Source organism: Rhodococcus rhodochrous, assembly GCF_900187265.1.
GTDB classification, from domain to species: Bacteria; Actinomycetota; Actinomycetes; order Mycobacteriales; family Mycobacteriaceae; genus Rhodococcus; species Rhodococcus rhodochrous.
Map to the genome: position 1 here is coordinate 3,214,876 of NZ_LT906450.1, position 115,343 is coordinate 3,330,218.

Annotated in this window: 108 protein-coding genes, 3 tRNA genes, 1 other RNA gene and 1 riboswitch (2 of these 113 only partly in view); of the genes, 59 read left to right on the top strand and 53 right to left on the bottom strand. The window is 69.0% G+C overall.

Translation table 11 applies throughout. From position 1 onward, the window contains the following. The 4 genes from CKW34_RS14735 to CKW34_RS14750 form a co-directional block, all read left to right on the top strand. A protein-coding gene (locus tag CKW34_RS14735; protein ID WP_059380932.1) for a polyprenyl synthetase family protein crosses the window boundary here: on the top strand, positions 1 to 134 show its end. 913 nt of this gene lie to the left of the window's left edge; 134 of the gene's 1,047 nt are visible here — the last part of the coding sequence; its start codon lies off the left edge, out of view; its stop codon occupies positions 132 to 134. Positions 135 to 139: 5 nt separating this feature from the next. Then, positions 140 to 1,672 carry a phytoene desaturase family protein gene (gene crtI / locus CKW34_RS14740; RefSeq protein ID WP_059380931.1) on the top strand — a complete coding sequence of 511 codons (1,533 nt, stop codon included), beginning with the start codon at positions 140 to 142 and terminating at the stop codon, positions 1,670 to 1,672. 100 nt (positions 1,673 to 1,772) lie between these two features. Continuing rightward, entirely contained in the window at positions 1,773 to 3,359 is a 1,587-nt protein-coding gene (locus CKW34_RS14745; protein ID WP_174479565.1) for an alpha-(1->6)-mannopyranosyltransferase A, read from the top strand. Next, positions 3,352 to 4,290, top strand: a complete 939-nt coding sequence (locus CKW34_RS14750; RefSeq protein WP_080968142.1) for a phytoene/squalene synthase family protein — start codon at positions 3,352 to 3,354, stop codon at positions 4,288 to 4,290. The genes CKW34_RS14745 and CKW34_RS14750 overlap by 8 nt, the downstream gene beginning before the upstream one ends. Before the next feature lie 39 nt (positions 4,291 to 4,329). Here CKW34_RS14750 and CKW34_RS14755 read toward each other — a convergent pair whose 3' ends face one another. After that, positions 4,330 to 4,701: an Rv2175c family DNA-binding protein gene (locus tag CKW34_RS14755; protein ID WP_229579298.1), complete on the bottom strand. Its 372-nt coding sequence runs from the start codon at positions 4,699 to 4,701 to the stop codon at positions 4,330 to 4,332. A 182-nt stretch (positions 4,702 to 4,883) separates the two neighbouring features. Between CKW34_RS14755 and pknB the strand changes: the two genes are divergently transcribed. Beyond that, complete coding sequence (gene pknB / locus CKW34_RS14760; RefSeq protein WP_059380929.1) at positions 4,884 to 6,929, top strand: Stk1 family PASTA domain-containing Ser/Thr kinase; 2,046 nt, start codon at positions 4,884 to 4,886, stop codon at positions 6,927 to 6,929. Positions 6,930 to 6,971: 42 nt separating this feature from the next. On the opposite strand, the gene CKW34_RS14765 is transcribed toward pknB, so the two are convergent. The 12 genes from CKW34_RS14765 to CKW34_RS14820 form a co-directional block, all read right to left on the bottom strand. Beyond that, the gene (locus CKW34_RS14765) at positions 6,972 to 8,357 is read right to left on the bottom strand and encodes a class II 3-deoxy-7-phosphoheptulonate synthase (protein ID WP_059380928.1); all 1,386 of its coding nucleotides are present in this window, start codon (positions 8,355 to 8,357) and stop codon (positions 6,972 to 6,974) included. A 54-nt stretch (positions 8,358 to 8,411) separates the two neighbouring features. After that, complete coding sequence (locus CKW34_RS14770) at positions 8,412 to 8,903, bottom strand: polyadenylate-specific 3'-exoribonuclease AS (protein ID WP_059380941.1); 492 nt, start codon at positions 8,901 to 8,903, stop codon at positions 8,412 to 8,414. A gap of 4 nt (positions 8,904 to 8,907) precedes the next feature. Continuing rightward, a complete protein-coding gene (locus CKW34_RS14775) occupies positions 8,908 to 9,696 on the bottom strand; it encodes a lysophospholipid acyltransferase family protein (RefSeq protein WP_059380940.1) in 789 nt (262 codons plus the stop codon). A gap of 145 nt (positions 9,697 to 9,841) precedes the next feature. Next, on the bottom strand, positions 9,842 to 10,819 hold the full coding sequence (locus CKW34_RS14780) for an ROK family glucokinase (RefSeq protein ID WP_059380927.1): 978 nt from the start codon (positions 10,817 to 10,819) through the stop codon (positions 9,842 to 9,844). Then, positions 10,816 to 11,238: a hypothetical protein gene (locus CKW34_RS14785; RefSeq protein ID WP_059380926.1), complete on the bottom strand. Its 423-nt coding sequence runs from the start codon at positions 11,236 to 11,238 to the stop codon at positions 10,816 to 10,818. Before CKW34_RS14785 ends, CKW34_RS14780 begins: the two co-directional genes overlap by 4 nt. Then, positions 11,226 to 12,434, bottom strand: coding sequence for an ArsA family ATPase (locus CKW34_RS14790; protein ID WP_059380925.1), 1,209 nt, complete (start codon positions 12,432 to 12,434; stop codon positions 11,226 to 11,228). The genes CKW34_RS14785 and CKW34_RS14790 overlap by 13 nt, the downstream gene beginning before the upstream one ends. Positions 12,435 to 12,457: 23 nt before the next feature. Then, positions 12,458 to 12,895, bottom strand: coding sequence for an SRPBCC family protein (locus CKW34_RS14795; RefSeq protein ID WP_059380924.1), 438 nt, complete (start codon positions 12,893 to 12,895; stop codon positions 12,458 to 12,460). A 113-nt stretch (positions 12,896 to 13,008) separates the two neighbouring features. After that, positions 13,009 to 13,398 (bottom strand): polyketide cyclase / dehydrase and lipid transport, encoded by a 390-nt coding sequence (locus CKW34_RS14800; RefSeq protein WP_179161713.1) that lies wholly within the window; start codon positions 13,396 to 13,398, stop codon positions 13,009 to 13,011. 39 nt (positions 13,399 to 13,437) lie between these two features. Then, positions 13,438 to 14,607 carry a glycosyltransferase family 4 protein gene (locus CKW34_RS14805; RefSeq protein ID WP_059380922.1) on the bottom strand — a complete coding sequence of 390 codons (1,170 nt, stop codon included), beginning with the start codon at positions 14,605 to 14,607 and terminating at the stop codon, positions 13,438 to 13,440. Between the two features lie 71 nt (positions 14,608 to 14,678). After that, positions 14,679 to 16,019 carry a hypothetical protein gene (locus tag CKW34_RS14810; protein ID WP_064059833.1) on the bottom strand — a complete coding sequence of 447 codons (1,341 nt, stop codon included), beginning with the start codon at positions 16,017 to 16,019 and terminating at the stop codon, positions 14,679 to 14,681. Positions 16,020 to 16,095: 76 nt separating this feature from the next. Further along, positions 16,096 to 17,139, bottom strand: coding sequence for a C40 family peptidase (locus CKW34_RS14815; protein ID WP_006554173.1), 1,044 nt, complete (start codon positions 17,137 to 17,139; stop codon positions 16,096 to 16,098). A 274-nt stretch (positions 17,140 to 17,413) separates the two neighbouring features. Next, on the bottom strand, positions 17,414 to 17,995 hold the full coding sequence (locus tag CKW34_RS14820) for a C40 family peptidase (RefSeq protein WP_059380920.1): 582 nt from the start codon (positions 17,993 to 17,995) through the stop codon (positions 17,414 to 17,416). 15 nt (positions 17,996 to 18,010) lie between these two features. Beyond that, positions 18,011 to 18,175, bottom strand: a riboswitch (cyclic di-AMP (ydaO/yuaA leader). Between the two features lie 451 nt (positions 18,176 to 18,626). On the opposite strand from CKW34_RS14820, the gene CKW34_RS14825 reads away from it, so the two are divergent. Next, complete coding sequence (locus tag CKW34_RS14825) at positions 18,627 to 20,375, top strand: DEDD exonuclease domain-containing protein (protein WP_080968140.1); 1,749 nt, start codon at positions 18,627 to 18,629, stop codon at positions 20,373 to 20,375. Positions 20,376 to 20,407: 32 nt separating this feature from the next. Continuing rightward, positions 20,408 to 20,683 (top strand): Lrp/AsnC family transcriptional regulator, encoded by a 276-nt coding sequence (locus CKW34_RS14830; RefSeq protein WP_059380919.1) that lies wholly within the window; start codon positions 20,408 to 20,410, stop codon positions 20,681 to 20,683. 83 nt (positions 20,684 to 20,766) lie between these two features. Here CKW34_RS14830 and trpD read toward each other — a convergent pair whose 3' ends face one another. Both trpD and CKW34_RS14840 read right to left on the bottom strand, forming a co-directional pair. Continuing rightward, positions 20,767 to 21,846 carry an anthranilate phosphoribosyltransferase gene (gene trpD, locus CKW34_RS14835; protein WP_059380918.1) on the bottom strand — a complete coding sequence of 360 codons (1,080 nt, stop codon included), beginning with the start codon at positions 21,844 to 21,846 and terminating at the stop codon, positions 20,767 to 20,769. 63 nt (positions 21,847 to 21,909) lie between these two features. Further along, a complete protein-coding gene (locus tag CKW34_RS14840) occupies positions 21,910 to 22,365 on the bottom strand; it encodes a hypothetical protein (RefSeq protein WP_059380917.1) in 456 nt (151 codons plus the stop codon). Positions 22,366 to 22,539: 174 nt separating this feature from the next. On the opposite strand from CKW34_RS14840, the gene ctaE reads away from it, so the two are divergent. The 6 genes from ctaE (at position 22,540) to CKW34_RS14870 (ending at position 28,730) form a co-directional block, all read left to right on the top strand. Then, the gene (gene ctaE / locus CKW34_RS14845) at positions 22,540 to 23,154 is read left to right on the top strand and encodes an aa3-type cytochrome oxidase subunit III (protein ID WP_059380916.1); all 615 of its coding nucleotides are present in this window, start codon (positions 22,540 to 22,542) and stop codon (positions 23,152 to 23,154) included. A gap of 100 nt (positions 23,155 to 23,254) precedes the next feature. Then, positions 23,255 to 24,091, top strand: a complete 837-nt coding sequence (qcrC, locus tag CKW34_RS14850; protein ID WP_174479564.1) for a cytochrome bc1 complex diheme cytochrome c subunit — start codon at positions 23,255 to 23,257, stop codon at positions 24,089 to 24,091. Further along, positions 24,088 to 25,215: a cytochrome bc1 complex Rieske iron-sulfur subunit gene (qcrA, locus tag CKW34_RS14855; protein WP_059380914.1), complete on the top strand. Its 1,128-nt coding sequence runs from the start codon at positions 24,088 to 24,090 to the stop codon at positions 25,213 to 25,215. The genes qcrC and qcrA overlap by 4 nt, the downstream gene beginning before the upstream one ends. Continuing rightward, positions 25,212 to 26,873 carry a cytochrome bc1 complex cytochrome b subunit gene (gene qcrB / locus CKW34_RS14860; RefSeq protein WP_059380913.1) on the top strand — a complete coding sequence of 554 codons (1,662 nt, stop codon included), beginning with the start codon at positions 25,212 to 25,214 and terminating at the stop codon, positions 26,871 to 26,873. Before qcrA ends, qcrB begins: the two co-directional genes overlap by 4 nt. Before the next feature lie 161 nt (positions 26,874 to 27,034). Continuing rightward, positions 27,035 to 27,718, top strand: a complete 684-nt coding sequence (locus tag CKW34_RS14865; protein WP_059380912.1) for a HEAT repeat domain-containing protein — start codon at positions 27,035 to 27,037, stop codon at positions 27,716 to 27,718. 4 nt (positions 27,719 to 27,722) lie between these two features. Then, positions 27,723 to 28,730: a HEAT repeat domain-containing protein gene (locus tag CKW34_RS14870; protein ID WP_059380911.1), complete on the top strand. Its 1,008-nt coding sequence runs from the start codon at positions 27,723 to 27,725 to the stop codon at positions 28,728 to 28,730. Positions 28,731 to 28,801: 71 nt separating this feature from the next. On the opposite strand, the gene CKW34_RS14875 is transcribed toward CKW34_RS14870, so the two are convergent. Both CKW34_RS14875 and ctaC read right to left on the bottom strand, forming a co-directional pair. After that, on the bottom strand, positions 28,802 to 29,218 hold the full coding sequence (locus CKW34_RS14875; RefSeq protein WP_006554396.1) for a cytochrome c oxidase subunit 4: 417 nt from the start codon (positions 29,216 to 29,218) through the stop codon (positions 28,802 to 28,804). A 33-nt stretch (positions 29,219 to 29,251) separates the two neighbouring features. Then, a complete protein-coding gene (gene ctaC, locus CKW34_RS14880) occupies positions 29,252 to 30,337 on the bottom strand; it encodes an aa3-type cytochrome oxidase subunit II (RefSeq protein WP_080968139.1) in 1,086 nt (361 codons plus the stop codon). Positions 30,338 to 30,690: 353 nt separating this feature from the next. Between ctaC and asnB the strand changes: the two genes are divergently transcribed. Further along, a complete protein-coding gene (asnB, locus tag CKW34_RS14885; RefSeq protein ID WP_059380909.1) occupies positions 30,691 to 32,616 on the top strand; it encodes an asparagine synthase (glutamine-hydrolyzing) in 1,926 nt (641 codons plus the stop codon). Positions 32,617 to 32,689: 73 nt separating this feature from the next. On the opposite strand, the gene CKW34_RS14890 is transcribed toward asnB, so the two are convergent. Beyond that, positions 32,690 to 33,664 carry a carbohydrate kinase family protein gene (locus CKW34_RS14890; protein ID WP_059380908.1) on the bottom strand — a complete coding sequence of 325 codons (975 nt, stop codon included), beginning with the start codon at positions 33,662 to 33,664 and terminating at the stop codon, positions 32,690 to 32,692. Between the two features lie 134 nt (positions 33,665 to 33,798). Then, positions 33,799 to 34,149, bottom strand: coding sequence for a HesB/IscA family protein (locus CKW34_RS14895; RefSeq protein WP_059380907.1), 351 nt, complete (start codon positions 34,147 to 34,149; stop codon positions 33,799 to 33,801). 141 nt (positions 34,150 to 34,290) lie between these two features. On the opposite strand from CKW34_RS14895, the gene CKW34_RS14900 reads away from it, so the two are divergent. Beyond that, positions 34,291 to 34,965, top strand: coding sequence for a DUF3043 domain-containing protein (locus CKW34_RS14900; RefSeq protein ID WP_059380906.1), 675 nt, complete (start codon positions 34,291 to 34,293; stop codon positions 34,963 to 34,965). A gap of 14 nt (positions 34,966 to 34,979) precedes the next feature. Here the strand turns inward: CKW34_RS14900 and CKW34_RS14905 are convergent, their stop codons facing one another. Next, on the bottom strand, positions 34,980 to 35,213 hold the full coding sequence (locus tag CKW34_RS14905; RefSeq protein ID WP_059380905.1) for a hypothetical protein: 234 nt from the start codon (positions 35,211 to 35,213) through the stop codon (positions 34,980 to 34,982). 123 nt (positions 35,214 to 35,336) lie between these two features. On the opposite strand from CKW34_RS14905, the gene cobT reads away from it, so the two are divergent. Together cobT and CKW34_RS14915 are read left to right on the top strand one after the other, a co-directional pair. Next, a complete protein-coding gene (gene cobT / locus CKW34_RS14910; RefSeq protein ID WP_059380904.1) occupies positions 35,337 to 36,428 on the top strand; it encodes a nicotinate-nucleotide--dimethylbenzimidazole phosphoribosyltransferase in 1,092 nt (363 codons plus the stop codon). Beyond that, positions 36,428 to 37,192: an adenosylcobinamide-GDP ribazoletransferase gene (locus CKW34_RS14915; RefSeq protein ID WP_059380903.1), complete on the top strand. Its 765-nt coding sequence runs from the start codon at positions 36,428 to 36,430 to the stop codon at positions 37,190 to 37,192. The genes cobT and CKW34_RS14915 overlap by 1 nt, the downstream gene beginning before the upstream one ends. A gap of 73 nt (positions 37,193 to 37,265) precedes the next feature. On the opposite strand, the gene CKW34_RS14920 is transcribed toward CKW34_RS14915, so the two are convergent. Both CKW34_RS14920 and gcvT read right to left on the bottom strand, forming a co-directional pair. Beyond that, positions 37,266 to 38,372, bottom strand: coding sequence for a branched-chain amino acid aminotransferase (locus CKW34_RS14920; protein ID WP_059380902.1), 1,107 nt, complete (start codon positions 38,370 to 38,372; stop codon positions 37,266 to 37,268). 32 nt (positions 38,373 to 38,404) lie between these two features. Further along, a complete protein-coding gene (gcvT, locus tag CKW34_RS14925) occupies positions 38,405 to 39,505 on the bottom strand; it encodes a glycine cleavage system aminomethyltransferase GcvT (protein WP_059380901.1) in 1,101 nt (366 codons plus the stop codon). 155 nt (positions 39,506 to 39,660) lie between these two features. On the opposite strand from gcvT, the gene CKW34_RS14930 reads away from it, so the two are divergent. From CKW34_RS14930 to CKW34_RS14950, 5 genes are all read left to right on the top strand, one after another. Continuing rightward, positions 39,661 to 41,172, top strand: coding sequence for a leucyl aminopeptidase (locus tag CKW34_RS14930; protein WP_059380900.1), 1,512 nt, complete (start codon positions 39,661 to 39,663; stop codon positions 41,170 to 41,172). Between the two features lie 296 nt (positions 41,173 to 41,468). Then, the gene (sucB, locus tag CKW34_RS14935; protein WP_081264146.1) at positions 41,469 to 43,595 is read left to right on the top strand and encodes a 2-oxoglutarate dehydrogenase, E2 component, dihydrolipoamide succinyltransferase; all 2,127 of its coding nucleotides are present in this window, start codon (positions 41,469 to 41,471) and stop codon (positions 43,593 to 43,595) included. Positions 43,596 to 43,721: 126 nt separating this feature from the next. Beyond that, positions 43,722 to 44,501, top strand: coding sequence for a lipoyl(octanoyl) transferase LipB (lipB, locus tag CKW34_RS14940; RefSeq protein ID WP_059380889.1), 780 nt, complete (start codon positions 43,722 to 43,724; stop codon positions 44,499 to 44,501). Between the two features lie 54 nt (positions 44,502 to 44,555). Continuing rightward, positions 44,556 to 45,566 (top strand): lipoyl synthase, encoded by a 1,011-nt coding sequence (gene lipA / locus CKW34_RS14945; RefSeq protein WP_026061742.1) that lies wholly within the window; start codon positions 44,556 to 44,558, stop codon positions 45,564 to 45,566. Positions 45,567 to 45,649: 83 nt separating this feature from the next. After that, positions 45,650 to 46,390: a DUF4191 domain-containing protein gene (locus tag CKW34_RS14950; protein ID WP_059380888.1), complete on the top strand. Its 741-nt coding sequence runs from the start codon at positions 45,650 to 45,652 to the stop codon at positions 46,388 to 46,390. A gap of 119 nt (positions 46,391 to 46,509) precedes the next feature. Here the strand turns inward: CKW34_RS14950 and CKW34_RS14955 are convergent, their stop codons facing one another. Beyond that, a complete protein-coding gene (locus CKW34_RS14955; RefSeq protein WP_059380887.1) occupies positions 46,510 to 46,986 on the bottom strand; it encodes an RDD family protein in 477 nt (158 codons plus the stop codon). A gap of 210 nt (positions 46,987 to 47,196) precedes the next feature. Here CKW34_RS14955 and glnA point away from each other — a divergent pair, with 210 nt between their 5' ends. From glnA to CKW34_RS14975, 4 genes are all read left to right on the top strand, one after another. Next, on the top strand, positions 47,197 to 48,633 hold the full coding sequence (gene glnA, locus CKW34_RS14960; RefSeq protein ID WP_016694971.1) for a type I glutamate--ammonia ligase: 1,437 nt from the start codon (positions 47,197 to 47,199) through the stop codon (positions 48,631 to 48,633). Positions 48,634 to 48,907: 274 nt separating this feature from the next. Further along, a complete protein-coding gene (locus CKW34_RS14965) occupies positions 48,908 to 49,297 on the top strand; it encodes a Fur family transcriptional regulator (protein WP_059380886.1) in 390 nt (129 codons plus the stop codon). A 37-nt stretch (positions 49,298 to 49,334) separates the two neighbouring features. Next, complete coding sequence (katG, locus tag CKW34_RS14970) at positions 49,335 to 51,518, top strand: catalase/peroxidase HPI (protein ID WP_095092032.1); 2,184 nt, start codon at positions 49,335 to 49,337, stop codon at positions 51,516 to 51,518. A gap of 250 nt (positions 51,519 to 51,768) precedes the next feature. Beyond that, the gene (locus CKW34_RS14975; RefSeq protein WP_064059832.1) at positions 51,769 to 52,104 is read left to right on the top strand and encodes a hypothetical protein; all 336 of its coding nucleotides are present in this window, start codon (positions 51,769 to 51,771) and stop codon (positions 52,102 to 52,104) included. Positions 52,105 to 52,110: 6 nt separating this feature from the next. Here CKW34_RS14975 and CKW34_RS14980 read toward each other — a convergent pair whose 3' ends face one another. The 3 genes from CKW34_RS14980 to CKW34_RS14990 form a co-directional block, all read right to left on the bottom strand. After that, a complete protein-coding gene (locus CKW34_RS14980) occupies positions 52,111 to 55,122 on the bottom strand; it encodes a bifunctional [glutamine synthetase] adenylyltransferase/[glutamine synthetase]-adenylyl-L-tyrosine phosphorylase (protein WP_059380884.1) in 3,012 nt (1,003 codons plus the stop codon). 14 nt (positions 55,123 to 55,136) lie between these two features. Further along, complete coding sequence (locus CKW34_RS14985) at positions 55,137 to 56,474, bottom strand: glutamine synthetase family protein (RefSeq protein WP_059380883.1); 1,338 nt, start codon at positions 56,472 to 56,474, stop codon at positions 55,137 to 55,139. Between the two features lie 85 nt (positions 56,475 to 56,559). Next, the gene (locus CKW34_RS14990; protein ID WP_059380882.1) at positions 56,560 to 58,110 is read right to left on the bottom strand and encodes an alpha/beta hydrolase; all 1,551 of its coding nucleotides are present in this window, start codon (positions 58,108 to 58,110) and stop codon (positions 56,560 to 56,562) included. Positions 58,111 to 58,295: 185 nt separating this feature from the next. Between CKW34_RS14990 and panB the strand changes: the two genes are divergently transcribed. The 4 genes from panB to pip all read left to right on the top strand — a co-directional run bounded on the left by panB (position 58,296) and on the right by pip (position 63,446). After that, positions 58,296 to 59,156, top strand: a complete 861-nt coding sequence (panB, locus tag CKW34_RS14995) for a 3-methyl-2-oxobutanoate hydroxymethyltransferase (protein WP_024101318.1) — start codon at positions 58,296 to 58,298, stop codon at positions 59,154 to 59,156. 112 nt (positions 59,157 to 59,268) lie between these two features. Then, entirely contained in the window at positions 59,269 to 61,971 is a 2,703-nt protein-coding gene (locus tag CKW34_RS15000; RefSeq protein WP_006554419.1) for a cation-transporting P-type ATPase, read from the top strand. A gap of 71 nt (positions 61,972 to 62,042) precedes the next feature. Continuing rightward, a complete protein-coding gene (locus CKW34_RS15005; protein ID WP_033097808.1) occupies positions 62,043 to 62,483 on the top strand; it encodes a hypothetical protein in 441 nt (146 codons plus the stop codon). Between the two features lie 51 nt (positions 62,484 to 62,534). Beyond that, positions 62,535 to 63,446, top strand: a complete 912-nt coding sequence (gene pip / locus CKW34_RS15010) for a prolyl aminopeptidase (protein ID WP_059380898.1) — start codon at positions 62,535 to 62,537, stop codon at positions 63,444 to 63,446. 7 nt (positions 63,447 to 63,453) lie between these two features. On the opposite strand, the gene CKW34_RS15015 is transcribed toward pip, so the two are convergent. The 4 genes from CKW34_RS15015 to rnpB all read right to left on the bottom strand — a co-directional run bounded on the left by CKW34_RS15015 (position 63,454) and on the right by rnpB (position 66,334). Beyond that, positions 63,454 to 64,056 (bottom strand): CHAP domain-containing protein, encoded by a 603-nt coding sequence (locus CKW34_RS15015; RefSeq protein ID WP_059380881.1) that lies wholly within the window; start codon positions 64,054 to 64,056, stop codon positions 63,454 to 63,456. Then, positions 64,046 to 65,455, bottom strand: coding sequence for an RNB domain-containing ribonuclease (locus CKW34_RS15020; RefSeq protein WP_059380880.1), 1,410 nt, complete (start codon positions 65,453 to 65,455; stop codon positions 64,046 to 64,048). The genes CKW34_RS15015 and CKW34_RS15020 overlap by 11 nt, the downstream gene beginning before the upstream one ends. A 43-nt stretch (positions 65,456 to 65,498) precedes the next feature. Further along, entirely contained in the window at positions 65,499 to 65,681 is a 183-nt protein-coding gene (locus CKW34_RS15025) for a hypothetical protein (RefSeq protein ID WP_059380879.1), read from the bottom strand. Between the two features lie 245 nt (positions 65,682 to 65,926). Beyond that, positions 65,927 to 66,334, bottom strand: an RNA gene (gene rnpB / locus CKW34_RS15030) — RNase P RNA component class A. Between the two features lie 55 nt (positions 66,335 to 66,389). Between rnpB and CKW34_RS15035 the strand changes: the two genes are divergently transcribed. Then, positions 66,390 to 66,911, top strand: a complete 522-nt coding sequence (locus CKW34_RS15035; protein WP_059380878.1) for a DUF1697 domain-containing protein — start codon at positions 66,390 to 66,392, stop codon at positions 66,909 to 66,911. Between the two features lie 108 nt (positions 66,912 to 67,019). Then, positions 67,020 to 68,264, top strand: a complete 1,245-nt coding sequence (locus CKW34_RS15040) for a lipase family protein (protein WP_059380877.1) — start codon at positions 67,020 to 67,022, stop codon at positions 68,262 to 68,264. 134 nt (positions 68,265 to 68,398) lie between these two features. Here CKW34_RS15040 and CKW34_RS15045 read toward each other — a convergent pair whose 3' ends face one another. From CKW34_RS15045 to CKW34_RS15055, 3 genes are all read right to left on the bottom strand, one after another. Further along, a complete protein-coding gene (locus CKW34_RS15045; RefSeq protein WP_059380876.1) occupies positions 68,399 to 69,559 on the bottom strand; it encodes a bifunctional RNase H/acid phosphatase in 1,161 nt (386 codons plus the stop codon). Next, a complete protein-coding gene (locus CKW34_RS15050) occupies positions 69,556 to 70,293 on the bottom strand; it encodes a zinc ribbon domain-containing protein (protein WP_059380875.1) in 738 nt (245 codons plus the stop codon). The genes CKW34_RS15045 and CKW34_RS15050 overlap by 4 nt, the downstream gene beginning before the upstream one ends. Before the next feature lie 74 nt (positions 70,294 to 70,367). Continuing rightward, a complete protein-coding gene (locus CKW34_RS15055) occupies positions 70,368 to 71,516 on the bottom strand; it encodes a Nif3-like dinuclear metal center hexameric protein (RefSeq protein WP_059380874.1) in 1,149 nt (382 codons plus the stop codon). A gap of 75 nt (positions 71,517 to 71,591) precedes the next feature. Here CKW34_RS15055 and CKW34_RS15060 point away from each other — a divergent pair, with 75 nt between their 5' ends. Genes CKW34_RS15060 through CKW34_RS15080 form a run of 5 tightly spaced genes read left to right on the top strand, consistent with a single transcriptional unit; the run spans position 71,592 to position 74,777 of the window. Further along, positions 71,592 to 72,290, top strand: a complete 699-nt coding sequence (locus tag CKW34_RS15060) for an HAD hydrolase-like protein (protein ID WP_059380873.1) — start codon at positions 71,592 to 71,594, stop codon at positions 72,288 to 72,290. Then, a complete protein-coding gene (locus tag CKW34_RS15065; RefSeq protein ID WP_059380872.1) occupies positions 72,280 to 72,750 on the top strand; it encodes a low molecular weight protein-tyrosine-phosphatase in 471 nt (156 codons plus the stop codon). Before CKW34_RS15060 ends, CKW34_RS15065 begins: the two co-directional genes overlap by 11 nt. 28 nt (positions 72,751 to 72,778) lie before the next feature. Continuing rightward, positions 72,779 to 73,615: an SURF1 family cytochrome oxidase biogenesis protein gene (locus CKW34_RS15070; protein ID WP_059380871.1), complete on the top strand. Its 837-nt coding sequence runs from the start codon at positions 72,779 to 72,781 to the stop codon at positions 73,613 to 73,615. After that, on the top strand, positions 73,612 to 74,013 hold the full coding sequence (locus CKW34_RS15075) for a DUF5655 domain-containing protein (RefSeq protein ID WP_080968132.1): 402 nt from the start codon (positions 73,612 to 73,614) through the stop codon (positions 74,011 to 74,013). The genes CKW34_RS15070 and CKW34_RS15075 overlap by 4 nt, the downstream gene beginning before the upstream one ends. A 35-nt stretch (positions 74,014 to 74,048) precedes the next feature. Next, complete coding sequence (locus CKW34_RS15080) at positions 74,049 to 74,777, top strand: CBS domain-containing protein (RefSeq protein WP_059380870.1); 729 nt, start codon at positions 74,049 to 74,051, stop codon at positions 74,775 to 74,777. Between the two features lie 61 nt (positions 74,778 to 74,838). On the opposite strand, the gene CKW34_RS15085 is transcribed toward CKW34_RS15080, so the two are convergent. From CKW34_RS15085 to CKW34_RS15095, 3 genes are all read right to left on the bottom strand, one after another. Further along, positions 74,839 to 74,910 (bottom strand) — tRNA-Val (locus CKW34_RS15085). Between the two features lie 32 nt (positions 74,911 to 74,942). Continuing rightward, positions 74,943 to 75,407 (bottom strand): peroxiredoxin, encoded by a 465-nt coding sequence (locus CKW34_RS15090; protein ID WP_059380869.1) that lies wholly within the window; start codon positions 75,405 to 75,407, stop codon positions 74,943 to 74,945. 31 nt (positions 75,408 to 75,438) lie between these two features. Next, positions 75,439 to 75,861, bottom strand: coding sequence for a DUF3052 domain-containing protein (locus CKW34_RS15095; protein ID WP_006554437.1), 423 nt, complete (start codon positions 75,859 to 75,861; stop codon positions 75,439 to 75,441). 326 nt (positions 75,862 to 76,187) lie between these two features. Between CKW34_RS15095 and aceE the strand changes: the two genes are divergently transcribed. The 6 genes from aceE (at position 76,188) to CKW34_RS15125 (ending at position 84,640) form a co-directional block, all read left to right on the top strand. Next, positions 76,188 to 79,037 carry a pyruvate dehydrogenase (acetyl-transferring), homodimeric type gene (aceE, locus tag CKW34_RS15100; protein WP_059380868.1) on the top strand — a complete coding sequence of 950 codons (2,850 nt, stop codon included), beginning with the start codon at positions 76,188 to 76,190 and terminating at the stop codon, positions 79,035 to 79,037. A 66-nt stretch (positions 79,038 to 79,103) separates the two neighbouring features. Next, positions 79,104 to 80,417, top strand: coding sequence for a PucR family transcriptional regulator (locus CKW34_RS15105; protein ID WP_230823462.1), 1,314 nt, complete (start codon positions 79,104 to 79,106; stop codon positions 80,415 to 80,417). 128 nt (positions 80,418 to 80,545) lie between these two features. Continuing rightward, positions 80,546 to 81,463, top strand: coding sequence for an ACP S-malonyltransferase (locus CKW34_RS15110; RefSeq protein ID WP_080968137.1), 918 nt, complete (start codon positions 80,546 to 80,548; stop codon positions 81,461 to 81,463). A 120-nt stretch (positions 81,464 to 81,583) separates the two neighbouring features. Then, positions 81,584 to 81,862 (top strand): meromycolate extension acyl carrier protein AcpM, encoded by a 279-nt coding sequence (gene acpM, locus CKW34_RS15115; RefSeq protein ID WP_016691373.1) that lies wholly within the window; start codon positions 81,584 to 81,586, stop codon positions 81,860 to 81,862. Further along, positions 81,859 to 83,115 carry a KasA/KasB family beta-ketoacyl-ACP synthase gene (locus CKW34_RS15120; protein WP_167388361.1) on the top strand — a complete coding sequence of 419 codons (1,257 nt, stop codon included), beginning with the start codon at positions 81,859 to 81,861 and terminating at the stop codon, positions 83,113 to 83,115. The genes acpM and CKW34_RS15120 overlap by 4 nt, the downstream gene beginning before the upstream one ends. A 91-nt stretch (positions 83,116 to 83,206) precedes the next feature. Then, complete coding sequence (locus tag CKW34_RS15125; protein WP_016691371.1) at positions 83,207 to 84,640, top strand: acyl-CoA carboxylase subunit beta; 1,434 nt, start codon at positions 83,207 to 83,209, stop codon at positions 84,638 to 84,640. A 112-nt stretch (positions 84,641 to 84,752) separates the two neighbouring features. Here the strand turns inward: CKW34_RS15125 and CKW34_RS15130 are convergent, their stop codons facing one another. The 3 genes from CKW34_RS15130 to CKW34_RS15140 form a co-directional block, all read right to left on the bottom strand. Next, positions 84,753 to 85,259 (bottom strand): DUF3145 domain-containing protein, encoded by a 507-nt coding sequence (locus CKW34_RS15130; RefSeq protein WP_059380865.1) that lies wholly within the window; start codon positions 85,257 to 85,259, stop codon positions 84,753 to 84,755. A 123-nt stretch (positions 85,260 to 85,382) separates the two neighbouring features. After that, a complete protein-coding gene (locus CKW34_RS15135; RefSeq protein WP_059380864.1) occupies positions 85,383 to 86,195 on the bottom strand; it encodes a serine hydrolase domain-containing protein in 813 nt (270 codons plus the stop codon). 52 nt (positions 86,196 to 86,247) lie between these two features. After that, positions 86,248 to 87,375, bottom strand: a complete 1,128-nt coding sequence (locus CKW34_RS15140) for an NDMA-dependent alcohol dehydrogenase (RefSeq protein WP_059380863.1) — start codon at positions 87,373 to 87,375, stop codon at positions 86,248 to 86,250. 168 nt (positions 87,376 to 87,543) lie between these two features. Here CKW34_RS15140 and CKW34_RS15145 point away from each other — a divergent pair, with 168 nt between their 5' ends. The 4 genes from CKW34_RS15145 to CKW34_RS15160 all read left to right on the top strand — a co-directional run bounded on the left by CKW34_RS15145 (position 87,544) and on the right by CKW34_RS15160 (position 92,179). Further along, positions 87,544 to 89,196 carry an MBL fold metallo-hydrolase gene (locus tag CKW34_RS15145; protein ID WP_059380862.1) on the top strand — a complete coding sequence of 551 codons (1,653 nt, stop codon included), beginning with the start codon at positions 87,544 to 87,546 and terminating at the stop codon, positions 89,194 to 89,196. A gap of 143 nt (positions 89,197 to 89,339) precedes the next feature. Then, a complete protein-coding gene (locus CKW34_RS15150; RefSeq protein WP_059380861.1) occupies positions 89,340 to 89,759 on the top strand; it encodes a Zn-ribbon domain-containing OB-fold protein in 420 nt (139 codons plus the stop codon). Between the two features lie 31 nt (positions 89,760 to 89,790). Continuing rightward, a complete protein-coding gene (locus CKW34_RS15155) occupies positions 89,791 to 90,942 on the top strand; it encodes a thiolase family protein (protein WP_059380860.1) in 1,152 nt (383 codons plus the stop codon). Positions 90,943 to 91,141: 199 nt separating this feature from the next. Further along, positions 91,142 to 92,179 (top strand): alpha/beta hydrolase, encoded by a 1,038-nt coding sequence (locus CKW34_RS15160; RefSeq protein WP_080968131.1) that lies wholly within the window; start codon positions 91,142 to 91,144, stop codon positions 92,177 to 92,179. Positions 92,180 to 92,207: 28 nt separating this feature from the next. On the opposite strand, the gene CKW34_RS15165 is transcribed toward CKW34_RS15160, so the two are convergent. Continuing rightward, a complete protein-coding gene (locus CKW34_RS15165) occupies positions 92,208 to 93,173 on the bottom strand; it encodes a helix-turn-helix transcriptional regulator (RefSeq protein WP_059380859.1) in 966 nt (321 codons plus the stop codon). 61 nt (positions 93,174 to 93,234) lie between these two features. Here CKW34_RS15165 and CKW34_RS15170 point away from each other — a divergent pair, with 61 nt between their 5' ends. After that, positions 93,235 to 93,807, top strand: coding sequence for a DinB family protein (locus CKW34_RS15170; protein ID WP_059380858.1), 573 nt, complete (start codon positions 93,235 to 93,237; stop codon positions 93,805 to 93,807). Position 93,808: 1 nt separating this feature from the next. Then, positions 93,809 to 94,246 carry a VOC family protein gene (locus tag CKW34_RS15175; RefSeq protein ID WP_059380857.1) on the top strand — a complete coding sequence of 146 codons (438 nt, stop codon included), beginning with the start codon at positions 93,809 to 93,811 and terminating at the stop codon, positions 94,244 to 94,246. A gap of 10 nt (positions 94,247 to 94,256) precedes the next feature. On the opposite strand, the gene CKW34_RS15180 is transcribed toward CKW34_RS15175, so the two are convergent. Further along, complete coding sequence (locus tag CKW34_RS15180; RefSeq protein ID WP_059380856.1) at positions 94,257 to 94,646, bottom strand: VOC family protein; 390 nt, start codon at positions 94,644 to 94,646, stop codon at positions 94,257 to 94,259. A 73-nt stretch (positions 94,647 to 94,719) separates the two neighbouring features. Between CKW34_RS15180 and CKW34_RS15185 the strand changes: the two genes are divergently transcribed. Next, the gene (locus tag CKW34_RS15185) at positions 94,720 to 95,463 is read left to right on the top strand and encodes a TetR/AcrR family transcriptional regulator (RefSeq protein WP_059380855.1); all 744 of its coding nucleotides are present in this window, start codon (positions 94,720 to 94,722) and stop codon (positions 95,461 to 95,463) included. Between the two features lie 63 nt (positions 95,464 to 95,526). On the opposite strand, the gene nhaA is transcribed toward CKW34_RS15185, so the two are convergent. After that, positions 95,527 to 97,380 carry a Na+/H+ antiporter NhaA gene (gene nhaA, locus CKW34_RS15190; RefSeq protein ID WP_059380894.1) on the bottom strand — a complete coding sequence of 618 codons (1,854 nt, stop codon included), beginning with the start codon at positions 97,378 to 97,380 and terminating at the stop codon, positions 95,527 to 95,529. Positions 97,381 to 97,817: 437 nt separating this feature from the next. Here nhaA and CKW34_RS15195 point away from each other — a divergent pair, with 437 nt between their 5' ends. Further along, complete coding sequence (locus tag CKW34_RS15195) at positions 97,818 to 98,264, top strand: hypothetical protein (protein ID WP_059380854.1); 447 nt, start codon at positions 97,818 to 97,820, stop codon at positions 98,262 to 98,264. Here CKW34_RS15195 and CKW34_RS15200 read toward each other — a convergent pair. The 3 genes from CKW34_RS15200 to CKW34_RS15210 form a co-directional block, all read right to left on the bottom strand. Next, positions 98,261 to 98,641 (bottom strand): hypothetical protein, encoded by a 381-nt coding sequence (locus tag CKW34_RS15200; protein ID WP_080968136.1) that lies wholly within the window; start codon positions 98,639 to 98,641, stop codon positions 98,261 to 98,263. The two genes, CKW34_RS15195 and CKW34_RS15200, sit on opposite strands and share 4 nt — an antisense overlap. 122 nt (positions 98,642 to 98,763) lie before the next feature. Continuing rightward, positions 98,764 to 98,837, bottom strand: a tRNA-Ile gene (locus CKW34_RS15205). Positions 98,838 to 99,029: 192 nt separating this feature from the next. Next, positions 99,030 to 99,102: transfer RNA gene (locus tag CKW34_RS15210), tRNA-Asn, on the bottom strand. Between the two features lie 148 nt (positions 99,103 to 99,250). Here CKW34_RS15210 and CKW34_RS15215 point away from each other — a divergent pair. Continuing rightward, the gene (locus CKW34_RS15215) at positions 99,251 to 99,496 is read left to right on the top strand and encodes a hypothetical protein (RefSeq protein WP_059380852.1); all 246 of its coding nucleotides are present in this window, start codon (positions 99,251 to 99,253) and stop codon (positions 99,494 to 99,496) included. 4 nt (positions 99,497 to 99,500) lie between these two features. On the opposite strand, the gene dnaG is transcribed toward CKW34_RS15215, so the two are convergent. The 3 genes from dnaG to CKW34_RS15230 all read right to left on the bottom strand — a co-directional run bounded on the left by dnaG (position 99,501) and on the right by CKW34_RS15230 (position 103,478). Further along, positions 99,501 to 101,396 (bottom strand): DNA primase, encoded by a 1,896-nt coding sequence (gene dnaG / locus CKW34_RS15220; protein ID WP_059380851.1) that lies wholly within the window; start codon positions 101,394 to 101,396, stop codon positions 99,501 to 99,503. 79 nt (positions 101,397 to 101,475) lie between these two features. Next, positions 101,476 to 102,747: a deoxyguanosinetriphosphate triphosphohydrolase gene (locus CKW34_RS15225; RefSeq protein WP_059380850.1), complete on the bottom strand. Its 1,272-nt coding sequence runs from the start codon at positions 102,745 to 102,747 to the stop codon at positions 101,476 to 101,478. Between the two features lie 38 nt (positions 102,748 to 102,785). Then, positions 102,786 to 103,478, bottom strand: coding sequence for a YdcF family protein (locus CKW34_RS15230; RefSeq protein ID WP_059380849.1), 693 nt, complete (start codon positions 103,476 to 103,478; stop codon positions 102,786 to 102,788). Positions 103,479 to 103,564: 86 nt separating this feature from the next. On the opposite strand from CKW34_RS15230, the gene CKW34_RS15235 reads away from it, so the two are divergent. Further along, on the top strand, positions 103,565 to 105,574 hold the full coding sequence (locus CKW34_RS15235; RefSeq protein ID WP_059380848.1) for a TPM domain-containing protein: 2,010 nt from the start codon (positions 103,565 to 103,567) through the stop codon (positions 105,572 to 105,574). Between the two features lie 3 nt (positions 105,575 to 105,577). Then, positions 105,578 to 106,648, top strand: a complete 1,071-nt coding sequence (locus CKW34_RS15240; RefSeq protein ID WP_059380847.1) for a DUF6670 family protein — start codon at positions 105,578 to 105,580, stop codon at positions 106,646 to 106,648. Between the two features lie 111 nt (positions 106,649 to 106,759). Here CKW34_RS15240 and CKW34_RS15245 read toward each other — a convergent pair whose 3' ends face one another. Beyond that, positions 106,760 to 108,151: a glycine--tRNA ligase gene (locus CKW34_RS15245; RefSeq protein ID WP_059380846.1), complete on the bottom strand. Its 1,392-nt coding sequence runs from the start codon at positions 108,149 to 108,151 to the stop codon at positions 106,760 to 106,762. A 232-nt stretch (positions 108,152 to 108,383) separates the two neighbouring features. Between CKW34_RS15245 and CKW34_RS15250 the strand changes: the two genes are divergently transcribed. Both CKW34_RS15250 and CKW34_RS15255 read left to right on the top strand, forming a co-directional pair. After that, entirely contained in the window at positions 108,384 to 108,710 is a 327-nt protein-coding gene (locus CKW34_RS15250; protein WP_226950129.1) for an ArsR/SmtB family transcription factor, read from the top strand. Further along, entirely contained in the window at positions 108,707 to 109,123 is a 417-nt protein-coding gene (locus CKW34_RS15255; protein WP_016691347.1) for a Fur family transcriptional regulator, read from the top strand. The genes CKW34_RS15250 and CKW34_RS15255 overlap by 4 nt, the downstream gene beginning before the upstream one ends. 68 nt (positions 109,124 to 109,191) lie before the next feature. Here the strand turns inward: CKW34_RS15255 and CKW34_RS15260 are convergent, their stop codons facing one another. Genes CKW34_RS15260 through recO form a run of 4 tightly spaced genes read right to left on the bottom strand, consistent with a single transcriptional unit; the run spans position 109,192 to position 111,767 of the window. After that, entirely contained in the window at positions 109,192 to 109,749 is a 558-nt protein-coding gene (locus CKW34_RS15260; protein ID WP_059380844.1) for a T3SS (YopN, CesT) and YbjN peptide-binding chaperone 1, read from the bottom strand. Next, positions 109,746 to 110,177 carry a type III secretion system chaperone family protein gene (locus CKW34_RS15265; protein ID WP_059380843.1) on the bottom strand — a complete coding sequence of 144 codons (432 nt, stop codon included), beginning with the start codon at positions 110,175 to 110,177 and terminating at the stop codon, positions 109,746 to 109,748. The genes CKW34_RS15260 and CKW34_RS15265 overlap by 4 nt, the downstream gene beginning before the upstream one ends. Further along, positions 110,174 to 110,980, bottom strand: coding sequence for an isoprenyl transferase (locus tag CKW34_RS15270; RefSeq protein ID WP_059380842.1), 807 nt, complete (start codon positions 110,978 to 110,980; stop codon positions 110,174 to 110,176). The genes CKW34_RS15265 and CKW34_RS15270 overlap by 4 nt, the downstream gene beginning before the upstream one ends. Next, positions 110,937 to 111,767, bottom strand: a complete 831-nt coding sequence (recO, locus tag CKW34_RS15275; RefSeq protein ID WP_080968129.1) for a DNA repair protein RecO — start codon at positions 111,765 to 111,767, stop codon at positions 110,937 to 110,939. Before recO ends, CKW34_RS15270 begins: the two co-directional genes overlap by 44 nt. Before the next feature lie 103 nt (positions 111,768 to 111,870). Here recO and CKW34_RS15280 point away from each other — a divergent pair, with 103 nt between their 5' ends. The 3 genes from CKW34_RS15280 to CKW34_RS15290 form a co-directional block, all read left to right on the top strand. Next, complete coding sequence (locus CKW34_RS15280; protein WP_059380840.1) at positions 111,871 to 113,280, top strand: amidase; 1,410 nt, start codon at positions 111,871 to 111,873, stop codon at positions 113,278 to 113,280. Beyond that, positions 113,271 to 113,846, top strand: coding sequence for a TetR/AcrR family transcriptional regulator (locus CKW34_RS15285; protein WP_059380839.1), 576 nt, complete (start codon positions 113,271 to 113,273; stop codon positions 113,844 to 113,846). The genes CKW34_RS15280 and CKW34_RS15285 overlap by 10 nt, the downstream gene beginning before the upstream one ends. Before the next feature lie 270 nt (positions 113,847 to 114,116). Next, a protein-coding gene (locus CKW34_RS15290; RefSeq protein ID WP_095092096.1) for a permease crosses the window boundary here: on the top strand, positions 114,117 to 115,343 show its 5' portion. Its footprint extends 324 nt past the window's final position; only the first 1,227 of its 1,551 coding nucleotides appear in the window; it begins with the start codon at positions 114,117 to 114,119; the stop codon falls past the right edge of the window.

The following is a 115,343-nucleotide window of genomic DNA, read 5'->3' on the forward strand; positions in this document are numbered from 1 at the left end:
TCGCCCGGATCGAGGACCGCATCACGGAACTGACCGACAGCGCGTTCGAGGCGCTCGAGTCGTCCGGCGCCACCGAGGAGGGCAAGGTCCTCCTGCGCGAGTCGGCGGTCGCCGCGACCCGACGGGTGGCGTGAGGACGGTGCGGACGGTTCCCGGCGCCGACCGGGTCGTCGTGGTCGGTGCCGGCCTCGCCGGTCTGTCCGCGGCGCTGCACCTGCGTGGCGCCGGTAGGGACGTGACGGTCCTCGAACGCGCCGACGACGTCGGGGGCCGGGTCGGCAGTTATCACGGCCCCGGTTACGAGATCGACAACGGTGCCACCGTGCTCACGATGCCCGAGCTGATCGACGACGCCCTCGCCGCGGTGGGCGCCGATCGGGACTCGGTCCGGCCGGCGCTACGCACCCGACAATTGTCCCCCGCCTATCACGCGCGGTTCGCCGACGGCACCTCGCTCGACGTGCACTCCGACCCCGAGGCCATGGTCGCCGAGATCTCGCGGGTGTGCGGTCCCGAGGAGGCACGCCGCTATCTGCGGCTGCGGGCGTGGCTCGCCGACATCTTCGACGCCGAGTTCGACCGCTTCATGGACGCGAACTTCGACTCGCCGCTCGACCTGGTCTCGTCTCCGGCGGCACTGCGCGACCTTGCGCGTCTGCTCCGGCTGGGCGGGTTCGGCAGGCTCGGCGCACAGGTGAACCGCAGGATCACCGACCCACGCCTGCGCCGCGTCTTCACCTTCCAGGCGCTGTACGCGGGGGTCGCTCCGGCACGGGCCCTCGCCGTCTACGGGGCCATCGCCCACATGGACACCTCGCTGGGCGTGTACGCGGTGGACGGCGGTATGCGATCGGTCGCCCGCGCGATGGCCGCGGCGTTCGTCGATGCCGGCGGACGGCTCGAACTCGGCCGGGAGGTGACCTCGCTCGATCTCTCCGGTGGCCGGGTCGACGGTGTCCGCACCCGCGACGGAGAACGCTTCCCGTGCGACGCGGCCGTCCTGACCCCCGACACCCCGGTGGTCGACGGGTTGCTGCCGCACCGTCGGCGCCGCCGCACACTGGCCGCGCCGTCGGCCGTGGTGCTGCACGGGTCGATCCCCACCGGGGTGACCCACGGCTGGGCGGCGCAACACCACCACGTGATCGACTTCGGCGGTGAATGGGACCGCACCTTCGCGGAGATCACCCGCAGCCGCGGACGTGGCCGGCCGATGTCGGATCCCTCGCTGCTCATCACACGACCGGCTCTGTCCGATCCCGGTCTGCGCTTCACCCGTGAGGGGGCCGAGCACGAACCGTTGTCGGTGCTGGCGCCGTGCCCGAACCTCGACAGCGCTCCGCTCGCCTGGGCCGAGCTCGCGGTGCCCTACCGCAACGAGCTGCTCGACGTCCTCGACCGCCGCGGATACGGCGGTATCATGGACGGTTTCCGCGTCGACCACATCGACACACCCGCAACCTGGCACGCTCGTGGCATGCAGGCGGGCAGCCCGTTCTCGAGCGCTCACGTCTTCCGGCAGACGGGACCGTTCCGGCGCCGTAACCTCGATCCGGCCGTTCCCGGCGTGGTGCTCGCCGGGTCGGCGACGGTGCCGGGCGTCGGCGTCCCCACCGTGCTGTTGTCCGGAAGGCTCGCCGCCGAACGGCTCGGTGTTCCGCGAAGCCGGTGACACCGGGCGCAACACGCTCCGCGTCTCCACTAAACTGTCCTCGTTCGCCAGCTACCTGCGCGCCGCGCATCCACACGTCCACGGGGGAGGAACCGTAACGATGTCGTCCCCTGCCTCGCCCGACGCCGAGCCGCAGACCTCGCCCGCGCCGGAGGGGACGGTCGCGCCGACGGGTGAGCGCCCGAAGTACGCATTCCTGAGGAGTCCCGCCGGCCACGCCACGTTGCTCGGCGCGTGGGGCGCGGTGCTCATGACCTTCGGCAGTTTCGGATCGGGCAGTGTCCGCCGCGTCGATCCGCTGCTCGAGGACATCTATCTGTCGTGGCTGCGCTTCGGCCACGGTCAGCTGCTCTCGCGGATCATCCTGTGGGTCGGTGTGCTCGTCATGATCGCAGCGTGGGTGCGCGTCGGTCGGGCGACCCTCGCCGGCCACGTCACGGTGCGCGATCTGTGGACGGTGCTTCCCGCGTGGACCGCTCCCCTGCTCGTCGCGACCCCGATGTTCAGCCGCGACGCCTACTCCTACCTCGCGCAGGGTGCACTGCTGCGCGACGGCTTCGATCCGTACGAGGTGGGCCCGGTCGTCAACCCGGGCGTCCTGCTCGACAACGTCAGCAACGTATGGACGACGACCACCACGCCGTACGGGCCCGTCCACCTGCTGCTCGGTGCGGGCATCACGTCCATCACCGACGACAACGTGGTGACGGGCACCTGGCTGTGGCGCCTGACCATGCTTCCCGGCCTCGCGCTCATGGCGTGGGCCGTGCCGAAACTCGCCCGTCGCATGGGTGGGAACCCCGCGATCGCCCTGTGGCTCGCGGTCCTGAACCCGCTCGTGCTGATCCATCTCGTCGGCGGTGTGCACAACGAGCTGCTGATGGTCGGTCTCATGATCGCCGGCATCGTGCTCGTGCTCGAGGGCCGACATATCGGCGGCATCGCCCTGGTCTCGCTCGGCGCCGCGATCAAGGCCACAGCAGGATTGGCACTGCCCTTCCTGGTGTGGGTGTGGATGATCCACGAACGCGACCGTGCGCGCGCCGAAGGGCGCGAACCGGCAGCGCCCGTCCGCCTGTTCGCCAAGGCCGCCGGTCTGGGACTGGTCGTCTTCGCCGCGGTCTTCGGCGGCACCTCGCTGCTCGCCGGTGTGGGCATCGGCTGGCTCACCGCCCTGTCCGGCTCGTCGAAGATCATCAACTGGTTGTCGCTGCCGACGATGATGGCGCACGCCGTCACGTGGGTCACCCCGTGGCGACTCGGATCGGTCCTCGACATCACGCGCATGCTCTGCGCGATCGCGCTGGTGGTGATCCTGGTGTGGGCGTGGTGGCGCTTCCGCCGCACCGAGCGCGACGCGGTCTTCGGGATCGTCGTGGCACTGACCGCGGTGACCCTGCTGTCGCCCGCCGCGCTGCCCTGGTACTACTCCTGGCCGCTCGCCGTCGCCGCCGCCTTCGCGATGTCGCCCAGGGTGCTCATGGTGCTCGTCGGGTTGTCGACCTGGTTGATGTTGATCTTCAACCCCGACGGGTCGATCGGGATGTACAACATCGCGCACGTCGCACTCGCGGTGTTCGCCTCGATCGTCGCGGCCCGTTCGCTCGTCACCCGTGATCCGCTGCGCCTGCGGTTGCGGCCACGAGCGGCATCGCCCGCCGGCGCTGCCCGGGACGACCGTGCCTGACCGCCCCGCGGGGATCGCGGCCGACGATCTCACCCGGGCCTACGCCTACTGCGCCGAACTCACCGCCGAACACGGACGCACCTACAACCTCGCGACCCGGTTGCTGCCGGCCCCGCGCCGACACGCCGTGCACGCGCTCTACGGGTTCGCCAGACATGTCGACGACATCGTCGACGTCACCGCCGTGGACGACCCGGAGGCCGCGATCCGCGGGGTCGACGACGCGCACGCCCGCCTGCACGCCGCGCTCGCGGGTGATCCCGGCCCGCTCGACGAGACCGGTCTGGTGGTCCGTGCGCTCGCCGACACGATCCGGCAGTACCGCATCCCGACCGGGTACTTCGACGCCTTCATCCGTTCCATGCGCATGGACGTGCCGCGCACGCCCGAGTTCCGGCCCCACTACCGGACCATCGAGGAACTGCGCGAGTACATGCACGGCTCCGCGGCAGTGATCGGTCTCGAACTGCTGCCCATCCTCGACGTCGCCGATCCTGCCGCCCCACCGGCCGCGGCCGCGCTCGGTGAGGCATTCCAGCTCACCAACTTCATCCGCGACGTCGGCGAAGACCTCGAGCGCGGACGCGTCTACATCCCGCTCGACCTGTGGTCGGCGTTCGGGGTCGACATCGACCTGCTGCAGGAATGCCGGCGCACCGGCGCCGTGGATCCGAGGGTCCGGCGGGCGCTCGCCCACGCGGTCGCACTGACCCGCGCCGAATATCGCAAGGCCGAACCCGGACTGGCGGTACTCCCCGACCGGATCCGGCCCGGTATCCGCGCGGCCTTCACGCTCTACGGGCGGATCCTCGACGAGGTCGAACGCAGTGGGTTCCGAGTGCTCGACCGGCGCGCGACGGTACCGCGCCGCACCCGCGCCGCGGTGATGCTCACCGAGTACGTCACCGGTTCACTGCTCCGGCAGCGCTGAGTTGCCCGCCGCGGATCAGGCCGAGTTGCCCGCCGCGGATCAGAAGGCGAGTGCCTGTGCCCGCCGCATGACCTCGCGCGCGGACTGCGTGTGCATCGCGGCGACGGGGCTTCCACCGGGAAGAGAATCGTCCTCGGCGAAGAGCCACTGCAGGATCTCGTCGTCCTCGTAACCGCCGTCGTGCAGCACCGCGATCAGGCCGGGAAGACCCTTGAGAACGTTCCCCTCGTCGTCGAGGAAGGCCTCGGGCAGGACCGGCACGCGGTCGCGCTTGAACGCCAGCAACTGCCGGTCGCGCACCATCTGGTGCACGCGGGAGGTGGCGACGCCGAGGCTCTTGGCCACATCGACGAGCTGCACCACGGGCACGGAGCGGTCGAGAACGTCGTCGCAGTAAGGGATTGCACTCACCCCACCACGTTATCGTTGCGGCCTCGCGGGCAGCTACGCGGCTACCGTCCACGGGAGCTGGCTACGATCGACGGGGACGAAATCGCTCCGCACACGCAGAGCCGGACCTTCGTCACGTCGATACCTCGAAGGCCCGGGTACCGGCGTCCCACCATCACGCACGAGACACGGGGGTACACCGGGTGACCGCTGGCAGCGACCGACTGGTCGGCGTCGTGCTCGACCGGCGTTATCGCATCGAATCGCAGATCGCACGCGGCGGCATGTCGACCGTCTATCGCGGCACCGACATGCGTCTCGACCGTCCCGTCGCCGTGAAGATCATGGATCCGCAGTTCGCGGCCGATCCCCAGTTCCTGGCACGGTTCGAGTTCGAGGCCAGGTCCGTCGCACGATTGACGCATCCCGGGCTCGTCGCGGTCTACGACCAGGGCCAGGACGGCGACCATGTCTTCCTCGTGATGGAGCTCGTCGAGGGCGGCACCCTGCGTGAGCTGCTGCGCGAGCGCGGGCCGATGCCGCCGCACGCCGCCGCTGCCGTGGCCGCTCCGGTCCTCGGAGCCCTGGCCGTCGCCCACCGGGCGGGTCTCGTGCATCGCGACATCAAGCCCGAGAACATCCTCATCTCCGGCAACGGCGAGGTGAAGATCGCCGACTTCGGGCTCGTCCGCGCCGTCGCCGCCGCGACCACCACCTCGCGCAGCGTGATCCTCGGCACCGCGGCGTACCTGTCCCCGGAGCAGGTCACCGTCGGCAGCGCCGACGCGCGCAGCGACGTCTACTCGGCCGGTGTGCTCGTATACGAGATGCTCACCGGCCGCACCCCCTTCATCGGCGACACGTCACTGTCGGTCGCGTACCAGCGCGTGGAGAAGGACGTGCCGGATCCGAGTTCGGTCATAGACGGGGTTCCGCCGGAACTGGACGCCTTCGTCCGTCGGGCCACCGAACGCGAACCGTCGGAACGCTACGCCGACGCGCAGGTGATGGCCGACGCGCTCGGCGAGATCTGCGACACGCTCGATCTCCCCCGCTACCGGGTTCCGGCTCCCAGACGATCCGCCGTGCGGACGCCGCCCGTGGTGGACCCCGACGCCGCGGCACCGACCCGCACCGTCGACGGTGCCGCTGCCGGACATGCCGATCCCGCTCCGGCGACGACGGTGCTCCCCGGCTCGGCCGCCGCGAACTCGCACGCCCCGACGACCGTGCAGACCGCCGTTCCGGCCACGCCCGGCCCGGATGCTCCGGCCACGCCCCCGCACCCGACCCGGGTCGCGACCCGCACCCATCCGCGTCCCGACACCGAACCCGTGGCGCCCCGGCCCGACTACGCTGCCGACCGTCGCCGTCAGCGCCGGTCCGCCGCCGGTTGGATCGCCGCGATCATCGTGCTCGCGTTGTTCATGGGAATCGCCGGGTGGTGGCTCGGCGCCGGCCGCCTCACCGACGTCCCGACCGTGCAGGGTCTCGACCGGGCAGCGGCCGTGTCCGCGATCGAGACGGCCGGATTGTCCAGCGAGATCCGGGGCGAGTACTCCGACGACGTCCCCGTCGACACCGTCCTCGGCACCGACCCCAGCGCGGGTTCACGCGTGCCCGACGGCGACACGATCGCGTTGCTCGTGTCGCTCGGCAGACCCACCGTCCCGTCCATCCCCGGCGCCGGCGAGAGATCCGTCGTCGAGGACGAACTGCGCAGCCGCACCTTCGAACCGATCGAGGGCGGCACCGCGTTCAGCACCACGGTGCCCGAGGGCGGTGTGGCTGCACTCGACCCCGCCCCCGGCACCGTCCTGCCGGTGGGCGCCGAGGTCGCACTCGTGATCAGTAAGGGCTCCCCGCCGGTCACCCTGCCCGATCTCACCGGACGCCCGGTCGACGAGGCGCGACGCATCCTCGACGAAGCAGGTCTGACCGTCGGTGAGATCCGAGAGGTCTTCGACGCCGACGTCGACGAGGGACGAGTCGTCGGCACCGACCCGGAGGAGGGCGCCGACGTCAGCGCCGGCGGAACCGTCACCCTGCTCGTATCCAATGCAGTGAAGGTGCCGTCGATGTTGGGACGCTCGGTGGGCTCGGCCCGCGACGAGCTCACCCGCCTCGGTTTCGAGGTCGAGGTCCGGCAGCTCGGCGACTCCGACCGCTCGATCGTGATCGGCCAAGATCCGGGGGCAGGCCGGAGAACAGAACAGGGCAGCACGGTCACGCTGACCGCACTGCCCTGATCCGACCACCCGTCCTCTACCCGGGGAGCATCCCCACTGTGATCAACCGCGGAGCATCTCCGCCACGAGGAACGCGAGTTCGATCGACTGCTGCGTGTTCAGCCGCGGATCGCACGCCGTCTCGTAACGACCGTGCAGATCGAGATCGGAGATGTCCTGGGCACCGCCGAGGCACTCGGTGACGTCCTCACCGGTGAGCTCGACGTGGATGCCGCCGGGATGCGTGCCGAGCGCGCGGTGCACCTCGAAGAAGCCCTGCACCTCGTCGACAATGCGGTCGAAGTGACGGGTCTTGTAGCCGGTGGATGCCTCGTGGGTGTTTCCGTGCATCGGGTCGCACTGCCAGATCACCTTGTGGCCGGTGGCCTCGACACGCTCGATGATGCCGGGCAGCAGGTCGCGAACCTTCGAGTGGCCCATCCGGGAGATCAGGGTCAGCCGGCCCGGCGTGTTGTGCGGGTCCAGGCGCTCGACGTACTCGACGGCCATCTCCGGGGTGGTCGACGGACCGATCTTCAGGCCGATCGGGTTCGACAGCAGCTCCGCGAACGCGATGTGCGCGCCGTCGAGCTGGCGGGTGCGATCGCCGATCCACAGGAAGTGGGCCGACAGGTCGTACAGGCGCGGCTTGTCGCCCGAGTTGTCGAGACGGAGCATCGCGCGCTCGTAGTCGAGGACGAGGGCCTCGTGGCTGGCGTAGATCGTCGCTGCGCGCAGGTTCGGGTCGACGACCCCGCAGGCGTCCATGAACCGCAGACCGCGGTCGATCTCGGAGGCGAGCGCCTCGTAGCGGGCACCGGCGGGCGACGCCGAGACGAAGGCCCGGTTCCAGTCGTGCACGCGGTGCAGGTCGGCCTCACCGGCGGCGGTGACGGCACGCACGAGGTTCATCGCGGCACTCGCGTTCGCGTAGGCACGCACGAGGCGCGACGGATCGTGCCTGCGCACCTCCGCGTCGGCGACCAGCGAGTTGACCATGTCGCCGCGGTAGGACGGCAGGCCGAGCGCGTCGGTGTCGGACGAACGCGGCTTGGCGTACTGGCCGGCGATCCGCGCGACCTTCACGACCGGCGTCGACGCACCGTAGGTCAGCACCACCGCCATCTGCAGCAACGTGCGGATGTTGCCCTTGATGTGCGGCTCGGTGTTGTCCGCGAACGTCTCGGCGCAGTCGCCGCCCTGGAGGAGGAAGGCCTCACCGCGAGCGACGGCGGCGAGCTGGGTCTGCAGCTCCTCGACCTCGCGGGGCACGGTGATGGGGGGCACGCTCTCGAGCACGGTGCGCATCGCCGCGGCCTGTTCCTCGGGCCAGCTGGGCTGCTGCAGCGCCGGCTTTGCGAGCGCCGCGTCGAGGTTGGCACGCAGCTCCTCGGGCAACGGGGGAAGTTCGGGCAAGCGGTCGATCGGCACGTCGACAGTCCAGTTCACCCGTCCAGGATATGGCGTGACGGCCGAAAGCGGCGCAGCACCCCGTTACCCGCGTCACCGTGACCGGCGAGCAGCCTCGATCGCCTCGAACTTCGCGAGGTTGTGGCGGGCGTCGGCGAGGGCATCGTGGTTGTCGTCCGGCACCGGGGGCAGGGGCGGGCAGCCCGAGTCCTCCCAGTACTGCCGGAGCTCACGGGTGTAGCGGGGCAGGACGTCCGGGAGTTCGGGCATGGTGCCCCACAGCTGGGCGAGGACGACGTGGTCGTAGGCCCCGATCCACGCCCACAGTTCGGGCCGGATGCCCGGTCGGGGCACGAGGAACTTCAGGAGGTCGTCGCGAATCCTCGATCGCGACTTCCAGGCCGGGTGCGCCGGGGGCGGAAGCTTCGGCAGGACGTTGCGGCGCACCCAGGCACCGGCCCGGGTCGGGTCGAACTCGGTCGACACCGCGTAGAACTCGCGGCCGTCCTCGCAGGCCACACCGATCGAGACGAGTTCGATCGTGCGTCCGTCCTCGATGAACTCGCAGTCGTAGAAGTAGCGCACCTGCTCACCCGGCACGCGTGTCGGGAACACGGTCCGCGACGGGACCGTCCTGCGGCGGGGTCGCGGCGCTCCCGTTCGTCGACGCACCCGCGTCCCCGGCCGTGCCCGACGCGGGCGCCGAGCTCTTGTTCTTGAGGGTGGCGGCGTAGATGTCGACGTACTCCTGACCCGACAACTGCATGAGGGAGTACATGACCTCGTCGGTGACGGTGCGCTCGACGAACCGGTTGCCACCCATGCCCTCGAACCGGGAGAAGTCGATGGGCTCACCGATCCGGACGGTGATCTTCGCCGGTCGCCACATCTTCGACCCGATCGGGTTCATCCGGTCGGTGCCGATCATGGCGACGGGGATCACGGGCACACCGGTCTCCAGCGCCAGTCGCGCCAGGCCGGTCTTGCCCTTGTAGAGACGTCCGTCGGGTGAGCGGGTGCCCTCGGGGTAGATGCCGAGCAGCTTGCCCTGACCGAGAACCCGCACCCCGGCGTTGAGCGCGTCCTGCGCGGCGTCGGCGCCGGTGCGATCGATGGGGACCTGCCCGACCGAGGAGAAGAACCAGCGCTGGAAGGCACCCTTGAGGCCGGTGCCGGTGAAGTACTCGCTCTTGGCGAGGAAGGTGATGCGCCGGCGCACGAGGAGGGGAAGGTAGAACGAGTCGAGGACGGCCCTGTGGTTACTGGCCAGAATCGCCGGTCCGTGCGCCGGAATGTTCTCGCCGCCTTCGAACTTCGGACGTCCTATGAGCCACAGCAGCGGTCCCAGGAGGACGTACTTGAACAGCCAGTACCACATGGCATCCTTCCCGAATCCGATCATCCCCCACACGGATCGGTGCAGCACCGCCCGCCGGTCGACTCTACGACGATGCGGCTGCCACACGCACATCGCGTCAGTGCCCGACCCCACCCTTTCGACGTCGACGTGACGATAATCTCACCTACAGCGGCGGTCGAGAGGTTTCGACGGCGGATCGGGCGAGATCGGCGGCGCCGATGAGACCGGCGGCGTCGCCGAGCTGCGCGACCCGGACGCGCGCGAGCGGGCGGTGGCCGGCGCCGGTGGTCACGGCCGCATAGTGCTCGCGCGCAGCGTCGAGGAACAGCGGCGCGGAACCGGAGACCCCTCCCCCGATGACGACGAGCTCGGGGTCGTAGACGTCGGCGACGAGCGCCAGGCCGAGCCCGAGCCGACGGGCGAAATCGTCGAAGGCGGCGAGCGCGACGGGATCGCCGTCGTGGGCGGCCCCGGCGATCCGCCGGCCGGTGAGCGATCCGGGATCCGAGGCGATCTCGCCCGCGAGAACGGACCGTCCGGGATCGGCCGCGAGCATCTCGACGGTCGTGTCCACGAGACCTGTTCCGCTGCAATATCTTTCCCAGCATCCCTGCTTACCGCACGGGCAGGGCCGCCCGTCGGGCACGACCTGCAGGTGACCGAGTTCGGGCGCCACACCGTAGGCACCGCGATAGATCCGGCCGTCGAGCAGCAGGGCGGCGCCGATGCCCGTTCCGAGCGCGACCATCACCGCGATGGTGCTGCCCGCGGCGGCGCCGAAGCGGTACTCGGCCCAGGCGGCTGCGTTGGCGTCGTGTTCGAGGACGACCGGCAGTCCGAAGCGTTCGGTGAGTATCTCGGCGAGCGGTGTGTCGCGCCAGGGCAGATGCGGCGCGAACCGCACGGTGGTGCGGTCCTCGGTGAGGAAACCCGCGACCCCCAGCCCGACCGCCGCGATGTCGTTGCGTTCGCGCAGATGCTCGACGAGACGGTGGAGCGCGTTCTCGAGGGCGACCGCGGAGGACGGCGTCTGCGTGCGCACACTGTCGACGACGTCGCCGTCACGGTCGACGGCCGCCGCCCGGATGCTCGTGCCCCCGATGTCGATCCCGACGGTGAGCCCGGGGCCCTGCGTGTTCACGTGCGGACGTTGACGGAGATCCGCTCGAAGGCCGGGCGATCCCGCGTCGGCGGATCGGGTGTCGGCTCGGGCGGGGCGCCACCGGTCGAGGGCAGGAACTGCGCGAGGAACTCCCTCAGCAGCGCGATCAACGCCGCCAGTTTCGACGCCAGCCTGCTGACCAGTTCGTGGTTCTCGCCGCGAACCAGGGCTGCGGCGGCGCAGAGCGGGCACCACGCGCATCCGCTCGGAGTGGTCGCGGCATCGGCGTCACCCGGCGCCGTCGAACCGGTCGCGGCCTCGGGGTCCGTATGAGCCGGCGCATCGCCGGTCGCGACGACGAACTGCTGCACCGTGCCTTCGACGCGGTCGAGCACGGCGTCGGCGAGCAGCAACAACTCCGAGATCAGGGCTTCGTGATCGTCCCTCACAGCGGCCACACCGCCGGATCCGGTACGAACCGCACCACCAGATCGGTTCCGTCGAACTCGGCATCGGAGACGGTGCACCGGCGCAGACCCGACGCGAGTCGCACCCGGCGGCGCATGCCGTCGGCGCCGACGACGAGGTCGTCGCCCATCCGTCCGAGTGTCAGCGATGCGGGGTCGGCGAGCGGCAGGTACATGCGCATCGCGTACACCGACTCCACCCCCGTTCCCGATTCGTGCTGCACCCGGACCGGCTCGTCGGTCTCCGACGAGGGAACGGGTGTGTCGCGGCGGAGCGCCGTGGCGAGCTCCTCCAGAGCTGCCAACCCTACCGGCTCCGCGGCACGGCGCTCGCACACGATCACGGGAACGTCGGTGACGGCCGCGCCGATCTCGGCGACGATCGCCTCGTGCGCGGCCCGTTGATCGGCCAGCAGCCGCGCGGCCGCACCCGAACCACCCATCGCAGGGACGACGCCGTTGACGACGACCGCGTCGACGCGAATGCCGGACAGTGCGAGCCACGACCGCACCCGTGCGAGCTCGGCACGACCGGCGCGGTCAGGCGTCGCCACGACCACCGCGGCGCTGCGTCCGCGATCGTCGAGCAGGTCGCGTACCGCGGTGATCCCCGACAGCAGCCGATCGAACAGCGCGACGAAGACACCCGTGCGGGGGTCCGGACCGGTGGCCGCCGCCACCCGGCTGTGCTGCGGCCAGATCCGTTCCAGCGAATCGGAGACCGTCCGCGGCGCAGTGAGGGTGCGCAGGGCGTCGGCGGAGGCCGGGGCGTCGACGACGACGAGAACCCACCGTCCGCTGTCCGCGAGGCGCGCGACCTCGGCGAGCACGAGCAGTTCCTCGACGCCGGGAAGCCCGGTCAGTTCGTCGGGCTCGGGCAGGTCGAACTGATCGGCGTGCTCGTGGGTCCCGGCGAGCGCCGCCATCGAGGCGAGGACCGCGTAGCGCGTGCGGAGCAGCTGCAGCGAGTCGATCTCCACCATGTCGAGGTTCTCCTCGACGGTGCGGATGTCCGTCGCGCCGGCGTCCCGGTTCGTGGCCGGAGGCAGGTCGAATACGTCGCCGAGGGAGTGCGCCCGGTCGATGGACACGACGAGCACGGGCTCTCCCGCACGGGCGGTCGCGAGCGCCTCGGCCGCGGCAAGGGTCGTCTTCCCGGCGCCGCCCTTTCCGAGGAACCATCGCACGCGGGCCGGGGCGTGCCGGACGTTCAGCCCTCCACCTGCTTCTTGAGTTCTTTCAGCGCGGTGTCGGTGATGACCTTCTCCGCCTTGCGCTTGAACAGACCGATCATCGGGATCGTGAGATCCACGGTGAGCTGGTAGTCGACGACCGTGGTGCCGTCGGAGGCCTCGGTCAGCACGTACGAGCCGGACTGCGCCTTCTGGATCTCACCGCTCTCGAGTTCCCAGCTCACGGCTCGGTTGTCGGGCGCCCACTTATACCGCAGGACGTAGGTGTCCTTGACGATGCCGGCGTCGAGGACGAAGCGCACGCGTTCGGCCCTGCCGTCGGGACGATGTTCCACGACCTCCACGGTCTTCGCCGCCGACACCCACGTCGGATAGGCATCGAAATCTGCGATGACCTCCATGACACGCTCGGCCGGCGCGTCGATGGTGATCGACCTCTTCGTCTTCTCGGCCATGTGGTGACGGCTCCCTTTCTCGGTCCCTCGGGTGTGCACCGATCAGTCCCGCCCCGAGGGTCTATCACACGCCGTGGGAACAACGGTATCGGGACGACGCTCCTGCGGTGGCTTCAGTGTCGCGGCGGTTCACCGGCCGGACGACCGGCCTCGAGACGCTGCTTGACCTCGAAGGTCATCACCTTCCCCTGGACCCGGCGCGTACGGTTCATTCCCGCGAGGTCGAGACCCGCCATCCGCTCGGGCGCGACACCCGCCGGCTCGCAGTGCAGGAAGTAGTGGATCACCGCGCCGTCGAGAACCGGCTCGATCCACACCTCCATCGTCCCGTCGAGCGGACCCGACACCGTCCACCGGATGCCCTTCTCGGCCCGGTCCTCCCGCACGGTCAGTACGAGATCGGGCCACCATGCACGCCACCGATCGAGGGCCGCGACCTCCTCGGCGATGCGCTCCGGGGGCGCCGCTACGAAGGTCTGGTCCGCCACCTGAATGCTGCTCACGCAGGACAGCTTCACATATCGCGTCGGCGGCCCGTCCGGTCACCCCGCCGACGGCGCCACGGTCTCGTTCGGGGGCGCCGAGGCATCGAGATAACCACGCAATCTGGCGCCCAGTACGTCCCATCTCCAATCGGTGGAGACCCATTCGCGCCCGGCCGCACCCATCGCGGCGGCCCGATCGGGATCGGCCAGGACACCGGACACCGCGGTCGCCACGGCCGTGACGGAGGTACCGTCGACGACGTAACCGGTGCGCCCGTCGCGCACCGTCTCCGGGGCCCCGCCCGACCGGCCCGCCACGACGGGCACCCCGGTCGCGGACGCCTCGAGGTACACGATGCCCAGGCCCTCGACGTCGAGACCGCCGCCGCGGGTCCGGCACGGCATCGCGAACACGTCGGCAACGGTGTGGTGCGCGGCGAGCTCGGCCGACGGCACGGTGCCGGTGAACACGACGTGCTCCTCGACCTCCGTGCGGCGGGCGAGCTCCCGCAGGCGCGACTCGTACGGTCCGCCGCCCACGATCACGAGGACGGCACCGTCGATCCGCTTCCGGATCGCGGGCAGCGCGCGGATGAGCACGTCCTGCCCCTTGCGCGGCACCAGGCGCGACAGGCACAGCACGGTGGGACGGTCGCCGAGGCCGTAGCGTGCCCGCAGTTCGGCGCGCGCGGCCGGATCGGGCCGGAAGACGTCGGTGTCCACCCCGGACGGCAGGTGTTCGAGACCTGCCTCGGGGCCGAAAGCTGAGGCGAACCGCCCCCTCGTGTAGCGACTGACGTAGGTGACGGTGTCGGTGTGCTCGCCGATCTGCCGCAGCGCCTGCCGGGCGGCGGGAAGCATCGACCATCCCACCTCGTGCCCGTGGGTGCTGGCGACGATGCGATGGGCGCCGGCGCGGCGCAGCACGGGCGCCAGCAGCGCGAGCGGCGCGGCCGCCCCGAACCAGACGGTGTCGCAGTCGTGTTCGGTGAGCAACCGCGTGGCCCGTCGCGCGACGTCGGGCGTCGGCAGCATCAGCGTCGTGGGATGACGGACGACCTCGAAGGGGACCCGCGCGTCGAACTTCACATGGCTGTCGCCGCGCCACCGCGGCGCGTAGACGACCAGGTCGTCGGACGGCAGCTGGTTCGCGAAGGCGTGCAGATAGGACTGGATGCCCCCGGGTCGGGGCGGGAAATCGTTCGTCACCAGCAGGGTCCGCGACATGGGACCACCGTAGAAGCAGCGCGACGGGAAGGCGTCGACGGGTCCCGGGCTCCGGGTCCGGACCGTGCCGGTCAGCGGATGTCGCGGATGCGCTCTCCGAGCCAGCGGCCCCAGCCGTCCACGAACTCGGCGGTGTCGACGCCGAGCAGGTCGCTGAGCACGTCGTCGAGCCGCTCGTCGGTGACGGGACCCGCGGCGAGGGCACGGTAGAGAGAGACGAGCGTGTCGTGTCCGAATTCGTCCGCGGTGTACGCGGCGATCGACCAGGAGCTCTCGTAGGCGAGCGCCGACCGGTCGCCGGTGAAGTCGCCGTCGGCGGGCAGCGACGTCGGGGCACCCGACGTCCGCACCTGCCGGGCCAGCGTCGGCGCGATCCGCTGCACGTCGACCGGCCCGGTGTCGAGGCCCTCTGCGGCCGTGCGGTGGCCGACGTAGTCGGCGAAGCCCTCGAGGACCCACATCGGTGAGCCGTCCACGGTGCCGGCGCGTGCGGCGACGTGCACCGTCTCGTGCGCGAGCACGATCCGGCGGGAGGTGTCGTCCAGCCGGTCGCTCGCGGCCGGGTTGAAGACGATGCGCTGCCCGGTGGCGATCCCGCGCTCGTGGTCGACATCGTCGGAGACCGCGACGGCCGCGATGTCGTCGCCGTCGTGTCGTGGCCCGACGAGGTGCGAGAACTCCTCGCGTGAGGACGTCACGACCACCAGTGCGCGTCGCGGCCAGGAATCGCCCCACAGGTCGTCGACGGCCTCGACCACCGACGGCAGGTCGCCGGCCAGGTCGTCGACGAAGGCGGCGTTGTCCGGGTGTCCGATCACGAGCGAGCGACCACCCTCGGTCTGCGCGGTCGCGAGGTGGAGACTGCCGTGGTCCCAGGGTCCCCGCCAGGTGACGGTCTGCGCCCCGGCGAGATCGGGCGCGTCGTCGGCGATCCGCCAGCCCTGCGGCCGGTGGACGAAGAGCACGGTCACCGGTCGTCGGGTGGGCACGTCGTCGATTCCGTCCACGGCGTACCGGAGGTGGACACGGTGCGCCCGTACCTCGTCGGCCGCGAACCGGGCGATCGTCTCGGGCGGCAGGGGCAGCGCGGGTTCAGAGGCGAGTTCGTAGCCGAGATCGGCGAGGGGAACGACGGAGATCGCCGCGATCCGCTCGCGTTCGGCGTCGAGGAGTTCCGGGGACGCGTCGTCGATCAGCTCCGCGAGCGATCCGTCGTCGCCGGTCCGGACGGCGTGCGCCCAGTCGTCGAGCACGACCTGCAGTTCGGCCCGTACCCGGCTGTCGGCGTCGTCGGTGTCCACCGGGTCGACGGCCAGCAGCAGTCCTGCTGTGACCAGCGCGACCACGAGTCCGGCCAGGCCGAGACGTTCCCACTTGCGGGTACCGGCGGTGAAGGGCGATCGCGCGGGCACCGCGTCAGTCTAGGTCGGTGTCCGAGGGGGTCCCGTACGCCCCTCGCCCACCGGCGGCGATCCCGCCTCTACCCGATCAGTACCTCCGGGCGCTGTGGAACGGGAAGCGATCGATCGACTGCACCTTCACCGGCACACCGAAGGTCGACGCGTGCACCATGTTGCCGTCGCCGACGTACATGCCGACGTGGGAGGCGTCGTCGTAGAAGATCACGAGGTCGCCGGGCTGCAGATTGTCGCGGGAGACGGGGATGCCGCCCTGCGCCTGGGCCTGACTCGACCGGGGCAGCGACTTGCCGACCTGGTTGTACGCCCACACCATCAGTCCCGAGCAGTCGAACTGGTCGGGGCCGGTCGCGCCCCACACGTACGGCGAGCCGATCCGCGACAGGGCGGCGCGGAGCGCGGCGCCGTTGCTGCCGGGGACGAGGTGCTGCAGGATCTTCTCGGCGTCGAGGCCCGGAGGGAAGGGAGTGCCGGCGAGTTCGGCCTTCTCCGCGTCGCTCAGCGCCTCGAAGGCGTTCAGGACCCCTTCGATCTGCTCCTCGAGTTCGGCCTGTCGCCGCTGGAGTTCGTCGCGGAGGGTCTGGGCCTGCTCGGCGGCGGCACGCGCCTCGTCGGCGGCATGCTGCGCGGCGACGGCCGCCTCGGCCGCAGCGGCGGTGGCCGCCCGGAAGCCCTCGACCTCACGCGAGGTCTGCTCGCCCAGGACGTCGAGCAGGACCATCTGGTCGAGCATCTGCTGGGGCGAGTCGCTCACCATGACGGCGAACAGCCGGTTGGTGCGCGCACCGCGGTAGTTGGCCCGCGCGAGCTTGTCGACGGTGGGCTTGAAGCGGGCGATCTCGGCGCGAGCGGCGCCGAGCGCGTCGTCGGCCTGGCCGGCACGCACCTCGGCCTCGTGCTGCGCAGCGACCTTCGCTTCGAGATCCGCCCCGGCGGCGTGCAACGCCTCGGTGGCCTGTTCGCTGCGACGCGACAGATCCGCGAGGTGCTCGAGGCGTGCTGCCGGGCTCTCCCCTGCGGGTTGCGCCGTCGCCGGCGCCAGGGTGAAACCGAGGACCATCATCACGAGGGCTACGACGAGCGCCGGACGGCCGGTCCGTCGCCTGTCCTGCACTCGTACGAGGTGCTTCGTCCTGTCGGAAACCACGTGGGCTCGCATCCTTTCCCAAAGGTCTCGATCAGGTTACGGAATTGCATAGGTTTGTGTCTACCTGCGAGTAGCCCTCCCACGCAGCGGCCGTTTGTGCAAGCAGTTCGCGCATCGGCAGGGACATGCAGACACACGAGGAGGGTGGGTCCGGTACGTACCGGACCCACCCTCCTCGGGCAGTGCGTCGGCGCTGGAGCGGGGGTGCTCAGCCCGATCGGAAGCGACGGGCGCCGACCGATCAGAAGCGACGGGCGCCGTCGACGGGCATCGAGTTCAGCGGTGCGATCTTGACCGGCTGGCTCGAGGTGGAGGCGTGCACGATGTTGCCGCCGCCGATGTAGATGCCGGTGTGGCTGCCGCCGTAGAACGACACGACGTCACCGGGCTGCAGAGCCGCGACGTCCACCGGGGCACCGGCGGAGGCCTGCTCGTAGCTGGTGCGCGGGACGCTCAGACCGGCCTGCTTGTAGGCCCACTGCACGAGACCCGAGCAGTCGAAGGAGCTCGGGCCGGCAGCGCCGTAGACGTAGGGGGCACCGATCTTCGACTGTGCGGCGTCGGCAGCGCGCTGGCCGACCGAGCTGAAGGGGGCGGTGAAGGAACCGGCCTGAGGCGCGGGGGCCGCCTCGGGGGCCGGCGGAACGATGTTGGCGATCTCCGGCGGCACGGTCACACCGGCCGGGAGGTCGAACGTTCCGACACCGGGAATGTTGATCGGCTCGGCCATCGCCGGGCCGGCCGAGACGGTGACTGCTCCGAGAGCAATGGCACCGGCGACGAGTGCGCGCCGGACGGTGCGCTTGCTGTTGTTCGAAACCACGAGGGGACGTTCTCCGTTTCTTCCGTTCACCCGCCGACCGAGTTAGCTGACGGGTTCGGGCCGGAAGATCAGCCCTACCCCTCCCCGCGAGCGGCGGAGGGGATTCACCCCGAGTACTACGTGTGGGTCCCCGGCTCACTGCTCCCACAGACGAGAGAAGCGATTAGGCGGTAACCGTGCGGCTCCGACCCGGGGGTGGGGCGGAAAACTCTCCGCTCGGTCTCGAAAAGATTACGAAACGGCATCGGTGAAGTCGACCGCCTCGCCGTGCAGCCCGACCGTTTCGGCCCGCTCCTGGGGGAATGCCGCCGCGGGGCAACGGCCCGATAACGGCGCGGTAACGGCCACTGTTCGACGCACCTCCGCCCGAAGGAGGCACGGCGCCCGTTTCACCCGAGTCCTTTCCGGAAGAACCAGGTCAGGGCGCCCTGACTCACCGACCGTCGAGGAGGCGATGCGCCCGATTCGCCGGATTGTCGTTCTCGGAGGCCGATCGGTCTGTTTTCCGGCCTCCGCATACCCCTCATCGAGCCGAAAAGAACGCAGTGTGATCCTCGTCTCCCCCGTGCTCCGAACCCCGCTCCGAAGCCCGCTCGGCGGCGTGTCGGTGACGCTTCCTAGGCTCTGCCGCATGACCTCGCCGCAACCATCCGCCCTCGGCGTGCAACTCGGTTTCGACGAGCTCGACACTCCCCTGCGCGAGACCACCTTCGTCGTCGTCGACCTCGAGACGACGGGCGGGAAGGCAGCCGAGGACGCCATCACAGAGATCGGCGCGGTGAAGATCCGCGGGGGCGAGGTGCTCGGCGAGTTCGCGACCCTCGTCGATCCGGGGCGACCCATCCCCCCGTACATCGTGCAGCTCACCGGCATCACCACCGCGATGGTCTATGCGGCTCCCAAGATCGAGGAGGTGCTGCCCGCCTTCCTGGAATTCGCGTCCGGAGCGGTGCTCGTCGCACACAACGCCGGATTCGACGTCGGCTTCCTCAAGGCGGCCACGGCGCAGTGCGAACTCGCGTGGCCCCGCTTCCAGGTGCTGTGCACCGTCAAGCTGGCCCGCCGCGTCCTCGGACGCGACGAAGCGCCGTCGGTGAAGCTGTCCGCGCTGGCCGAACTGTTCCGGGTCTCCACCGTGCCCACCCACCGCGCCCTGGACGACGCACGCGCCACCGTGGACGTCCTGCACGCCCTCATCGAACGGGTCGGCAACCAGGGCGTCCACAGCCTCACCGAGCTGCGCGACTACATGCCGGTGGTCACCGCCGAGCAGAGGGCCAAACGCGCACTCGCCGCGCATCTGCCGCGCAAACCGGGCGTCTACATGTTCCGCGGCCCGTCCGACGAAGTGCTGTACGTCGGCACGGCGGTCGACCTGCACCGGCGTGTCCGTACTTATTTCACGGGCTCCGAGACGCGACCGCGGTTGCGCGAGATGGTCGCGCTCACCACACGCATCGATCACGTCGAATGCGCCCACGGGCTCGAGGCCGGCGTCCGCGAACTCCGATTGATCGCGGCCCACACCCCTCCCTACAACCGCCGGTCGAAGTATCCGATGCGCGGTTGGTGGATCATCCTCACCGACGAGGCGTTCCCGCGCTTCGCCGTGAGCCGCACCCCCGGACCCGACTCGGTCGGCCCGTTCTCGGTGCGCGCCGACGCCGCGGATGTCGCGGCACTGCTCGCGGAGATGTGCGGTCTGCGCACGTGCACGCGCAGGATCGGCCGTACGGCCCGCCACGGCGACCGCTGCCCGCCCGTCGCCGTCGGGGGTTGCGCCGCAGCCTCCTTCGGGGTCCAGGACGCCTCCGCCTACGCGGCCCAGGTCGAGCGTGCGCGCGCGGTCGTCCGCGGGACCGCCGACGATGCCGTCGAAACGGCGCAGGAGCGCCTCGACGCCCTCGTGCGCGACCAGCTGTTCGAGAACGCCGCCCGTCTGCGCGACCGCCTCGCCGCCGCCCTCGTCGCGCTGCGGCGCACGCAACGCCTCGCGGCGCTGGCGGCCGTCGACGAACTCGTCGCCGCGCGACCGCGGGCCGAGGGCGGATGGGAGTTCGCGGTCGTGCGCGCCGGTCGTCTCGCGTCCGCAGGGGTGGCGCCGCGCGGTGTGCGCCCGATGCCCGTCGTCGAGGCGATCGTCGCCGCGGCCGAGACGGTGCGGCCGTCACCCGGCCCGCTCCGGGGCGCGTCCCCGGAGGAGATCGGTCTGGTCGCACGATGGCTCGACGGCGAGGGCATCCGCATCGTCCGGGCGAGCGAGGGCTGGTGCGAACCGACGCGGGGTGCCGGCCGGTGGAGCGCGTGGGCCGAGCTCGCCCGCGACGCCCGCGCGGTCCGCAGGCTCCTCTCCGCCGACGAGCCGCACCGCTTAGGCTGATGCAATCCCCGAGGAAGGTTGAAGGAGACCCCATGATCAACGCGATCGTCCTGATCGATGCCGAGGCGAACCGTATCCCCGAGACCGCGCAAGCGGTGGCCGACCTCGACGGTGTCGACACGGTGTACTCCTGCGCGGGCGACGTCGACCTCGTGGCCGTGGTCCGGGTCCGCGACCACGAGAAGATCGCGGACGTCGTCACCCGGGGCATCAACAAGATCGACGGCGTGAGGAAGACCGTCACCCACATCGCGTTCCAGTCGTACTCGAGCGCCGACGTCGAGGCCGGTTTCTCGATCGGGAACTGACACCCCGCAGCACCACCGACGACCGACGGGCCCGCACCGATGCAGTGCGGGCCCGTCGTTCGTGTGTCCTTACTCTTCTCCGGTCACTTCTGTCCGGAACCGGCGCCCAGCCGCGTGGTGACCTCGGCCCACTGTTCCAGGACGGCCGTGGCCCGGCCGCTGTCGATCGCCTCTGCCGCCGTCTCGAGTCCGGCCGTGAGGGCGTCCTCGAGAACGCCGTCGACGCCCCGGAAGGCTGCGATCGCCCCGGCGGCGTTGAGGAGCACGGCATCGCGCACCGGCCCTGTCTCCCCCGCCAGCACCGCCCGCGCGATCGCCGCATTCTCTGTGGCGTCGCCTCCGCGGAGCGCCGCGAGCGGAACCCGTTCGATACCCAGATCGCGCGGATCGAGCGTCACGACCCGGACCTCGCCGCCGTGGACGACGTGCACGCGCGAGGTCGTGCAGGTGGTCAGTTCGTCGAGACCGTCGTCGCCGCGGACGACGAGCGCCGAATTGCCGCGCTGCGCGAGCACACCGGCGACGGTCGGGACGAGCGGTTCGAAGGCGCATCCGATCAGGCCGGCGCTCGGACGGGCCGGATTGGTGAGCGGACCGAGAACGTTGAAGACCGTGGGGATGCCGATCTGCTTGCGCGGTGCGGCCGCGAAGCGCAGGGCCGGGTGGTAGACCGGCGCGAAGCAGAATCCGATCCCGGCCTCGGCGACCGAGCGGGCCACCTCGTCGGGTCCGAGGTCGATGTGCACTCCCAGCGCTTCGAGCACGTCGGCGCCGCCGCTCTTGGACGAGGCGGCGCGGTTGCCGTGCTTGACCACGCGGATACCCGCCGCGGCGACGACCAGCGAGGCCATCGTCGAGATGTTGACGGTGTTCGCCCGGTCGCCACCGGTGCCCACGACGTCGACCACGTCACCGTCGACCGGGACCAGCCGGGCGTAGTCGAGCATCGTGTCGGCGAGTGCCCGCACCTCCTCGGGTGTCTCGCCCTTCATCTTCAGAGCGACACCGAAGGCCGCGATCTGGGCGGGGGTGGCGTTGTCGGAGAAGATTTCGCTCATCGCCCATCGCGCCTCGGCGGCGGACAGGTCCTGCCCGGCGGTGAGCACTCCCAGGACGGAGGGCCAGTTCTGCGTCACCTCGTCCGCGTCTCGCGTCGCGTTCATCGCACCTGCCCTCGCCGCATCTCGCTCCTCACCGGGCACCGGCGTGCCCTCCGACCGGTCAGCTTAGCCAGCGGAATCCTGCGGTTGCAGAGCGTCCCATCCCAGGGCCGTTCCACCGAGCCGCTGAGCGAGTGAGGCCATGCGCGACTTCTCCTGCGCACAGTGCAGTGCATCGAGGACCTGCACGCGCTGCAGGATCACCGAAACGCCATCGACGGCCGCGGGTGGGACGTTCCCGTCGCCGGTCCCGGCCACGACGTAGCCGTCCTGCCCGGCCAACTCCGCCGCCCGGTCCACCCTGTCGGCGGGCAGGGCGAGGTGGTGCCGCAGAACCGCCTCGTCCTCGGCCTGCCACGCAGGTGTCGCCTCGGCGGCACGCTCGAGCGCCGTCGAACACGCCTCCGCGTCGTCGAAGGACGAGACGACCACGACCAGGTCGGCCCGGTTCGCGTCGAGCGGTTCGCTGCGCCGGCCGACCAGCGACCGCAGCCACCCCCGAAGACCCTTTCCGGTACTCATGTCACCACGATCGCACGTGACCTCCGCGACCCTCCGAAATGTCCCGTGTGGCACCCCTCCGAGCACCCGCCACCGAGTGCCCACCTGGAGAAATACAGGTCCGGGACCTGCACGGACGCGCCGATTTCGGCCCCGATTGCCCAAGACGTACTACGACGGGTCATACTAGCCAGCGTGACGAGCGCAGTAGGGACTTCAGGATCTGCAATCACACAGCGCGTGCACTCGTTGAACCGGCCCAACCTGGTCAGCGTCGGCACCATCGTGTGGTTGTCCAGTGAGCTCATGTTTTTCGCAGGGCTCTTCGCCATGTACTTCGTGGCACGGGCACAGGCCCCGGAGGGCATGTGGCCGCCCCCGCCCACCCACTTGAACCTGTGGTTGGCGGTACCGATCACCATGGTGCTGATCGCTTCTTCCTTCACCTGCCAGCTGGGCGTCTTCGCCGCCGAGCGCGGCGACGTCTTCGGCCTGCGACGGTGGTACATCGTCACCCTCGCCATGGGCACCTTCTTCGTGCTCGGCCAGGGCTACGAGTACATCACCCTGGTGAAGGACGGCACGACCATCCCCGGCAGCGTGTACGGCTCGGTGTTCTACATGACCACCGGTTTCCACGGCCTGCACGTCATCGGCGGCCTCATCGCATTCGTGTTCCTGCTGTTCCGCACGAAGGTCAGCAAGTTCACGCCTGCGCAGGCCACTGCAGCCATCGTCGTTTCGTATTACTGGCACTTCGTCGACATCGTTTGGATCGCGCTGTTTGCCACGATTTATTTCATCCGTTAGCCAGCTGAACGCCCAGGCAGCCCCCTGACGTCCAGTCCGTCCCGACATAAAAAAAGGGATACAGATGAGTTCATCCCCACCTCTCGCCTCCGAGGGTGACATGCCCGGTCGATCCTCTGCAGCCGATGCTGCGAAGTCCCGCCGCCAGCGCAAGATGCGCCGGCGCGTCACCGGAGCGTTGGTCCTCGCGCTCGGTCTCCTCAGCGCAGGCTTCATCGCCTCCGCGCTGACACCTGCCCCGCAGGTGGCTACAGCGCAGGACGACCAGAGCGCTCTGATCCGCGAGGGTCAACAGCTCTACGAGACCTCCTGCGTGACCTGTCACGGTGTCAACCTCCAGGGTGTCCAGGACCGCGGTCCCAGCCTGATCGGTGTCGGCGAGGCCGCCGTCTACTTCCAGGTCTCCTCGGGCCGCATGCCGATGATGCGCAACGAGGCCCAGGCCCTCCGCAAGGACCCGAAGTTCGACGGTGCGCAGGTCGACGCCCTCGGCGCGTACATCCAGGCCAACGGTGGAGGCCCGACGGTCATCCGCGACGAGAACGGCGAGATCGCCCAGTCGTCGCTGCGCGGCAACGACATCGGACGCGGTTCGGAGCTCTTCCGCCAGAACTGCGCGTCGTGCCACAACTTCACCGGACGCGGCGGCGCGCTCTCGTCCGGCAAGTTCGCACCGAACCTGGATCCGGCCAACGAGCAGCAGATCTACACCGCGATGCTCACCGGCCCCCAGAACATGCCGAAGTTCTCCGATCGTCAGCTGACGGTCGAGGAGAAGCAGGACATCATCGCGTACATCAAGTCCGCCAGTGAGACGAGAGACCCGGGTGGCTACGGGCTCGGCGGCTTCGGCCCCGGTGCCGAAGGGCCGACCATGTGGGTCGTCGGCATGGTCGCCGTCGTCGGCGCTGCACTGTGGATCGGAGCAAGGTCATGAGTGGCGGCGAAACGCCGAACAAGCACACGGTCGAAGATCTCGACCGGATGAGCCGGGACGACCTCGTCACGCTCGGCACGAACCTCGACGGCGTCGACGTCGCGTTCCGCAAGGACCGCTGGCCCGTCGAAGGCACCCGTGCCGAGAAGCGGGCCGAGCGCAACGTCGCCTTCTGGTTCGCCCTCGCGGGCATCGCGGGTGTCGCGTTCATCGCGATCTACCTGTTCTGGCCGTGGGAGTACCAGGGCATCGGCGACGAGAACTACGGCTGGTACAGCCTCTACACCCCGATGCTCGGCCTGACCCTGGGTCTGGCCATCCTCGGCATCGGCGTGGGCGCGGTGCAGTTCACCAAGAAGTTCATCCCGGAGGAGGTGTCGATCCAGGATCGGCACGACGGCGGCTCGCCCGAGGTCGATCGCAAGACGATCGTCGCCGAGCTCTCCGACTCGCTCGAGACGTCCACCCTGCCGCGTCGCAAGCTGATCAAGCGCACCGCGATCTTCGGTGGTGGCGCGCTCGGCCTCGGTCTGATCATGCCGCTCGGCGGCCTGATCAAGAACCCGTGGGCCGAGGGTGACCAGTCGTCGCTGTGGGTGTCGGGCTGGACCCCGCGCTACCCCGGCGAGACCATCTACCTGCGTCGCGACACCGGCCGCCCCCAGGACATCGTCCTGGTGCGCCCGGAGGACCTCGACGCCGGCGGTATGGAGACGGTGTTCCCGTTCCGCGAGTCCGATCGCGGTGACGACCACGCTCTGCTGCAGAGCCTGCGCGGCATCCGCAACGCCGTCATGCTCATCCGCCTGCGCACCGAGGACACCGAGCGTGTCGTCAAGCGCAAGGGCCAGGAGAGCTTCAACTACGGCGACTACTTCGCGTACTCGAAGATCTGCACGCACCTCGGCTGCCCGACCTCGCTCTACGAGCAGCAGACGCACCGCATCCTGTGCCCGTGCCACCAGTCGCAGTTCGATGCGCTGGAGTACGGCAAGCCGATTTTCGGTCCCGCTGCTCGCGCACTGCCGCAGCTTCCGATTACAGTGAACGAAGAGGGCTTCCTGGTCGCCAACGGTGACTTCATCGAGGCACTCGGCCCGGCATTCTGGGAGCGTCGCCCGTGAGTACTGCAACCCCGTCCCGCGCCGCACAGATCGGCGAGAATCTCGATTCTCGCTACCACCTGTCCGCGGGCATCCGCCGCCAGATCAACAAGGTGTTCCCCACCCACTGGTCCTTCCTCCTGGGTGAGATCGCGCTCTACAGCTTCGTCATCCTGTTGATCTCGGGTGTCTTCCTCACCCTGTTCTTCGACCCGTCGATGGCGCACGTCATCTACGACGGCGTCTACACGCCGCTGCGCGGTGTGGGCATGTCCCGCGCCTACGAGACGACCCTGAACCTCTCCTTCGAGGTCCGCGGTGGTCTGTTCGTGCGACAGATCCACCACTGGGCAGCACTGATGTTCGCCGCGTCGATCGTCGTCCACCTGCTGCGCGTGTTCTTCACCGGTGCGTTCCGGCGTCCGCGTGAGGCCAACTGGGTGATCGGCTCGCTGCTGCTCATCCTGGCGATGTTCGAAGGCTTCTTCGGTTACTCGCTCCCCGACGACCTGCTCTCGGGCACCGGCCTCCGCGCCGCGTTCTCGGGCATCACGCTCTCGATCCCGATCATCGGTTCGTGGATGCACTGGGCGATCTTCGGTGGCGACTTCCCGGGTGAGCTGATCATCCCGCGCTTCTACGTGCTGCACGTGCTGCTCGTCCCGGGCATCATCCTGGCCCTGATCGCCGCGCACCTCGCGCTGGTCTGGTACCAGAAGCACACGCAGTTCCCCGGCCCCGGCCGCACGGAGCAGAACGTCGTCGGCGTTCGTATCCTCCCGGTCTTCGCCGTCAAGTCGGGTGCGTTCTTCGCGATGACCTTCGCGGTACTCGCCCTGATGTCCGGCCTGCTGCAGATCAACCCGGTCTGGAACATCGGCCCGTACAACCCGTCGCAGGTGTCCGCCGGCTCGCAGCCCGACATCTACATGATGTGGACGGACGGCATGGCCCGTATCTGGCCCGCCTGGGAGCTGTACCTGTTCGGCCGGTACACGATCCCGCAGCCGTTCTGGATCGCGCTGATCATGGGCCTGGTGTTCGTCGTGCTCACGGTCTACCCGTGGATCGAGAAGAAGTTCACGAAGGACGACGCACACCACAACCTGCTCCAGCGTCCGCGCGACGTGCCGGTCCGCACCGGTATCGGGTTCATGGCCCTGGCGTTCTACGCCGTCGCCACGATCATGTGTGTCAACGACATCATCGCGTACAAGTTCGACATCTCGATCAACGCGACGACCTGGATGGGCCGCATCGGTCTCGTCCTGCTCCCGCCGCTCGCCTACTACATCGCGTACCGGTTCTGCCTGGGTCTGCAGCGCAGCGACCGCCAGGTGCTCGAGCACGGCATCGAGACGGGCATCGTCCGTCGCCTGCCGACCGGCGAGTACATCGAGATCCACCAGCCGCTCGGCCCGGTGGACGAGCACGGCCACCCGATTCCGCTGGAGTACCAGGGCGCTGCTGTCCCGAAGCGGATGAACAAGCTCGGCACCGCCGGCAAGCCCGGCTCCGGCAGCTGGTGGAGCCCGGACCCGGCCGACGAGGCCGCCGCTCTCGAGGCCGCTCACCACGAGGCCGAGCTCGAGCTGCGGAACACGCTCCGCGAGTACCAGGAGCGCGTCCACGGCAACGGAGACGGCGCAGCACAGCTGCCCGACAAGTCGCAGCACTGATCCGCATCAGCGGCTCGTAACGGGGCCCCGGACCATCACGGTCCGGGGCCCCGTTCGTCGTTCGGGGGATCTCCCCTCCCCACCGGATATCGTCCGGGGCGTACGTCTTGACCTTGACACTGTGACAAGCGCTCGAATGGGTCGTGAAGGAGGTGCCTTCCATGCGCACACATCACGACCTGTCCGCCCGTGACATCGAGTCCCGGTCGACCCGCCTCGTCGAGGCCCTGTCCGCCGCCGACGCCTCCGTGCGTCTGCGTGCCGCACTCGAATCGGGCACCGCAGCCGATCCCGCCGCGGTGACGGCTCTCGTCGACCGTTGCGCGGTGGAGCCGGACTTCTTCGTCCTCGACATGCTGACCTGGGCACTGTGCCGCCTGCCGGCCGAGGTGACCGTGCCCCGCCTGCTCGCCGAGCTCGGTTCGGACGTCATGCAGGCGCGCAGCCAGGCCCTGCACACGTTGTCGAAGATCGGCGATCCGATCGCGTGGCCGGAGGTCTCGGCGATGCTCCACGACGAGCACGACGAGGTGGCACGCAGCGCGTGGCGCGCGGCGGTCGCTCTCGTGCCACCGGGCTCGGAAAGCGGCCTCGCTGCCGCTCTCGGCGCCGAACTGGGCCGCGGCGACCACGACCTGCAACTGAGCCTCGGTCGCGCTCTCGCGGCGCTCGACGAGGCCGCAGTGCCGGTCCTGCACGCGGCGATGAACAGCTCCGACCCGCGCGTCCGCGCCCACGCGGAGGCCACCGAACGGATCCGCGTCGACCCCGACAGCGCGTTCGTCCTCTCCGTGGAGTCGGCGAAACACGTCGCCGCACTCGGCGCGGACTGGATCCGGGAGTGAGCCGGTGCTGATCGGTGAGGTCTCACGGCGCTCCGGTGTCAGCACCCGCATGCTGCGGCACTACGACCGCCTGGGGCTGGTAACGCCGACGGGCCGCACCTCGGGTGGTTACCGCGAGTACACCGAGGACGACCTCCGGAGGCTCTTCCACGTGGAGAGTCTCCGGAGTCTCGGCCTGTCGCTGAACGAGGTCGGACGAGCGCTGGGGGAACCGGATTTCGCTCCGGCGGAACTGGTGCAGGAGCTGATCGCGCACACGCGGGAACGGATCGCCGCCGAGACCGAGCTCCTCGCCCGTCTCGAAGGTGTCGACTCGCTCTCCCCCACCGGTTGGGACGACGTCCTGCGCCTCGTAGCGTTGCTGCGGGCGTTCGAATCCGATTCCGGGTCACGCCGCCAGCAGGCGATCCTGTCCCAGGACGCGGAGACGACGCTTCCGGTCGCCGCTTTGGTCCGGGCCGCGCTGTCGGAGGAGGACCCGTTCGTCGCGGGCGCGCTGCGCTGGTCGCTCGCCCGGGCGGATGCGATCGACGCTGCGCTGCCGGCTCTCGCGGAGGGTCTGCGCTCCGACGACGTGCCGGTTCGGCGACGGGCGATCGCGACACTCGCGGAACTCCGTGTGCCCGAATCGACGACGCTCCTGGAGGAGGCCCTCGACGATGACGATCCCAGGGCGCGCTCCACGGCGGCTCTGACGCTCGGGGCGCGAGGTGTGAACGCGGCCGTGCCCGTGCTGGTGGAGATGATCGTGGAGGGACAGTCGGACGTCGAGGCGGCCGAGGTGCTGGGTGTGCTCGCGGATCGGCCGCTGTCGTCCGCCGAGATCGTGCGGTCGCTGCGGCACGCACTGGGCGGCTCGGACGATGCCGGTGTCCGGCTGCGTCTCACGCAGGCACTCGCGGAGATCCCCGGATCGGCCGCCCACGACGCTCTCGAGGCTCTGACCGACGACCCGGATCGCACGGTCGCAGCGACCGCGAGGGTTGTCCTCACCTCCCGCAAGGCTCCCTGACGAACGACGCCGGAAACGACACGGGCGCCGCACCCGAAGGTGCGGCGCCCGTGTGCGTCGAGAGTGTCGGCTCAGTGCTTCTCGGGTCCGATGTGGTACTCGAACACCAGGCCGGCTGCGGCGGCGATGATGAGTGCGACCGCGAGGACGATCATCCAGGGCTGGTAGAAGGCCAGCGCGATGGCGGCGAAAGCGGCCGCACCGGCGAGCAGGATCGGCCAGTAGCTACCCGCACTGAAGAAACCGAGGTCGCCCGCACCGTCGCTGATCTCGGCGTCCTCGTAGTCCTCGGGACGGGTGTCGAGACGACGCGCGACGAAGCGGAAGTACGTTCCGACGATCAGGGTCAGACCGGCGGAGAGGACGATGGCCGTGAGGCCGGCCCATTCGATGCCCTTGTCCGAGAGCCCGGTGAACACGCCGTACACGATGGCGACGAGCACGAAGAACACCGTCACGACCTCGAAGAGCTTGGCTTCGATCTTCATATCAGCACTTGTCCTTGTCGGAGGGGGTGGCCGTCACTCGCCTGCGGCGACGGTCGCCGACCGGTCCGTGCGGTCGGTCTTGAACGGAGTCGTCGAGGTCGCGATCGGGCTCTGGCCGATGGCTTCGAGCGCACGAGCGTTCGACAGGCCTTCGCCGCCGTCCTCGACCGGCTTGCGGAGCTCGATGTACCGGGCGAAGTCCTCCGGGCTGACCGCGCGGACCTCGAAGTTCATCATCGCGTGGTAGGTGCCGCACATCTCGGCGCAGCGGCCGACGAACGCGCCCTCACGCTCGATCTCGGAGATCTGGAAGACCGGATCGGAGTTGTTCTCACGCGGGTTCGGGTTCACGTCGCGCTTGAACAGGAACTCCGGCACCCAGAAAGCGTGGATCACATCGGACGACGCGAGGTGGAACTCGATGCGCTTGCCGGTGGGAAGCACGAGCACCGGAATCTCTTCGCTGGTGCCGATCGTCTCGATCTTGTCGTAGTGGAGGTAGGACAGGTCCTCCGCCGGCTTGCCGTGGATGGGGCCCGGAGCCTCGTGCTCGCCGCCCTCTCCACCACCGTGCTCACCCTCGGTGCCCGGCTCGTACGGCTGCAGTGCGACCGCGTCCTGGGCGACCTCGTCGGTGCCCTCGTACCGCGCGGTGCCGTCCTGCAGATCGATGGTCCGGTAACCGAACTTCCAGTTCCACTGGAACGCCGTCACGTCGACGACGACGTTCGGGTTGTCCTCCTTGTCCAGGACGTAGTTCTGGACCACGACCGTGAAGTAGAAGAGGACACACACGGCGACGAACGGCGCCGCGGTGTAAGCCAGCTCGAGCGGCACGTTGTACGCCGTCTGACGCGGGAACTCCGGATCGTCCTTCCGACGCCGGTAGGCGATGATCACCCAGAAGGTGAGTCCCCACACGAGAATTCCCATGACGAGGGCGGCGACAACCGACCACGTCCACAGTTCACGCATACGCTCGGCCTGAGGAGTGATGCCCTCCGGCCAGCCGAAACGAAGGATTTCTTCGCTCGAGCACCCGGTCAGCACCAAGGCTGCAATGCCGAGTGATGCTGCGAGCCCGAACCGCCGAAGGATCCGACCTTGCGCCACGTTCACGCCTTCCTGATCGCCGCAATTCCACTAGGGCACACCCGGAGGGCCGGCCCAATTACTACGCAGCGTAGACCAAACCCGGGCGCTATCCATCGCCGGGGCACGAAGAAAGTGTCGGACTGGGCGTTTCGACCGGAAGACCCGGCTCGTGACGTCGGTTTTCTCCTGACGGGCGAGTGATCGTCGGTGGCGTCCGGGCGCGGCTGCCCGGTGTCGACCGTCTGCGGCATACTTCGGTAGAACCAACGCCGGACCCCGAGTGGTAGTTCCCGGTGTCATGCGCGGTGCGGTGTCCCGCGCTGGGCACCCACCGGGGTTCTTCGCGACACCCCCGACCGGAATGAGGTAACCCACGCGTGTGCGGATTGCTCGGGTTTCTGACCACTGACGGCACCAGCGACGACGCCGTCGCGAAGGTGGGCTCCGCGATGCACTGCCTGCGCCATCGCGGCCCCGACGAGCACGGCACCTGGCACGACGCCGACCTCGTCTTCGGATTCAACCGGTTGTCGATCATCGACATCGCGCACTCGCACCAGCCGCTGCGCTGGGGCCCGCCGGAGCAGCCCGACCGCTACGCGCTGACCTTCAACGGTGAGATCTACAACTATCTCGAACTGCGCAAGGAGCTCACCGAGACCTTCGGTGCCTCCTTCGCGACCGAGGGCGACAGCGAAGCGATCGTCGCGGCCTACCACCACTGGGGAGTGCGCGCGGTCCAGCGCCTGCGGGGCATGTTCGCCTTCGCGATCTGGGACACGCACACCCGCGAGCTGTTCGTCGCGCGCGACCCGTTCGGCATCAAGCCGCTGTTCCTCGCGACCGGCACCGGCGGTACGGCTTTCGGCAGCGAGAAGAAGAGCCTGCTCGAGCTCGCCGACGTGATCGGCATCGACACCGAGCTCGATCCTCGTGCGATCGAGCACTACACGGTGCTGCAGTACGTTCCCGAGCCCGAGACGCTGCACCGGCGGATCCGCCGCCTCGAGTCGGGCTGCTACGCGCGCATCACCCCCGGCGCCGAGCCCGAGATCACCCGCTACTTCCACCCCACCTTCCCGGTCCGGCCGTTCGCGGCGGGACGCGAACAGGACCGCTACCGCGAGATCGCCGAGGCCCTCGAGGACTCGGTGGCCAAGCACATGCGCGCCGACGTGACCGTCGGGTCGTTCCTCTCGGGTGGCATCGACTCCACGGCCATCGCCGCGCTGGCGATGCGCCACAACCCGAAGCTCATCACCTTCACCGCGGGTTTCGAGCGGGAGGGCTACTCCGAGGTCGACGTCGCCGCGGAGTCGGCGGCCGCGATCGGTGCCCGGCACGTGGTGCGGGTGGTCTCCCCCAGCGAGTTCGCCGCGGCGATCCCGGAAATCATCTGGTACCTCGACGACCCGGTGGCCGACCCGGCGCTCGTGCCGCTGTGGTTCATCGCCCGGGAGGCCCGCAAGCACGTCAAGGTCGTGCTGTCCGGTGAGGGCGCCGACGAGCTGTTCGGCGGGTACACGATCTACCGCGAGCCGCTGTCGCTGCGTCCGTTCGAGTTCCTGCCGCCGGCGCTGCGCCGGGCCGCCGGGAAGCTGTCGGAGCGCATCCCCGAGGGCACCCGAGGCAAGAGCCTGCTGCACCGTGGCTCGATGACGCTCGAGGAGCGCTACTACGGCAACGCCCGCAGCTTCAACGACGCGCAGCTGCGCTCGGTGCTGCGCGACTTCCGTCCGGAATGGACGCACCAGGACGTCACCGCCCCGATCTACGCGCAGTCTGCCGGCTGGGATCCGGTGGCACGGATGCAGCATCTCGACCTGTTCACGTGGCTGCGCGGCGACATCCTCGTCAAGGCCGACAAGATGACGATGGCCAATTCGCTCGAGCTGCGCGTGCCGTTCCTGGACTCCGAGGTCTTCCGGGTGGCGTCGCAGGTTCCGCTGGACCAGAAGATCACGAAACAGACGACGAAGTATGCGCTGCGGCAGGCACTGGAGGGCATCGTCCCGCCGCACGTGCTGCACCGCGCGAAGCTGGGCTTCCCGGTGCCGCTGCGGCACTGGCTGGCCGGCACGGAGCTGTTCGACTGGGCGCACGAGGTGATCGCCGAGTCGCAGACCGATCACCTGCTCGACAAGGCCGCGGTGGCGAGGATGCTCGACGAGCACCGGACCGGCCCGATCGATCACAGCCGTCGTCTGTGGACGGTGCTGTGCTTCATGGTCTGGCACGGCATCTTCGTGGAGAAGCGCATCGTGCCGCAGATCCAGGAGCCGGCCTACCCGGTCGAGATCTGACGGTCACGACGAGACACGGCCGCGAGCTCCCCTTCCGGGGTGCTCGCGGCCGTTCGTCGTTCCGGGGGCGGGATCAGGCGCCGAGAACCGCGCCGATCTCGTCGGCGGCGCCGGTGCCGTAGGCGTCGGCGAGACGCTTGAGGGCGTCGGTGCGGTCGAAGCTCCACTCCTGCGTGCCGGTGGTCTCGAGGACGTGCACCGCGACCAGCGAGCCCAGCTGCGCGGCCCGTTCGATGTTCAGACCGGAGCGGTGGCCGAGCAGGAAGCCTGCGCGGAAGGCATCGCCCACACCGGTGGGGTCGACCTTGGCGCGTTCGGGCACCACACCGACCTGCACCCGGTTGCCGTCGCGGTCGACGATCTTCGCGCCGTCGCCGCCGAGGGTGGTGATGCGCATGCCGACCTTCGCCTGCACCTCGTCCTCGGTGAGACCGGTCTTCTGCAGCAGCAGGCCCCACTCGTACTCGTTGGTGAACAGGTACTCGGCACCGTCGATGAGCTGCTCGGTCTGCTGCCCGTCCAGGCGAGCGAGCTGCTGGGACGGATCGGCGACGAACGGGACGCCGAGCCGGCGGCACTCCTCGGTGTGCCGGATCATCGCGTCGGGGTCGTTGGCGCCGACGAGCACGAGGTCGACGCCGTGCTTGCTCACCACGTCGGCGATCGAGATCTCGCGGGCCTCGGACATCGCACCGGGGTAGAACGACGCGATCTGCGCCATGTCCAGGTCGGTGGTGCACACGAAGCGGGCGGTGTGGGCGGTCTGCGAGATCCGCACCGACGAGCAGTCCACCCCGTGGTCCTCGAGCCAGGTGCGGTACTCGGTGAAGTCGGCACCGACGGAGCCGACGAGCACCGGCGTTCCGCCCAGGACACCCATCGCGAAGGCGATGTTGCCGCCCACTCCACCGCGCCGGACGACGAGGTCGTCGACGAGGAAGCTCAGGGAGATGTGCGCGAGCTGGTCGGCGAGCAGCTGCTCGGCGAACCGGCCCGGGAAGCGCATGAGGTGGTCGGTGGCGATGGAGCCGGTCACGGCGATGGTCACGTGGCTGAGCCTTTCCGCGGATGTGGATGGTGTGGCTGCTCACACGGAGAGCCGTAGCGGTCCCACGGTACTACCGCGGAAACGACGGAACCCCGGCGCCGTGAAGCGCCGGGGTTCCGAGGTGCGTTCTCGGTTCAGTTGAACGAGTCGCCGCAGGCACACGATCCCGTGGCATTCGGGTTGTCGATGGTGAAGCCCTGCTTCTCGATGGTGTCGACGAAGTCGATCGACGCACCCTCGACGTACGGCGCGCTCATCCGGTCGACGGCGAGCGTCACACCGGCGAATTCCTTCGTGAGGTCTCCGTCCAGCGTGCGATCGTCGAAGAACAGCTGGTACCGCAGACCGGCACAGCCTCCGGGCTGCACGGCGATACGCAGTGCGAGGTCGTTGCGGCCCTCCTGATCGAGCAGTGCCTTCGCCTTCGCAGCGGCGGCCTCGGTCAGGATGACGCCGTGAGTATCGGTCTCTTGCTGCACAGTCATGGGCGCTCCCTGTCGTTCGTGTCGAAACCCGATGGTTCAACGGTACCGCGCCGGAATCTATTCCTCGTGGACGAGTTGCGCCGAGCGTGGTATGGCATGCGGAATTTCCCGCTTCTCTCCACTATCCCATAGCCTGGTGGTGTGAAGTTGCTACGCCGCGGTGGTTCCGACGACTCCGCCGATCACCAGGTTCCTGCGACCGAGGACTCCCCGGCCGCGACTCCCGACGATTCCGCGTCCGCGAAAGCGACGACCGGTAAGGGGCGTCCGACGCCCAAACGGCGCGACGCCGAGAACCGTCGTCGCGGTCCCGTCGCCCCCGCTCCCCTGACTACGAAGGAAGCACGCGAGCGCCGCAAGGCCGCCCGCAAGTCGCAGAGCAAGGAGGAGCGCAAGGCGGCCGCCGCGCAGCGGCGCGCCGACGCGTCCGAGCGCCGCAACCGGATGCTCGCGGGCGAGGAGAAGTACCTGCTCCCCCGCGATCGCGGCCCGGTGCGCGCCTACGTGCGCGATATCGTCGACAGCCGGCGCAATCTCGTCGGCCTGTTCATGCCGCTCGCCCTCGTTCTCATCATGTCGATGTTCCTCGGACCGGTGGTGCAGCAGTACGTCACGCTCGCGATGTTCGTGATGATGTTCCTGATGATCATCGAGGGCATCTACCTCGGACGTATGGTCAACAAGAAGGCGCGCGAGCGCTTCCCGGATTCGACGGACGGTGGCTTCGGGCTCGGCTGGTACGCCTTCGTGCGCGCCTCCCAGATCAAGAAGCTGCGTGCACCGCTCCCCCGGGTGGGCCCGGGCGACGCCGTCTGACCTCCCGGCGACCCTCAGTTGTGAGGCGCCCCGCACACGATCGGCGGTAGCCGCCGGATCTCGGCCGCGGCCTGCATGTCCTGAGACATGCGGTGCCGCGGCCGAGTCGTCTCCGCGGGGCGATCCCAGTGGAGCCGCCAGGGTGCGCGCCGGACCCAGGCCGGCGCGGGAGCGGTCCTTCGGCGGAGCAGCTCGAGTCCGACGACCAGGGTGGACAGGACCACGACCGTGATTGTGAGTTCGATCATGTCTCGATCCTCCGACCGACCCCCGTCGCCGAAAAGTGGCAGTGATGACGCATAACGTCGAATTCCTGCCAGACCGGGCGGTTGATAGCGTTCTCGCGTGAAGATCCGTCCGAGAGGTGACCTGTGACCAGCGGTTCCGATTCCCCCGCCGACGTCGAGTTCCCGCGCGTCGACCTACCCGATCTCGAAGCACGCGTCGCCGCCGAGGAACGCCAGCGGGATCTGACGAAGCCCGCCGCCTCGCTCGGCCGGCTCGAGGAACTCGGGTGCTGGGTCGCCGCCTGCCAGGGCGAGGTCCCGCCCCATCCCTTCCGCCGGCCGCGCGTCGTGGTCTTCGCAGGCGACCACGGCGTCGCGCGCAACGGGGTCTCGGCCTATCCGCCGGAGGTCACCGCGCAGATGGTCGCGAACCTGTCCGCGGGTGGCGCCGCCGTGAACGTGCTCGCCGCTGCCGCAGGAGCGGGAGTGCGGGTCGTCGACATGGCCGTCGAGAGCGACACCTCCCCCGAGGTGTCCGAGTTCAAGATCCGGCGCTCGAGCGGCAGCATCGACCGCGAGGACGCACTGACGCACGAGGAGACGATCCGCGCGATCGAGGCAGGCCGTGCGCTCGCCGACCGCGAGGTCGACGAAGGCGCGGATCTGCTCGTCGCGGGTGATATGGGGATCGGGAACACCACTCCTGCAACCGTTCTCATCGCCACCCTCACCTCCACCGAGCCCGTGGCCGCGGTCGGCCGAGGCACCGGCGTCGACGACGCGGGGTGGATGCGCAAGGTCACTGCGATCCGCGACGCCATGTGGCGGGCACGACCCCACGTACGAAATCCTGTCGCCCTGCTGCGCACCGCCGGCGGCGCCGACTTCGCGGCGATGGCGGGATTCCTCGCGCAGGCCGCGATCCGCCGGACGCCGGTGATCCTCGACGGCGTCGTCGTCACCGCCGCCGCGATGGTCGCCGAGGAACTCGCACCCGGCGCGGCACGCTGGTGGGTCTCCGGCCACCGGTCGGCCGAACCCGCCCACACCCTCGCGCTGCGTCATCTCCGGCTCGAACCGATCGTCGACCTCGGAATGCGCCTCGGAGAGGGCTCGGGTGCCGTCACGGCGCTGCCGGTGCTGCAGGGTGCGGTTGCGATCCTCGCGCAGATGGCCACCTTCTCCGAAGCGGGCGTGAGCACCCGCGACGAGAGCGCTCCGGCGATCACCGACTGATGATCCGCGCCTGGCTCGGTGGGGCCGCGCTGGCCCTGTCGTGGTTGACGGTCCTGCCCGCGCGAGGCCCGTCGGAAATCGACCGGACGGTCGCGGGTCGTGCGATCTCCGCGGCGCCGATCGCCGGTGCCGTGCTCGCTGCCGCGGCCACGGTCGTCTGCCTGGTCGGTTCCGCCGTCGGGACGCCACCGCTGGTGACGGGTCTGCTGTGTGTCGGGGTGCTGGCGGTCGGCACCCGGGGAATGCACGTCGACGGTCTGAGCGATACCGCCGACGGTCTCGGCTGCTACGGCCCGCCCGAGCGGGCGCGCGAGGTGATGCACAGCGGCGGCGCGGGCCCTTTCGGTGTCGCGGCGCTCGTCGTCGTCCTCGGTCTGCAGGCCGCCTCGTTCGGCGCGCTCGCCGACACCGACGCGTGGTGGGCGATCGCGTTCGCGGTCTTCTCGGGACGTGTGGCCGTGGTCGTCGCGTGCCGACGCGGCGTACCGGCAGCGCCCGGCAGCGGCTTCGGCTCACTCGTGGCAGGGACACAGGGCGTCGTGCCGATCGTGGTGTGGACGGTGGCGGCCGTGGCACTGTCGCTCGTGTGCCTGCCCGGGCCGATCCCGTCCGGACCGTTCGTCGTCGCGGTGGTACTGGTCGCCGCGGTTCTCTTCGCCCGCCACTGCGCCGCGCGCTTCGGCGGCATGAACGGTGACGTGCTCGGCGCGGTCACCGAGGGCACGGTTGCCGCCGTCGCGGTGGCGGCGGCGAGTCTGCTCTAGATCGCACTACGTCCGGAAATGACGAGGGGTGCTGCCGAATCCGGCAGCACCCCTCGCGTCGTTCGTGGCTACGTCACTTGCGCAGCGTCGTCATCCACCCGTGGGTGTCGGCGAAGGTACCGCGCTGGATGCCCGTGAGGGTGTCGCGCAGGGCCATCGTGATCGGGCCGGGCTCACCGTCGGCGATGGTGAACTCGCCGTCCTTGTCCTTGACGCTGCCGACCGGCGTGATGACCGCGGCGGTGCCGCACGCGAACACCTCGGTGATCTCACCGCTGGCGGCCTTCTCACGCCACTCGTCGGTGCTGATGCGCCGCTCCTCGACCGCGAGACCGGAGTCCTTGGCGAGGGTGAGCAGCGAGTCGCGGGTGATGCCGGGAAGCAGCGAGCCGGACAGCTCCGGCGTGACCAGGCGCGCGTCGGCACCGGACCCGTACACGAAGTACAGGTTCATGCCGCCCATCTCCTCGACGTACTTGCGCTCGATCGCGTCGAGCCAGACCACCTGGTCGCAACCCTGCTCGGCGGCATGGGCCTGCGCGACGAGCGAGGCCGCGTAGTTGCCGGCGAACTTCGCGGCGCCGGTGCCGCCCGGGGAGGCGCGCACGTACTCGCGGGAGAGCCACACGTTGACGGGCTTCACGCCGCGCGGGAAATAGGCACCCGCCGGAGACGCGATGACGAGGAACTTGTACTCCTTCGCGGGCCGCACGCCGAGAGCCGGCTCGATCGCGAACGCGAAGGGACGCAGGTAGAGGGAATCCTCGCCACCCGCGGCGGGGACCCACTCGTTGTCGACCTCGACCAGCTCGGTGATCGCCTTCACGAACAGCTCCGGCGGCAGATACGGCATCGCGAGCCGCTCCGCGGACCGGTTCATGCGCGCGACATTGGCGGTCACGCGGAACGACGCGATGCTGCCGTCGGCCTGACGGTAGGCCTTGAGGCCTTCGAAGATCGCCTGCCCGTAGTGCAGGACCATTGCCGCCGGGTCGAGCGAGATCGGTGCGTACGGCTCGACTTTCGCGTCGTGCCAGCCGATTCCGTCGGTGTACGTGATCGACACCATGTGATCGGTGAAGTACTGCCCGAATCCGGGATTCGACAGAACCTCCTGGCGCCGCTCCGCAGAGCTCGGTGAAGGATGCTGGACGCGGGCGAATTCGAGGACACCTGTCATGGACGACAATGGTACAACCGCCCGCAGAACCGCTATCTGGTGTGGTCCTCGACGAACGGCGGAGCCACCACTTCGGCACGCAGCGATCGTCCGCGCACGTCCACGGTCACTTCGTCGCCGGGTTCGAGTCCGGCGGAGGTGCCGAGGAGCGCGAGAGCGATGCCGATCTTGAGAGTCGGCGAGAAGGTTCCCGAGGTGGTCCGCCCGACCTCGTCACCGTCGCGACGCACCGTCAGGTCCTGACGCAGGACGCCGCGGTCGAGCGCCCGCAGGCCCCACAGTTTCCGTGCCGGGCCCGCCTCCTTCTCGCGGAGCAGCGCGTCGCGGCCCCAGAACTGCGGCTTCTTCCAGCCCACGGCCCATCCGACCCGCGCTTCGAGCGGCGAGATGTCGACGGACAACTCGTGCCCGTGCAGCGCGTAGCCCATCTCGGTGCGCAAGGTGTCGCGGGCGCCGAGACCGGCGGCCTGACCACCCTGTGCGCGGACGGCGTCGAGCAGCGCGCGGAAGACACCTTCGGCGTCGTCCCAGCGCGGCAGCACCTCGTAGCCGCGTTCACCGGTGTAGCCGCTGCGGCACACACGCACCGCAGCACCCTCGTACTCGCCGTCGGCGAATCCCATGTAGGCGATGTCGGTGGGCAGGCCGAGCGCCTCGAGGACCTCGACGGACTTCGGGCCCTGGACGGCGAACACCGCGTGGTCGCGATGCTGGTTCGTCACAGTGACGTCGGCCGGCGCCGCCGCGGACAGCGCCTCGACGACCGCCGCGGTGTTGGCCGCGTTCGGAACGAGGAAGAGCTCGTCGTCGGAGACGTAGTAGACGATCAGGTCGTCGACGACACCGCCGGTCTCGGTGCAGCACAGCGTGTACTGCGCCTTGCCGGGGCCGATCCGGGTGAGATCGTTGCTGAGCGTGGTGTTCAGGAACTCGGCGGCACCCGGTCCGGCGACGAGCGCCTTGCCCAGGTGGCTGACGTCGAACAGTCCCACGTTCTCGCGCACGGCCGTGTGCTCGGCGACCGTCCCGGCGTAGGAGACCGGCATCTCCCAACCGCCGAACGGAGCGAAGGTCGCACCGAGTTCGACGTGCACGGTGTGGATGGGGCCCTGCTTCAGTTCCTCGTCGCTCATGGCGTACGACGCTATCCCACGGCCATCGTGTCCGACAGCGACGCCGGGCGTCGTTGTCATTAGGGTCGATGGCATCGAGGCGATTCCCCTCGCACCGAACGACGCCGTAAGAGAACGACTCGCTCGTTCCCGACCCAGCCCCAAGGAGATGCCCTGTGAGTGCACCCACTCCCGATCTTCCCGAACTCGTTCTCGCCGGTTCGGTTTCGAAACGAGCCGATGTCCTGGTGATCGGCGTGACCTCCTCCGACGCCGCCCCCGAGATACTCGCCGGCGACGCACCGATCGACGAAGCGGTTCTCGGCGAACTGCTCGACGCCCTGGTCGCCGTGGGCGCGAAGGGCCGCGGCGAGGAGCTCACCCGCGTGCCGGCACCTGTCTCCCTGCCCGTGGCGAGCGTGCTCGCCGTCGGTCTCGGCGACGCCGACAAGATCGACGCCGAGCAGGTCCGCCGCTCCGCCGGTACCGCGGCACGCGCGCTGACGGGTGTGGAGACGGTCGCGACCACGCTGTCCGCCGTCGACCTCGGTGCCGCAGCAGAAGGCTTCGCGCTCGGCGCCTACACCTACACCGAGTTCCGGTCGGAGAAGTCCGCCCCCAAGGAGGACGCGCGGCCCGTCGCGCGGGTGGAGCTGCTCGTGCCGTCGACCCGCGACCGCGCGGCCAAGGCGGCCCTCACCCGCTCCGTCGCGATCGCCGAGGCCGTCGCGACGGCCCGGAACTTCGTGAACACCCCGCCGAGCCACCTGTTCCCGGCCGAGTTCGCCGAGCGCGCGAAGGCGCTCGGTGAGGCCGCCGGCCTGAAGGTCGAGATCCTCGACGAGAAGGCGCTCGAGAAGAAGGGCTTCGGCGGCATCGTCGGCGTCGGCAAGGGCTCGTCGCGTCCCCCGCGTCTCGTGCGCCTGTCCTACTCGTCGAAGAAGCGGAAGGCCCCGAAGGTCGCGCTCGTGGGCAAGGGCATCACCTTCGACACCGGCGGCATCTCCATCAAGCCCGCCGCCGGTATGGAGGCGATGACCTCCGACATGGCCGGGGCCGCCGCGGTCGTCGCGACGGTCGTACTCGCCGCGAAGCTCGGTGTCGCCGCCGACGTCACCGCGACCGTGCCGATGGCCGAGAACATGCCGTCGTCGACCGCGCAGCGTCCGGGCGACGTGCTGACCCAGTACGGCGGAACCACGGTCGAGGTCATCAACACCGACGCGGAGGGTCGCCTGATCCTCGCCGACGCGATCGTGCGCGCGTGCGAGGACGATCCCGACTACCTCATCGACACCGCGACCCTCACCGGCGCGCAGATGGTCGCCCTCGGCACCCGCACGCCGGGCGTCATGGGTCACGACGAGTTCCGCGACCGCGTGGCGGCGCTGTCCCGGGAGGTCGGTGAGAACGGCTGGGCGATGCCCTTCCCGAAGGAACTGCGCGGCGATCTCGAGTCCCGCGTCGCCGACCTCGCGAACGTCTCCCCGCACCGGTGGGGCGGCATGCTCACGGCCGGCATCTTCCTGAAGGAGTTCGTCGCCGAGGGTGTTCAGTGGGCGCACATCGACGTCGCCGGCCCGGCCTTCAACACGGGCGGACCGTTCGGTTACGTCGGCAAGGGCGGCACCGGCGTGCCCGTGCGCACGATGCTCGCCGTGATCGAGGACGTCGCCGCCAACGGATGATCTTCGGCACCGGTCCTCTCCTACGGGCCCGTCCGGGGCAAGGGAGAGGACCGGTGTGATCGGCAACAGCGGAACCCCCGGTGTGAGGTGATCCGCCCCTCCCCGAACATCACCGAAAGATAGGTGCAAGGATGGGAGGGGCCATGCCCCGCCGGTATCGGCCCGACCGAACACGTGAACCAGCAGGCACGGGGTTCCCGCCCCGCGCACAATGGTCAACGACCACACAATGGTCGGCGACCACGAGTCGGTACAACTCAACACACACGAACACAACCGTCGAGGAGTCAACAGACATGGCCTTCTCCGTCCAGATGCCAGCGCTTGGTGAGAGCGTCACCGAGGGAACTGTCACGCGATGGCTCAAGCAGGAAGGAGACACGGTCGAAGTCGACGAGCCCCTGCTCGAAGTCTCCACGGACAAGGTCGACACCGAGATCCCGTCGCCTGCAGCCGGCGTGCTGGTCAAGATCGTCGCCCAGGAGGACGACACGGTCGAGATCGGTGGCGAACTGGCCGTGATCGGTGACGCCGGTGAGGAAGCCGGTGGAGATTCCGCTCCCGCCGCCGAAGAGGCACCGGCCGAAGAGGCTCCCGCGGAGGAGCCCGCCGCCGAGTCCGCCCCCGCGCAGCCCGCATCCTCGGGTGGGAGCGGTGAGGGCACCTCGGTCACCATGCCGGCACTGGGCGAGTCGGTCACCGAAGGCACCGTCACCCGCTGGCTCAAGGCCGTCGGCGACGAGGTCGCCGTGGACGAGCCGCTCCTCGAGGTCTCCACCGACAAGGTCGACACCGAGATCCCCTCCCCGGTCGCCGGCATCCTCACCGAGATCACCGCGCAGGAGGACGAGACCGTCGAGGTCGGCGGCCAACTCGCCGTCATCGGCAGCGAGGCCCCGGCCCAGCAGTCCGCTCCCGCCGAGCAGTCCGCCCCGGCAGAGGAGTCGGCCCCGGCCACCGAGCCGTCCGAGGAGGCCGCTCCGGCTCCGTCCGAGCCTGCGAAGCCTGCATCCTCGGGTGGCAGCGGTGAGGGCACCTCGGTCACCATGCCGGCACTGGGCGAGTCGGTCACCGAAGGCACCGTCACCCGCTGGCTCAAGGCCGTCGGCGACGAGGTCGCCGTGGACGAGCCGCTCCTCGAGGTCTCCACCGACAAGGTCGACACCGAGATCCCCTCCCCGGTCGCCGGCATCCTCACCGAGATCACCGCGCAGGAGGACGAGACCGTCGAGGTCGGCGGCCAACTCGCCGTCATCGGCAGCGAGGCCCCGGCCCAGCAGTCCGCTCCCGCCGAGGAGAAGTCGGCGCCGAAGCAGGAGGCTCCCAAGCAGGAAGCTCCCAAGGAGGTTCCGAAGCCCGCCGAGCAGAAGCCCGCCGCACAGCAGCAGGCCCCGAAGGTCGAGCAGGCCGCACCGGCTCCCGCACCGAAGCCGGTCGGGACCGCGGCGACCACCCCGAAGCCCGCGCCCCAGGAGGAGTCCACCCCGAGCGGTGCGACCCCGTATGTCACCCCGCTCGTGCGCAAGCTCGCCTCGCAGCACGGCGTCGACCTGTCGACGGTGAAGGGCACCGGTGTCGGTGGCCGCATCCGCAAGCAGGACGTCCTCGCAGCCGCCGAGGGCGGCAAGGCCGCCGGTGGCGAGCAGAAGCCCGCCGCTCCGGCCGGTCCGGCTCCGGGTGTCCGTCCCGAGCTCGCCAAGCTGCGCGGAACGACCCAGAAGGTCAACCGCATCCGCCAGATCACGGCGAAGAAGACCCTCGAGTCGCTGCAGACCACCGCGCAGCTCACCCAGACCTTCGAGGTCGACGTCACCAAGATCGCCCAGCTGCGTGCGCAGGCGAAGAAGACGTTCTCCGAGCGCGAGGGCGTCAACCTCACCTTCCTGCCGTTCTTCGCGAAGGCCGTCGTCGAGGCGCTGCGTGCGCACCCGAACGTCAACGCCTCCTTCGACGACAGCAAGAAGGAGATCACCTACCACGCGGCCGAGCACCTCGGCATCGCGGTGGACACCGAGCAGGGTCTGCTCTCCCCGGTCATCCACAACGCCGGCGACCTGTCGCTGGCCGAGCTCGCCCGCGCGATCGCCGATATCGCCGAGCGTGCCCGCAAGGGTGGTCTCAAGCCCGACGAGCTGGCCGGTGGCACCTTCACCATCACCAACATCGGTAGCCAGGGCGCGTTGTTCGACACCCCGATCCTCGTGCCGCCGCAGGCCGCGATGCTCGGAACCGGCGCAATCGTCAAGCGTCCGGTCGTGGTGATCGACGAGACCGGCAACGAGTCCATCGGCGTCCGCTCGATGTGCTACCTGCCGCTCACCTACGATCACCGCCTGATCGACGGTGCCGACGCGGGCCGTTTCCTCAAGACGATCAAGCATCGTCTCGAGGAGGGCGCGTTCGAGGCCGATCTGGGACTGTAGGTTTCCGGATCCGGACGACCTCCGGACGACCTCCGACGGGGGCATCACCACTGCGGTGATGCCCCCGTCGGCGTCCGCGCCACAGCGGGTGCCCTCCTCCTGCGGTGCGGCGTAGAGTTCAGGAACATGAGTGATCCCTCGTCTTCCGCCCGTTCCGATTCGGCTCCCGTCGCCGTCGCACGTCTCGGAACCATCGGTTATCTCGAGGCCTGGGAGAGGCAGCGCGAACTCGCGAACGAGCGCGCCGACGGCATCGGCGCCGACACCCTGCTCCTGCTCGAACACCCGCCCGTCTACACGGCCGGGCGCCGCACCGAGGACGGCGACCGTCCCACCGACGGCACGCCCGTCATCGACGTCGACCGCGGCGGCAAGATCACCTGGCACGGCCCCGGGCAGCTCGTCGGCTACCCCATCGTCAAGCTCGCCGAGCCGATCGACGTCGTCGGCTACGTGCGTCGCATCGAACAGGGCCTGATCCGCGTTTGTACCGACATGGGCCTGAACTGCGGCCGCGTGGAAGGACGCTCCGGTGTCTGGCTTCCCGCCGAGCTGCGTGACGGGCACTGGCTCCCCGAACGCAAGATCGCTGCGATCGGCATCCGGGTGCAACGTGGTGTCGCCATGCACGGCTTCGCACTCAACTGCAATTCGGCTCTCGACGCGTTCGACTCGATCGTCCCGTGCGGCATCCGCGACGCCGGAGTCGCGTCGCTCACCGGCGAACTCGGCCGGGAGGTCACCGTCGACGACGTCGTCCCCGCCGTCACCGAGGCCGTCATCGCCGCTCTCGACGGCCGAATCCCCGTGACCGAGTGCGACATCGAGCGGGTCACCTTCGAGCAGGCAGTGGGGGCGTCCGGAATTCCCACCACCACCCCGGAATTCACGACGCACCGGTTCTGAGGGGCGGTCACACCCGCCGGGTCCGGGCAGGACCGGCGGCGTACGATCGAGTGCGTGACTGTGGCCCCAGAAGGACGCAAGCTGCTGCGGATCGAGACCCGAAACGCGCAGACGCCGATCGAACGCAAACCCAACTGGATCAAGACCCGGGCGAAGATGGGCCCGGAGTACACCGACCTCAAGGGCCTGGTGCGACGCGAAGGTCTGCACACGGTCTGTGAGGAAGCCGGTTGTCCCAACATCTACGAGTGCTGGGAAGACCGCGAGGCGACCTTCCTCATCGGTGGCGAGCAGTGCACCCGTCGCTGCGACTTCTGTCAGATCGACACCGGTAAGCCCACCGCGCTCGACCGCGACGAGCCGCGCCGTGTCGCCGAGTCGGTCCGTTCGATGGGTCTGCGCTACTCCACGATCACCGGCGTCGCCCGCGACGATCTGCCCGACGGCGGCGCATGGCTGTACGCCGAGACGGTGAAGCAGATCCACGCGCTCAATCCGGGCACCGGCGTCGAAAACCTGATCCCCGACTTCAACGGCAAGCCCGATCTGCTGCAGGAGGTCTTCGAGTCGCGTCCCGAGGTGCTCGCGCACAATGTCGAGACCGTGCCGCGGATCTTCAAGCGCATCCGTCCGGCCTTCCGTTACGAGCGGTCGCTCGACGTGATCCGGCAGGCCCGCGATTTCGGACTGGTCACCAAGTCCAACCTCATCCTCGGTATGGGTGAGACCCCCGAAGAGGTCACCGAGGCGCTGCACGATCTGCACGACGCCGGCTGCGACATCATCACGATCACCCAGTACCTGCGGCCCTCCCCGCTCCACCACCCGGTCGAGCGCTGGGTCAAGCCGCAGGAGTTCGTCGACCACTCCGAGACGGCCCGCGAGATCGGGTTCGCCGGTGTGATGGCCGGGCCGCTGGTGCGTTCGTCGTACCGTGCCGGTCGCCTGTACGCGCAGGCGATGGCCCACCACGGCCGCGAACTGCCCGCCGACCAGGCGCATCTCGCCGAGGAGGGCACGGCGTCCCAGGAAGCCGGTGCCGTTCTGGCGCGCTTCGGCAACTGACCTCTCGCCGCTCGTCGCGGCAGGTCCTCGGGCGGCCCCGGTGGTGGTAAACGTGCCACCACCGGGGCCGTATCCTTGTGTACATGGCGAAGGGCAGTAAGAACGACAAGGAAGCGAAGGCTGCGGCGAAGGCCGCACGCAAGCAGGCGTCGAAGGAGCGTAGAACCCAGCTGTGGCAGGCGTTCCAGATCCAGCGCAAGGAGGACAAGGCACTCCTGCCGTGGATGATCGGTGCCCTCGTCGGTTCGATCGTGGTGTTCTTCGTCGTCGGCCTGATCTTCGGCATCCAGTGGTTCCTGCTGCCGGTCGGCATCCTCGTCGGCGTCCTGCTGGCCTTCATCATCTTCGGGCGCCGCGTACAGAAGAGCGTGTACGCGAAGGCCGACGGCCAGGCCGGTGCGGCCGCGTGGGCACTCGACAACCTGCAGGGCGCGTGGCGCGTGAGCCAGGCGGTCGCGGGCACCACCCAGCTCGACGCCGTGCACCGCGTCATCGGACGTCCCGGCATCATCCTCGTCGGTGAGGGCAATCCCGGTCGCGTGAAGGGCCTGCTGGCACAGGAGAAGAAGCGGGTCGCGCGTCTGGTCGGCGACACCCCGATCTACGAGTTCGTCGTCGGCAACGAGGAGGGCCAGATTCCCCTCTCCCAGCTGCAGAAGCGTCTGAACAAGCTGCCCCGCAACATCGACACCAAGCGGATGGACACCATCGAGGGTCGCCTGTCCGCACTGAGCACGAAGAAGTCCGGGCCGGCCATGCCCAAGGGTCCGCTTCCCGCCGGCGCGAAGATGCGCAGCGTGCAGCGCACCATGCGTCGCCGCTGATCGTCCGGACCACGCCGAAGGCCGCCTCTCGTCCGATGGACGAAGGCGGCCTTCGGCGTGTGCGGTGAAGTTCTCGGAGGTCGACGCGAACGGACCGGTTCGAACGGACGCCTGTGCGATCAGCGCGAACGAACGACCGCGGTGCCCGTGGCGCGATCCTGGAGGCCGCGACCGTCGATGTCGGTGACGAGCGCCGGAGCGATGAAGACCAGCAGTACCTGACGCGCGAGCGCGCGCAGGACGCCGACCCGCGCGGGGGCGTCCACCCGCACGACCTGCAGTCCGGCGACGAACTGGCCGGGGGTGAACGAGAACAGGCTCACGCATCCCACGCCCACCACGAACCAGATGATGAGGGTGTACGACGACAGCAGCGGGCTCTCGAGCGGGTTGCCGCCGACGAGGCCCGCGGCGATCGCCATGGACATGAACCAGTCGACCGCGAGGGCGAGCACCCGGCGGACGGTGGGCACCATGGAGCCGGGGCCGTGTTCGGGGAGACCGAGCAGTTGCCCGGGATAGTCCTGCTCCTGCTGGAGACCTTTGGGAAGCGCCGCAGCAGGCCCGGAAAGCCAACTGCCCGTCATGCGTGCCATGGCACCAGGATAAGCTCTTGTGGGCGGACCAGCGTCGACCCATGTTGGCCGTGGTGACTTATACCACCTTTTCGACCTCACAGCAGGACGAAGGCATGTGTAACACCCGCGAAACATAGGCTTGATGGACGGGCAACACCAGATCCATAACGTCTGATCCGACGCAGGCGCCCAGCACCCATGGCGCGCACCGACTGAAGGAGCACAAGCGTGGCGTTCACCACGGCCGAAGAGGTCATCAAGTACATCGCGGAAGAGAACGTCGAGTACGTCGATATCCGCTTCACGGACCTGCCCGGCATCGAACAGCACTTCTCGATCCCGGCGAAGGCGTTCAACGAGGACGTCTTCGAGGACGGCCTGGCATTCGACGGATCCTCCGTGCGGGGCTTCCAGTCCATCCACGAGTCGGACATGCTCCTGCTCCCCGATGTGACGACCGCCCGCATCGACCCCTTCCGTGCCGCCAAGACCCTGAACGTCAGCTTCTTCGTCCACGATCCGTTCACCCGCGAGTCCTACAGCCGCGACCCCCGCAACGTCGCGCGTAAGGCCGAGGAGTACCTGGTCAGCACCGGCATCGCCGACACTGCCTTCTTCGGTGCCGAGGCCGAGTTCTACATCTTCGACTCCGTCTCCTACGACTCGAAGATGAACGGCGCGTTCTACGAGCTCGACTCGATCTCCGGCTCGTGGAACACCGGCGCCGAGTACAACGCCGACGGCACCCCGAACCGCGGCTACAAGGTCCGTCCGAAGGGTGGCTACTTCCCCGTCGCTCCGTACGACCACTACGTCGACCTGCGCGACGAGATCTCCACCAACCTGCAGCTCGCCGGCTTCGAGCTCGAGCGCGGCCACCACGAGGTGGGCACCGGCGGCCAGGCCGAGATCAACTACAAGTTCAACACGCTGCTCTCCGCGGCCGACGACCTGCAGCTGTTCAAGTACATCGTCAAGAACACGGCGTGGAAGGCCGGCAAGACCGCCACCTTCATGCCGAAGCCGCTCTTCGGCGACAACGGCTCGGGCATGCACGTGCACCAGTCGCTGTGGAAGGACGGCAAGCCGCTGTTCCACGACGAGTCCGGCTACGCGGGTCTGTCCGACCTCGCTCGCTGGTACATCGGCGGCATCCTGCACCACGCGCCGTCGCTGCTCGCCTTCACGAACCCGACGATCAACTCGTACCACCGCCTGGTGCCGGGCTACGAGGCTCCGATCAACCTCGTGTACAGCCAGCGCAACCGTTCGGCCGCCGTGCGTATCCCGATCACGGGCAACAACCCGAAGGCCAAGCGCCTCGAGTTCCGCGCTCCCGACTCCTCGGGTAACCCCTACCTGAACTTCGCAGCGCAGATGATGGCCGGCCTCGACGGCATCAAGAACAAGATCGAGCCGCTCGCGCCGGTCGACAAGGACCTCTACGAGCTCCCGCCGGAGGAGGCCAAGAACATTCCGCAGGCTCCCACCAGCCTGTCGGCCGTCATCGACAACCTCGAGCGCGACCACGAGTACCTCACCGAGGGCGGCGTCTTCACCACCGACCTCATCGAGACCTGGATCTCGCTCAAGCGCGAGCAGGAGATCGCTCCGGTCAACCTGCGTCCGCACCCCTACGAGTTCCAGCTGTACTTCGACTGCTGAGTCGAGTCCGGTAAGCACTCTTCGAGAGGCCGTTCGTCCCTTCCGGGACGGGCGGCCTCTCGCCTTGTCCGCACCCTTCCGTTCGGCATTCCCGCGCGCCGAAACGGGGCTTGCCCGTGCTGCAGCAGGGGCGAAACCCGGTTCGGCGCGCGAGAATCGTTAGTTCGTCATCGAATCCGGCGAAATCGCGACCGATTCCAGAAACGTGGTCCATAGTGGGCACGTGCCCTCGACGCGGGATTTCTCCGAGAGGTTACGCGCAGCCGGTCTTCGCGTGACCCGACAGCGTCTGGCGGTGCTCGATGCGGCGCACGAGCACCCGCACGCCGATGCCGATCGCATCTTCGAAGCGGTCGGCGCCGTCGTTCCCGGCATCGGCCGGCACACCGTGTACGACATCCTCCACGCTCTCTCGGCACACGGCCTCCTCCGACGTATCCAGCCCGCAGGTTTCCACGCGCGGTACGAGGTGCGTGTCGGCGACAGTCATCACCACCTCGTCTGCCGGTCCTGCGCCGCGATCTCGGATGTCGACCACACCATCGGCGACTCGCGTTGCCTGTCGCCGGTGGACGACGCAGGTTTCGATGTCGACGAGGCGGACGTCGTCTTCTGGGGCCTGTGCCGCGACTGTTCGACAGACGAACCACGACAACAGCCCTGAATCGGTCCGATCGACCCTGATCCGGAAGGAAACCGCAGTGTCCGAAAGCGAAAACCCGGCAATCCCCACCCCCGAGCCGTCACCGCACCGGCCCAGGACCAATCAGGACTGGTGGCCGGACCAGCTGGATCTGACGGTCCTGCACCAGCATTCACCGCTGTCCAATCCGATGGAACCCGACTTCGACTATTCGAAGGAAGTCGAATCCCTCGACGTCGAGGCGCTCCGTCAGGATCTGATCGACCTGATGACGGATTCCCAGGATTGGTGGCCGGCCGACTTCGGCCACTACGGGGGGCTGTTCATCCGCATGAGCTGGCACTCGGCCGGCACCTACCGCATCGCCGACGGCCGCGGTGGCGGCGGCAAGGGTGCGCAGCGGTTCGCGCCGCTCAACAGCTGGCCCGACAACGTCAGCCTCGACAAGGCCCGTCGTCTCCTGTGGCCGATCAAGCAGAAGTACGGCCGCAAGCTCTCGTGGGCAGACCTGCTGGTCTTCGCCGGCAACTGCGCCTACGAGTCGATGGGTTTCAAGACGTTCGGCTTCGCGTTCGGCCGCGAGGACATCTGGGAGCCCGACGAGGTCTTCTGGGGCCCGGAGGACACCTGGCTCGGCGACGAACGCTACGCCGGTGAGCGTGAGCTCCAGGGCCCCCTGGGTGCCGTGCAGATGGGTCTGATCTACGTCAATCCCGAAGGCCCGAACGGTAACCCGGAGATCCTGGCGTCCGGACGCGACATCCGTGAGACGTTCGCCCGGATGGCGATGAACGACGTCGAGACGGCCGCGCTGATCGTCGGCGGTCACACCGTCGGCAAGACTCACGGTGCCGCCCCGGCCGACAACCTCGGGCCCGAACCCGAGGGTGCCCCGATCGAACAGCAGGGTCTCGGCTGGAAGAACTCGTACGGCACCGGTGTCGGTGGCGACACGATCACCAGCGGTCTCGAGGTCACCTGGACGCCGACGCCGACCAAGTGGGACAACAGCTTCCTCGAGACGCTGTACGCCTACGAGTGGGAGAAGACCAAGAGCCCCGCCGGTGCGTGGCAGTGGACGCCGAAGGGCGGCGCCGGCGCGGACACCGTGCCCGACGCCCACGACCCGACGAAGAAGCACGCGCCGGGCATGCTCACCAGCGACCTCGCGCTGCGCTACGACCCCGTCTACGGCGAGATCACCCGACGCTGGCTCGACCATCCCGAGGAACTCGAGCAGGAGTTCGCCAAGGCGTGGTTCAAGCTGCTGCACCGCGACATGGGTCCGATCTCGCGGTACCGCGGACCGTGGATCCCGGAACCGCAGATCTGGCAGGACCCGGTGCCGGAGGTCGACCACGAGCTGATCGACGACAGCGACGCCGCCTCCCTCAAGGCGAAGATCCTCGACTCGGGAGCGACGATCCCGCAGCTCGTCGCCACCGCCTGGGCGTCGGCCGCGAGCTTCCGCGGCACCGACAAGCGCGGCGGCGCGAACGGTGCCCGCGTACGACTCGAGCCGCAGAAGAACTGGGAGGCCAACGAACCCGAGCAGCTCGCACAGGTGCTGCAGATCCTCGAGGGCATCCAGCAGGACTTCAACGGCTCGGGCGGCAACAAGAAGGTCTCCCTGGCGGACCTGATCGTGCTCGCCGGTAACGCCGCGGTCGAGAAGGCCGCCAAGGATGCGGGACACGACATCACGGTTCCGTTCTCCCCCGGCCGCACCGATGCGACGCAGGAGTGGACCGACGTCGAGTCGTTCGAGGTGCTCGAGCCGAAGCACGACGGTTTCCGCAACTACCTGCGCGGCGGCGAGAAGCTCCCGCCCGAGAAGTTGTTCCTCGAGCGCGCCAACCTGCTGACGCTGACCGCTCCCGAGACGACGGTGCTCGTCGGTGGCCTGCGTGCGCTCGGCGCGAACCACGGCGGCAGCAAGCACGGGGTCTTCACCGACCGCCCGCAGACCCTGACGAACGACTTCTTCGTCAATCTGCTCGACATGGGAACCGAGTGGAAGGTCTCGCAGAACCAGGAGGGCGTCTACGAGGGACGCGCCCGCGGCTCGGATCAGGTCAAGTACACCGCGACCGCCGTCGACCTCGTCTTCGGGCACAACTCGCAGCTGCGGGCGCTCGCCGAGGTCTACGCGACCGACGATGCCGGCCCGAAGTTCGTCCGCGACTTCGTCGCGGCCTGGACGAAGGTGATGAACCTGGACCGTTTCGATCTGAAGAAGTGACCGCGTCGGCGGTCCACGACCGCGCCTGACGCACCACCCCGGAGCCACCCGTCGTGTTCGGCGGGTGGCTCCGTCGTGCGCAGGTGGATGTGTGCAGGTCGGAGGGGTTTCCGAAACCGACTGGACAGCCGTACTGCACACAGGTGTACCGTGGAGACACAGCCTTGGTGATGTTCGTCACACCCGCTCGCGGGGGAGCGGATGCGACATGGTCCGTATCCGAACGACACGTCTCCTCGGGAGGCCACCCATGCGTAGATCCCTCGTTTCAGCAGCATGCGCCGCCGTCATGCTGTCCCCCGTCCCCCTGTCCGTCGCACTCTCGGGCACCGCAGCGGCCCAGACCTCCGTCTCGGTGGTCGGGATGTCGCAGGAGCAGGCACAACAGGTGCTCTCCGACGCGGGAGTCCCCTACATCATCCTCAACCGGTCCGGCAGCACCATGCAGAACTGCAGGGTGACAGAGCAACGCGACCGCGGCTACGACGTCGAGGTCGAGTACGACTGGGACCACAAGGACCAAGAGTGGGAGAAGACCGAGATCGAGGTCTGGCGAGGACTCGCACTCGTCGTCTTCTGCGACTGATCGCCGTCAGTCCCAGAACACCCGCTCGACGACCGCCCGCGCACGACGCGTGACGCGCAGGTAGTGGTCGAGGAACTCCGACGCGTCCTCACCACGCCAGCCCGTCACGCGGGCAACTGCTTCGAGCAGCCGCCCCGGCCCCGGGAGCTGATCGGTCGGTTTGCCGCGGACGAGCACGAGACAGTTCCGCGCATCCGTCGCGGTGATCCATGCCGCACGCAGGAGTTCGACGTCGGTCGCGCTGAGCAGTTCGGCGGCTCCGATCCCGTCGAGTGCCTCGAGCGTCGAGGTCGTGCGGAGCGCCGGGAGCCGGTAGGCGTGCTGGAGCTGCAGCAGCTGCACGGTCCACTCGATGTCGGCGAGGCCACCCCGTCCGAGTTTGGTGTGGGTGGCCGGGTCGGCACCGCGCGGCAGCCGCTCGGAATCCACGCGCGCCTTGATGCGCCGGATCTCGCGGACGGCCTCCTGGGAGACCCCACCCTCGGGATACCGCACGTCGTCGATCATGTGCAGGAAGCGCGTGCCGAGCTCGCGGTCGCCGGCGACGGCGTGTGCGCGCAGCAGCGCCTGCACCTCCCACACCTCGGCCCACTGCGTGTAGTACGCCCGGTAGGACGCGAACGTCCGGACGATCGGACCGCTGCGACCTTCCGGACGCAGATCCAGGTCGACCTCGAGCGGGGGGTCGGTGCTCGGCGCACCGAGCAGTCGCCGTACCTGTTCGGCGATGCTCGTCGCCCACTTGACCGCATCGGTCTCGTCGGCGTCCGGCAGCGGGTCGCACACGAACAGCACGTCCGCGTCGGACCCGTAGCCGAGTTCGCCGCCTCCGAGCCGGCCCATCCCGATCACCGCGATACGCGCCGGCGCCGGTCCCCGGGACTGTTCCGACGCCCGGATCACCGCGTCGAGCGCGGCTTCGAGGACACCCGCCCACACCGTGGACAGCGCCCGGCACACCTGCGGCACGTCGAGCATGCCGAGGATGTCGGCGCTCGCGACGCGCGCGAGTTCGGCCCGTCGCAGCGAGCGCGCGGCGGCGATGGCCCGAGCGGGATCGGAGTAGCGCGACGACGATGCAACGAGGGCGCGCGCCACCTCGGGCGGGTTCGCCTCGAGCAGTCGCGGCCCGGTCGACGCGTCGGCGTACAGGCGGATGACGTCGGGAGACTTCACCAGCAGGTCGGCGACGTAGGCCGACGAGCCGAGCACCGTCATGAGACGTTCGGCGACGGCCGGTTCGTCGCGCAGCACCCGCAGGAACCAGACGGTGTCGTAGAGCGCGTCGGACAGCCGTCGGTAGGCGAGCAGGCCGGCGTCGGGATCGGTTGTCTCACCGAGATATTCGAGCAACTGCGGGAGCAGCAACGCCTGGATGCGTGCCTTCCGGGAGGCTCCCCCGGACAACGCCGCCAGGTGTTCCATCGCATGCTGCGGAGCGCGGTAGCCCAGCGCCGCGAGCTGGCGGACGGCCGCATCGGGCGACAGCCGTAGGGCTTCCTTGTCGAGCTTGCTCACGGAGTCCAGCAGCGGCCGGTAGAACAGGCGCGCGTGCAGTTTCCGGATCCGCGACGAGTTGCGCTTGATCTCCGATTCGAGGACGCCGAGCGCGTCTTTGCGTCCGTCCGGCCGCATGTGCGCGGCGCGCGCGAGCCACCGCAGTGCCTCCCGGTCCTCGGGCGGTGGCAGGGTGTGGGTCCGCTTGAGCCGCTGGAGCTGGAGCCGGTGTTCGAGCAGGCGGAGGAACTCGTAGGACGCCCGCATGTTCGCGGCGTCGTCGCGCCCGACATAACCCCCGTCGGCGAGTGCGCCCAGCGCTTCGACGGTGTTGGGCACGCGCAACGATTCGTCGACGCGGCCGTGCACGAGTTGGAGCAATTGCACGGCGAACTCGACGTCGCGGAGGCTGCCGCGTCCGAGCTTGAGTTCGCGTTCGCGTAGTTCTGGGGGCACCATTTCCTCGACCCGGCGGCGCATCGCCTGCACGTCGGGCACGAAGTCCTCACGTTCGGAGGCGGTCCACACCATCGGGCTCAGGGCGTCGATGTACCGGCGGCCGAGGTCGAGATTCCCGGTCATCGGCCGTGCCTTGAGCAGGGCCTGGAACTCCCAGGTCTTGGCCCACCGGTTGTAGTAGGCGACGTGGGATTCGAGGGTGCGGACGAGCTCTCCGCGTTTGCCCTCCGGTCGCAGCGCGGCGTCGACCTCGAAGAAGGCCGACGTGCCGATGCGCATCATCTCCCCGGCGATCCGGCTCGCGCGGGCGTCGGCGGGTTCGGCGACGAAGACGACGTCGACGTCGCTGACGTAGTTCAGCTCGCGCGCACCGCACTTGCCCATCGCGATGACGGCGAGGTCGATCGGGCACGGGCCCTCCGGGATCACCGTGGACACGGCCACCGCGAGAGCCGCGGTCAGCGCCGCGTCGGCGAGGTCGGCGAGCAGCGCCCCGACCTCGAGATAGGGCAGCACCGGTTCGTTCTCGACGACCGCCGCGAGATCGGCGGCGGCGATCAGCATGAGCTGGTCGCGGTAGGTGGTGCGCAGCGCCGCGACCGCGTGCGGACCGATGAGCCCGGCCCGGTGGATCAGCCGGCCGGGACGCCCGTCGGGTTCGGGCTCCGCGTCGACGCTGTCGAGCATCCGCGCCGTGAAGGTGTGCTTGTCGGGCAGCGCAGCGCTGCCCGCGAGCATCTTCCAGCGATCGGGATTGGCGACCACGTGGTCGCCGAGGGCCGAGGACGCCCCGAACAGCCCGAACAACCGACCTCGCAGGCGCGTGTCGGAGCGCAGTGCCGAGTCGAGCTCGGCCCAGTCGTCACCGAGCGCGTCGGCCAGGCGCGCGAGGGTACGCAGGGCCAGGTCGGCGTTGGGGGCACGGGACAGCGCCCACAGCAGTTCGACGCTCTCGGCGTCGTTCCATCCGAGTCGAGCGAGCTCGGCGGGCGCGGTCGGCTCGACGAGGCCGAGCCGACCGGGGCCGGGAACTACCGAACGCGCGCTGGGCGGTCTCACCACGCTTCCATCGTCGCTTACAACCCCAGGTACTGCTCGAGTTCGAAGGGAGTGACCTGGCTGCGGTAGTTCTCCCACTCCCGCCACTTGTTGCGCAGGAAGTAGTCGAAGACGTGCTCACCGAGGGTTTCGGCGACGAGTTCGGACTTCTCCATCTCGCGCAGCGCGATGTCGAGATCGGTGGGCAGTTCGCGGTAACCCATGGCGCGACGCTCGGCGGAGGTCAGCGACCACACGTCGTCCTCGGCCTCGGGGGCGAGCTCGTAACCCTTCTCGATACCGCGCAGACCGGCCGCGAGCAGCAGCGCGAAGGTCAGGTAGGGGTTGCACGCCGAGTCGGGGGTGCGGATCTCGACACGCCGCGACGACGCCTTGTTCGGCGTGTACATCGGGACACGCACGAGCGCGGAGCGGTTCGACGGACCCCAGCACGCGGCCGTGGGTGCCTCTCCCCCGTGCACGAGACGCTTGTACGAGTTGACCCACTGGTTGGTGACGGCGCTGATCTCGTTGGAGTGCTCGAGGATTCCGGCGATGAACGCCTTGCCGGTCGCCGAGAGCTGCAGCGGGTCGTCGGGGTCGTGGAAGGCGTTGGTCTCGCCCTCGAACAGCGACATGTGGGTGTGCATCGCGGAACCGGCGTGGTCGCGGAAGGGCTTGGGCATGAAGGTCGCCCGCACGCCCTCCTGCATCGCGATCTCCTTGACCACGTAGCGGAAGGTCATGACGTTGTCGGCCATGGACAGCGCGTCGGCGTAGCGCAGGTCGATTTCCTGCTGGCCGGGCGCGGTCTCGTGGTGGCTGAACTCCACCGAGATGCCCATGGACTCGAGAGCGTCGATGGCGTGGCGCCGGAAGTGCGGGGCCGAGCGGTGCACGGACTGGTCGAAGTAGCCGCCGATGTCGGCCGGGATCGGGGCACCGCCCTCGGGGCCGTCCTCGACGAGGAAGAACTCGATCTCGGGGTGCACGTAGCAGCTGAAGCCGAGATCGGAGGCCTTGTTGAGCTGGCGGCGCAGGACGTGGCGGGGGTCGGCCCAGCTGGGGGTGCCGCCGGGCATGGTGATGTCGCAGAACATCCGGGCCGAGTACTGGTGTCCCCGGTCGTCGACCCAGGGCAGCACCTGGAAGGTGGTGGCGTCGGGACGCGCGACCATGTCGGCTTCGGAGATCCGGGAGAAGCCTTCGATGGCCGAGCCGTCGAACCCGATGCCCTCCTCGAAGGCTCCTTCGAGTTCGGCCGGCGCGATCGCCACCGACTTGAGGGTGCCGACGACGTCGGTGAACCACAGGCGCACGAACCGAATGTCGCGCTCTTCGAGGGTGCGGAGCACGAACTCCTTCTGGCGATCCATACTCGCGAGACTAGGCACAATCCGTTAATTCCGTGTTACATCGGGTGACAGTTCCGGATGGCGTGTCGCTCACGTTCGTCGACGGTCAGCAGTGAGGATCGTTTTCCGGCACCGTCGAATCCACAAGATAGCTGGTCACAGCGGTGTCGACGCATGCGTTGCCGTCCAGGACGACGGTGTGCTGCGTGCCCTCGAAGCTCACCAGGACACCACCGAGCCGGGCTGCCAGTTCGACTCCCGCATCGTAGGGCGTCGCCGGATCACCGGTCGTCGAGACCACGAGCACGGGCGGCAGATCGCGGACATCGGGGGTGTGCGGCTCCCCCGTCGCCGGAACGGGCCAGAAGGCGCACACGTCCAGGGCCGCCGATCCGGTGCCGCGGCCGTCGTCGAGGAAGGGCGCCGCCGTGCGGAACCGCATGTCGAGTTCGCCCGCGAGGGCGCGGTCGGTCACCGGCGGGTCGTCGACGCACCGGACGGCGTTGAACGCGTCGGTGATGTTGCTGTAGGTGCCGTCCTCACCGCGACCCTCGTAGAGGTCGGCGAGTCGCAGCAGGGTGTCGCCCGTGCCGGTCGTCGCGAGCGACTCCAGCCCGCCGCGCAGTGAACCCCACAGGGTCGGCGAGTACAGGCCCTGCTGCACACCGGTGATGGCGTCGCGGTGGCTCAACCCGCGCGGATCGGTGGTGGGTGCCGGAGCGTCGAGCAGAGGGTCGACGAGCGTACGGAACCGCTCCGCTGCCCGAGCCGGATCGCTACCGAGCGGGCACCCGGCGTACTGCGCGCAATACACCGCGAACTCGTCGAACGCCTTCTGGAAACCCTCGGCCTGCAGCACGATCTCCTCGACCGGGTCCTGCTCCGGATCGATCGCGCCGTCGAGCACCATCGCCCGCACCCGGCCAGGGAAGGCCTCGGCGTAGAGGGTGCCGAGCCGGGTTCCGTAGGAATAGCCGAGATAGGTCAATGCGTCGTCCCCGAGGACCCCGCGGAGGACGTCCATGTCCTGCACGACCTCTCGGGTGCCGAGGTGCGCGAGCAGATCCGTGCCGTTGCGTTCGGCGCACAACTCCGCGTACTCACGATTGCGTTTCTCCGTCGCGGCGATGCCCTCGGGGCTCGTGTCCCCGTCGTCCACAGCGCGGTCGGCGTCGAACTCGGCATCGGTGAGGCAGCGGACCGCCGGTTCGGACGATCCGACACCGCGGGGGTCGAAGCCGACCACGTCGAAGCGGTCGGCGAGGACGGTGCCGTCGGCGGCGAGCGCGGTGGACAGTCCCGAGGCGCCCGGGCCGCCGGGGTTGACGAGCAGGGAACCGATCCGGTCGCCGCCGGCGGGCAGTCGCGACACCGCGAGGGTGATCACCTCGCCGTTCGGGTCCTCGTAGTCGAGGGGAACCTCGACGCGTGCGCACTCGACACCCTGCCGCACCATCATCGGCCCGTCCGCGCCGTACGACCCGCACGACTCCCAGTCGACGTCCTGCTCGTAGAACCGCTCGAGTCCCGGGACGACTCCGACCGCCGACGGCTCTCGCTCCTCCTGCGCGGTGTCACCACACGCGGTCGCCGCGGCGGCGGCCACGAGCGCCAGGAGGGACAGACGACGGATGCGCGCGCGAGCAGGGTGGGGCACGATCCGATCGTGCCACGCCCCGGTCGGCCTGCAGCGGCACGACCTGCGCTCCCTTCCGAGCGGTCGTGCGGTGTGACGAATCGCACCGCTGCGCGGCCTTCGTCCGTCCGAACCCGAGTGGCAGACTGAGACAGTCATCACCCGACCCGGGGACCCCGAGGGCCTCGAGGAAGAAAGGGACAGTGATGTCCGAGAACATGACGTCCGTATACGGTGGCGCGGCCTCCGCCGCAGCCCCTGCAGACACCCCCAAGCGCAAGACGCGAGTCCATCACCTGCAGGCGATGAAGGCCGAAGGCCGCCGCTGGGCAGAGTTGACGGCCTACGACTACTCCTCCGCCCGCATCTTCGAGGAGGCCGGTATCCCGGTCCTGCTCGTGGGCGATTCCGCAGCCAACGTCGTCTACGGCTACGACACCACGGTGCCCGTGACCGTCGACGAACTCCTCCCCCTCGTCCGCGGCGTCGTGCGCGGTGCTCCGCACGCGCTCGTCGTCGCCGACCTGCCGTTCGGCTCGTACGAGGCCTCGCCCGAACAGGCCCTCGCCACCGCCGTGCGGTTCATGAAGGAAGGCGGCGCCCACGCGGTGAAGCTCGAGGGCGGCGAGCGGATGGCTCCACAGATCGCCGCGATCACCGCCGCCGGCATCCCCGTGCAGGCCCACATCGGCTTCACCCCGCAGTCCGTGAACACGCTCGGCGGGTTCCGCGTGCAGGGCCGCGGCGACGGCGCCGAGCAGCTCGTCGCCGACGCGATCGCCGTCCAGGAGGCGGGTGCCTTCTCCGTCGTGATGGAAATGGTGCCGGCCGAGCTGGCCGGGCAGGTCACCCGCAAGCTGAGCATCCCCACCGTCGGCATCGGCGCGGGCAACGAGTGCGACGCGCAGGTGCTCGTCTGGCAGGACATGGCCGGCTACACCAGCGGCAAGACCGCGAAGTTCGTCAAGAAGTTCGGGCAGGTCGGCGACGAACTGCGCCGCGCCGCAACACAGTACGCAGCAGAGGTCGGGCAGGGCACCTTCCCGGGGCCCGAGCACTCCTTCTGACGATCGCTCGTTTGCCGAGGGGCACCACCGACCGCGGTGGTGCCCCTCGTGCGTCCGGGATCACCGCCGTCCCGGGGTGCCCGCGGAAGCGACACTGAGTAAAATTTCGGTAATGAGCCACCCCTGGCACGCACTCGATTCCGGTGACACGCTCGCCCGGCTCGAGACCACCGAAGCGGGACTGACCACGGCCGAGGCGACCCGCCGGCGGGAGCTGTACGGACCCAATGCGCTGCCCGCTCCCCGCTCGGATCGCTGGTGGTGGCGACTGCTGCGACAGTTCCACAACGTCCTGCTGTACGTGATGATGGCGGCCGCTGTCGTCACCGCGTTCCTGGGCCACTGGATAGACACGGCAGTCCTGATGGGTGCCGTGATCGTGAACGCGCTCATCGGTTTCGTCCAGGAGGGTCGCGCCGCGTCCGCGCTCGACTCGATCCGTGCCATGCTCGCGCCCCGGACGCGGGTCCACCGCGACGGCCGGATCGTCGACATCCCCGCGGCAGATCTCGTGCCGGGCGACGTGGTGCGCCTCGCCTCCGGCGACCGCGTCCCCGCCGACCTGCGGATCCTGAGCTCGCGTGAGCTGCGCATCGACGAGGCGGCCCTGACCGGTGAATCCGTGCCCGTCGCCAAGACACCGGACCCGGTCGACGCCGACACCGAACTCGGCGACCGCAGATCGACGTGCTTCACCGGCACCGTCGCGGTTTTCGGCCAGGGTGACGGCGTGGTGATCGCGACCGGCTCCGACACCGAACTCGGCCGCATCAATGCCCTGTTGTCGGGTGTCGACCGCGCGGCCACACCGTTGCTCGAGCAGATCGGCCGCTTCGGCCGTTGGCTGGCGGCGGTCATCCTCCTCGCGTCCGCCGTGACCTTCGCGCTCGGTGTCGTGTGGCGCGGCGAGAGCCCGGCGGAGATGTTCACCCTCGTGGTCGCGTTGGCCGCCTCCGCGATCCCCGAGGGACTCCCGGCCGTGATGACCGTGGCCCTGTCCCTCGGCGTGCAACGCATGGCCCGGCGCAACGCCGTCATCCGGCGCCTTCCTGCCGTCGAGACCCTCGGCTCGGTGACGGTGATCTGCTCCGACAAGACGGGCACGTTGACCCGCAACGAGATGACCGTGCAGAAGGTCGTGTGTGCGCACCGCACCGTCGAGGTGGGCGGTGTCGGTTACGCGCCGATCGGTTCGATCATCGCCGCCGAGAGTGGCGATCCGGTCGATCCGCACACCGACCCGGCACTCGATCTGGCCGTCCGCGCCGGTGTCCTGTGCAACGACACCGAGGTGGTCGAGGAGGACGGCGTGTGGGAGGTGCACGGCAACCCCACCGAGGCAGCGCTCGTCGTCCTCGGCCGCAAGGCCGGCCTGCCCACCGCGGCGGCCCACGAGCGGTGGCCGCGCCTCGATGTCGTCCCGTTCGAATCCGAACACAAGTTCATGGCGACCCTGCACCCGCACGACGACGGTCGCCGCGAACGCATCCTGCTCAAGGGCGCCCCGGAGCGGGTCCTCGTCGCCTGCACCGGCCAGCTCGGCGCCGACGGCGTGGTACGCCCCGTCGACGAGGCCTACTGGACCCGCCGCGCCGACGAGATCGCGGCCCAGGGCCTGCGCGTGCTGGCCCTCGCGTTCCGCGACCGCGAACCGGAGGACGGCGTGCTCGCCTTCGAAGACGCCCGGCACGACTTCACGATGCTCGCTCTGGTCGGCATCATCGACCCGCCGCGCGAGGAGGCGATCACGGCGGTGCGCGAATGCCACCGCGCCGGGATCACGGTGAAGATGATCACCGGTGACCACGCCGCCACCGCCGCCGAGATCGGGGCGCAGATGGGTCTCGGCACGGGTTCGCGGGCGATGACCGGCGCCGAGATCGAGACCCTCGACGATGCGGAACTGCGCCGGGTCGTCGCGGAGACGGACATCTTCGCGCGCACCAGTCCCGAGCACAAACTCCGTCTGGTGCGCGCCCTGCAGGCCGGCGGTCACGTCGTGGCGATGACCGGCGACGGTGTGAACGACGCGCCGGCGCTTGCGCGGGCCGACGTCGGGGTCGCGATGGGCATGACCGGAACCGAGGCCGCCAAGGAAGCGGCCGACGTCGTTCTCGCCGACGACAATTTCGCGAGCATCGCCGCCGCAGTCCGCGAGGGCCGCGGCGTCTACGACAACCTGAAGAAGTTCGTCCTCTTCATGCTGCCCACCAACGGCGGTGAGGCGCTGGTGGTCGTCGCCGCCATCCTCTTCCAGCTCACCCTGCCGCTCACACCCGCGCAGGTGCTGTGGATCAACCTCGCCACCGTCAGCACCCTCGGTCTGGCGCTCGCGTTCGAACCGACGGAGAAGTCGGTCATGCTCCGCAGGCCGCGACCGCCCGGGGAATCACTGCTGTCCCGCTTCTTCGTCTGGCGCGTGGTGATGGTGTCGGTGCTGATGATGGTCGGCTCGCTCGGCCTGTTCCTGTGGGAACTCGACCGCGGTGCACCGGTGGAGGTCGCGCGCACGCTCGCGGTGGACGCGATCGTCGTGGCCGAGATGTTCTACCTGCTCAACAGCCGCCGCATCCGCGACACGGTCCTCACCCGCGACGGGCTGTTCGGGAACCGGTACGTGCTTGCTGCGATCGCGGCGTGCGCCGCGTTGCAACTGTTGTTCACCTACGCCCCGTTCATGCAGGCGATCTTCGGGTCCGCCGCGATCTCGTGGGCGGACTGGGGCAAGGTGCTCGCGGCGGGCCTGCTGGTGTTCGTCGTCGCCGAGTTCGAGAAGTGGGTGGTCCGGCGCCTGCGACCGGCACCCGTGTCCTGACCGCCGACGGCCCCGTCCCCGGCCGGTGGCAGACTCGACGACGATCCGACCGTACGACCCGTGAGGTGTCCATGCAGATCCGCTCCAGTCTCGTTCCCGCCGTCGCCGTCGCGCTGGCAGGTGTTCTCGCGGCGTGCGCGCCGGCCCAGGACCCGGCACCGACCGGCACGTCCACCGAGTCCCCGGTGACGACGGAGACGACATCGGCTGCGGGGTCGAGCCCCGCGGAGGCCGGAGCGGGTGGCTTCACCGAGGCGCAGGCCGCAGATCTGTGTGCACGCCTCGAGGGCCAGCTGTCGAACTGGCGCACCTACACCCCCTCGGTGGGGCGCGGTGGCCTCAACATCCTCGTCGGCGAATGGGGTGCGGCGAACGGTGTCGACCTCGTCGCGCTCGCGGGCGACCGGGGCCGCATCGACGCGGCGACCTCCGCGCAGTGCCCGGAGGTGCGCGAGGAGGCCGTGCAGGCACTCGAGATCCCCGATCTCGCGTCGGGCCTCGTCGGGTTCTGATCCGTGGAGCGACGCGAACTGTATCCGCCGATCGAGCCGCACGAGACGGGCATGCTCGACGTCGGTGACGGCCAGCAGCTGTACTGGGAGGTCAGCGGCAACCCGCAGGGCAAGCCCGTGGTCTTCCTCCACGGCGGTCCGGGTGGCGGCACCGCGCCGCAGCACCGGCGCTTCTTCGATCCGGGCGCCTACCGGATCGTGTTGTTCGACCAGCGTGGCTGCGGCCGGTCGCAGCCCCACGTGGCCGACGGCGCCGCTCTGTCGGTCAACACCACCGACCATCTGGTCGCCGACATCGAGCGGCTGCGCACCTTCCTCGGTGTGGACCGGTGGATGGTCTTCGGCGGGTCGTGGGGCTCGACGCTCGCCCTCGCCTACGCCCAGCGGCACCCCGAGCACGTCACCGAACTCGTCCTGCGCGGGATCTTCCTGCTGCGCCGCAGCGAGATCGACTGGTACTACAACGGCGGTGCCGGGCAGCTGTTCCCCGAGGCGTGGGAGGGGTTCCGTGCTCCGCTCGACGCCGCCGAGCCGGGCGAGCATCCCGTGGACGTCTACCACCGCCTGCTGCACTCGGCCGATCCGGACGTCGCCCTGGACGCGGCGATCGCATGGTCCACCTGGGAGGGCGCCACGAGCTCGCTGCTGCCGAACCCGGATCGTGTCGCGGAGACCGCCGAACCCCGGTTCGCGTTGGCCTTCGCACGCATCGAGAACCACTACTTCCACCACCGCGGCTTCTTCGACGAGGGTGCACTCCTGCGCGACGCGCATCTGCTGCGCGACATCCCGGGCGTGATCGTGCAGGGCCGCTACGACGTGGTGTGCCCGGCGCGCAGCGCGCACGACCTGCACGAGGCGTGGCCGTCGTCCCGCCTGCACATCGTCGACGACGCGGGCCATGCGGCGACCGAACCGGGAATCGTGCACCGGCTCGTCGAGGCCACCGACATGTTCCGCTGACCCAGGATCAGCCCGGCAGCCGCCCGAAGCCGACCACCGCGTCGTCCCCGGTCACGTCGAGTTCGTGGACGCGGATCCGGCCCATCTCGTTGCCGCCGACGGTGATCGCCGAATCACCGTCGACGGCGACGACGATGTTCGTGTGTTCGCGCTGACCGAGGCCGATCCTGTTGTGGTACAGCACCACATCGCCGACTTCCGGCCGGTATCCCGTGCCCGCCGGTTCGTAGCGGTCGACCTGCTCGTAGTACTCCTGGAGCGTGAACACGCCGGGGATCCGCCAGTGACCCGAATGCGGATTGGACAGCGGCACACCGGCTTCCCGCATGATCCAGCTGACGAAGTCGGCGCACCACGGTTCGCGGACACCCTCCGAGTAGAACGTGCCGGGATTCTGCGCCTCGTGCTGTTCCTCGAGCAGTTCGACGACCCGCACCTGCGCCGGCGACAACGCCGAGGTGTCGATCTCGGGGAATGGCGCACTGTCCCACGGGAACAGCCGGTTCGGCAGGATCCACCACACGAGCACCGCGAGCACCGCACACAGCGCGAGCACGACGGCGAGGACGGCGGCGACCGGCCGTCGCCGCCGCATCACCTCACCGGTCATGGTCGAAGCGGATCTTGCGGGCCTGCGGGTCGGCGAGGGTGAGCCGCACCCGCACCGTGCTGCCCTCCTCGGGCGCCCCACCGCACGGGCCGATGACGGTCTCGGAAACGACGAACACCTCCGCGTCGCGCCGCTCGGTCGCCTCCTTCAGGACAGTCGCCTCGAAGGTCTCCCCCACCCGCGGCGCGAGCACGACCGCCTCGGTCAGGTCGATGCACGCCCGGTTCACCTTCCCGGCGAGAGAATCGGTCGACGACATGATCTTCGGCATCGCGGACAGTTCGGCGCGGACCGCCTCCGGGACGTCCCGGCCCGACGACACCGCGAGGCACACCTCGGTGGCGTACCGGTCGGACAACCGGCGCAGCGGCGCGGTGACGTGCGCGTAGGGCGCACCGATCGCGCCGTGCAGGATCGTCTCGGGCAGTTCACCGTCGAAGGCCGCGTAGGACGCACCGCGCAGCAGTGTCGGCGCTTCGCTCATCAATACGAGTGTCTTCGGGTCGTTGGCGTCGAACGAGGCGAGGAAGGCACCGACACCCAGCCCCGACGGCCACGGCACGTCGAGCGACCGCGCGGTGCGGCGCAGAGCATCGACCGCGGCGGGATCAGCGGGTGGGAGCGTGCGCAGCAGGCCGACCCGCGCGTCGATCATGATCTGCGCGGCGCACATCCCGGTGAGCAGCGAGATCTCGGAGTTCCACTCGTCGGCCTCGGTGCGCGGTTCGATCTGCAGCGTCCAGTCGTCGCCGTCCTGCACGACGTCCTGCGCGGGCAGGCGCAGTTCGATCGCTCCACGGGCGAGCGCTGCGGCCTCCCGCAACCGCCCGAAATCGGGCAACGCCTCGACGGACGGATGCAACCGGCCCGCGTCGGCGTCGCGTTGCACTCCGGCGTAGTGCATACGTGCGACCGACCGGACGAGGGCACGACGCACGCTCACCGCGACGGGCTCGGCGCGGTGGTCGGTCTCGATGCGCCACAACACCGCCGGACGGACGGCGTCCGGCAGCAGGCTCGCGGTGCCCTCGGACAGCTCGCGCGGATGCAACGGCACCGAGCCGTCGGGCAGATAGAAGGTCTGCCCGCGGCGGTGCGTCTCGGCATCCAACGCGCCACCCGGTTCGACGAGTGCGTACACGTCGGCGATCGCGTAGTGCAGCACGAAGCCGTCGTCGGTGCGTTCGAGATGCAGGGCCTGGTCGAGGTCCATCGATCCGGGTGGGTCGATGGTCACGAGAGGAAGATCGGTGCGGTCCTCACGGACGTCCGCGTAGCGGTCGGTCGCGTGTCGCGCCTCGGCGAGGGCCTCCGGCGGGAACTCGTCGACGAGGTCGAACTCGGCGCGCACGTCGGCGAAGTCGATCGCCGGCGCGACGACAATCGGAGTGGTCACCACGATGCTCGTGAACTCCTGGCGGTCCGGGTGCTCGCCGTCGGACTCAGCCGTTCTTCCAGTCGTCGTCGGCCGCGTCGGCCGCCTTGTTCCGTTCTGCCGCGATCTCCAGCGCCCGCTGAGCGGTCTCCTTGTCCGGATAGGGACCCATACGGTTGAGGGCGTGCGGATCCTTGCCCTGGGAGACCTTCCCGGTGCGCACGTCGTAGTACCAGCCGTCGTCGCTCATGGTCTCAGTGTGCCCGAATCACGTCTGCCTGTACGGGCAACCCGTCGGTTGGCGTGGCGCGGTACTGTCGGGCCGCACGCATGTGCTCGACGTCCGAACGAAGGAGCAAGCAATGTCCTACATCCTCTTCGACACGTTGCTGCCCTGGCTGGGTCCGGATGCGGCCTCGTACTGGGCGCACCTGCTGGTCATCGATCCGATCTGACCCGGCCGGTAGCAACGCGGTGGGATCGGGAGACGCCGGGCGAACGAGCCGGCCTGTAAGCCGGATCCTGTCCCCCGCCGAAACGGGGTGGCGACCATCCATCTGGGCACACCGTCGCCGGGTACCTCGAGCGGTTCACCCGCAGGCTCGGGCGAGCAGCCCTCGAACACCTGCGCAGCCGCACCGCACGCGATGCGACCTTCAACCTTGCTCCGGGCGGGGTTTACCTAGCCGCCCCGGTCACCCGGGGCGCTGGTGCGCTCTTACCGCACCCTTTCACCCTTACCTGCCGTACGGCAGGCGGTTTGCTTTCTGTGGCACTGTCCCGCGAGTCACCTCGGGTTGCCGTTAGCAACCGCCCTGCTCTGTGGAGTCCGGACTTTCCTCGATGCAGGGCCTGGCACCATCCGGTACCGGTTCCCTGCTCCGCGGCCGCCCGGCCGACTCGTTCGCTCGAACAGACTATCCCGCGGCGTATCGGCGCCGCCAACTACGGTGCACTCATGACGCGACTCGTGGCCCTGCTCCGCGGAATCAACGTCGGCGGCATCCGCATCCGGATGGCCGATCTGAAGGAGGTCTTCGTCGGCCTCGGCTTCGAGAACATCCGCACCGTACTCGCATCCGGCAACGTGCTCTTCGACTCCGAGGACGATCCCGCCGCCGCCAAGGCCCGGATCGAGGCCGCGCTCACCGAGCGGTTCGGTTACGAGGCCTACACCTTCGTCGTCGAGCAGTCGTATCTCGCGCGGGTCGTCGAGGCGTATCCCTTCGACGACGCACGCACCGACCGGCATTCGTACGTCGTGTTCGTCTCCGATCCCGCGGTACTCGCACCGCTGGCCGCCCTGGCGGACGATCTCGATCCGGACCTCGAATGCATCCAGGTGGGAGAGGGCGTCCTCTACTGGCAGGTCGTGAAAGGAGCGACGCTCGACAGTGCCGTCGGGAAGCAGTCGGGTTCGGCCCGGAACAAGGCGACGACGACCGTCCGGAACCTCAACACGCTGCGGCGACTGATCTGACGGGGAGGGTCGACGGCCCCGCCGATCCGCCGGGAGGATCCGTTGCGCCTGCCTACAACCTGCAGGTAGCCTCCCTCCTCGGCATTCGTCCCGCCCGGAAGGTCCAGGATGCGCAGAAGCACCGGAATGTTCGCCTCGATTGCGGCGGTCGTGTTCCTCGCAGTCACACCGGCGGTCGCGAACGCCGAGTCGGACACCGACTTCTACACGCCCCCGCCGGCATTCGAGACGGCGCCGCTCGGCGACGTCCTGCGTACCGCGCCGTCGGTCGCCGCCGTCATCCCGAACACCCCGGCCGCCCTCGACGCGACCGTCACCCGGGTGATGTACCGCAGCACGAACGCCACCGGAGGGCCGGTCGCCACCGTCGGCACCGTGCTCGTCCCGTCACAACCGTGGACCGGCCCCGGCCCCCGGCCCACCATCGTGCTCGGTCCGGGCACGCAGGGCATGGGCGACCAGTGCGCACCGTCGAAGCTCATGACCTTCGGCCAGGAGTACGAGTACATCCACATCGGTCCGATGCTCGCGGCCGGCTACGCCGTCGCGGTCACCGATTACGAAGGACTCGGCACTCCCGGCGTGCACCCCTATCTCAACCGCGAGTCGCAGGGACGGGCGATGCTCGACCTCGCGCGCGCCACCCGTTCGCTCGGCGATCTCGGTCTCGACCCCGACGGCCCGATCGCGTTCTGGGGATATTCGCAGGGCGGCATGGCATCCGCATCGGCCGCCGAACTCGCCGCGACGTACGCCCCCGAACTGTCGGTGGTCGGCGCCGTGGCCGGTTCACCGCCCGCCGACCTGGGCGACCTCGCCGTGGCCGGCGACGGATCCCTGCTCTCCGGCGGGATCGGCTGGGTCGTCGACGGTTTCATCTCGGCGTATCCCGAGTACGCCCCGTCGCTGCTGGCGGCATTCAATCCCGCCGGACTCGACATCCTGCGTCGCGCCGAGACGGCCTGCGTCTTCGATGCGTTCACCCTGAATCCGTTCGGGCAGACCTCGTCGTACACGATCGACGGACGGCCCATCGCCGAGCACCTCGGCGACGAGCCGTGGGCGTCGCTGGTCGCCGAGCAGCAACTCGGCAACCGCGCCCCGGCAATGCCGGTCTTCGTGGCGCAGAGCACGGGCGACGACTTCGTGCTCGTCCAAGGGGTCGACACCATGGTCGACAAGTGGTGCTCGGCCGGCGCCGACGTCACCTACCGCCGCTACGACGTCGGACCCGTTCTGACGAAGACCGGGACGGGCCATCTGATCGGCATGTTCCCGGCCGTCGTCGAAGGCCTCGACTGGCTCGATCAGCGGTTCTCCGGCCGGGAATCCCGGTCCGGCTGCACGGCCTGACCTCCCGCCGGAAGAATTTCTCGGAGACCGTGTAACACCCTCGGTCGGCCGACAGATAGACCTGATGAGTGGCCGCGCAGGCAACCCCCCGACATGTCTGCGCGGCCACTTTTCGTTTCGCGACCGCTACGGGTTCACAGGTGCGAGGTGTCGTTGACGAGCCGCACCGACGAACCGCCGTCCGCGTAGAACTCGGCGATGCTGAGCGACGCGAGATCCAGGTGCAGGCGGTACAGCAGCGACGGGCCCGACTCGAGCGCCATCTGCAGGAACGTCTTGATGGGCGTGACGTGCGAGACGACCAGCACGGTCGAGCCGGCGTAGTCGGTCAGCAGGTCGTCGCGCACCGAGGCGATCCGCTTGGCGACCTCGTCGAAGCTCTCGCCGTTCGGGGGTCGCACGGAGGTGTCGCCGAGCCAGCGGCGGTGCAGTTCGGGATCGCGGCGCGCGGCCTCGGCGAAGGTGAGGCCCTCCCAGTCGCCGAAATCCGTCTCGATCAGCCCGTCGTGCACCGTTACCGGGAGATCGAGGGCGTCGGCGGCCGCAGCGGCCGTCTCCCGCGCTCGCCCCAGCGGTGACGACAGCACGGCGGTGATCCCGCCGCGGGCACCGAGTCGCCGGGCCGCGGCGACCGCCTGGTCGCGACCGAGTTCGGTCAGCTCCGGGTTGCCCCGTCCCGAGTAGCGACGCTCGACCGACAGCGAGGTCTGCCCGTGACGCAGCAGCAGCAGACGGGTCGGTGACCCGACCGCACCGGTCCAGCCGGGTGAAGCCGGCACTGCCGGATCGGGCACAGGCACGGCCGGCGGGGTGGTGACGTTCTCGGTCCCCGCACTCGACGGCGCCACGGGACGCGTCACAGTGTCGGACGCGACGTCCAGCAGTGCTTCGGCGGCCGCGTCCATCGCGGCGTTGGCCAACCGATCGGCGTAGGCGTTCTCGGCACGCGGGATCCACGTGTAGTCGACGCTGCGGAACCTGCCGGCCAGCTCACGCGCCTGCGCGGCCAGCGGGATCATGTCGGCATGCTTGACCTGCCACCGGCCGCTCATCTGCTCGACGACGAGCTTGGAATCCATGCGGACGTGCACCTCGTCGGCGCCGAGTTCGGCAGCGGCCGTGAGACCGGCGATCAGGCCCTTGTACTCGGCGACGTTGTTCGTCGCGCGCCCGATGCTCGCCTGACGCTCGGCGAGTACGGTCCGATGGTCGGCATCGAAGACCACGGCACCGTAACCGGCCGGTCCGGGATTCCCGCGAGAACCACCGTCCGCTTCGACGACGACCGTCGTCACAGCCCGGATTCCTTGGTGCGGACCAGGATCGCGTCGCACTCCGGGCACCGGACGAGCAGATCGGCGGGTGCGGCGGCGATCCGGGCGATCACACCGCGGTCGAGCTCGATACGGCACGCGCCGCAGCGGCGGGCCTGCAGCAGGGCTGCGCCGATGCCGGACTTCTCACGCTGCTTCTCGTAGAGCGTCACCAGTTCCGCAGGGAAGACGGCGAGCAGTGCCTCGCGGTCGCTGTGGCACCGCTGCTCGGCCACCTCGATGTCGGCGATCGCCTCGTCGCGAGCGCGGACGGCGTCCCCGATCTGGTCATCGACCTGCGAGACCTGCGCACCGGCGTGGTCGTGGTCGGCCTTCGACGCCTCGCGCCGCTCCATGACCTCGAGCAGGTCGTCCTCGAGTGCCGCCTGGCGACGCTCGAGGCTGGTGAGCTCGTGCTGCAGTTCGGTGAGCTGCTTCGATCCCACCGAACCGCTCTGGAGCATCGACCGGTCGCGGTCGGCACGCATGCGCACGGCCTCGATCTCGCCCTCGAGCTTCCGGATGTCCCGGTCGAGGTCGTCGAGGATGATCTCGACGGCCACCGCGGCGTCCTTGCGCGCGTTGCGCTCGGTCTGCAGGCGGTCCACCTCCTGCTGTTCGGGCAGTGTCCGACGGCGATGCGCGAGGCGGTTCAGCTCTGCGTCCACGGCGGCGAGGGACAGCAGCTTGGCCTGCACGGTGGGTTCGACGTTCACTCGGGTGGTTCCTGCTTTCGGTGGTGTGTCGGTGGGCCGGGATCCGGCGGCCACGCGGGACGTGTCGTAGCTGATTACCGTACCGCGCCCGCCGCGGTCGTCCAGGGATCGGTACGCAACTCACTGACCCGCGCCTGCCAGCCGTCCCGGTCGGCGAACGCCGCATCGAGGACGTCGCGGGCCTGCGCGCACCACGGGTACTCGCTCGCCCAGTGTGCAACGTCCACCAGCGCGGGGCCTCCGGCGCGCAGATGCTCGTCGGCGGGATGGTGCCGCAGGTCGGCGGTGACGTAGACGTCGACCCCCTGCGCGGTGGCGAGCCCGAGGAAGGAATCGCCGGATCCGCCGCACACCGCCACCGTGCGCACCGGCCGGTCGGGGTCGCCCGCACCGCGCACGCCCCATTCGGTGGCCGGCAGCGCGGCGGCGACGTCGGCGGTGAATTCGCGCAGCGTGCGGGTCTGTGGCAGCTCCCCCACCCGGCCCAGGCCGCGATCGCTCGGCAGGTCGGCGAGCTCGATGATGTCGAAGGCCGGTTCCTCGTAGGGGTGTGCATCGCGCAGCGCGGCGAGCACCGCCGCACGGGATCGGCGCGGGGCGATGACCTCGATCCGGTCCTCGGGGACGCGTTCGAGGTCGCCGACCGAGCCGATGGCCGGGTCAGCTCCGTCGACCGGGCGGAACTGGCCGGTTCCCGAGGTGGACCAGCAGCATTCGCGGTAGTTGCCGAGGGCGCCCGCGCCCGCCGCGAACAGTCCCGCGCGCACCGCGTCGGCGGCGTCGGACGGCACCATGACGACCCACTTGTCGGTCGCGGGTTCGGGCTTGGCCTCGAGCGGTCGCAGCCCGGTCAGGCCCAGCGCCCCGGCGAGCGCGTCCGAGACGCCGGGGTTCGCGCGGTCGGCGTTGGTGTGCGCGGTGAACAGGGCGCAGCCGCCGCGGATGAGGCGGTGGATCAGCGCGCCCTTGGGGGTGTGCGCGCCCACGGTATCGACTCCGCGCAGCAGCAACGGGTGGTGCACGAGCAGCAGTTGCGCACCCCATTCGAGCGCCTCGTCGACGACGGCCGCGGTCGCGTCGACGGCGAGCAGCACCTTGTGCACCGGCTCGTCGGGGTCGCCGGCGACGAGTCCCACCGAGTCCCAGCCCTCCGCCAGCGACGGCGGGTAGGCCGTCTCCAGAACGTCGATCACCTCACGCAGCGTCGCCGCCGTCACGTCCACCTCCAGCTGATCCGCTCTCTCCTACGCGCACGACCCTACGCGGCAGAAGACCGGACGAACGGGGAGAATGGCCCGGTGACCGTTCTCGCTGCCACCCAGCCGCTCGTACTCCCCGCTCCCGTCGTCCTGTTCGATCTCGACGGCACCCTCACCGATTCCGCGACCGGGGTGATCAACGGGTTCCTCCACGCCGCCGAGACGACCGGTTTCGAGGCGCCCGACGGCGACCTGGAGTGGCTCCTCGGACCGCCCATGCGCGACACCCTGCAGAATCTCGGCCTCGACGAGGAGCAGATCGCTGCGGGACTCGCCGCCTACCGCGACTACTACTCCGCCACCGGATGGGCCGAGAACGCGGTCTTCGACGGCATCGAAGCCGTACTCGAGGCTGTGCGCGGGGCCGGTAGCCGCCTGGCGGTCGCGACGTCGAAGTCCCAGACGTTCGCCGAGAAGATCCTCGACCACTTCGGTCTGACCGGATACTTCGAGTTCATCGGGGGTGCGAGCGACGACGGCGCCCGTCGCCACAAGTGGGAGGTCGTCGCGCACAGCCTCACCGCTCTCGGGATCGACCCTCAGGAGACCGAGGCCGGCGGCACGACCGGGGTGGTGATGGTGGGCGACCGCGAGCACGACATCCACGGCGCCGGCCGGTTCGGCATCCCCACGGTGTTCGTCGAGTGGGGTTACGGGACGGAGACCGAGGGTCGTGCGGCGGCGCGGACGACCGCTTCGGTGGAGGAACTGCGAGAGGTGCTCACGGGTGGACGCTGACGACCGTTTCCACGTGACCTTCGTGTGCACCGGCAACATCTGCCGGTCTCCGATGGCCGAGAAGATCTTCGCCGAGCACCTGCGTCGGGAGGGACTCGACGACCGGGTCCGGGTGAGCAGCGCGGGCACGCACGGCTGGCACGTCGGGTCCGAGGCGGATCCGCGCACCGACGCCGTGCTGGAGCGGCACGGCTATCCCACCGGTCACCGCGCCGCGAAGCTCGGCGCGGAGCACCTGTCGGCCGACCTCGTCGTCGCCATGACCACCACTCACGAGCGGGCGCTGGCGCAGCTCGGTGTCCCGTCCGATCGTCGTGTGCTGCTGCGATCGTTCGATCCCGACGCCGACGACGATTCCGTACCCGATCCGTACTACGGTTCCCTCGACGAGTTCGAGCAGGTCCGCACGCAGATCGAAGCCGCCGTTCCGGGCCTGCTCGAGCGGGTGCGACAGCAGTGAGACGCACCTCACCGGCTACCGTGGATCTGTGCGCCGATTGACATTTCTCCTACGCCCCGGCTGGTTGGTCCTGGCACTGGTGGTCGTCGGCTTCGCCTACGCGTGTTTCACGGTCCTCGCACCGTGGCAGCTCGGTAAGAACACGAGCACCGAGGACCGCAACGGCCGCATCGCTGCGTCGATGGCACAGGATCCGGTTCCCGTCGGCGAACTGCTCGGCGGCGACGGTCCGACCATCGAGGACGAATGGCGCCGTGTGCTCGCGCAGGGCTCCTATCTGCCCGAGTCGGATGTCCTCGTGCGGTTGCGGAACGTCGAGTCGCGGCCGGCCTACGAGGTGCTGACCCCGTTCGTCCTCGATTCCGGTGGCACGATCCTGGTCAACCGCGGGTACGTGCGGCCGGTCCGCGGCACCGAGATCCCCGAGATCCCGGCCGCGCCGTCCGGCACCGTCACCCTCGACGCCCGCATCCGGATGTCCGAGGGAACGGTCGAGGACAAGGTCCCCTTCGTCGACGCCGGTTACCAGCAGGTGTACTTCATCGACGCCCCGCAGGTCGCGTCCGTCACGGGTCTCGACCTCGAGGACGTCTACCTGCAGCTCGACGCCGACCAGCCCGGTGGTCTCGGCGTCATCCCGCTCCCCCAGCTCGATTCGGGCCCGTATCTGTCCTACGGCCTGCAGTGGCTGGCGTTCGGGATCATGGCCCCGCTGGGTCTGGGCTACTTCGTGTGGGCCGAACTGCGGGAGCGCAGGAAGGCCAAGAATCCGCAAGACGGTGGTGACGCAGCCGGGGCCCCGGCAGAAGCGGCACCGCGCACCGCGAGCGAGAAGCTCGCCGACCGATACGGCCGGCCGCGGTGACCGAGCCGACCACCCTGCCCCGATTCGAGGAGCTCCCGATGTACGCGACCGTCGACGACTACCTGGCCGACAAGGATCCGGCCGCCGTCGACGTGTTCCGGCACGTGCGCGCGATGATCCTCGGTCTCGGCGACGACGTCACCGAGCACGTCCACGCATCGGAGATCTCCTGGTCGCGGGGCCGTCCGTTCGCGGCGGCGTTCGTCTACGCCTCGCGTCTCGAGGTGGCCCTGGATCTGCCGCGGCGCATCCACCACGCGACGCTGCGTGAAGCGTTCCCGAAGAAGGGAACGGTGACGACGCACCGCCTGAGCGTCTCGTCGGTCGACGAACTCGACGACCACTTCGTGGAGTTGCTGGGCGTCGCCTACCGCACCGCGGCGGAACGGCGCGACTGACGCCCCACGGCTCCCTTCCGCACGAAGGAGACGAAATGGACGAGGTCAGCGGCGCGATCCGGTTCCTGTCGGCCTTCACGGCCATCGAGAACCATTTCAAGTGGCAGCTGCAGGCGGACGAGGAGCACATGAGCTTCGTCCGGATGGCCAAGGAATACGCCCGGCGCCACCGCACGCAGGTGGATCTGCCCGCGCTCCGGGCCTTCGCGGACCTGCGCAACGCGCTCGTGCACCAGGACTACTACGGGGGCAAACCGGTTGCCGATCCGGTCCCGGAGGTCGTCGAGGCGATCGAGAGACTGCGCGACCGGATCATCGATCCGCCGAAGGTGCTGCAGGTCCTGCCGAGGCGGGCACCCGCCGTGTTCGAGACGGGCACACCGCTGGATCAGGTGCTCGACGAGATCCGACGCCACGACTACTCGCAGTTCCCGATCTACGAGGACGACACCTATCTCGGACTGCTGACGACGAACTGCATCGCCCGTTGGCTGGCGCATCGTCTCGCGACGGACGAGATCGTCGAGGGCGAGACCGTCGGAGCGGCCCTGGAGTTCGCCGAACCGCACGAGCGGGCCGCGCACCTTCCCCGCACCATCACGGTGCCGCAGGCGATCAAGAAGTTGTCCCCGCCCGCGGGCGGGCAATTGCCGCCGACGGCGTTGATCGTCACGCACAGTGGCAGCGCGAAGGAACGTCCGCTCATGATCGTCGTGGCCGACGACCTGCCGGCGCTCGTCGCGGCGGTGAACGCCGGAAACTAGATCTGTGTGGATCCGACCCCGCTGAGCGGGGCTCGATCCACCGGAATCGCACATGGGATTGTGGGCGCGGAGGGTTTCGAACCCCCGACCGCTGGTGTGTAAAACCAGAGCTCTACCACTGAGCTACACGCCCGAAAGACGGCGGCCGAGGCCGCCGACTTCGCATCAGGACTTTAGCGCGGCGAGCGCTCTGGCCCAAGCTCCCTGGTCACGGGGCTCTCCGGGCTGGTTCTCCTCCGCGAACTGCACGATGCCGTCCTTGTCGATGACGAACGTGCCGCGGTTGGCGAAACCGAACTTCTCGTTGAACACACCGTAGGCCTGTGCGACCTCGCCGTGCGGCCAGAAGTCGGACAGCAGCGGGAAGGTGTAGCCCTGTTCGGCCGCCCAGATCTTGTGGCTCGGCGACGGGCCGACCGAGACCGCGAGGATCGCGGTGTCGTCGTTCTCGAAGGTGGGCAGGTCGTCGCGCACGGCGCACAGCTCGCCCTGGCAGACGCCGGTGAAGGCGAGCGGGTAGAAGACCAGGAGCACGTTCTTGCTGCCCCGGAAGCTCGACAGCGTCACTTCCTGGTTGTTCTGGTCCTTGAGAGTGAAATCGGGGGCTTCGGTGCCCACAGCGATCGGCATACGTGAGGATCCTTACGTTCTGGGAGCCGGGTCAGCGGCGGGGACGGCCGGCCTTGGGCTGGACGAGGCGGCTGCCGATCCAGTCACCGAGGTTGGTGGCCGTGGTCTGGGTGAGGCCGGCCGTGGCGGCCGACTCGGCGATCTCGCTGGGCTCGACATGATCGGGGCGCCCGGTCTTGGGGGTGAGCACCCACACGACGCCTTCGTCGGCGAGGGGGCCGATCGCGTCCATGAGGGCGTCCACCAGGTCGCCGTCGCTGTCGCGCCACCACAGCAGCACGACGTCGACGACCTCGTCGGAGTCCTCGTCGAGCAGCTCCGTACCGGTGACCTCTTCGATCGCAGCTCTCAACTCGTCGTCGGTGTCCTCGTCCCAACCGAGTTCCTGCACCACGTGGTCGTGAGTGATACCGAGCTTGGAGACATAGTTCTTGGCATCCGCCGCGGCGACCACGGTGGCTCCTCCTAGGGGTTGTGGTGCGCGAAATCGGATCCGCGTACCGGCGTGACGATCAATTGGTCAAAGCGAACATCGTTGCGAGCCTCAACGCAACCCGAATCGCTGGGAAAAGCGGGAGAATCTTTGGAGAGAGACCCATTGCACCACCCCGCACCGTGTCCGATCCGTCCTGTCGGCCGGGCCACGACGTGATCCTCCGTCCCGGATGGGGGAAGATGAGGGGTGCATCATGTTCAGATGTCGATTGCGTCGGCTCCCACAAGAGCCGGCCGACGGAGAGGGCGCTCCACCTACGCGCCCACCACGATGAGGAGCAGACGTTGACAGACCTGATCCACGGATCCGACTCCCGACAAGGCGCCGCACCGGGCGCGTCGGGACCGGATTCCTCGGCCAAGCCGGCATCGACCAAGGACAACCGTGTCCGGGTGATCCGCGAGGGCGTGGCCTCCTACCTGCCGGACATCGATCCGGCGGAGACCGAAGAGTGGCTCGAGTCGTTCGACGGGATGCTCGAGGCCGCGGGCCCCACCCGCGCGCGCTACCTGCTGCTGCGCATGCTCGAGCGTGCCAATGAGCGCAAGGTCTCCCTTCCCGCCCTGACCTCCACCGACTACGTCAACACCATCCCGACCGAGAGCGAACCGTGGTTCCCCGGTGACGAGGAGGTCGAGCGTCGCTACCGCGCGTACATCCGGTGGAACGCGGCGATCATGGTCACCCGCGCGCAGCGCCCGGGTGTCGGCGTCGGTGGTCACATCTCCACCTACGCGTCCTCTGCCGCCCTGTACGAGGTCGGCTTCAACCACTTCTTCCGCGGCAAGGACCACCCCGGCGGCGGCGACCAGGTCTTCATCCAGGGTCACGCCTCCCCCGGTATCTACGCCCGCGCGTTCCTCGAGGGCCGCATCGGCACCGAGCAGCTCGACGGTTTCCGGCAGGAACACAGCCACGCCTCGCTCGGCGGTGGACTGCCGTCGTACCCGCACCCGCGCCTGCTCCCGAACTTCTGGGAGTTCCCGACGGTGTCGATGGGCCTGGGCCCGATGAACGCGATCTACCAGGCACGGTTCAACCACTACCTGCACGACCGCGGCATCAAGGACACCTCCGATCAGCACGTCTGGGCCTTCCTCGGCGACGGCGAGATGGACGAGCCGGAGTCGCGCGGCCTGGCGCACGTCGCGGCCACCGAGGGTCTCGACAACCTGACCTTCGTCGTCAACTGCAACCTGCAGCGTCTCGACGGCCCGGTGCGCGGCAACGGCAAGATCATCCAGGAGCTGGAGTCGTTCTTCCGCGGCGCCGGCTGGAACGTCATCAAGGTCGTGTGGGGCCGCGAGTGGGACGCCCTGCTGCACGCCGACAAGGACGGCGCGCTGGTCAACCTCATGAACGTCACGCCCGACGGCGACTACCAGACGTACAAGGCCAACGACGGCGCGTTCGTGCGCGAGCACTTCTTCGGCCGCGACCCGCGGACGAAGGAACTGGTCAAGGATCTGTCCGATCAGGAAATCTGGAACCTCAAGCGCGGTGGCCACGACTACCGCAAGATCTACGCGGCGTACAAGGCCGCGATGGAGCACAAGGGTCAGCCGACGGTGATCCTCGCGCACACCATCAAGGGCTACACGCTCGGTAAGCACTTCGAGGGCCGCAACGCGACCCACCAGATGAAGAAGCTCACCCTCGAGGACCTGAAGTACTTCCGCGACATCCAGCGGATCCCGATCTCGGACGAAGAGCTCGAGAAGGATCCGAAGATGCCGCCGTACTACCACCCCGGTTTCGAGTCGCCCGAGATCCAGTACATGCTCGAGCGTCGCCGGGCCCTCGGTGGTTTCCTTCCGGAGCGCCGTACCACCGCGAAGCCGTTGGCGCTGCCTGCGGAGAAGACCTACGACGTGGTCCGCAAGGGTTCGGGCAAGCAGGAGGTCGCCACCACCATGGCGACGGTCCGTGTGCTCAAGGAACTGTTGCGCGACAAGGAGATCGGTAAGCGCATCGTGCCGATCATTCCGGACGAGGCCCGCACCTTCGGTATGGACTCGTGGTTCCCGTCGCTGAAGATCTACAACCGCAACGGTCAGCTGTACACCTCGGTGGACGCCGATCTGATGCTCGCCTACAAGGAGAGCGAGGTCGGGCAGATCCTGCACGAGGGCATCAACGAGGCCGGTTCGACGGCGTCGTTCACGGCGGTCGGTACGTCCTACGCGACGCACGGCGAGCCGATGATCCCCGTGTACATCTTCTACTCGATGTTCGGTTTCCAGCGCACGGGCGACGGCCTGTGGGCAGCGGCCGACCAGATGGCACGCGGGTTCGTCCTCGGCGCGACCGCCGGTCGCACCACGCTGACCGGTGAGGGCCTGCAGCATGCCGACGGGCATTCGCTGCTGCTCGCGTCGACCAACCCGGCCGCGGTCACCTACGACCCGGCGTTCTCCTACGAGATCGCCCACATCTTCCGCGACGGTCTGCGGCGGATGTACGGCGGTACGGAGGGTGTCGACGGCTTCGGTGGCGAGGACGTCTTCTACTACATCACCATCTACAACGAGCCGTACTCGCAGCCGGCCGAGCCGGAGGACCTCGACATCGAGGGCCTGCTCAAGGGCATCTACCTGTACAAGCGGGGCCAGGAGTCGGGTCCGAAGGCGCAGATCCTGGTCTCGGGCGTGATGATGCCCGAGGCGCTGCGTGCACAGGAGATCCTCGCCGACGAGTGGGGCGTGTCCGCGGACGTCTGGTCCGTCACCTCGTGGGGCGAGCTGCGTCGCGACGGCGTCGAGTGCGACCGCCAGGCGCTGCTGAACCCCGGTGAGGAAGCTCCGGTGCCGTACGTGGCGTCGGTGCTCAACGACGCTGCGGGGCCGTTCGTCGCGGTGTCCGACTGGATGCGCGCGGTGCCCGACCAGATCCGCAAGTGGGTCCCGGGCGACTACACGGTGCTCGGCGCCGACGGATTCGGCTTCTCCGATACCCGTGGCGCCGCTCGCCGCGTGTTCAACATCGACGCCGAGTCCACGGTGGTTGCGGTGCTCTCGGCGCTGGGTCGCGAAGGTGCGATCGATCGCGAGAAGGCCGTCGAGGCGGCCCGCACCTACAAGATCGACGACGTGACGGCCGCCCCGGTCTCGATGGCGGATCCGGGCGTCGCCTGATCTCTCCACCGGTCACGTCCGAGTGGCGTGACCGGTCGGCTCGCGGCCGCCGGGTACTTTCGTCCCATGGTCGACGAGCCGCAACCCCGCCGGACCGGGCAGGTACCGGGCGTTCACAGGGAACGCCCGGTACCGCCGTCCCGCCCCGAGCGGGCACCGCTGCCCGACGCGCTGCTCCGTCGGGTCAAACAGTTCTCGGGGCGACTGTCCACCGAAGCGGTGCACGTCATGCAGGAGCAGTTGCCCTTCTTCGCCGATCTCGACGCGTCGCAGCGGTCTACCGTGCAGCTGGTCATCCAGACGTCGGTGGTCGACTTCCTCGAGTGGGTGCGCAATCCCGACAGCGACCTGCGGTTCAGCCTCGACGCCTTCCAGATGATCCCGCAGGACCTCGCCCGGCGTCTGACTCTTCGTCAGACGGTGGACATGGTCCGTGCGGCGATGGAGTTCTTCGAGCAGTGGCTGCCGGCCCTCGCCCGCAACGAGGAACAGCTCGTGGCGCTCACCGAGGCGATCCTGCGGTACGGGCGGGAGCTCGGTTTCGCCGCCGCGGCGGTGTACGCGGGTGCGGCCGAGTCGCGGGGCGCCTGGGACACGCGACTCGAGGCGCTCGTCGTCGACGCCGTGGTGCGCGGGGACACCGGGCCCGACATGCAGTCGCGGGCCGCGACACTCAACTGGGACGCGACCGCACCGGCGACGGTGATCGTCGGTACTCCCCCGCCCGACCAGGGTGTCTCGGTGATCACCACAGTGCACACCGTCGCCCAGGAGCACGGCCGCGCAGCCCTCGCGGTGGTGCAGGGCGAACGCCTGGTCATGGTGGTCAGCGGCGAACTTCACGGCACGGTCGACGCGGTGAACTTCCGCACCGAGCTGATGCGCGCATTCTCCGACGATCCCGTCGTGATCGGTCCGACGACACCGACGCTGGCGACCGCACACGTCTCCGCCGTCGAAGCGCTCGCCGGCATGGAGGCGGTCGTGGGGTGGCCGGGAGCTCCCCGGCCGGTGCATGCCGCGGAGTTGCTGCCCGAGCGCGCGCTGCTCGGTGATCCCGGCGCGATCGCCGCGCTCGAGGACTTCGTCGTCGCCCCGCTGGCGGCTGCCGGGCCGTCCCTCGCGGACACGCTGGACGCATACCTCGACAGTGGGGGCGCTGTCGAGACTTGTGCCCGGAAGCTGTTTGTTCATCCAAATACCGTGCGGTATCGATTGAAGCGGATCACAGAAGTAACGGGTCGGGATCCCACAAATCCCCGCGACGCGTACGTGCTCCGAATCGCTGCCACGGTCGGTCGCCTGGCACGAAGCCATAACGAATTGAGATCGCCTGCACCACCTGCCACTCGATTCACAATTCGCGAATCGGACACGTAACGTCTCCGGCCTTTCGTCCGATAGCGAGCACCGACGTGCAGATTTGTGGGAACCCTACAAATCGGAGGGCAACCTTTCATCGCTACCGACATCTCGCAGGTACCCGCTCGCGGTGTTCTCTGGTGATCGTGATTTCGCTGCTTGCCCCCGGACAGGGGTCTCAAACACCCGGAATGCTCGCCTCGTGGCTCGAGCAGTCCGGAGCGCGCGACCGCATCGACCAGTGGTCGCAGACGGCGGGACTCGATCTCGCGCGTCTCGGCACCACTGCCACCGCCGAGGAGATCACCGACACCGCGGTGACCCAGCCGCTCGTGGTGGCCTCCGCCCTGCTCGCCTTCGAGGATCTCGACCGTCGCGGCCTCGTGCCCGCCGACACGATCGTCGCCGGCCACTCCGTCGGCGAACTCGCCGCGGCCGCCATCGCGGGTGTCATCGGCGCCGACGACGCCGTCGCCCTCGCCGCCGTCCGCGGAGCCGAGATGGCCCGCGCCTGCGCGCTCGAACCCACCGGAATGTCCGCCGTGCTCGGCGGTGCCGAGGACGAGGTGCTCGCGCGCCTCGCCGAGTTGGATCTGACCCCCGCGAACATGAATGCGGCCGGTCAGATCGTCGCAGCCGGGCGCCTGAGTGCGCTCGAGGAGCTCGCTGCGAACCCGCCCGAGAAGGCCCGAGTCCGCGCCCTGCCGGTCGCCGGTGCCTTCCACACCCGATTCATGGCACCCGCCCAGGACGCCGTGGCTGCCGCCGCGGCGAAGATCACACCTTCGGATCCGACGCACACGCTGCTGTCGAACTACGACGGCAAGCCCGTCACCTCCGGAGCCGACGCCCTCGAACGTCTCGCAGCCCAGGTCACCCGGCCCGTCCGGTGGGATCTGTGCACCGCTTCCCTGCGTGAAGCGCAGGTGAGCCGGATCGTCGAGCTTCCCCCCGCCGGCACGCTGGTGGGCATCGCCAAGCGCGAGATGCGCGGCACGCCCACCGTCGCCCTCAAGACCCCCGCGGAGATCTCCGCTCTGGCCGAAAGTCTTCAACTCGGTTAGGTTGCTGCGCGCGCCGTCGCACAGCACGGGCACCTCACCGGGAACTCCCCGGACCCCCGACCGGAAACATCCGGCCGGTTTCGAACGACATAGTCGACAGATCGAGAAGGGAGCCACATCGTGGCCGCCACCCAGGAAGAAATCATCGCCGGTCTCGCGGAGATCATCGAAGAGGTCACCGGCATCGAGCCCTCCGAGGTGACCGTCGAGAAGTCCTTCGTCGACGACCTCGACATCGACTCGCTGTCCATGGTCGAGATTGCCGTCCAGACCGAGGACAAGTACGGCGTGAAGATCCCCGACGAGGATCTCGCCGGTCTGCGCACCGTCGGTGACGCCGTGAACTACATCCAGAAGCTCGAGGCCGCAGGCGTTCAGGCCACGAACGACAACGAATGAGTTCTGCTGTGACCTCCCCTTCTCCTCGGGCACTCCGCAACGTCGTCGTCACCAGCCTCGCGGCTACGACGTCGATCGCCGGCGATGTGGACGCCACCTGGAAAGCACTGCTGGCCGGTGAGAGCGGGATCGGCACCATCGACGGCGGATTCGTCGACGAGTTCGACCTCCCGGTGCGCATCGGCGGAACCCTGAAGGTCAGCCCCGACGAGGGACTGTCCCGCGTGGAACTCCGTCGCATGAGCTTCGTCGAGCGCCTCGCGCTCACCCTCGGACGCACCGTCTGGCAGAACGCCGGCAGCCCCGAGGTCGACCAGGACCGTCTCGGTGTGGTCATCGGTACGGGCCTCGGTGGCGGAGAGTCGCTCATCGACGCCGTCGACAAGCTCCGTGACGGCGGCTACCGCAAGGTCTCGCCCTTCGCGGTGCAGATGATCATGCCGAACGGGCCGTCGGCCACCGTCGGGCTCGAACTCGGTGCCCGTGCCGGGGTCATCACCCCGGTCTCGGCGTGCTCGTCCGGATCCGAGGCGATCGCCAACGCGTACCGGATGATCGCCTTCGGCGACGCCGACATCGTCGTCACCGGTGGTGTCGAGGGTCAGCTGGACGCGGTCGCCACGGCGGGCTTCGCGATGATGCGGGCGCTGAGCACCCGCAACGACGACCCGAAGGGCGCATCGCGTCCGTTCGACAAGGACCGCGACGGTTTCGTCTTCGGCGAGGCCGGCGCACTGATGGTCCTCGAGAGCGAGGAGCATGCCAAGGCACGCGGGGCGACCATCCACGGTCGCATCCTCGGCGCCGGCATCACCTCCGACGGTTACCACATCGTCGCCCCCGATCCGGAAGGCACGGGAGCGGCACGGGCCATGCGGCGGGCGATCGAGACCGCCGGGCTCACCAAGGCCGACATCGGGCACGTCAACGCGCACGCGACGGCCACCCCGATCGGCGACGTGGCCGAAGCCAAGGCCATCAACGCGGCCGTGGGCAACCACGCCGCGATCTACGCCCCCAAGTCCGCGCTCGGTCATTCGATCGGTGCGGTGGGTGCACTCGAAGCAGTACTCACGGTCCTGTCTCTGCGTGACGAGGTCATCCCGCCCACGCTGAATCTCGAGAACCAGGATCCAGAGATCGATCTCGACGTGGTGAAGGGCGAACCACGTTCCGGACGGATCGATTTCGCGCTGAACAACTCGTTCGGTTTCGGTGGGCACAACGTGGCGCTCGCATTCGGTCGCGCCTGACCGTCGACGCCAGTCCGCCCCATGCGGTGGAGGCTCCGCCCGGAGCCTCCACCGCAGCCCACCACCACCGCGTCTGCCCGAGGAGTACCCGATGACCATCCTGGATCCAGCCACCCCGCGTGAGACGACGGTGGACCCGAGAGATCCGTTGGCCCGTCTCGAGAAACTGTTCGACCCGGGCAGCCTGGAACTGCTGCACACCCGCGACAAGTCGGGCGTCCTCGCCGCCGTCGGCGACGTCGACGGCATCCGCACCGTCGCATACTGCTCCGATGCCACCGTCATGGGCGGGGCCATGGGCGTCGAGGGATGCAAGCACATCGTCTCCGCCATCGACCACGCCATCGACCACGAGATCCCTGTGGTCGGCATCTTCCACTCCGGTGGTGCGCGTCTGGCCGAGGGCGTCGAGGCCCTCCACGCCGTCGGCCTGGTCTTCGAGGCCATGGTTCGCGCGTCCGGTCTGATCCCCCAGATCTCCGTCGTTCTCGGCTTCGCAGCCGGCGGTGCCGCCTACGGTCCGGCCCTGACCGACATCGTCATCATGGCTCCCGAGGGCCGCGTCTTCGTCACCGGACCGGACGTGGTCCGCAGCGTCACCGGTGAGCAGGTCGACATGGAGTCGCTCGGCGGCCCCGAGACGCACACCAAGAAGTCCGGTGTCGCGCACATCGCCGCGCACGACGAGGCCGACGCGTTGCATCGGGCCCGCCGCCTGGTGTCGATGCTGGCCGAGCAGGGCGAATTCGACGTCGCCGCTGCGGCGCTCGGCGACACCGACCTGCGGGCGCTGATGCCCGCCTCGCCGCGACGCGCATACGACGTGCGGCCGATCGTCCACCAGTTGCTCGACAACGTCGACGGTGAGTCCGCCTTCGAGGAACTGCAGGCCGGTTGGGCCCGCAGCATCGTCACCGGCTTCGGCCGTCTCGGCGGCCGTACCGTCGGTGTCATCGCCAACAACCCGCTCCGTCTCGGCGGCTGCCTCAACTCCGAGAGCGCCGAGAAGGCAGCGCGTTTCGTGCGGATGTGCAACGCCTTCGGTGTTCCGCTCGTCGTCATCGTCGACGTCCCCGGTTACCTTCCCGGTGTGAGCCAGGAGTGGGAGGGTGTCGTCCGACGCGGCGCCAAGCTGCTCCACGCGTTCGCCGAGGCGAAGGTTCCCCGCGTCACGCTCGTGACGCGCAAGATCTACGGCGGCGCATACATCGCGATGAACTCCCGGGCGCTCGGGGCCACCGCCGTCTACGCATGGCCGGAGTCCGAGGTGGCCGTGATGGGGGCGAAGGCCGCTGTGGGCATCCTCCACAAGAAGGCCCTCGCCGCGGCTCCCGAGGAGGAGCGTGAGGCGCTGCACGACCGTCTCGCGGCCGAACACGAGGCGATCGCCGGTGGCGTCGGGCGCGCGATGGCGATCGGTGTGGTCGACGAGATGATCGATCCCGCCACCACCCGCAGCACGCTGGCCGCCGCGCTCGCCGCCGCACCCGCAGTTCGCGGCGGGCACAAGAACATTCCGCTCTGATCCGGACACAGCACGAGAACACCGGCATCGCTCCTCGGAGCGGTGCCGGTGTTCTCGTATCAGGAAGATGTGGGGTGCGTTCCGGTCGCGTCACCGGGGCGGCGGACCGCGGTCAGCCGACGTCCCGGCGGAGCCACGTCACCTGCGCGCCTTCGTCGCCGCTGCGGTACGGCTCGAGCTCTTCGTCCCAAGCCGTTCCGAGGGCGCGGTGCAGTTCGCTCGTGACATCGGCGGAGGACAGCATGGCGCGCAGACGCATCTCTCCGACGACGATGTCGCCGTTGGCGCTGGTTGCCCCGCGCCACAGGCCCAGTCGGGGGACGTAGCTGAAGCGTTCGCCGTCGACGCCCTCGCTCGGGTTCTCGGTGATCTCGAAGCGGAGCATCGGCCACGAGCGCAGCACGTCGGCCAGTCGCGCGGCCGTGCCCACGGGCCCGACCCAGTCGACGCAGGTGCGCAGCAGCCCCGGTGCGGCGGGCTGGCCCGTCCACGAGAGATCGGGCCGGCAGTCGAGGATGTCGGCCAGTGCCCACTCGATGTGCGGGCACACGGCCGCCGGTGAGGAATGGACATAGATCACCCCCGCCGTGGCATCCGCGAATTGGTTGGATGCGCGCATACATTCACCTCCGATTCGACCAGGACGTCTTCCCCAACGACCTTCGTCGATCAAGGCTTCTCCATGCAGGCTGCGTACAAGTGTGCCCGTGTGGCGTGTGTTTCGCCAGCGAACCAGAGAGGTTTATGTGAATTCGGTGATGATCGCGTCCCCGAGGGCAGGCCAGAGCGGTTTCGCCCAGTCTCCGAACGCACGATCAGTAAGTACCACAGTGGCGACGGAAATTTCGGGATCTACCCAAATGAACGTGCCCGATTGACCGAAATGACCGAAAGTACGCGGTGAATTACCGGTCGCGGTCCAATGCGGATTCTTTTCCCCGCGGATCTCGAATCCGAGACCCCAGTCGTTGGGCTTGAACATCCCGTAGCCGGGGACGAGCCCGTTCAGACCCGGGAACTGCACGCTGGTCGCCTCGGCGAGGGTTTCGTGCGAGATCAGCACGGGCTCGAGGAGCTCGCGCGCGAACAACGCGAGATCGGCGACCGAGGACTGCGCTCCGTGGCCGGCCGAGCCCGGCAGGGACGAGGACTGCATGCCGAGCGGTTCGAAGACCGCCTGGCGGAGGTATTCCGGGAACTCGATACCGGTTTCCGCCTCGACGAGTTCGGCGAGCACCTCGAAGCCCGCACTCGAGTAGATCCGCTTCCGTTCGGGTTCGGTCTGCACGATGCGCTCACCGAACGCCAGACCCGAGGCGTGGGCGAGCAGATGCCGCACCGTCGACCCTTCGGGACCCGCGGGCCGGTCGAGCTCGATCGCGCCCTCCTCGACGGCGATCAGCGCGGCGTACGCCACGAGCGGCTTCGTCACGGACGCGAGCGGGAAGATCCCGTCGAGGTCTCCCCTGGACGCGACCGTTCCGCCGTCGCGGGTCACCACCGCGGCGGCGGAACGGTCGACAGGCCAGTCGCTGAGCAGATCGAGGCTGTGCACGCGATCAGCCTACGAGACGGCCCGGCGCGGCGAGGTCACCGGTCGGTGCCGGTCACCAGTCGGCTTCGGTGTACCGGATGACGCCGCGGATGTTCCTGCCCTCGAGCATGTCCCGGTATCCGTCGTTGATCTGCTCGAGGGTGTAGGTACGCGTGACCATGTCGGCCAGGTTCAGCTGGCCGGACTTGTACAGGTCGAGCAGGTTCGGGATGTCGACGCGGGCATTGCAGCCACCGAAGATGTTGCCCTTGAGGTCCTTCTGGAGCATCGAGAACAGGAACGAGTTGAGCTTGACGTCCATGTCGGACATGTAGCCCATCGCCGTGACGACGCACCGGCCGCCCTTGGCCGTGAGGGTCAGCGCGGGATCGACCAGCTCACCCTTCATCTCGCCCACGGTGATGATCGTCGAGTGGCACATGCGGCCCCACGTGATCTCCATGATCGGCACGATGGCCTCCTCGATGGAGGCGTAGGTGTGCGTGGCACCGAACTTCAGCGCCTGCTCGCGCTTGAACGGTTCCGGGTCGATCGCGAAGACGTGGCGCGCACCGGAGGCCACGGCACCCTGCAGGGCGCTCATGCCGACACCGCCGACGCCGATGATGGCAACCGAATCGCCGGCCTTGACCTCGGCGATGTTCGTCGCCGAACCCCAGCCGGTGGGCACGCCGCAGCCGACGAGGGCGGCGAGCTCGAACGGCACGTCCTTGTCGATCTTGACGACCTGGCTCTGGTTGACCGTCATGTACGGCGAGAAGGTGCCGAGCAGGCACATCGCGATCACGTTCTGGCCGCGCGCCTGGATGCGGTAGGTGCCGTCGGAGATCGCCTGGCCGCTGAGCAGTCCGGCGCCCAGATCGCACAGGTTCGAGTGCCCCGAGGCACAGGACGGACACCGCCCGCACGCGGGGATGAAGGACAGCACGACGTGGTCGCCCACCTCGAGGCCCACCACTCCCTCGCCGACCTTGGTGATCACACCCGCGCCCTCGTGACCGCCCATGGCGGGGAAGGACGGCATCGGGGTTGCGCCCGTGACGATGTGATGGTCGGAGTGGCACATACCGGCGGCTTCCATGCGGATCTGCACTTCACCAGCGACGGGATCACCGAGTTCGATCTCCTCGACCGACCACGGCTCGTCGATGCCCCACAGCACTGCACCCTTGGTCTTCATCTGGCTCGCCCTCCATCGCATTGCCGGTTGTGCACGTGACGATAGACACAATCGCACAGAATTGGAACAGGTTCTAGACCTCGTCCCGGTCCGATCGACATGCGCCCGCGGATACCGTGAGACCGAAGCACCGCGGGTCACCACCGCCCGACCGTCCGAGGAGATGCCGTGCCCGACAATCCGGAACTCACCTTCCACGGCGCGGCGAGAACCGTCACCGGCTCGTGCGCGACGATCGAACTCGGCGACGCCCGCATCCTGGTCGACTGCGGGATGTTCCAGGGTTCGCGCAGCCTCGAGAAGCTCAACGTCGCGGAGTTCGCGTTCGCCCCCGAGTCGATCGACGCGGTGATCCTCACCCACGCCCACATCGACCACTGTGGGCTGCTCCCCAAGCTCGTCGCGCGGGGCTTCGAGGGCCACATCTTCTGCACCGCCCCGACGGCCGAGCTGCTCTCGTTCATGCTCGCCGACTCGGCGCGGATCCAGGAGTTCGAGGCCCAGCGCCGCAATCGGCGGCGCGACCGCGCGAACCGGGCGAAGTTCCACCCGATCTACACCGAGGAGGACGCCCGGCTCGCCGCCTCACGCGCCCGGCCGGTACCGCTCGAGGAGTGGTTCGAACCGGCGCCCGGTTTCCGGGTCCGCCTGTGGAATGCCGGACACATCCTGGGATCGGCCTCGGCGGAGATCGAGGCCGGCGGTGTGCGGATGTTGTTCTCGGGCGATCTGGGGCCGGAACAGAAGGCCTTCCATGCCGATCCGGAAGGTCCGACCGGACTCGACTACGTCGTCTGCGAATCCACCTACGGGGACCGCTCACGCCCTCGACTCACGATCGCCGAGCGCCGCGACCTCCTGGCCCGGGAGGTGAACGAGGCACTCGAGCGGGGCGGCAACCTGATCGTGCCGTCGTTCGCGCTCGAACGCACCCAGGAGTTGTTGCTCGACATCGGATACCTGCTCGACGACGAGCGCATTCCGGAGGTGCCGGTCTTCGTCGACTCCCCGCTCGCGATCCGCGCGACCGACGTCTTCGCCGCATACGCCGGAGAACTCGAGGACCTCGACGGCCGGAACGTCTTCCGCCATCCGGGCATCCGGTACACCGCCGAGGCCGAGGAATCGATGCGGATCGACAGCTACCATCGCGCGATCATCATCGCGGCCTCCGGGATGTGCGAGGCGGGACGGGTTCGGCACCACCTGCGGAACAACCTCGCCCGCCCCGACTCGACGGTGCTCTTCGTCGGCTATCAGGCGCAGGGCACGCTCGGAAGGGTGATCCTCGAGGGTGCGCCGAAGGTCCGGATCTCGGGTGAGGACATCGATGTCCGGGCACGGATCCGGCGGATCGACAGCTACTCCGCGCACGCCGACCGCGGCGAGTTGGTGCAATGGGTCGGGCAACGCGCGCCGATCTCCGGTGCGGTCTTCCTCGACCACGGAGAACCCGATGCGCTCGCCGCCTTCACGGCATCGCTGCACGAACTCGATGCCGGACTGAACGTGGTCGTCCCGGAGATCGGCGCCCGATACCGGCTCGTGGCGGGCGGTCCGCCCGAGCACATCGCCACGGTCGCACCGCCGGCACCGGTGCGCGTCGGCCGTGATTGGCAGAACGAGTACGCCGAATTCGCCACCGGCCTGCGCGACCAGCTGCTCGAGATCGACGATCCGCGCACCCGGGAGCGCGCGATCGCCGCGATGCGGAGGGTGCTCGACGAATACCGCACGGGCGCCCCACCCCCGGAGGAGCACCGACGCCACTCGAGGCCGGGTCGGCGCAAGCCACCACCTCGCCGGAGGCGCCGATTCTGAGCCGCTCCCTTCATTCCCGCGAGAATCGTCTCGCGCGATATCCGTCCTCTCATTGTAGAGAATGGCATTTCCGTCTAACGTGATCCTCATGTTCGACCGCGGCGAGGGCCGCCGCATCGGCATCGGACAACGGAGGACGAACCATGACGACGAAGGCGCTCGCGCCCGACGTATCCACGTGGCCGGCAGAGAACCCGCAGCTCATCGGCAGCCGCTGCGACGACTGCTCCGCGACCACGTGGCCCACCCAGCCGCGCTGCCCCCGGTGCAGCGGGGCGAACATCTCGGAGCTGCTGCTGCCGCGTCGCGGCACGCTCGTGGCATGGACCACGCAGGGCTTCGTGCCGAAGCAGCCCTACGCGGGCAACGAGACGGCGGCGACCTTCACACCCTTCGCGTTCGGCCTCGTCCAGCTCGACGACGTGGTCCGCGTCGAGGCCCGCCTCGTGGAGAGCGACCCCGAGAAACTGCGCCCGGGCATGGAGGTCGAGCTCACCTTCGTCCCCTTCTACACCGACGAAGAGGGCACCGACATCGTCACGTGGGCCTTCGCGCCGATCTGATCCGTACACATCCCATCGAGGAGTTCCCGACATCATGAACGACGTTGCCATCATCGGGGTGGGTCTTCACCCGTTCGGTAGATTCGGCGCCAAGTCGGCCATCGAAATGGCCGCAGACGCAATCCAGCTCGCGCTCGAGGACTCGGGCGTTGCCTGGAAGGACATCCAGTTCGGCATCGGCGGCAGCTACGAGGTCGACAACACCGACGCCGTCACCCGCCTCGTCGGCCTGACCGGCATTCCCTTCACCAACGTGTTCAACGCGTGCGCGACGTCCGCCAGCGCGATCGAGCAGACCGCCGACGGGATCCGTTCCGGCAAGTACGACATCGGCATCGCTGTGGGCACCGACAAGCACCCCCGCGGCGCCTTCACCGCCGATCCCGCCATGCTCGGCCTGCCCGACTGGTACGCCGAGAACGGACAGTTCGTCACCACCAAATTCTTCGGCATGAAGGCGAACCGCTACGCCATCGACCACAACATCTCGCACGAGACTCTCGCGCGGGTCGCGGCGAAAAACTATCGCAACGGCGGCCTCAACCCGAAGGCCTTCCGCCGCACGGAGTTCAGCATCGAGGAGATCCTCTCGTCGCCGATGCTCAACTACCCGCTCACGGCGAAGATGTTCTGCGCGCCGGACGAGGGTGCCGCAGCGGTGATCATGTGCCGTGGCGACCTGGTGTCGAAGTACACCACCAACAAGCCGGTCTACCTGCGTTCCACAGCGATTCGCACCCGCACATACGGCGCGTACGAGGTCCACGCGACGTGGGCGTCGGTGGAGGAGGACGTCTCCCCCACCGTCTACGCGGCCGAGGCCGCCTACGAGGCCGCCGGGATCGGCCCCGAGGACGTCGATGTCGCCCAGCTCCAGGACACCGACGCCGGCGCGGAGGTGATCCACATGGCCGAGACCGGGCTGTGCGCCGACGGCGACCAGGAGAAGCTGATCGCCGAGGGCGCCACCGAGATCGGTGGATCCCTCCCGGTGAACACCGACGGTGGTCTCATCGCCAACGGTGAACCCATCGGCGCCTCCGGCATCCGCCAGGTCCACGAACTGGTGCTGCAGCTGCGTGGTCGGGCCGGCGAGCGGCAGGTTCCGGGCGAGCCGAAGGTGGGCCTCGCCCAGGTCTACGGTGCCCCCGGCACCGCAGCCGCGTCGATCCTGTCACTCTGAGTACCACGTAACCGCACGAAAGTTCGGCCGCCGCACGAGATCCCGAGTGCGGTGGCCGAACTCGCCCCAGGGACACCGCGAGTCCGGAATCACAACACCCCGAGGCACTTTTCGCAACCGGAGGAAGGTACTGTCCAGCTCAGCGGGTCGAACGCGGGGGACGACTCATCAGCATCACTTCGAGTCGAGGAGTTCATCCGTGCGTCGATCCGTCGCGTCCCGTCGTGGCTTCCGCAGCCTTGCGGTCGGTCTCGCAGGCCTGTCGGCGCTCGTGTTCGGCACCGCCACCGCGCACGCCGATCCCGAGCAGCCCGACGCCGAACCCACCACCGCCTACGTCGATGGCGTCGACGAGGTGACCGACCAGCACTGGACGGTCCGCGTCTACTCCCCGGCCATGGACACCGTCGTCCCCCTCGACGTCCTGCGCCCGGCCGACCCGAGCGAGCCCCGACCGGTCGTCTACGCCCTCGGCGGCGCGGGCGTCGGCGTGATCGACGGCACCGGATGGATGGAGAGCAGCGACATCGCCGAGTTCTTCTCGGACAAGAACGCCAACGTCGTCATCCCCGCCACCGGCAACTTCAGCTACTTCACCGACTGGGATCTCGACGATCCGGTCCTCGGCCGCAACCAGTGGCAGACCTTCCTCATCGAAGAACTGCCGCCGGTCGTCGACGAGCTGCTGGACACCGACGGCAAGCAGTCGATCATCGGGATGTCCATGAGCGCCGGCTCCGCGCTGGACCTCGCGATCCGGAGCGGCGACCTGTACTCCGGCGTCGCCTCTCTCAGCGGATGCGTGCGCACCAGCGATCCGATCGGTCAGCTGTACGTGAGGCTCGTCGTCGAGCGCCGCGGCAAGGGCGACGTCGAGAACATGTGGGGTCCGGCCGACGGTCCGCGCTGGGCCGAGCACGACGTCTACCTCAACGCGGAAGGCCTGCGCGGCAAGGCCTTGTACCTGTCGAGCCGCAACGGCCTGCCCGGCCCGTACGACATCCCGGGTCAGGAACGAGCGGCCGGCGAATCGTTCGCGACGCAGATCGTCGCGGGCGGGGCGATCGAGGCCGCGACGAACGCCTGCACGCGCCAGCTGGTGGACCGGCTCGAATCGCTCGACATCCCGGTCACGGCCGAACTCGATTCCGACGGAACACATTCGTGGGGCTACTGGGAGGACGACCTCCGGAAGGCATGGCCGATCCTCGCCGAATCCATGGGCGCGGAGGCCTGATCCCGCAACGGGATGCCGCGTCGACCCGTCACCGATCGGAGCGGGAAGCGATCGCGGCGAGGCGCGTCGCGAGCCGGTCCGCGGCCGCCCGAAGTTCCGGCGGCTCGAGGACGACCGCCTCGAAACCCATTCGCGCGACGTGCATCACGACCCAGTCCGGATCGTCCGCGCCGACGACGAGCACGCACCACCCGTCCTCGTCGTCCTCGACCCGCCCGACCTGCGGTGGCACCATGTCGCGCACCTGGTCGGCGTCCGCCCGCAAGCGGATCCGCGCGATGTACCGGTAGGGGGACTCCGTCACCGAACGCTGGACGTAGGCCACCGGATCGGGATGCTGCCGTGGCCGGAACCGCCACGTCGTGGGGGCCACGTCGCGCATGCGGTCGAGCCGGAAGGTGCGCCAGTCGTCGCGATCGACATCCCACGCCATGAGGTACCAGCGCTGCCCCGTGGCGACCATCCGGACCGGCTCGACGGTGCGTTCGTCGTCCACCTCCTGCCGGGTGGTGTACCGGAACCGCACGCGGGTCGCGTCGCGGCATGCGCGGGCCAACGCCAGCAGCGTGTCGGCGTCGATCTCGGTGCTCGCGCCGACGACGGTCTCCGTGGCACCGTAGATCGCCCGTACCTCCTCGCGCAGACGCGGTGGCATCACCTGATCGAGCTTGGCCAGTGCGCGCAGGGCCGCCTCGGCGGCACCGGCGATCGTGCTGCCCGACGCCAGTCGCAGCGACACCGCCGTCGCGATCGCTTCGTCGTCGTGCAGGAGCAGCGGCGGCAGTCTCGTGCCGGCACCGAGTTGGTAGCCGCCGCCGACGCCGGGAGTCGCGCGGACGGGATAGCCGAGGGCACGCAGCCGATCGACGTCGCGGCGCACCGACCGATCGGTCACGCCGAGTTCCGCGGCGAGTTCGACGGCCGTCCACGACGGGCGGCTCTGCAACAGCGCCAGCACCCGCAGGACCCGTTCGGTGGTCGACTCGACGGTCACACGACGATCGTCGCACGGATCACGGACCGAATCTGTCCGGAATATGCGTCAACCTGGAGCCATGACAGAACTCGACCGGAATCACCTACTGCGACAGCAACTCGACTATCCGGTGCGCCGCCGCCTCGACGGCCTCACCGACGACGAGTACTTCTTCGAACCCGCACCGGACTGCTGGAGTGTTCGGCCGCGTGGGACGGGCACGGCTCCCGTGCAGGCGGGAGCCGGGGCGATGACCATCGATTTCGCGTTCCCCGAACCCGATCCACCCCCGTTCACGACCATCGCATGGCGTCTCGGGCACGTGATCGTCGGCGTTCTGGCGATGCGCAATGCGAGCCACTTCGGACGCACCCCCACCGACTATTCGTCGTTCGAGTACGCAGCGACCGCGGACGAGGCCCTCGCCCAGCTCGATGCCGAACTCGCCACGTGGATCGCAGGCGTCGAGTCCCTCGGGGAATACGGACTCGCCCGGCCGTGCGGTGAAGCGGAAGGACCGTACGCCGAGTACCCGATGGGCATGCTGGTCCTGCACATCCACCGCGAACTCATCCACCATCTGTCCGAGGTCTGCCTCCTGCGGGACCTCTACCTGCACACCCGTACCCGCGCCCGACAGGAGGCGAGCTGACATGGCCCGCGACATCCAGATCACGTTCGACTGCGCCGATCCCGCGGCACTCGCGGATTTCTGGGCGGACGCCCTCGGCTACGAACTCCAGAAGCCGCCCGGCAATTTCGTGTCGTGGGACGACGCACTCGACGCGATGGGGGTGCCGCTCGAACGACGCAACGACGCCTCGGCCGTCGTCGACCCGGACGGAGCAGGACCCCGGCTGTTCTTCCAGAAGGTACCCGAAGGCAAGCAGGCCAAGAACCGGGTGCACCTGGACGTGCGTGCAGCGCCCGGACTCGACGGCGCCGAGCGCATGGCCGCCCTGGAAGCCGAGGCCGAACGGCTCGTCGCGCGCGGGGCCACGCGGCTGCAACGTCACGACCCCGCACCGCCGTTCGGGGCCGGCCACATCGTGATGGCCGACCCCGAGGGCAACGAATTCTGTCTCGACTGAGCCTCGCGGATCAGGCCGGTTCGGAGACCCAGTGGACGAGCTGCCAGATGATCCCGTTGGGATCGGCGAACTGGCAGTACCGTTCACCCCACGGCTCGGTCTCCGGCTCGGTCACCACCGTCGCACCGGCTTCCGCGATGCGCGCGAACTCGGTGTCGACGTCGTCGACGACGAAGGCGATGAGCATGCCCTGACCGGCCGGGCCGGCGACGGATTCGGGCTTGAAGGTCGACAGCCCGGTACGCAGGAACACGATGTTGAAGCCTGCGTCCGGGTGAGTCAACGAGACGAATCCGTCCGCCGACATCTCCTCGGTGAAACCGAAGTGCCGGATCGCGAAATCTGCCGATGCGGCCGTGTCGGCGACGTTGAGCGACAGTGCTGTGGAACCGATTTTCATAGGACCTCCCCCGGGACATAAACCTTGTACGTCGTATAGAGTACTCCGGAGAGCGAGTTTTCGGGAGGCATTTATGGCGCGCGATCTGATCGACCTGCTGTGGCGCGAGCATCCCGATGCGCCGACCGGTGGTTCACGTGGCCCGAAGGCCAAGGTCACCACCAGTTCCGCGGTGGACGCGGCCGTCACCGTCGCCGACGCGGAAGGCCTCGACGCGGTGACGATCCGTCGCCTCGCGACCGATCTGGGTATCTCCGCCATGGCCCTCTACACCCACGTCGGGTCGCGTGACGATCTGATCGTCCTCATGGTCGACGAGGTCCACGCTCGGCAATCCCGGCCGCCCTACGAGTTCCCGTCGTGGCGGGATCGGGTACGGCAGGTCGCCGAGGCCGAACTCGAGCACTACGCCGCGCACTGGTGGCTGCTCGACGTCGACGATCAACGCATGTCCCTCGGACCCGGCACGATCGCGAAGTACGACCACGAACTCCACGCCTTCGACGGAACGTCCCTCGGCGACACGGATCGCGACGCCGCGCTCACGTTCGTCGCGGACTTCGTTCGCGGCGCGGCCCGAGCGCGACGCCCCGACCCGCACGCCGCCGACATGGGCGAAGCCTGGGCGCGATGGAACGAACGCCTGGCGCACTATCTCGGCGACGACCATCCCCTCGCGCAGCGGGTGGGCGCGGCGGCCGGGGCGGAGATGAACGCCGCCTACAGCCCGCACCACGCGTGGGAGTTCGGACTGCAACGCGTCCTCGACGGACTCGAACCGCTCGTCTCGAATGGCGGGGTGCCCACCATCCGCTGAGAGCCCGTCACGATTCCTGTGGATCCGGCCCCGTTTTCCGGGGTCGGATCCACCCGGATCGCATCACCCTTCGCGCACCGCTTCGAGGCGGCGGATCAACGTCGCCGCGTCGAACGGGCCGGTGTGCCGGGTGAGGTCCGAGCCGGTGACGCCGAGGTAGAAGGTGGGCGTTCCGAAGACGTCGCTGGTCTCGGCGTCGAGATCATCGTCCTCGACGCGGTGACGGTACCGCCCCAGGCGAAGGTCCTCGTCGAACCGGTCCATGTCGAGACCCAGCTGCTGGGCGTGTTCGTAGATCTCGTCGCGGGACAGAGCGTCGCTGTGGGTGAACAGGTGGTCGTGCATGTCCCAGAAGCGACCCTGCGCGGCGGCGGCCTCGGACGCTTCGGCGGCGAACCGCGCGTGGGGATGATGCTCGTCGAGGGGCAGGTGCCGGAAGACGTACCGCAGGTCGTCGCCGAAATGGCCGCGCACGTCCCGGATGCTGCCCGTGGCCTTGCTGCAGAACGGGCACTCGAAGTCTCCGTACTCGACGAGTGTGAGCGGAGCGTCGACCGGTCCCCGTATGTGGTCGCGGTCCGGATCCACCGGACGCAGCAGCACGAGCCCGGCAGGTCCCTGCGGCGGATTCAGGCGGTCGGACAGCCGGAACAAAGCCCAGCCCAGCGCCGTGGCGAGAACAGCCGCGAGAAGTACGCCGATTCTGGCGTCGTTGGCCGCTTCGGGAGATTCGATCGCCAGATCCACGATGAACAGTGAGATCGTGAACCCGATGCCGGCGAGCGCGGCACCCCCACCGACGTGCGAGAGGGTGAGTCCCGGCGGCAGGCTGCCCGGACGCAGGCTCGAGAAGACGGCGGTGGCCGCGGTGATGCCCACCAGCTTGCCCACCACGAGACCGAGGACGACGCCCCACGTGATCGGCGACCGGATCGCAGTGCCGACGGTCTCGGCGGAGATCACCACACCCGCGTTGGCGAGGGCGAAGATCGGCACGACGAGGAACGCCGTGTACGGCCGGTAGAGCCGTAACAGCCGCTCGTTCACGGACACCGCGCGGAGCACCCCGAGTTGCGCGGCGCGCGCGTAGTCGGAGTTGGGCGACTGCCGGAACGCCCGCGTGAGTTCGCCGGCACGTTCCACCTCGCTGCGACGCGGCGGATAGACGGGAAGGATCAACGCGATCAGCACACCGGCAAGGGTCGGGTGCACGCCGGACTCGTAGAACGCCACCCACGTCCCGGCCGCGACGACGAAGTAGACGACGCCCCGCCACACTTCGAGCCGACGGAACTGCAGGATCAGCAGCAGTCCGATCGCCGCGGGTATGAGGAAAACCGGCTGCAGATTGTCCGTATAGACGAAGGCGATGATGGCGAGGGCGCCGATGTCGTCGGCCACGGCCAGCGTGAGGATGAAGACGCGCAGCCGGGCCGGGCAGCGGGGCCCGACCAGCGCGAGCGCACCGAGCACGAATGCGGTGTCGGTGGACACGACGACGCCCCACGCTCCTGCGGCCTCCCCACTGGGGTTGAGCAGCAGAAACAGTCCCGCAGGTAGGGCGAGACCCGCGATTGCCGCCACAAGCGGGACCGCCGCGCGCGTCCGGTCGGTGAGCTCTCCCATGGTGAGCTCGCGTTTGACCTCGAGGCCGACGACGAAGAAGAACAGCGTCATGACGGCGTCGTTGACCCAGTGCTCGAGGTCGAGATCGATGCCGTAGTCGCCGATGCTGATGCTGAGCGGCGTGTGCCAGAACGCCTCGTACGAGTCGCCCAGGTTGGCCCAGACCAGAGCGATCAGGGTCGCCGCGAGTACGACGCCTGCCGCGAGCGTGTCGTCGTCCGTGCCGTCGCGGACCCCTGCCAGAAGGTCGGACGCCCGGCGGAGCGTCGTCGGATTCTCGTCGACCGTCATGTGCTCCCTCGTTCCGCAGTCCGCTTCGAGCAACTCGGTGCCGGTGAGTACGCCGACGACATCGCACAACGCCGGGCCCCGGGGCGATTACTTCCGGTATCGGCCGTTCGGACCTGCATTGTCCGAACACAACAGTGCAACCGGTTCCGCCGTACAGGAGGCGGATTGCACCCCTCCGACTACCGACCTCACCCGAAACTAGACCGAATCGTTGTGCCAACAACCGATTTCGGCGTTTCGACAGCCCGACCGTTACATTCCGCCACTACATGTCGCCTCGACGGACGATAGCCCTGCGCGTCCACGCCGGGTATCGTCACGATCCACCGAAGCATCGGTTCCGAATAACCCTCGGCGAGAACAACTTTCCTAAGTTCTCTTACGGAGAGGAGGTGGATCCGTTGCTGCACAGGGGAACGGCCCGAAGAGTTCGATGGATGTTGTTCGCCGCAGTGGGAGCAGGGGTGCTCATCGCGGCGATGACATACCGGCCCGTCTCGGTCGGCGGGGCCGACCCGACGGTCGCGTACGCCCGGTCGTCGCACTCCTCGGTCCCGGTGTGTGCGCCGCCGGACGGCGCGCCCATCCGGCGTCCGGGCGAGCTCGGCGACCATCCGGATCCACCGGATGCGATGGGAGCGGTGGCGAGCGGGCGGATCGGAGGCGTCTTCCACCCGTCCACCACGGTTCACCTGGTCGGACGGGACGTGTGCGAGCAGTACATCGACCGCAGCATCGTCACGACGAGCGACGGCTGGTTCCTGTTCACCGGGCTCATGCCGGGTCGCTACACGCTGCTGAGAGACGACGGAACGGTGCTCACCGAGATCGAGGTCTCCGCCGAGTCACTGGATCATTCCGGACTGGTGCTGGCTTCCGGCTAGGCCGTCAGCACGAGGAGGTATCCGCCGCCGGCCGACTCGATCCTGGTGTCGAACCGCATTCCCGGCTCGAGGCGCGACAAGCGGTCGAGGAGCCACTCCGAGGCGTCCTCCGCGTCCGACTTCTCGGGACACCGGGCAACGGCGACGCGACCACCCTTGCGCGTGAGCTGCTCGACGACGCCGATGATGGGCGCCGGGTCGACGACGAACAACCGGTCGGGCCACGGCACCACGGGTTTGACGGCACCTTTCTTGGTGTTGCAGGCGCGGTGCGCGAGTCGCTCGACTCCGCCCTTGCCCTTACCACCCTTCTTGGCGGTGTTGATGCTGTCGATACTGGGACCGCGCGGGTCGTTGACCGACATGTCGGGGTCCACGGGCTCGTCGCACAACCAGCAACGCCACGCCTCGCGTTCGCCGACTTCTCGAAGGGTACTCATGGGGTCGAACGCTACCGTTCCGCCGAGCAGGAACATCTCGCGGCCGCGAGCAGAGGATGTGGGGCGGGCGGGGCTCGAACCCGCGACCAGCGGATTATGAGTCCGCGGCTCTAACCGACTGAGCTACCGCCCCGTCGCGACGACACGCGTCGCACAGTGCCGCACTCGTCGCACGGCGCGATCGAATGCTACCCGGACGCAGCGGGCGACACTCTGCCGGGTGTGAAGTAACAGAGATCACATCCATGGATGTCCTGCCGCATCAGCAGACCCCCGGATGCACAGAATCCCCCCACCCGTGACGGGTGGGAGGATTCTGTAGGCGCTCCCCCGGCTGGACTCGAACCAGCAACCGTTCGATTAACAGTCGAATGCTCTGCCAATTGAGCTACAGGGGATTGTCCTGCGGTGCTCCGCGGTTTCCCCCGGTGCGTGAAAAACCATAGCGTCCCACCCGCCGCAGCACCAAATCGCCTGCTTGTGGGCATGCTGCGGGGTCATCGGGCAGGATGGGGACGACGCAGTCACGGGTGGAAGGACAACACATTGATGGGTTTGCTGGTCGGGGTCGCTGCGGGGTACGTGCTCGGCACCCGAGCGGGTCGCGCGAGGTACGAACAGCTCAGCAAGACGGCCAAGGCGGTGGCCGCGAGCCCCGTCACGAAGAAGGCGATCGAGGTGGGCCGGCAGAAGCTCGCCGACTCGCTCAGCCCTCAGCCCAAGCTCGAACCGATGAAGCCGATCGACGAGACGACCACGATCATGATTCCGCGGGACCAGTTGAAGAAGTAGACCGTCAGCCGGCCAGGCCGTCACCGATGGCCTGGTCGAGCAGGCTCCGCCTGTACTGTTCGAGCGCCATGAGGTCGCCGAGCAGGGCGTGGAACTCCTCGGACTCGGTGGCCGGGGAGATGCGCTGCAGTTTGGACTTCAGTTCGGCCACCTGCTCGCCGACCCAGACCTCCTGCAGTCGGGCCAGCACGCCACCGATGTAGCGCGGCAGCCGGTCCTCTTCGGTGGGGACGGGTTCGACGGCGAGTTCCATCACGAGCGAATGCGCGACGGGATCGGTCGCTGCCCTACCCACGGCGTCGACCCATTCGGCTCCCCCGAGGCCCGCTGCGGTTCCACCGGCGTCGGCGACGGCCCGCCGCACGGCCGCGTAGGCGGGGTCGGTGAAGGTCTCGGGCGGCAGGGAGTCGAAGACGGTCCCGGCGATGCCCGGATACTGCAGCGCAGCCTTCAGCGCGTCGCGCTGCGGCCACAGCGCGGGATCGTTCGGGCGGGGACGTCGCAAGGCCGAGGCGGGCTCCGCCGCGGCCGTCGCAGGCCGCGTCCTCGCTTCCGGTGCACGGACTCCCCGCCGCGCTTCCTCCTGCACGCGCCGTCGCACGGTGGGGATGTCGTCCCACCCCGTCCAGTGCGCGAGTTGCACCGCGTAGTTGTCGCGGATCGTGCGGTCCTTGATCCGGCCGACGACGGGGACACACCGGCGCAGGGCCTCCACACGACCTTCGACGGTGTCGAGATCGTGTTCGGCAAGAATCGATTTCACGACGAACTCGAACATCGGGGTGCGGCGGGCCACGAGGTCGCGCACCGCGCCGTCGCCCGACTGCTGCCGCAACTCACACGGATCCATACCCTTGGGGGCGATCGCGACGTAGGTCTTCGCGGCGGTCTTCTGATCGCCCTCGAACGCCTTCATCGCCGCCGCGCGACCGGCATCGTCGCCGTCGAAGGTGTAGATGATCTCCCCGCGGAAGAAGCTGTCGTCCATGAGCAGGCGGCGCAGCAGCGCGAGATGTTCGTCACCGAAGGCGGTGCCGCACGCGGCGACCGCGGTCTTCACACCGGCCAGGTGCATGGCCATGACATCGGTGTATCCCTCGACGATCACGGCCTGGTGCGACTTGGCGATCTCGCGCTTGGCGAGGTCGAGACCGAACAGTACCTGAGACTTCTTGTACAGCACCGTTTCCGGCGTGTTCATGTACTTGGCGGTGATCTGGTCGTCGTCGTACAGACGGCGGGCACCGAAGCCGATGACGTCCCCCGCCAGATTGCGGATGGGCCACAGCAGACGACGGTGGAAACGGTCGATCGGACCGCGGCGTCCCTGCCGGGACAGTCCGGCGGCCTCGAGTTCCGAGAAATCGAACCCCTGGCCGAGGAGGTGCTTGGTGAGCGCGTCCCAACCGGCGGGTGCATAGCCGCAGCCGAACGTCTCGGCGGCCGCCTGGTCGAAGTTTCGTTCGGTCAGATACTCGCGGGCGGCCTGGGCGTCGGGCGTGCGCAATTGCTCGGCATAGAACTGCTGGGCGGCCGCGTTCGCCGCGACCAGCCGGGCACGAGTGCCCCGGTCGCGCTGGACGGAAGGACCGCCGCCCTCGTAGTTCAGCGTGTAGCCGACACGCTCGGCGAGCTGCTCGACGGCCTCGACGAAGCTGACGTGTTCGATCTTCTGCAGGAACGAGTAGACGTCGCCGCCCTCACCGCAACCGAAGCAGTGGTAGTGCCCGTGATTGGGCCGCACGTGGAAGGACGGGGACTTCTCGTCGTGGAAGGGACACAGGCCCTTGAGCGAGTCGGCGCCCCCGCGCTTGAGTGCGACGTACTCGCCGACGATGTCCTCGATGCGCACGCGGTCGCGAATGGCCGCGATGTCTCTGTCTGAAATACGGCCGGCCACGAGACGAGTCTAAGCCGCGGCGCAGACTGCCCGGCACGACGGTCGGGCACGACCGGCCGTCGCGTTCGCTCGAGTCCCGTCAGCCCCAGCTCGCCTGCGCGGCGAGGCTGTCCCGGTCGATCCGTTCGAGGCGCGACTCGGTGCACGACGCGATCTGATCGACCACGACCCGCACCTTCGCAGCGTCGTCGGGCGCGGCCTTCCAGGCGGCGACGAAGAACGGGTCGAGACCGACCGGAGCGGTGCGCAGCAACCACTCGGCGACGCGGTGGATGCGTTCGCGTTGCGATTCCTGGCGGCTGCGGTGGGCGCGGTCGGACATGACGAACTGCAGCGCCATGGTCTTGAGCAACGCGACCTCCGAGACCACGATCGGCGGGACCACGAGGTCGGCGTCGTATCGGGTCACGCGCCGGCCCTCCGTCGCCTCCCGGGTTCCGAGGATCGCCGCGTTGGCGAAGCGGCCCACCAGCTCGCTGGTCAGCTTCTTGAGCGCGACGGAGCAGGCGAGGGTGCCGTCGAAGGTGCCGACGGCGCGGACCACCGGCATGGAGGACAACCGCTTGGCCGCCTCGGTCAGCTCGGCCGGGTCGAGACCGGAGAACTCGCGCATGCCCACCTCGATGAGCCCGGAGACCTCGTCGGGATCGTCGAGCATCCGCAGGTCGATGCGACCGTCGATCACGCCGTCCTCGAGGTCGTGCACCGAGTACGCGACGTCGTCGGACCAGTCCATGATCTGCGCCTCGAGGCACTTGCGGCGCTCGGGTGCCCCTTCGCGGATCCAGTGGAGGACCTCGGCGTCGTCGTCGTACGAACCGAACTTCGCGCCCGGGCGCGGACGCGTCCACGGGTACTTGAGCGTCGCGTCGAGCGAGGCCCGGGTGAGGTTGAGGCCCGCGCTCGTGCCGTCGGGATAGAGGATCTTCGGTTCGAGGCAGGTGAGGATGCGCAAGTTCTGTGCGTTGCCCTCGAAGCCACCGCAGGACTCGGCGACCGCGTCGAGTGCCCGCTCGCCGTTGTGCCCGTAGGGCGGGTGCCCGATGTCGTGGGCGAGGCCGGCGAGGTCGACGAGATCGGGGTCGGCGCCGAGCCCTTCGGCGATGCTGCGGCCGATCTGCGCGACCTCCATCGAGTGGGTCAGGCGGGTGCGCGGGGTGTCGCCGTCGCGGGGGCCGACGACCTGTGTCTTGTCGGCCAGGCGGCGCAGGGCCGCACAGTGCTGCACGCGTGCACGGTCGCGTGCGAAGGCGGTCCGCTCGGACGCCGCTCCCTCGGACCCGGCGAGCGCCGAGGTCTTGCGCGGCTCGGCGACGCGCCGTTCGAGATCGTGTTCGCTGTAGCCCTGCATCACACTGCCTTCCGTCACCGAAGACCCTACGTTCCGCCTCACTGCTGCGCCGTGTACGGGAAATCGGCGGAGAAGTGGGTGATCTGGTACCAGATCAACGCGCCGGTCTCGCGGGCGATGCCGTGCAGTTGCGACTCGCGGGTGAACACTGCCGGACCCTGGCGGGTGGGAGCTGTCCAGGCGTCGAGACCGGCGTCGCGCGCCATGGTCCGGGTGCGCAGCGAATGCCACGGGTCGCTGACGAGCACGACCGACGACAGGCCCAGATCCGACATCTCGCGGCTGACGGCCTCGACGCTGAGCAGTGTGTCCGAGCCTTCCTCGACGGCGACGATCGCCTCGGCGGGCACCCCGCGCGAGACGAGATAGTTCTTGCCCGCCGCGGCCTCGGTGAACAGGTCGCCTTCCTGCTTGCCGCCGACGGTGACGATCCGCGGCGACACTCCCGCTTCGTAGAGCTTGAGGGCCTGCTCGAGGCGGGCCTCGAAGACCGACGACGGTGTGCCCGAATACTGGGCGGCCCCGAGCACGACGATGGCGTCGGCTGGGGTGCGGTCGTCGATCCGCGCGACCTGCCACACCCGCAACGCCGTGCCGCCGACGACGAGGACGGCGGCGAGCAGCACCCCGACGATCAGTCGCCGGAGCCAGCGCGCGATGCGCGCGCCGACCCCGAGGTCGTCCCCGGTGTACGTCGCGGTGGTGCCGGTGCGGCGGGATGCGGTGCTCACCCCCTGATTCTGCCAGCGAACGAGAACGCGTCGACCGGACGACGCGCCGACCCCGTCCTCACCTCGCAGCCACTAGATTCGATTCCATGGCACACGTATCGGCCGCACCGCCCCGGCGACCTGCACGGTCCGCGCTCGCATTCGTCCCCGCCCTGCTGGCAGTGGCCGCGTGGCTGCTCCTTCCCGCGTCGGCGTCCGCGGAGCCACCCTCGCGGCTCCCCCAGCCGATCACCGACACGGCGGGCGTGCTCGACGACGCCGACGTCGCACGGATCCAGGAAGCGACGAACACCCTGTACGACGAGCACGGCCTGCAGTTGTGGGTGACCTACGTGTCGAGCTTCGACGGACGCGACTACGACAGTTGGGCGCAGGCCACCGCGCAGGCGAGCAACTTCGGTCCCGACACCGCCCTGCTGGCGGTCGCGACCGACGACCGCGAGTTCGCGCTGTGGACACCGACGGGTTCGGAGATCTCCGAGAGCGAACGCGACCGGATCAGCTCGTCCGACGTCGTGCCGGCGCTACGCAACAGTGATTGGGCAGGTGCCGCCGTGGGTGCGGCCGACGGGTTGAGCAACGCCCTTACGCCGTCGGCCGCTCCGGTGACGACGTTGCTCGTCGGCGGCGGTGTCATCGCAGCCGGCGGTGCCGGTGTCTACGCCTACAACCGGCGGTCGAAGAAGAAGCGCGCCGAGGCCGGTGCAGCGCAGGCCGCGCAGATCGATCCGGCCGACACCACCGCCCTGCGCGGTCTGCCGATCGAGGGTCTCGACCAGTACGCGCAGACCCTCCTGGTGGACACCGACAACGCGGTGCGGTCCAGTGCCGAAGCGCTCGAGCTCGCCCGGGGCGAGTTCGGGGACTCGGCGGTGGCTCCCTTCGACCGCGCGCACCGGCAGGCGCAGGTCGCCTTGGCGAACGCCTTCGAGATCCGTCAGCGTCTCGACGACGACATCCCCGAGACGCCCGAACAGCAGCGCGACATGCTCGTGCAGCTCGTCTCCTCGTGTGGGCAGGCGAACCGCGAACTCGACGCGCAGGTCGAGGCGTTCGACAAGATGCGGAATCTGCTGCTCGACGCTCCGGCCCGTCTGGACGGGCTCACGCAGCGCGCGATCGCGCTGACGGCCCGCATCCCGGAGGCCGAGCGGATCCTCGGGCAGCTGCACTCGGAGTTCCCCACCGGCGCCCTGACCCCGGTGGTGGACAACGTCTCGCTGGCCCGGGAGGAGATCTCCTTCGCGGAGAACGCGATCGACCAGGGCCGCACCGCGGTGGCGCGACCGGTCGGTGAGCAGGGCGACGCCGTGCGCGCGATCCGCGAGGCCGAACGCGCACTGGGGCATGCCGCGACGCTGCTCGACGCGCTCGACCATGCGGCGGAGGACATCCGGCGCGCGATCGCGACGCTTCCCGCCGCGGTGGAGGACGCCGAACAGGGTGTCGCCGACGCGAAGCAGCTCCTCGACGCGGGCGGCCCCGAACTCGTCGACGCCCTGAAGGCCGTGCAGGAAGCCCTCGAACACGCTCGGGCCGAGCAGCACACCGACCCGCTGGGCAGTTTCACGCGGGTCGTCGAGGCCGATGCGCGGCTCGACGAGTTGCGTGCCCGGACGCGGCAGGCCAAGCAGCAGGCCGAGGAGATGCGTCGCCGCCTCGAGCAGGATCTGAGCGCGGCGCAGGCGCAGGTCACCGCCGCGGCCGACTTCATCGGGACGCGCCGCGGCGTCGTGGGTGCCCAGGCACGCACCCGCCTGTCGGAGGCCCAGCGGCACCTGCAGGCCGCGCAGCAGGCAGCCGAGTCCGACCCGGCGGCGGCCATCCAGTACGCGCGGTCCGCCGCGTCGCTGGCCGCGCAGGCACTGCGCAGCGCCCAGAACGACGTGCAGCGCTGGAACAACCAGCACCGTCCGCCCCGCGGTGGTTCGTCGGGCGGCAACGTCGCCGGCGCCGTGCTCGGGGGCATCCTCATCAACAGCGTGCTCAACAGCGGCCGCGGTGGTGGTTTCGGCGGCGGTTTCGGTGGGGGCGGCTTCGGCGGCGGTGGTTTCGGGGGCGGCGGCTTCGGCGGATCGAGCGGAGGACGCTTCTAGACCATGCGCCCGATCGCAGCACGCGCACTGGGTGCCGGTCTCGGATCGGCCGTCCGCCTGTTCGATTCCGCCGCGTCGTCCGACGGAAAACCGTTCTCCGAACCCGACATCCTGCGCCCGCACGTCGACACGCGTCGGTTGGGGTGGGTGCACTACGGCGTCATGATCCCGGATCTGCCGGAGCCGCACCGGTTCTTCTCGATGATGTCGCTGATCGGCGCCACCGGGTCGCTCGCCTTCGACAACGACCACGCGCTCGTGGCGCCGCCGCGCCGCAACGCCACCGTGGTCGCCGGCACGGCGGCATCGCATCCCGCGCACTTCGGGAACTACGCCGTGGGCGACGATTTCGTGTCCTCCCCGGACGGATCACTGGTGAAGTTCGGGGACGATCTGAGCCTGACCGGCCGCTACCCCCACTACGAACTCGTGGGACGGCTCGGAACGGTCGACGTCGCGCTGACACTGACCAACACGGACACGGTCTCGTGGTTCTTCCGCAGCCCGCTCTACAAGCACTTCGGGTTGCTCACCGAATACGAGGGCACCTTCACCCACGAGGGCCACAGCGTCACGGCCGAAGGTCTGTGCTCGTTCGAGTACGGGGCGATGCCGAGCCCGTATCTGATGCGGTCCACTCCCCTGCCACCCGCGGCGAAGGCTCCGCTCGACCATTTCGTCTACCAGATCGTCGATCTCGACGCCGACACGCAGATCCTGTTGAGCCGCTACGCGATCGGTGGCCGGCCCTTCATGACGACGGCGATCCTGCGCACCCGCGGCGGCTACGGAACCCGTTTCCGGGACGTGGACTTCGAGATACTCGAGCTGCGTGGCGAACCCGAGCCGACTCCCTACGGCATCCCGATGCCGGTGCCGCGGCGGACCCGGTTCCTGGTGAGGGACACCACCGGTCGTCCCTGGCTGGATCTCGAAGGGGTCATGGACACCCCGTTCACCTATGGCCTGGGAACCGGATTCGTCACCGGTTTCGCATGGTCGGCGTTCTGGCGGGGCGAGGAGATCTCCGGCCGCGGGTATTTCGAGTACATCGATCGACGCTCGGCGACCTGAGCGCTACGGAGCACCCCCTCGATGCGGTGTCGTCGCGGTGGGCGCGGCTACGAAACGACAGATGCCCTCCGGTCCGTCGGAACCGGAGGGCATCTGCGTCGATCGGATCGGTCAGCAGCCGATCAGGCGCTGCGCGAGGTAGCCCTCGACCTGGTCGAGGCTCACACGCTCCTGCGCCATGGTGTCGCGCTCACGAATCGTGACGGCCTGGTCCTCGAGAGTGTCGAAGTCGACCGTGATGCAGAACGGGGTGCCGATCTCGTCCTGGCGACGGTAGCGGCGGCCGATGGCGCCGGCGTCGTCGAACTCGATGTTCCAGTTCTGGCGCAGCTTCGCGGCGAGGTCCTTGGCCTTCGGGCTCAGGTCGGCGTTGCGGCTGAGCGGCAGCACGGCGGCCTTGACCGGCGCGAGGCGACGGTCGAGACGCAGCACGGTGCGCTTGTCGACACCACCCTTGGCGTTGGGCGCCTCGTCCTCGGTGTAGGCGTCGACGAGGAAGGCCATGAGCGAACGGGTCAGGCCGGCCGCCGGCTCGATGACGTACGGCGTGTAGCGCTCGTTGGTGGCCTGATCGAAGAAGCTCAGGTCGGTGCCGGAGTGCTTCGAGTGCGTCGACAGGTCGAAGTCGGTGCGGTTCGCGACGCCCTCGAGCTCACCCCACTCGCTGCCCTGGAAGTGGAAGCGGTACTCGATGTCGACGGTGCGCTTCGAGTAGTGCGACAGCTTTTCGAGCGGGTGCTCGTAGAGGCGCAGGTTGTCCTTGTTGATGCCCAGATCGGTGTACCAGTTCATCCGGTAGTCGATCCAGTACTGGTGCCACTGCTCGTCCTCGCCGGGCTTGACGAAGAACTCCATCTCCATCTGCTCGAACTCGCGGGTGCGGAAGATGAAGTTGCCGGGCGTGATCTCGTTGCGGAAGCTCTTGCCGATCTGGCCGATGCCGAAGGGCGGCTTCTTGCGCGAGGTGGTGAGTACGTTCGCGAAGTTCACGAAGATGCCCTGCGCCGTCTCGGGGCGCAGGTAGTGCAGGCCTTCCTCGCTCTCGATCGGGCCGAGGTAGGTCTTGAGCATCATGTTGAAGTCGCGGGGCTCGGTCCACTGGCCCTTGGTGCCGCAGTCCGGGCAGACGATCTCGGTCATCGGCACGGCATCGGGGTCGTCGAGCTTGTGCTTCTCGGCGTAGGCCTCCTGCAGGTGGTCCTGCCGGTGACGCCTGTGACAGCTCAGGCACTCGACGAGCGGGTCGTTGAACACACCGACGTGGCCGGAGGCGACCCAGACCTGACGCGGCAGGATCACCGACGAGTCGAGGCCGACGACGTCCTCGCGGCTGGTGACCATGTTGCGCCACCACTGCTTCTTGATGTTGTCCTTGAGCTCCACGCCGAGCGGCCCGTAATCCCAGGCGGACCTGGTGCCGCCGTAGATCTCACCGCAGGGATAGACCAGGCCCCGGCGCTTGGCGAGGTTGGCGACGGTATCGATCTTGGATTTGGGTGCCACTCGGTTTCTCCATCTTCGATGCGGGTTTTCGCAGCATGCGTCGATCTGTAAGCCTATCGCTCCTCGTTCGCAGGTCGAATTCGCGCCGGTTGACATGCACAACCGTGCATATCAAAATGGAATCGATTTGCAATAAGCCCGCCGACCGGCGGCTGTCCCCGCCCCGAGGAGCCCCGTGAGCATCGACGCCGATCCACGTGAGTGCAGCACGGGCGAGCGCGCCCGCGGACCGATCGGGAGCGACGCCCTGTCGTCCCCGGTCGACGTCTCCCCCGGCACCCTCGTCGCGGCCGGTGAGCTGCTGCGCGCGCTGTCGGCGCCCGTCCGCATCTCGATCGTGCTCGAACTGCGCGAGTCGGCCCGCTGCGTGCACGAGCTCGTCGGAGCCCTCGGCGTCACCCAGCCGCTCATCAGCCAGCATCTCCGCGTGCTCAAGACCGCCGGCGTCGTGCGCGGAGAACGCTCGGGACGCGAAGTGCTCTACCACCTGGCCGACGACCACCTCGCCCGCATCGTCGTCGACGCCGTCGCTCACGCCCAGGAAGGACGATCGCAGTGACCTCCGCCCGCAAACCTCTCGTGGGGGTCCGCTCGACCCGTCAACGCAGCGCCATCGTCGACCTGCTCGACAACACCGAGGAGTTCCGGTCCGCCCAGGACCTGCACGACGAGCTGCGCAAGCGCGGCGAGGGCATCGGCCTGACCACCGTCTACCGCACCCTGCAGTCGCTCGCCGAGGTCGGCAGCGTCGACGTGCTGCGCACCGACAGCGGTGAGTCACTGTTCCGGCGGTGCTCGTCCGGGCACCACCACCATCTCGTGTGCCGCCACTGCGGCTTCACGGTCGAGGTGGACGGCCCGGAGGTCGAACGCTGGTCGCACGAGGTGGCCGAGTCGAACGGCTTCGTCGACGTCAGCCACACCGTGGAGATCTTCGGCAACTGCCGCGACTGCGCCCTCGCTCAGGGCTGAACAGGCAGGTCGCGGCAGTCGCCATCAACCGCGGCCGTAGGCCGCAGAGTCGCCATCAACCGCGGCTGTCAGCCGCAGTCGCAGTCCTCACAGCCGCAGCCGTCGACGAGCAGGTTCTCTTCGTCGTCCTCGGCCTCACCGTCGAAGACCGACGCTTCGCCGCCGAGACGCTGCGCCAGCGCTCGTGCCTGTTCGACGACCGGCACGAGCGATGCGACGGCACGCACGAGGTGGATCGGGACGAGCGGCGACGCCGCGACCCGCAGCTCGACGGTGACGCGGTCCTTGTCGAGGACGAACTTGACCTCGGGGAACTCCACCTGCAGGTCGCCGAGTACCTCGGCGGCACGGGTGCGGCCCGTGATGCCCTCGACCAGGTAGGTGGTGAGCAGCACGAAGCCGCTCTCGGCGTCGACGGTCGCGTAGGTGAGCACGTCGTCGATCCAGATCGGGATCTCGCCGTCCTCGTCGGGCTCGGGAGCCTCCTCGAGGATCTCGGACAGCGTCTCCACCACGGCGGCACGCAGCGCGTCGTCGTCCTCGGTGGGGATCGCGACGGCGTGCGCTCCGTCGGCGGCGACGACCTCCTCGGTGGTGGTCTCGGCGTCGATATCGGTCGTGGTCACGAATTCTCCTCGGGGTCGGGGGTGCCGGCAACGGCGCCGCGCGCATCGGCGGCACCGTCGAGCACGAGCAGCAACATGGTGGTCAGCGCGATGTCGTCGAGACCCGTCGCGGGGAACGAGTACCGCAGCACGACGTCGGCGTCGGTCTCGCGCTCGATGAGGTGGACCGATCCGAACTGCAGGGCGTCGGCGGCGGTCGCGACGCGACCGCGCACGGCGTCGTCGAGCGGAAGATCCCACGCGAGCACTCCGGTGACGGAGACCACGTCGAGTCCTTCGGTGAGCGTGACGACCTGCAGCGCGAAGGGCACGGCGCCGTAGTCGAATCCGAACGAGCCGTCGCCGTCGCCGTCGGCGGCGGACGACGGAGTGCGGACGTCGACGAAGGGCGTCAGCGCGCCCGCGATCCGTTCGCGCAGCGACGTCACTTCACACCACCGAACCGCCGGTCGCGCGAGGCGTATTCGACGCATGCCGCCCACAGATCGCGACGGTCGAAATCGGGGAACATCGTGTCCTGGAAGACGAGTTCGGCGTAGGCCGACTGCCACAACAGGAAATTCGAGGTGCGCTGCTCGCCCGAGGGCCGCAGGAACAGGTCGACATCGGGCATCTCGGGCTCGTCGAGATACCGCGCGATGGTCGACTCGGTGATGCGTTCGGGGTCGAGTTCCCCTGCGGCGACACGGCGGGCGATCTCCCGTGCGGCGTCGGCGATCTCGGCGCGACCACCGTAGTTGACGCACATCGTGAGGGTCATGACGTCGTTGTCCTTCGTCAGTTCCTCGGCGATCTCGAGTTCCTTGATCACGCTGCGCCACAGGCGGGGACGGCGACCGGCCCACCGGACCCGCACACCCATCTCGTGCATCTCGTCGCGGCGGCGCCGGATCACGTCGCGGTTGAAGCCCATGAGGAAACGGACCTCGTCGGGGCTGCGCTTCCAGTTCTCGGTGGAGAAGGCGTAGGCGGAGAGCCACTTGACGCCCATCTCGATGCATCCGCACACCGTGTCCATCAGCACGGCTTCGCCGCGTTCGTGGCCGGCGGTGCGCGGCAGGCCGCGCTCCTGCGCCCAGCGACCGTTGCCGTCCATCACGAGCGCCACGTGCTGCGGGATCAGCTCGGGTTGCAGTACGGGAGGTCGCGCGCCCGACGGATGCGGATCGGGCGGCCGGATCACCCGCTCAGGCGATGGGGGCGTGGTACGTCGTCGAATCACGGTCCCCATCCTGCCGGACACCCCGGGTGACGTCATCAACCCGGTTCCCCGTCGCAGGTTCGGTACGACCGCGCTCGACGAGAGGCAGCGAGCGCAGTTGCCGTTCGAGATGCCACTGCAGGTGCGCGGCGACGAGGCCGCTGGCCTGGCGGCGCACCGCCGTATCGGCGGCCTCGGTGTCGGCCCAGCGTCCGTGGTTGAGCGCGTCGAGCAGCGCCAACACGCCCGGTGCCGGGGTGGCCGCCCCGGGCGGACGGCAGTGCACGCACACCGCCCCACCGGCGGCGACGTGGAAAGCGGTGTGCGGCCCGGGACGGTCGCAGCGCGCGCAGTGGGTGATCGCCGGTGCCCATCCCGCGTAGGCCATGGCCCGCAGAAGATAGGCGTCGAGTACGAGTTCGGGCGGCCTGGTGCGGTCGCACACCGCGCGGAGAGCGCCGACGGTGAGCGCGTGCAGGCGCGGCACGGGCGCGCGTTCCTCCCCGGCGAGACGTTCGGCGGTCTCGAGGATCGCGCACGCGGTGGTGTAGCGGGGGTAGTCGTCGACGATGCCCACCGCGAAGGCGTCGAGGGTCTGCACCTGGGTGATGACGTCGAGACTGCGGCCCGGGTGGAGCTGGACGTCGATGTGGGCGAACGGTTCGAGCCGTGCGCCGAACTTCGAGCGCGTCCGGCGCACGCCCTTCGCGACGGCCCGCACGAGCCCGTGCCGGCGCGTCAGCAGGGTGACGATGCGGTCGGCCTCGCCCAGCTTGTGCTGGCGCAGCACCACCGCGTTGTCCCGATAAAGCCTCACTCCCCGAGTCTGTCATGTCGCGGTGACACCGGACGACCGGCGAAGGGACTCGACACCAAGAACTGGAACGCGTTACCGTTCGTTCGAACGAACGGGGGAACGAATGGACGCTCGAACCGACCTACGCGACCTGAAGGCGACCGTCGAGGCACTCGACCGCGGCGAGACCAGCTCCACGGACCTCGTCCGTGCGAGCCTCGACCGGATCGACGAATCGCAACCGCACCTGAACGCCTTCCGCGTCGTGCGCCGCACCGCCGCGCTCGACGAGGCCCGCGAGGCCGACCGGCGCCGCGCGAGCGGCGAACGCCTGCCCCTGCTGGGCGTCCCCATCGCGATCAAGGACGACACCGATATCGTCGGCGAGACGACGATGTTCGGTTGCGCCGGCACCTTCACCCCGAAGGACACCGACGCCGAGGTCGTCCGTCGCCTGCGGGCCGCCGGCGCGGTGATCGTCGGCAAGACACACTCCCCCGAACTCGGCCAGTGGCCGCTCACCGGCGGCGACGCCTTCGGGCACACCCGCAGTGCGTGGTCGCGCGAGCACACCCCCGGCGGCTCGTCGGGCGGCAGCGCCGCGGCGGTCGCTGCGGGACTCGTGCCGGCGGCCCTGGGATCCGACGGCGCCGGATCGGTCCGCATCCCCGCCTCGTGGTCCAATCTCGTCGGCATCAAGCCGCAACGCGGCCGCATCTCGATGTGGCCCGACGCCGAGGCGTTCAACGGATTGACCACCCACGGCCCGCTCGCCCGCACGGTCGCCGATGCGGCCCTGCTCCTCGACGTCGTGTCCGGGAATCATCCCGGCGACCGGCACCGATGCGCCCCCCTCACCGTCTCGGACGCTGTCGGACGCGATCCGGGAAAACTGAACATCGCACTGTCGCTGAGGATTCCGTTTACCGCGACGCCCACCCGTCTGGATCTCCGGGTCCGCACACGTCTCGCCGCGCTCGCCACCGTGCTGCGCGATCTCGGCCACGAGGTGACCCTCGCCGATCCGGACTACGGAATCCTCTTCGGGCTGAGCTTCCTTCCGCGGTCGATGGCCGGGATCGAGGAGTGGCTGCATCGCCTGCCCGATCCGGCTCTCGCCGACATCCGCACCCGGGCCAATGCGCGCACCGGCCGTCTGCTGCACGGTCTTCCGTTGCGCGCGGCGCGTGCGGCCGAACCGGGCTTGCAGCGCAGGGTGGGCCGGATCTTCGATCGTGTCGATGTCGTGCTCGCCCCCACCACCGCCACACCTCCGCTGCCGGTGACCGCGATCGACGGTATCGGCGGGTGGGCGACCGACAAGGTCATCACCGGCGCCTGTCCTTACGCATGGCCGTGGAACGTGCTGGGCTGGCCGGCGGTCGCCGTGCCCGCCGGATTCGTCGACGGCGCGCTTCCGGTGGGCGCTCAGCTGCTCGGCCCGGAGAACTCCGAGCCTCTGCTCGTCTCCCTTGCCTCCCAGCTGGAGTCGGTGTCGAGGTGGCAGGATCACAGCCCGGAGCAATGGTGGTGACCACACCGGACGACGCACGCTCGCGGATCGTCCACGCCACCTTGCATCTCGTCGGCACCGACGGTGTGGCGGGTGTGACGAACCGGCGGATCGCAGCGCGCGCCGGGGTCTCGCTGGGGTCGATCACCTACCACTTCCCCACCCAGGCCGATCTGCTGCGCGCCGCCCTCGAATCCTTCGTCGACGAGGAGACCGAGCGGCTGCACGAGCTGGCCGAGCACTATCGCTCCCCCGCCTTGTCGCTGCCCGAAGCCGCGGAGCTCACCGAGCGGATCGCGCGTGATCTGACCTTCACCGCCGAGCGCATCGCCCCTTTCGACCTGTACGTGCAGGCAGGACGCGACGTCGCGCTCCGCCGGGTGGCCGAGCGCTGCTGGAACGCCTACGACGCGCTGGCCGCCTCCGTCCTCTCCGCGCTCGGTGTCCGGCACCCCGAGGCCCTCGCGCCGACGATCGTCGCCACCATCACCGGGTTGCAGCTGCGCCGCCTGTCCACGGGGACCGAGACGAATCTGTCGGAATCCGTTCTGCTGCTTCTGCACGCCGCGGCCGCGGAACAGCCCTGAGCCGCTCGCGGACCCCTGCGACCGCGATCGGGGCGTGACCGCACATTCACGTCGAGTACACCACGAAACATCGCGGTCACGAACAGTGCACTGTGCACAGGCGATGCCGTGCACGATTGGCTGATCGGCCCATTGCCGATGCCTGCACGGGACTTCAAGATCGAACGTGTTCCGGCCCACGACGGTTGCGCCGCCCCATCGATGTTGCGGCGCCGATCGATCCGTCCACGGTCGCCGCCCGCTGCACGTTCTCTCGTCGAGGAGCTGCTCGTGACCGTCGCGCACATCGTGTTCCTGCTCGGCCTGCTCGTCCTGATCGTCGCCATGGCATTGCGTAAGAACGTCCTGATCCCGGCGGTCCTCGCAACCTTCGCCACCGCGCTGGCCTACGACGGCAACATCGCCTCCGCCGTCATGTCGGTCTTCCGTGCGACCTTGACCGCGGGTGGCGCCCTGTTCGAGATCTTCGTGGTCATCGCAGCTGTGACATCGATGCTCGCCGCGATGCGTTCCATCGGTGCCGACGAACTCATGGTGCGCCCGTTCGGACGATGGATGATCGACGGCCGCATCGCCTACATCGTGTTGTTCGTCGTCACCTACCTGTTGTCGTTGTTCTTCTGGCCGACACCGGCGCTCGCGCTGATCGGCGCGGTGCTGCTTCCGGCGGCGATCAAGGCGGGACTGCCCCCGCTCGGCGCTGCGCTCGCCCTCGCCATCTCGGGGCAGGGCATGGCGCTCGCTTCCGATTACGTCATCGGTCTGGCCCCGTCCATCTCGGCGAGCGGCGCCGGTGTGCCGGCCGACGACATCGCCGACCGCGCGCTGGTGCTGTCCCTGATCGTCGGGCTGACCGCGGCCACGCTCGCGTGGTTCCTCACCGTCCGACGCGAGATCGCGCGCCGCAACCGGGATTCCGAGACACCGGACGGCGGTTCGGGGGCCGGTGGTCTCACGCCGGGCGCTGCCGTGGATCTCCCGGCCGGCGAGCGAAATCGTCCGTCACCGGTCGGCACGGTGCCGATCAGCGACACCGTCGCGGTCCCGAGCAGCGACACCGTCGCGGTGCCGAGCGTCGACGCCGTCCTTCCCCGGACGAGCACACCCGTTCTCACCCGCCCGGCAGCCGCTCGAGCCTGGGCGATCGGCGTTCCGGCGACATTCGGACTCGTGCTCGTCTACATGATGCTGGGGCGTTTCACCGATCTGGTTCCGTGGTCGGACGGAGCAGGAGCGTCACTGGTGGGCGGCAGCGCACTTCTCCTCATGGCCGCGGTGACCCTGACGACGCAGCGGTCCGACGCGCTCGAACACTGCGCCACGCACTTCGTGGACGGACTCGCCTACGCGTTCAAGGCCATGGGAATCATCCTGCCCGTGGCCGGATTCGTCTATCTCGGCATCCCCGACTACTCCGGGTCGATCCTCGGACTCGAGTCGGACACCGGACCGGCGTTCCTCTTCGACGCCGTCGAGCGGGTCCAGGAGTACACCCCC

Coding starts and splice junctions, on each gene's coding strand:
- CKW34_RS14745 (WP_174479565.1), top strand. CDS start 1,773: ATGTCGTCCCCTGCCTCGCCCGACGCCGAGCCGCAGACCTCGCCCGCG.
- CKW34_RS14775 (WP_059380940.1), bottom strand. CDS start 9,696: ATGTGGTACTGGCTGTTCAAGTACGTCCTCCTGGGACCGCTGCTGTGG.
- CKW34_RS14795 (WP_059380924.1), bottom strand. CDS start 12,895: ATGGCCGAGAAGACGAAGAGGTCGATCACCATCGACGCGCCGGCCGAG.
- CKW34_RS14805 (WP_059380922.1), bottom strand. CDS start 14,607: ATGTCGCGGACCCTGCTGGTGACGAACGATTTCCCGCCCCGACCCGGG.
- CKW34_RS14825 (WP_080968140.1), top strand. CDS start 18,627: ATGACCTCGCCGCAACCATCCGCCCTCGGCGTGCAACTCGGTTTCGAC.
- CKW34_RS14830 (WP_059380919.1), top strand. CDS start 20,408: ATGATCAACGCGATCGTCCTGATCGATGCCGAGGCGAACCGTATCCCC.
- trpD (WP_059380918.1), bottom strand. CDS start 21,846: ATGAACGCGACGCGAGACGCGGACGAGGTGACGCAGAACTGGCCCTCC.
- CKW34_RS14840 (WP_059380917.1), bottom strand. CDS start 22,365: ATGAGTACCGGAAAGGGTCTTCGGGGGTGGCTGCGGTCGCTGGTCGGC.
- qcrC (WP_174479564.1), top strand. CDS start 23,255: ATGCCCGGTCGATCCTCTGCAGCCGATGCTGCGAAGTCCCGCCGCCAG.
- qcrA (WP_059380914.1), top strand. CDS start 24,088: ATGAGTGGCGGCGAAACGCCGAACAAGCACACGGTCGAAGATCTCGAC.
- CKW34_RS14865 (WP_059380912.1), top strand. CDS start 27,035: ATGCGCACACATCACGACCTGTCCGCCCGTGACATCGAGTCCCGGTCG.
- CKW34_RS14875 (WP_006554396.1), bottom strand. CDS start 29,218: ATGAAGATCGAAGCCAAGCTCTTCGAGGTCGTGACGGTGTTCTTCGTG.
- CKW34_RS14895 (WP_059380907.1), bottom strand. CDS start 34,149: ATGACTGTGCAGCAAGAGACCGATACTCACGGCGTCATCCTGACCGAG.
- CKW34_RS14905 (WP_059380905.1), bottom strand. CDS start 35,213: ATGATCGAACTCACAATCACGGTCGTGGTCCTGTCCACCCTGGTCGTC.
- CKW34_RS14915 (WP_059380903.1), top strand. CDS start 36,428: ATGATCCGCGCCTGGCTCGGTGGGGCCGCGCTGGCCCTGTCGTGGTTG.
- CKW34_RS14920 (WP_059380902.1), bottom strand. CDS start 38,372: ATGACAGGTGTCCTCGAATTCGCCCGCGTCCAGCATCCTTCACCGAGC.
- gcvT (WP_059380901.1), bottom strand. CDS start 39,505: ATGAGCGACGAGGAACTGAAGCAGGGCCCCATCCACACCGTGCACGTC.
- sucB (WP_081264146.1), top strand. CDS start 41,469: ATGGCCTTCTCCGTCCAGATGCCAGCGCTTGGTGAGAGCGTCACCGAG.
- lipB (WP_059380889.1), top strand. CDS start 43,722: ATGAGTGATCCCTCGTCTTCCGCCCGTTCCGATTCGGCTCCCGTCGCC.
- CKW34_RS14950 (WP_059380888.1), top strand. CDS start 45,650: ATGGCGAAGGGCAGTAAGAACGACAAGGAAGCGAAGGCTGCGGCGAAG.
- CKW34_RS14955 (WP_059380887.1), bottom strand. CDS start 46,986: ATGGCACGCATGACGGGCAGTTGGCTTTCCGGGCCTGCTGCGGCGCTT.
- CKW34_RS14975 (WP_064059832.1), top strand. CDS start 51,769: ATGCGTAGATCCCTCGTTTCAGCAGCATGCGCCGCCGTCATGCTGTCC.
- CKW34_RS14985 (WP_059380883.1), bottom strand. CDS start 56,474: ATGGATCGCCAGAAGGAGTTCGTGCTCCGCACCCTCGAAGAGCGCGAC.
- panB (WP_024101318.1), top strand. CDS start 58,296: ATGTCCGAGAACATGACGTCCGTATACGGTGGCGCGGCCTCCGCCGCA.
- CKW34_RS15000 (WP_006554419.1), top strand. CDS start 59,269: ATGAGCCACCCCTGGCACGCACTCGATTCCGGTGACACGCTCGCCCGG.
- CKW34_RS15005 (WP_033097808.1), top strand. CDS start 62,043: ATGCAGATCCGCTCCAGTCTCGTTCCCGCCGTCGCCGTCGCGCTGGCA.
- pip (WP_059380898.1), top strand. CDS start 62,535: ATGCTCGACGTCGGTGACGGCCAGCAGCTGTACTGGGAGGTCAGCGGC.
- CKW34_RS15015 (WP_059380881.1), bottom strand. CDS start 64,056: ATGACCGGTGAGGTGATGCGGCGGCGACGGCCGGTCGCCGCCGTCCTC.
- CKW34_RS15025 (WP_059380879.1), bottom strand. CDS start 65,681: ATGAGCGACGACGGCTGGTACTACGACGTGCGCACCGGGAAGGTCTCC.
- CKW34_RS15035 (WP_059380878.1), top strand. CDS start 66,390: ATGACGCGACTCGTGGCCCTGCTCCGCGGAATCAACGTCGGCGGCATC.
- CKW34_RS15040 (WP_059380877.1), top strand. CDS start 67,020: ATGCGCAGAAGCACCGGAATGTTCGCCTCGATTGCGGCGGTCGTGTTC.
- CKW34_RS15080 (WP_059380870.1), top strand. CDS start 74,049: ATGGACGAGGTCAGCGGCGCGATCCGGTTCCTGTCGGCCTTCACGGCC.
- CKW34_RS15090 (WP_059380869.1), bottom strand. CDS start 75,407: ATGCCGATCGCTGTGGGCACCGAAGCCCCCGATTTCACTCTCAAGGAC.
- CKW34_RS15105 (WP_230823462.1), top strand. CDS start 79,104: ATGGTCGACGAGCCGCAACCCCGCCGGACCGGGCAGGTACCGGGCGTT.
- CKW34_RS15120 (WP_167388361.1), top strand. CDS start 81,859: ATGAGTTCTGCTGTGACCTCCCCTTCTCCTCGGGCACTCCGCAACGTC.
- CKW34_RS15125 (WP_016691371.1), top strand. CDS start 83,207: ATGACCATCCTGGATCCAGCCACCCCGCGTGAGACGACGGTGGACCCG.
- CKW34_RS15130 (WP_059380865.1), bottom strand. CDS start 85,259: ATGCGCGCATCCAACCAATTCGCGGATGCCACGGCGGGGGTGATCTAT.
- CKW34_RS15140 (WP_059380863.1), bottom strand. CDS start 87,375: ATGAAGACCAAGGGTGCAGTGCTGTGGGGCATCGACGAGCCGTGGTCG.
- CKW34_RS15150 (WP_059380861.1), top strand. CDS start 89,340: ATGACGACGAAGGCGCTCGCGCCCGACGTATCCACGTGGCCGGCAGAG.
- CKW34_RS15170 (WP_059380858.1), top strand. CDS start 93,235: ATGACAGAACTCGACCGGAATCACCTACTGCGACAGCAACTCGACTAT.
- CKW34_RS15175 (WP_059380857.1), top strand. CDS start 93,809: ATGGCCCGCGACATCCAGATCACGTTCGACTGCGCCGATCCCGCGGCA.
- CKW34_RS15180 (WP_059380856.1), bottom strand. CDS start 94,646: ATGAAAATCGGTTCCACAGCACTGTCGCTCAACGTCGCCGACACGGCC.
- CKW34_RS15185 (WP_059380855.1), top strand. CDS start 94,720: ATGGCGCGCGATCTGATCGACCTGCTGTGGCGCGAGCATCCCGATGCG.
- nhaA (WP_059380894.1), bottom strand. CDS start 97,380: ATGACGGTCGACGAGAATCCGACGACGCTCCGCCGGGCGTCCGACCTT.
- CKW34_RS15195 (WP_059380854.1), top strand. CDS start 97,818: ATGTTGTTCGCCGCAGTGGGAGCAGGGGTGCTCATCGCGGCGATGACA.
- CKW34_RS15225 (WP_059380850.1), bottom strand. CDS start 102,747: ATGCAGGGCTACAGCGAACACGATCTCGAACGGCGCGTCGCCGAGCCG.
- CKW34_RS15235 (WP_059380848.1), top strand. CDS start 103,565: ATGGCACACGTATCGGCCGCACCGCCCCGGCGACCTGCACGGTCCGCG.
- CKW34_RS15240 (WP_059380847.1), top strand. CDS start 105,578: ATGCGCCCGATCGCAGCACGCGCACTGGGTGCCGGTCTCGGATCGGCC.
- CKW34_RS15270 (WP_059380842.1), bottom strand. CDS start 110,980: ATGGGGACCGTGATTCGACGACGTACCACGCCCCCATCGCCTGAGCGG.
- CKW34_RS15280 (WP_059380840.1), top strand. CDS start 111,871: ATGGACGCTCGAACCGACCTACGCGACCTGAAGGCGACCGTCGAGGCA.
- CKW34_RS15285 (WP_059380839.1), top strand. CDS start 113,271: ATGGTGGTGACCACACCGGACGACGCACGCTCGCGGATCGTCCACGCC.